Origin of the sequence: Paenibacillus taihuensis (assembly GCF_003386535.1) — a bacterium.
Taxonomy (GTDB): Bacteria; Bacillota; Bacilli; order Paenibacillales; family Paenibacillaceae; genus Paenibacillus_Z; species Paenibacillus_Z taihuensis.
Window position 1 is genome coordinate 1 of sequence record NZ_QTTN01000002.1, and the last position, 115,343, is coordinate 115,343.

General features: G+C 51.3%; 103 protein-coding genes, 3 tRNA genes and 1 other annotated feature (1 of these 107 running past the window's edge). Of the genes, 9 read left to right on the top strand and 97 right to left on the bottom strand.

The genetic code is table 11. The features are described 5' to 3' along the window. Window positions 1-368: 368 nt before the first annotated feature. Window positions 369-1,457, bottom strand: coding sequence for a C40 family peptidase (locus tag A8990_RS02180; RefSeq protein ID WP_116187392.1), 1,089 nt, complete (start codon window positions 1,455-1,457; stop codon window positions 369-371). A 182-nt stretch (window positions 1,458-1,639) separates the two neighbouring features. On the opposite strand from A8990_RS02180, the gene A8990_RS02185 reads away from it, so the two are divergent. Beyond that, window positions 1,640-1,978 carry a L,D-transpeptidase gene (locus A8990_RS02185; RefSeq protein WP_116187393.1) on the top strand — a complete coding sequence of 113 codons (339 nt, stop codon included), beginning with the start codon at window positions 1,640-1,642 and terminating at the stop codon, window positions 1,976-1,978. 112 nt (window positions 1,979-2,090) lie between these two features. Further along, the gene (locus A8990_RS02190) at window positions 2,091-3,104 is read left to right on the top strand and encodes an S-layer homology domain-containing protein (RefSeq protein WP_245995814.1); all 1,014 of its coding nucleotides are present in this window, start codon (window positions 2,091-2,093) and stop codon (window positions 3,102-3,104) included. A gap of 75 nt (window positions 3,105-3,179) precedes the next feature. On the opposite strand, the gene A8990_RS02195 is transcribed toward A8990_RS02190, so the two are convergent. The 41 genes from A8990_RS02195 to lspA all read right to left on the bottom strand — a co-directional run bounded on the left by A8990_RS02195 (window position 3,180) and on the right by lspA (window position 52,004). Then, on the bottom strand, window positions 3,180-4,040 hold the full coding sequence (locus A8990_RS02195) for an SPL family radical SAM protein (RefSeq protein WP_116187394.1): 861 nt from the start codon (window positions 4,038-4,040) through the stop codon (window positions 3,180-3,182). A gap of 75 nt (window positions 4,041-4,115) precedes the next feature. Next, a complete protein-coding gene (locus A8990_RS02200) occupies window positions 4,116-4,808 on the bottom strand; it encodes a uracil-DNA glycosylase (protein WP_116187395.1) in 693 nt (230 codons plus the stop codon). Window positions 4,809-4,877: 69 nt separating this feature from the next. Continuing rightward, on the bottom strand, window positions 4,878-5,390 hold the full coding sequence (locus A8990_RS02205) for a DUF402 domain-containing protein (protein ID WP_116187396.1): 513 nt from the start codon (window positions 5,388-5,390) through the stop codon (window positions 4,878-4,880). Window positions 5,391-5,477: 87 nt separating this feature from the next. Further along, a complete protein-coding gene (trpB, locus tag A8990_RS02210) occupies window positions 5,478-6,641 on the bottom strand; it encodes a tryptophan synthase subunit beta (RefSeq protein ID WP_116187397.1) in 1,164 nt (387 codons plus the stop codon). A 200-nt stretch (window positions 6,642-6,841) separates the two neighbouring features. Beyond that, the gene (locus A8990_RS32645; RefSeq protein ID WP_116187398.1) at window positions 6,842-6,967 is read right to left on the bottom strand and encodes a ribonuclease FAU-1 family protein; all 126 of its coding nucleotides are present in this window, start codon (window positions 6,965-6,967) and stop codon (window positions 6,842-6,844) included. A 78-nt stretch (window positions 6,968-7,045) separates the two neighbouring features. Then, window positions 7,046-9,019, bottom strand: coding sequence for a hypothetical protein (locus A8990_RS02220; RefSeq protein WP_147306755.1), 1,974 nt, complete (start codon window positions 9,017-9,019; stop codon window positions 7,046-7,048). A 398-nt stretch (window positions 9,020-9,417) separates the two neighbouring features. Beyond that, entirely contained in the window at window positions 9,418-10,866 is a 1,449-nt protein-coding gene (locus tag A8990_RS02225) for a methyl-accepting chemotaxis protein (RefSeq protein ID WP_181909363.1), read from the bottom strand. 124 nt (window positions 10,867-10,990) lie between these two features. Continuing rightward, entirely contained in the window at window positions 10,991-17,839 is a 6,849-nt protein-coding gene (locus tag A8990_RS02230; RefSeq protein ID WP_181909364.1) for a LamG-like jellyroll fold domain-containing protein, read from the bottom strand. A gap of 304 nt (window positions 17,840-18,143) precedes the next feature. Further along, window positions 18,144-19,082 carry a metallophosphoesterase family protein gene (locus A8990_RS02235; protein ID WP_116187402.1) on the bottom strand — a complete coding sequence of 313 codons (939 nt, stop codon included), beginning with the start codon at window positions 19,080-19,082 and terminating at the stop codon, window positions 18,144-18,146. Window positions 19,083-19,137: 55 nt separating this feature from the next. After that, the gene (locus tag A8990_RS02240) at window positions 19,138-20,490 is read right to left on the bottom strand and encodes an MATE family efflux transporter (protein ID WP_116187403.1); all 1,353 of its coding nucleotides are present in this window, start codon (window positions 20,488-20,490) and stop codon (window positions 19,138-19,140) included. A gap of 15 nt (window positions 20,491-20,505) precedes the next feature. Next, window positions 20,506-21,309 carry a histidinol-phosphatase HisJ family protein gene (locus A8990_RS02245; protein ID WP_116187404.1) on the bottom strand — a complete coding sequence of 268 codons (804 nt, stop codon included), beginning with the start codon at window positions 21,307-21,309 and terminating at the stop codon, window positions 20,506-20,508. A 41-nt stretch (window positions 21,310-21,350) separates the two neighbouring features. After that, window positions 21,351-22,133 carry a DeoR/GlpR family DNA-binding transcription regulator gene (locus tag A8990_RS02250; RefSeq protein ID WP_116187405.1) on the bottom strand — a complete coding sequence of 261 codons (783 nt, stop codon included), beginning with the start codon at window positions 22,131-22,133 and terminating at the stop codon, window positions 21,351-21,353. A 75-nt stretch (window positions 22,134-22,208) separates the two neighbouring features. Continuing rightward, the gene (locus A8990_RS02255; RefSeq protein ID WP_116187406.1) at window positions 22,209-23,162 is read right to left on the bottom strand and encodes a CehA/McbA family metallohydrolase; all 954 of its coding nucleotides are present in this window, start codon (window positions 23,160-23,162) and stop codon (window positions 22,209-22,211) included. Between the two features lie 24 nt (window positions 23,163-23,186). After that, window positions 23,187-24,512, bottom strand: coding sequence for an ABC transporter substrate-binding protein (locus A8990_RS02260; protein ID WP_116187407.1), 1,326 nt, complete (start codon window positions 24,510-24,512; stop codon window positions 23,187-23,189). A gap of 38 nt (window positions 24,513-24,550) precedes the next feature. Next, complete coding sequence (locus A8990_RS02265) at window positions 24,551-25,369, bottom strand: carbohydrate ABC transporter permease (RefSeq protein ID WP_116187408.1); 819 nt, start codon at window positions 25,367-25,369, stop codon at window positions 24,551-24,553. Between the two features lie 18 nt (window positions 25,370-25,387). Beyond that, the gene (locus A8990_RS02270; RefSeq protein ID WP_181909365.1) at window positions 25,388-26,260 is read right to left on the bottom strand and encodes a carbohydrate ABC transporter permease; all 873 of its coding nucleotides are present in this window, start codon (window positions 26,258-26,260) and stop codon (window positions 25,388-25,390) included. Beyond that, window positions 26,253-27,338: an ABC transporter ATP-binding protein gene (locus A8990_RS02275; protein WP_116187410.1), complete on the bottom strand. Its 1,086-nt coding sequence runs from the start codon at window positions 27,336-27,338 to the stop codon at window positions 26,253-26,255. Before A8990_RS02275 ends, A8990_RS02270 begins: the two co-directional genes overlap by 8 nt. 341 nt (window positions 27,339-27,679) lie before the next feature. Further along, window positions 27,680-27,765, bottom strand: a tRNA-Leu gene (locus tag A8990_RS02280). A gap of 20 nt (window positions 27,766-27,785) precedes the next feature. Continuing rightward, window positions 27,786-27,862: transfer RNA gene (locus A8990_RS02285), tRNA-Ile, on the bottom strand. A 21-nt stretch (window positions 27,863-27,883) separates the two neighbouring features. Beyond that, window positions 27,884-27,960, bottom strand: a tRNA-Met gene (locus tag A8990_RS02290). Window positions 27,961-28,044: 84 nt separating this feature from the next. After that, complete coding sequence (locus tag A8990_RS31350; RefSeq protein WP_181909377.1) at window positions 28,045-28,212, bottom strand: hypothetical protein; 168 nt, start codon at window positions 28,210-28,212, stop codon at window positions 28,045-28,047. 149 nt (window positions 28,213-28,361) lie between these two features. Beyond that, a complete protein-coding gene (locus tag A8990_RS02300; RefSeq protein WP_116187412.1) occupies window positions 28,362-29,921 on the bottom strand; it encodes an ABC transporter substrate-binding protein in 1,560 nt (519 codons plus the stop codon). Between the two features lie 8 nt (window positions 29,922-29,929). Further along, window positions 29,930-30,823, bottom strand: a complete 894-nt coding sequence (locus tag A8990_RS02305; protein ID WP_116187413.1) for an ABC transporter ATP-binding protein — start codon at window positions 30,821-30,823, stop codon at window positions 29,930-29,932. Window positions 30,824-30,830: 7 nt separating this feature from the next. Then, window positions 30,831-33,770 (bottom strand): ABC transporter permease, encoded by a 2,940-nt coding sequence (locus A8990_RS02310; protein ID WP_116187414.1) that lies wholly within the window; start codon window positions 33,768-33,770, stop codon window positions 30,831-30,833. A gap of 3 nt (window positions 33,771-33,773) precedes the next feature. Beyond that, a complete protein-coding gene (locus tag A8990_RS02315; RefSeq protein ID WP_116187415.1) occupies window positions 33,774-34,841 on the bottom strand; it encodes an efflux RND transporter periplasmic adaptor subunit in 1,068 nt (355 codons plus the stop codon). Then, window positions 34,807-35,484, bottom strand: coding sequence for an ABC transporter ATP-binding protein (locus A8990_RS02320; protein WP_116187416.1), 678 nt, complete (start codon window positions 35,482-35,484; stop codon window positions 34,807-34,809). Before A8990_RS02320 ends, A8990_RS02315 begins: the two co-directional genes overlap by 35 nt. Before the next feature lie 127 nt (window positions 35,485-35,611). After that, window positions 35,612-36,415: an ABC transporter permease gene (locus A8990_RS02325; protein WP_116187417.1), complete on the bottom strand. Its 804-nt coding sequence runs from the start codon at window positions 36,413-36,415 to the stop codon at window positions 35,612-35,614. Continuing rightward, window positions 36,399-37,217 carry an ABC transporter permease gene (locus tag A8990_RS02330; RefSeq protein WP_245995815.1) on the bottom strand — a complete coding sequence of 273 codons (819 nt, stop codon included), beginning with the start codon at window positions 37,215-37,217 and terminating at the stop codon, window positions 36,399-36,401. The genes A8990_RS02325 and A8990_RS02330 overlap by 17 nt, the downstream gene beginning before the upstream one ends. Before the next feature lie 4 nt (window positions 37,218-37,221). After that, complete coding sequence (locus A8990_RS02335; protein ID WP_245995816.1) at window positions 37,222-38,220, bottom strand: ABC transporter ATP-binding protein; 999 nt, start codon at window positions 38,218-38,220, stop codon at window positions 37,222-37,224. Window positions 38,221-38,437: 217 nt separating this feature from the next. Then, window positions 38,438-39,571, bottom strand: coding sequence for a DUF4097 family beta strand repeat-containing protein (locus A8990_RS02340; protein ID WP_116187418.1), 1,134 nt, complete (start codon window positions 39,569-39,571; stop codon window positions 38,438-38,440). A 15-nt stretch (window positions 39,572-39,586) separates the two neighbouring features. Beyond that, on the bottom strand, window positions 39,587-40,000 hold the full coding sequence (locus tag A8990_RS02345; RefSeq protein ID WP_116187419.1) for a DUF2089 domain-containing protein: 414 nt from the start codon (window positions 39,998-40,000) through the stop codon (window positions 39,587-39,589). 161 nt (window positions 40,001-40,161) lie between these two features. Next, window positions 40,162-40,806, bottom strand: coding sequence for an orotate phosphoribosyltransferase (gene pyrE / locus A8990_RS02350; protein ID WP_116187420.1), 645 nt, complete (start codon window positions 40,804-40,806; stop codon window positions 40,162-40,164). Next, a complete protein-coding gene (pyrF, locus tag A8990_RS02355) occupies window positions 40,807-41,538 on the bottom strand; it encodes an orotidine-5'-phosphate decarboxylase (protein ID WP_116187421.1) in 732 nt (243 codons plus the stop codon). A 101-nt stretch (window positions 41,539-41,639) separates the two neighbouring features. Then, on the bottom strand, window positions 41,640-44,861 hold the full coding sequence (carB, locus tag A8990_RS02360) for a carbamoyl-phosphate synthase large subunit (RefSeq protein WP_116187422.1): 3,222 nt from the start codon (window positions 44,859-44,861) through the stop codon (window positions 41,640-41,642). After that, window positions 44,848-45,993, bottom strand: a complete 1,146-nt coding sequence (gene carA, locus A8990_RS02365) for a glutamine-hydrolyzing carbamoyl-phosphate synthase small subunit (protein ID WP_116187423.1) — start codon at window positions 45,991-45,993, stop codon at window positions 44,848-44,850. The genes carB and carA overlap by 14 nt, the downstream gene beginning before the upstream one ends. Before the next feature lie 98 nt (window positions 45,994-46,091). Further along, window positions 46,092-47,381, bottom strand: a complete 1,290-nt coding sequence (locus A8990_RS02370; protein WP_116187424.1) for a dihydroorotase — start codon at window positions 47,379-47,381, stop codon at window positions 46,092-46,094. 68 nt (window positions 47,382-47,449) lie between these two features. Continuing rightward, window positions 47,450-48,355 (bottom strand): aspartate carbamoyltransferase catalytic subunit, encoded by a 906-nt coding sequence (locus tag A8990_RS02375; RefSeq protein ID WP_116187425.1) that lies wholly within the window; start codon window positions 48,353-48,355, stop codon window positions 47,450-47,452. An 18-nt stretch (window positions 48,356-48,373) separates the two neighbouring features. Further along, complete coding sequence (pyrR, locus tag A8990_RS02380) at window positions 48,374-48,907, bottom strand: bifunctional pyr operon transcriptional regulator/uracil phosphoribosyltransferase PyrR (protein WP_116187426.1); 534 nt, start codon at window positions 48,905-48,907, stop codon at window positions 48,374-48,376. Between the two features lie 295 nt (window positions 48,908-49,202). Beyond that, window positions 49,203-50,438, bottom strand: coding sequence for an LL-diaminopimelate aminotransferase (locus A8990_RS02385; RefSeq protein WP_116187427.1), 1,236 nt, complete (start codon window positions 50,436-50,438; stop codon window positions 49,203-49,205). A gap of 110 nt (window positions 50,439-50,548) precedes the next feature. Then, window positions 50,549-51,532, bottom strand: coding sequence for an RluA family pseudouridine synthase (locus A8990_RS02390; protein WP_116187428.1), 984 nt, complete (start codon window positions 51,530-51,532; stop codon window positions 50,549-50,551). Continuing rightward, window positions 51,465-52,004: a signal peptidase II gene (gene lspA / locus A8990_RS02395; RefSeq protein WP_116187429.1), complete on the bottom strand. Its 540-nt coding sequence runs from the start codon at window positions 52,002-52,004 to the stop codon at window positions 51,465-51,467. Before lspA ends, A8990_RS02390 begins: the two co-directional genes overlap by 68 nt. A gap of 194 nt (window positions 52,005-52,198) precedes the next feature. Between lspA and A8990_RS02400 the strand changes: the two genes are divergently transcribed. Continuing rightward, on the top strand, window positions 52,199-52,915 hold the full coding sequence (locus A8990_RS02400; protein WP_116187615.1) for a TraR/DksA C4-type zinc finger protein: 717 nt from the start codon (window positions 52,199-52,201) through the stop codon (window positions 52,913-52,915). Window positions 52,916-52,959: 44 nt separating this feature from the next. Here the strand turns inward: A8990_RS02400 and A8990_RS02405 are convergent, their stop codons facing one another. From A8990_RS02405 to mraZ, 35 genes are all read right to left on the bottom strand, one after another. Beyond that, the gene (locus A8990_RS02405) at window positions 52,960-53,304 is read right to left on the bottom strand and encodes a DUF5665 domain-containing protein (protein ID WP_116187430.1); all 345 of its coding nucleotides are present in this window, start codon (window positions 53,302-53,304) and stop codon (window positions 52,960-52,962) included. A 128-nt stretch (window positions 53,305-53,432) separates the two neighbouring features. Continuing rightward, window positions 53,433-56,528, bottom strand: a complete 3,096-nt coding sequence (ileS, locus tag A8990_RS02410; RefSeq protein ID WP_116187431.1) for an isoleucine--tRNA ligase — start codon at window positions 56,526-56,528, stop codon at window positions 53,433-53,435. A 52-nt stretch (window positions 56,529-56,580) separates the two neighbouring features. Then, window positions 56,581-56,852 (bottom strand) — a binding site (T-box leader). A 68-nt stretch (window positions 56,853-56,920) separates the two neighbouring features. Next, complete coding sequence (locus A8990_RS02415) at window positions 56,921-57,421, bottom strand: DivIVA domain-containing protein (RefSeq protein ID WP_116187432.1); 501 nt, start codon at window positions 57,419-57,421, stop codon at window positions 56,921-56,923. Between the two features lie 111 nt (window positions 57,422-57,532). Next, window positions 57,533-58,315: a YlmH family RNA-binding protein gene (locus A8990_RS02420; RefSeq protein WP_116187433.1), complete on the bottom strand. Its 783-nt coding sequence runs from the start codon at window positions 58,313-58,315 to the stop codon at window positions 57,533-57,535. Further along, window positions 58,312-58,575, bottom strand: a complete 264-nt coding sequence (locus A8990_RS02425) for a YggT family protein (protein WP_281272476.1) — start codon at window positions 58,573-58,575, stop codon at window positions 58,312-58,314. Before A8990_RS02425 ends, A8990_RS02420 begins: the two co-directional genes overlap by 4 nt. A gap of 7 nt (window positions 58,576-58,582) precedes the next feature. Beyond that, window positions 58,583-59,032, bottom strand: coding sequence for a cell division protein SepF (locus tag A8990_RS02430; protein ID WP_245995817.1), 450 nt, complete (start codon window positions 59,030-59,032; stop codon window positions 58,583-58,585). 42 nt (window positions 59,033-59,074) lie between these two features. Beyond that, complete coding sequence (locus A8990_RS02435) at window positions 59,075-59,797, bottom strand: YggS family pyridoxal phosphate-dependent enzyme (RefSeq protein ID WP_116187434.1); 723 nt, start codon at window positions 59,795-59,797, stop codon at window positions 59,075-59,077. 2 nt (window positions 59,798-59,799) lie between these two features. Beyond that, complete coding sequence (pgeF, locus tag A8990_RS02440) at window positions 59,800-60,681, bottom strand: peptidoglycan editing factor PgeF (protein WP_245995818.1); 882 nt, start codon at window positions 60,679-60,681, stop codon at window positions 59,800-59,802. A gap of 126 nt (window positions 60,682-60,807) precedes the next feature. Continuing rightward, on the bottom strand, window positions 60,808-61,083 hold the full coding sequence (locus A8990_RS02445) for a YlmC/YmxH family sporulation protein (RefSeq protein WP_116187435.1): 276 nt from the start codon (window positions 61,081-61,083) through the stop codon (window positions 60,808-60,810). 167 nt (window positions 61,084-61,250) lie between these two features. Then, entirely contained in the window at window positions 61,251-62,033 is a 783-nt protein-coding gene (sigG, locus tag A8990_RS02450) for an RNA polymerase sporulation sigma factor SigG (protein ID WP_090573745.1), read from the bottom strand. Between the two features lie 163 nt (window positions 62,034-62,196). Continuing rightward, window positions 62,197-63,414, bottom strand: coding sequence for a hypothetical protein (locus A8990_RS02455; protein ID WP_116187436.1), 1,218 nt, complete (start codon window positions 63,412-63,414; stop codon window positions 62,197-62,199). Window positions 63,415-63,428: 14 nt separating this feature from the next. Further along, window positions 63,429-64,271 carry a hypothetical protein gene (locus tag A8990_RS02460; RefSeq protein ID WP_116187437.1) on the bottom strand — a complete coding sequence of 281 codons (843 nt, stop codon included), beginning with the start codon at window positions 64,269-64,271 and terminating at the stop codon, window positions 63,429-63,431. Then, on the bottom strand, window positions 64,268-64,957 hold the full coding sequence (locus A8990_RS02465; RefSeq protein ID WP_116187438.1) for an ABC transporter ATP-binding protein: 690 nt from the start codon (window positions 64,955-64,957) through the stop codon (window positions 64,268-64,270). The genes A8990_RS02460 and A8990_RS02465 overlap by 4 nt, the downstream gene beginning before the upstream one ends. Further along, window positions 64,954-65,373, bottom strand: coding sequence for a GntR family transcriptional regulator (locus tag A8990_RS02470; RefSeq protein ID WP_116187439.1), 420 nt, complete (start codon window positions 65,371-65,373; stop codon window positions 64,954-64,956). The genes A8990_RS02465 and A8990_RS02470 overlap by 4 nt, the downstream gene beginning before the upstream one ends. A gap of 197 nt (window positions 65,374-65,570) precedes the next feature. Then, window positions 65,571-66,425, bottom strand: coding sequence for a MetQ/NlpA family ABC transporter substrate-binding protein (locus A8990_RS02475; RefSeq protein WP_116187440.1), 855 nt, complete (start codon window positions 66,423-66,425; stop codon window positions 65,571-65,573). A 46-nt stretch (window positions 66,426-66,471) separates the two neighbouring features. Next, on the bottom strand, window positions 66,472-67,137 hold the full coding sequence (locus A8990_RS02480; protein WP_116187441.1) for a methionine ABC transporter permease: 666 nt from the start codon (window positions 67,135-67,137) through the stop codon (window positions 66,472-66,474). Next, a complete protein-coding gene (locus A8990_RS02485; RefSeq protein ID WP_116187442.1) occupies window positions 67,134-68,138 on the bottom strand; it encodes a methionine ABC transporter ATP-binding protein in 1,005 nt (334 codons plus the stop codon). Before A8990_RS02485 ends, A8990_RS02480 begins: the two co-directional genes overlap by 4 nt. Window positions 68,139-68,398: 260 nt before the next feature. Next, window positions 68,399-69,121, bottom strand: coding sequence for an RNA polymerase sporulation sigma factor SigE (gene sigE, locus A8990_RS02490; RefSeq protein WP_116187443.1), 723 nt, complete (start codon window positions 69,119-69,121; stop codon window positions 68,399-68,401). After that, a complete protein-coding gene (spoIIGA, locus tag A8990_RS02495; RefSeq protein ID WP_116187444.1) occupies window positions 69,100-70,104 on the bottom strand; it encodes a sigma-E processing peptidase SpoIIGA in 1,005 nt (334 codons plus the stop codon). Before spoIIGA ends, sigE begins: the two co-directional genes overlap by 22 nt. Window positions 70,105-70,407: 303 nt before the next feature. Beyond that, window positions 70,408-71,541, bottom strand: coding sequence for a cell division protein FtsZ (gene ftsZ, locus A8990_RS02500; protein WP_116187445.1), 1,134 nt, complete (start codon window positions 71,539-71,541; stop codon window positions 70,408-70,410). A gap of 17 nt (window positions 71,542-71,558) precedes the next feature. Then, the gene (gene ftsA / locus A8990_RS02505) at window positions 71,559-72,803 is read right to left on the bottom strand and encodes a cell division protein FtsA (RefSeq protein ID WP_116187446.1); all 1,245 of its coding nucleotides are present in this window, start codon (window positions 72,801-72,803) and stop codon (window positions 71,559-71,561) included. A 260-nt stretch (window positions 72,804-73,063) separates the two neighbouring features. Next, a complete protein-coding gene (locus A8990_RS02510) occupies window positions 73,064-73,810 on the bottom strand; it encodes a cell division protein FtsQ/DivIB (RefSeq protein WP_116187447.1) in 747 nt (248 codons plus the stop codon). Between the two features lie 100 nt (window positions 73,811-73,910). Further along, window positions 73,911-75,191 (bottom strand): UDP-N-acetylglucosamine 1-carboxyvinyltransferase, encoded by a 1,281-nt coding sequence (murA, locus tag A8990_RS31355; protein ID WP_181909366.1) that lies wholly within the window; start codon window positions 75,189-75,191, stop codon window positions 73,911-73,913. Window positions 75,192-75,206: 15 nt separating this feature from the next. Next, window positions 75,207-76,112, bottom strand: coding sequence for a UDP-N-acetylmuramate dehydrogenase (gene murB / locus A8990_RS31360; RefSeq protein WP_181909367.1), 906 nt, complete (start codon window positions 76,110-76,112; stop codon window positions 75,207-75,209). A gap of 201 nt (window positions 76,113-76,313) precedes the next feature. Beyond that, the gene (murG, locus tag A8990_RS02520) at window positions 76,314-77,420 is read right to left on the bottom strand and encodes an undecaprenyldiphospho-muramoylpentapeptide beta-N-acetylglucosaminyltransferase (protein ID WP_116187448.1); all 1,107 of its coding nucleotides are present in this window, start codon (window positions 77,418-77,420) and stop codon (window positions 76,314-76,316) included. Between the two features lie 8 nt (window positions 77,421-77,428). Beyond that, window positions 77,429-78,526 (bottom strand): stage V sporulation protein E, encoded by a 1,098-nt coding sequence (gene spoVE, locus A8990_RS02525; protein ID WP_116187449.1) that lies wholly within the window; start codon window positions 78,524-78,526, stop codon window positions 77,429-77,431. A 45-nt stretch (window positions 78,527-78,571) separates the two neighbouring features. Further along, window positions 78,572-80,008 carry a UDP-N-acetylmuramoyl-L-alanine--D-glutamate ligase gene (gene murD / locus A8990_RS02530; protein WP_116187450.1) on the bottom strand — a complete coding sequence of 479 codons (1,437 nt, stop codon included), beginning with the start codon at window positions 80,006-80,008 and terminating at the stop codon, window positions 78,572-78,574. A 382-nt stretch (window positions 80,009-80,390) separates the two neighbouring features. Next, window positions 80,391-81,347 (bottom strand): phospho-N-acetylmuramoyl-pentapeptide-transferase, encoded by a 957-nt coding sequence (gene mraY / locus A8990_RS02535; RefSeq protein WP_116187451.1) that lies wholly within the window; start codon window positions 81,345-81,347, stop codon window positions 80,391-80,393. 10 nt (window positions 81,348-81,357) lie between these two features. Next, a complete protein-coding gene (locus tag A8990_RS02540) occupies window positions 81,358-82,776 on the bottom strand; it encodes a UDP-N-acetylmuramoyl-tripeptide--D-alanyl-D-alanine ligase (RefSeq protein WP_181909368.1) in 1,419 nt (472 codons plus the stop codon). Further along, on the bottom strand, window positions 82,776-84,260 hold the full coding sequence (locus tag A8990_RS02545; protein WP_116187620.1) for a UDP-N-acetylmuramoyl-L-alanyl-D-glutamate--2,6-diaminopimelate ligase: 1,485 nt from the start codon (window positions 84,258-84,260) through the stop codon (window positions 82,776-82,778). Before A8990_RS02545 ends, A8990_RS02540 begins: the two co-directional genes overlap by 1 nt. Before the next feature lie 112 nt (window positions 84,261-84,372). Next, window positions 84,373-86,313: a stage V sporulation protein D gene (locus tag A8990_RS02550; RefSeq protein WP_116187452.1), complete on the bottom strand. Its 1,941-nt coding sequence runs from the start codon at window positions 86,311-86,313 to the stop codon at window positions 84,373-84,375. A gap of 676 nt (window positions 86,314-86,989) precedes the next feature. Beyond that, on the bottom strand, window positions 86,990-89,215 hold the full coding sequence (locus A8990_RS02555) for a penicillin-binding transpeptidase domain-containing protein (RefSeq protein WP_116187453.1): 2,226 nt from the start codon (window positions 89,213-89,215) through the stop codon (window positions 86,990-86,992). Window positions 89,216-89,225: 10 nt separating this feature from the next. Then, complete coding sequence (locus tag A8990_RS02560; RefSeq protein ID WP_116187454.1) at window positions 89,226-89,633, bottom strand: FtsL-like putative cell division protein; 408 nt, start codon at window positions 89,631-89,633, stop codon at window positions 89,226-89,228. 33 nt (window positions 89,634-89,666) lie between these two features. Next, window positions 89,667-90,599 (bottom strand): 16S rRNA (cytosine(1402)-N(4))-methyltransferase RsmH, encoded by a 933-nt coding sequence (gene rsmH / locus A8990_RS02565; protein ID WP_116187455.1) that lies wholly within the window; start codon window positions 90,597-90,599, stop codon window positions 89,667-89,669. Between the two features lie 57 nt (window positions 90,600-90,656). Next, the gene (gene mraZ / locus A8990_RS02570; RefSeq protein WP_116187456.1) at window positions 90,657-91,094 is read right to left on the bottom strand and encodes a division/cell wall cluster transcriptional repressor MraZ; all 438 of its coding nucleotides are present in this window, start codon (window positions 91,092-91,094) and stop codon (window positions 90,657-90,659) included. 224 nt (window positions 91,095-91,318) lie between these two features. On the opposite strand from mraZ, the gene A8990_RS02575 reads away from it, so the two are divergent. Next, complete coding sequence (locus A8990_RS02575; RefSeq protein ID WP_116187457.1) at window positions 91,319-91,570, top strand: hypothetical protein; 252 nt, start codon at window positions 91,319-91,321, stop codon at window positions 91,568-91,570. Window positions 91,571-91,641: 71 nt separating this feature from the next. On the opposite strand, the gene A8990_RS02580 is transcribed toward A8990_RS02575, so the two are convergent. The 6 genes from A8990_RS02580 to A8990_RS02605 all read right to left on the bottom strand — a co-directional run bounded on the left by A8990_RS02580 (window position 91,642) and on the right by A8990_RS02605 (window position 98,146). Beyond that, window positions 91,642-92,724: a DUF4349 domain-containing protein gene (locus A8990_RS02580; protein WP_116187458.1), complete on the bottom strand. Its 1,083-nt coding sequence runs from the start codon at window positions 92,722-92,724 to the stop codon at window positions 91,642-91,644. A 138-nt stretch (window positions 92,725-92,862) separates the two neighbouring features. After that, complete coding sequence (locus A8990_RS02585; RefSeq protein WP_116187459.1) at window positions 92,863-94,131, bottom strand: adenosylhomocysteinase; 1,269 nt, start codon at window positions 94,129-94,131, stop codon at window positions 92,863-92,865. Window positions 94,132-94,184: 53 nt separating this feature from the next. Next, window positions 94,185-95,837 (bottom strand): bacillithiol biosynthesis cysteine-adding enzyme BshC, encoded by a 1,653-nt coding sequence (gene bshC, locus A8990_RS02590; protein ID WP_116187460.1) that lies wholly within the window; start codon window positions 95,835-95,837, stop codon window positions 94,185-94,187. 131 nt (window positions 95,838-95,968) lie between these two features. Further along, on the bottom strand, window positions 95,969-96,364 hold the full coding sequence (locus A8990_RS02595; protein WP_116187461.1) for a DUF3397 domain-containing protein: 396 nt from the start codon (window positions 96,362-96,364) through the stop codon (window positions 95,969-95,971). Between the two features lie 30 nt (window positions 96,365-96,394). Beyond that, window positions 96,395-97,363, bottom strand: a complete 969-nt coding sequence (locus tag A8990_RS02600) for a ketopantoate reductase family protein (protein WP_116187462.1) — start codon at window positions 97,361-97,363, stop codon at window positions 96,395-96,397. Between the two features lie 135 nt (window positions 97,364-97,498). After that, the gene (locus A8990_RS02605; protein ID WP_116187463.1) at window positions 97,499-98,146 is read right to left on the bottom strand and encodes an RsfA family transcriptional regulator; all 648 of its coding nucleotides are present in this window, start codon (window positions 98,144-98,146) and stop codon (window positions 97,499-97,501) included. A gap of 272 nt (window positions 98,147-98,418) precedes the next feature. On the opposite strand from A8990_RS02605, the gene A8990_RS02610 reads away from it, so the two are divergent. Further along, complete coding sequence (locus A8990_RS02610; RefSeq protein ID WP_116187464.1) at window positions 98,419-98,655, top strand: DUF2626 domain-containing protein; 237 nt, start codon at window positions 98,419-98,421, stop codon at window positions 98,653-98,655. 90 nt (window positions 98,656-98,745) lie between these two features. Here A8990_RS02610 and A8990_RS02615 read toward each other — a convergent pair whose 3' ends face one another. Then, a complete protein-coding gene (locus A8990_RS02615; RefSeq protein ID WP_116187465.1) occupies window positions 98,746-100,002 on the bottom strand; it encodes a class I SAM-dependent methyltransferase in 1,257 nt (418 codons plus the stop codon). A gap of 129 nt (window positions 100,003-100,131) precedes the next feature. On the opposite strand from A8990_RS02615, the gene A8990_RS02620 reads away from it, so the two are divergent. Further along, entirely contained in the window at window positions 100,132-101,217 is a 1,086-nt protein-coding gene (locus tag A8990_RS02620; protein WP_116187466.1) for a coiled-coil domain-containing protein, read from the top strand. Here the strand turns inward: A8990_RS02620 and A8990_RS02625 are convergent. Continuing rightward, on the bottom strand, window positions 101,188-102,549 hold the full coding sequence (locus A8990_RS02625) for an ABC transporter substrate-binding protein (RefSeq protein ID WP_147306757.1): 1,362 nt from the start codon (window positions 102,547-102,549) through the stop codon (window positions 101,188-101,190). The genes A8990_RS02620 and A8990_RS02625 overlap by 30 nt on opposite strands. A gap of 200 nt (window positions 102,550-102,749) precedes the next feature. Between A8990_RS02625 and A8990_RS02630 the strand changes: the two genes are divergently transcribed. Further along, window positions 102,750-103,247, top strand: coding sequence for a hypothetical protein (locus A8990_RS02630; RefSeq protein ID WP_116187468.1), 498 nt, complete (start codon window positions 102,750-102,752; stop codon window positions 103,245-103,247). Window positions 103,248-103,261: 14 nt separating this feature from the next. On the opposite strand, the gene A8990_RS02635 is transcribed toward A8990_RS02630, so the two are convergent. Continuing rightward, the gene (locus A8990_RS02635; protein ID WP_116187469.1) at window positions 103,262-104,593 is read right to left on the bottom strand and encodes a PhoH family protein; all 1,332 of its coding nucleotides are present in this window, start codon (window positions 104,591-104,593) and stop codon (window positions 103,262-103,264) included. 164 nt (window positions 104,594-104,757) lie between these two features. Between A8990_RS02635 and A8990_RS02640 the strand changes: the two genes are divergently transcribed. Beyond that, window positions 104,758-105,306, top strand: coding sequence for a YhcN/YlaJ family sporulation lipoprotein (locus A8990_RS02640; protein WP_116187470.1), 549 nt, complete (start codon window positions 104,758-104,760; stop codon window positions 105,304-105,306). An 83-nt stretch (window positions 105,307-105,389) separates the two neighbouring features. On the opposite strand, the gene A8990_RS02645 is transcribed toward A8990_RS02640, so the two are convergent. The 7 genes from A8990_RS02645 to A8990_RS02675 all read right to left on the bottom strand — a co-directional run bounded on the left by A8990_RS02645 (window position 105,390) and on the right by A8990_RS02675 (window position 110,883). Then, a complete protein-coding gene (locus A8990_RS02645) occupies window positions 105,390-105,869 on the bottom strand; it encodes a PNPOx family protein (protein WP_116187471.1) in 480 nt (159 codons plus the stop codon). Between the two features lie 82 nt (window positions 105,870-105,951). After that, window positions 105,952-106,959 (bottom strand): LCP family protein, encoded by a 1,008-nt coding sequence (locus tag A8990_RS02650; protein WP_245995819.1) that lies wholly within the window; start codon window positions 106,957-106,959, stop codon window positions 105,952-105,954. A 14-nt stretch (window positions 106,960-106,973) separates the two neighbouring features. Next, window positions 106,974-107,246, bottom strand: coding sequence for a hypothetical protein (locus A8990_RS02655; RefSeq protein ID WP_116187472.1), 273 nt, complete (start codon window positions 107,244-107,246; stop codon window positions 106,974-106,976). 1 nt (window position 107,247) lies between these two features. Continuing rightward, window positions 107,248-107,541 carry a YlaH-like family protein gene (locus A8990_RS02660; protein ID WP_116187473.1) on the bottom strand — a complete coding sequence of 98 codons (294 nt, stop codon included), beginning with the start codon at window positions 107,539-107,541 and terminating at the stop codon, window positions 107,248-107,250. Window positions 107,542-107,709: 168 nt separating this feature from the next. Beyond that, window positions 107,710-109,554 carry a translational GTPase TypA gene (typA, locus tag A8990_RS02665; protein ID WP_116187474.1) on the bottom strand — a complete coding sequence of 615 codons (1,845 nt, stop codon included), beginning with the start codon at window positions 109,552-109,554 and terminating at the stop codon, window positions 107,710-107,712. Window positions 109,555-109,633: 79 nt separating this feature from the next. Then, complete coding sequence (locus A8990_RS02670) at window positions 109,634-110,116, bottom strand: hypothetical protein (RefSeq protein ID WP_116187475.1); 483 nt, start codon at window positions 110,114-110,116, stop codon at window positions 109,634-109,636. Between the two features lie 107 nt (window positions 110,117-110,223). Further along, window positions 110,224-110,883, bottom strand: a complete 660-nt coding sequence (locus A8990_RS02675) for a YjbE family putative metal transport protein (protein WP_116187476.1) — start codon at window positions 110,881-110,883, stop codon at window positions 110,224-110,226. A 143-nt stretch (window positions 110,884-111,026) separates the two neighbouring features. On the opposite strand from A8990_RS02675, the gene A8990_RS02680 reads away from it, so the two are divergent. After that, entirely contained in the window at window positions 111,027-111,728 is a 702-nt protein-coding gene (locus A8990_RS02680) for a TerC family protein (RefSeq protein WP_116187477.1), read from the top strand. Between the two features lie 17 nt (window positions 111,729-111,745). Here the strand turns inward: A8990_RS02680 and thiI are convergent, their stop codons facing one another. From thiI to A8990_RS02700, 4 genes are all read right to left on the bottom strand, one after another. Beyond that, window positions 111,746-112,966: a tRNA uracil 4-sulfurtransferase ThiI gene (gene thiI / locus A8990_RS02685; protein WP_116187478.1), complete on the bottom strand. Its 1,221-nt coding sequence runs from the start codon at window positions 112,964-112,966 to the stop codon at window positions 111,746-111,748. A gap of 4 nt (window positions 112,967-112,970) precedes the next feature. Then, window positions 112,971-114,131: a cysteine desulfurase family protein gene (locus A8990_RS02690; RefSeq protein WP_116187479.1), complete on the bottom strand. Its 1,161-nt coding sequence runs from the start codon at window positions 114,129-114,131 to the stop codon at window positions 112,971-112,973. Between the two features lie 116 nt (window positions 114,132-114,247). After that, window positions 114,248-114,961 carry a lytic transglycosylase domain-containing protein gene (locus A8990_RS02695; RefSeq protein ID WP_181909369.1) on the bottom strand — a complete coding sequence of 238 codons (714 nt, stop codon included), beginning with the start codon at window positions 114,959-114,961 and terminating at the stop codon, window positions 114,248-114,250. A 147-nt stretch (window positions 114,962-115,108) separates the two neighbouring features. Next, window positions 115,109-115,343 carry the 3' portion of a DUF4190 domain-containing protein gene (locus tag A8990_RS02700; RefSeq protein WP_116187481.1) on the bottom strand. The gene runs 191 nt beyond the window's last position, so the window shows 235 of its 426 coding nt (coding positions 192-426); the start codon falls outside the window, past its right edge; the stop codon is at window positions 115,109-115,111.

The window sequence follows — 115,343 nt, forward strand, 5'->3', positions numbered from 1 at the left end:
TGTAGACATTTCCTGCGCTCAAGAGACGATGAACCCCCGTCTGATGTTGAAGCACTGATTCGAAGAAACGTTTTGCCGATTCGCCCGATTCGACCAGGGCAGCAGAATACGCGCAAAACACGCTATAAATCATCTGTAAGCTTCGTCTACAGAGTAGCATAAATCGGTTCGAATGAACATTTTTTAAGCGGATTGTCTATCCGCTTGTTTGCTGTACACTTTTTTCAGACTGCACCAAAAAAACAAACGGCACAGGGGTTTCCCTCATGCCATTTTGGATTCCATTTCTATTCTCGGTCAATGTCATTGAGTTAACTTAATGACATTGCCCTATCAGGAGCGGCTTCTTGATTAACCGAACATATCCGTTACAGCACCCTTCTCCCCCACATAACCCGATCATCCCAGTTGCCATTCAGCTTCGTAATCGTAACCCCAGGATCGCCATATGTCTGGATCACTTGGTCATTGCCAATATAGAGCCCGACATGCCCGACAATATTGTTTGTTTTGTAACGGCCGGGGGTGTAGAAGAAGACGATATCGCCCGGGATGAAGTTTTTCTGAGTGACATACTTGCCAACGGTCGATTGTGAACGAGAGGAGCGAGGCAGGTCGACACCGACATGCTTGAAAATATGCTGCACAAACGAGGAGCAATCGAACTTGCGGCTCTCCGCATAAGGGGCTGCATTAAATTTATAAGGCACGCCCATGTACTTCTTCGCATATGCGATGACCTCGTCCACTTTGTCCTGATCTGCTGTGTTGTTCCCGTTCTCGACGTCGTTCCCGTTATTGCCGTTCCCTTCATTGGAGCCGTTATTAATGGAGTTGCCGCCGTCGCCGATGTAATTGCCGTTCTCATCATAGTTGTCGGGATTATCGTAATTCGAATTGTCGTTGTTCGGACTGTTATAGTCGTAGCTGTTCATATCCGTCGACTGCGCACGGAACTGACTCGCCCCTGGAGGGGTATTCACGAGCGCATTCGTCGGGGGCTGATGCGTCCGCGCTTCAATGATCACCGATTGGCTGTTAGAATCCCAACGGACCGGCTGTTGAATGAGTTGAGACAAGGAGCGCAGCTCCAGGCATACATTGTTGTCGATCATCCGCGGCGCATCGCTCAGCAGAATCTGTTGATCACCGATTTCCGCTTGCTTCGAACCCACCTTGAACGTGTAGATCGGGTCGGTAAAGCCCATGGCAGCTACGCGATTTTTAGCATTTTCGTCATAGTGATACTGCAAATACGAAGCGGCACGTTCCGCCGGAATCCAGACGCCGCCCTTCTCTTCCCAGTGCCTCGTCTTAATGGTCGTTGCTTGCCCCTGTGCCTTCAAATTGACGACAGAGCCTGCCGTGTTATTCTTCGTGACCGTACCGCCGCTGCCCGACGCACATGAAGTGAGCAGCAGTACTGCACTTGCAAGCACCATGGATGGTTTGAGCATCTATAGATCCTCCCTATTTTGATAGTCCTCGATCGGCTGTGGTTTGATTTTCCACACGGACATGTAGTATCCCTCATCGGTTGCGAACTATGCGCATGACGGAGGTTGCCCTGCCTGCTCGACTACTGCCCATTCCTCCGCTGCGGCTTGCTCATATGCTGACGGAAAGGAGTGAATCCAAGGTGCCTAATTATCGAATTATCGTCGATTTATCCGACCGCCAATTATATTTGCTGGACGGGAGCATCGTCGTCCGCGGCTTCCCTGTCGGCATTGGCAAGATGCTCACCCGAACGCCTACTGGCGAGTACGAGATCATTAACAAACAGCCCAATCCCGGCGGGCCTTTCGGCGTCCTGTGGATGGGCTTGTCCAAGCCGCATTACGGCATTCACGGCACGAACGATCCGAGCTCCATCGGCAGACAAGTATCTCACGGTTGTATTCGAATGTATAATGAAGATGTGCTGGCTTTGTCCGCACTCGTTCCGATCCATACACGTGTGACGATTAGGCCATAATGATCAAAAATCAAGGCAGCAGCACCTGAAATTCATGCAACAATGTGACTTGAAGGTGCGTCTACATAGTACAAGTGCAAAATCATGCCATATGCGCAAGAGGGGGATTAATATGAGAAAACCGCTGCTCGTCATGACGATGCTGGTCGTGTTGTTTCTGGCTGTAACGCAATCTGTTTGGGCGTTCTCCGATACGAAGCAGGATCCGAATGAGGCGAAAATAACCGAGCTGCAGAAACGCGGCATTTTGAGCGGAAGTGGAAGCAAGAACGATCTGTTCGTGCCGAATGGCAAAGTGACCTACGCGGCTGGCATTACGATGCTTGTCAAAGGTCTTGGACTTAACATCGATAACCTTCGTTTCTTCAAGAAGCCTGAAGTGTCCGACAGCTTCTCCATGATGAAGAATGATGCGTGGTATGCAGACACCTTCATTATCGCGGCTTACAACGATTTGGATTTGGCTCGTGATACGAATCCCGCTGCAAGCATGACACGTGAACAGTTCGCCCATCATCTGTACAAAACGCTTCTGCGCACAGGCAATTATGCCTTCGATGATCTTGGCGTTGTGCTGAAGGATCAAGCGGACGTTAATCCGTCTTACTTTGGCAGTATTCAGACGCTAATAACGACGCATATTATTCAGGTCGATGCGAGCCAGAAGTTTAATCCGAAAGCCGCCATCACTCGCAGTGAAGCGGCTGGCTGGCTCTACAACACAATCAAATTCGTGGAGGAGCATTCTTCGATGCCAGTTGAGCAACCGACACCATCTCCGCTCTTTGACGTGAAGCTATTTACTGCAGCAGTCAACAAGGATGTTAATGCAGTGACCGTGTCCGCACAAGCGCCGAACCCAGGTTATGGCGTTCGTATTGCTTCGATCTCGTTCGAGGGCAATCAAGCGATCATCTATGTAGAACCAACTTCCCCGGATAAGGACAAAATGTACCCGCAAGTCATTACCGAGGTGAAAGCAGTTACGTACGTGTCTTCCGCTTACACGCCAGTACTTGGCGCGTCGGGCGCTTCCATCGGCGGCTCGACAGGTATTATCGGCGCGAACGGAACGTCTGCTGCAGATTCAGGTGCAAGTGCATCATCTACTGCTGAAAATCAATAATGTCTAAAAATTAGAAAGAAAAAAGAGAGACCCTTTGTGACCAAGCAGGCTTGGTCTCAGAGGGTCTCTTCTATGTTAGGGCATAAACCCTGCCTGCCCGAAGTAGACGGCTCCTTCGGGCATTTGCCGTTTCAGCGCGCAGGCGAAGCGGTCCGCGGTCTCCGGCGTGTAGAGCTCGCCATGGCCGAGCGCTGCATACCGCTCGGCCATCTTAAGCTGCGCCGAGCGCTTGCCGCTGCTGCCATCGCCGCGGAAGAAGTCGTCGACGACGACGCGCTCGACCGCTTCGGCGAGCAGCGCAGGGAACGCTTCGCTGCAAGGCAGCAGCGGCGACACGGCCGCCTGCACGGCGATGCCCGCTTCGCGAAGCGTGCGGATCGCGCGCAGCCGGGCGGCGATCGGCGGCGCCGCGGGCGTCAGCTCTTTGCGGACGGATTCCATGTCCGTCTCCACTGTCATGCTGACGCGGACATGCTTCCCGAGCCGCTGCAGCAGATCAATATCCCGCTCCACGAGCGGGCTGCGCGTCTGGACGAGCACGAATGCCGGCGGCTCCTCCGCCATCACCTCGAGCACGCGCCGCGTCACCCGCTCCTTATACTCCGCTGGTTGATAAGGGTCGGTCGCGGATGACATGAAGACGGTGACTTCGCCTTTCGTCAGCGCCTTGTGCCACTCTTTGCGGAACTGCGCCGCATCCAGCGGCTTCGCATCCACCCACTCTCCCCACGGCTCGTTCCGAAACAGCGCGATCGGCATCCGCCGCACATAACAGTAGGAGCAGCCGAACACGCAGCCCGAATAGGGATTGAGCGTATAGCTATATCCAGTCAGATAACCGGATGCCGGGTTAAGTAGACGGATTGTCGACTTCTTCGCCTTAGCCTTGACCTCGGCATCGTGATCGCTCGCTGACTTCGAAGCATCTGTTGACATAGGCTCAGTCTGCCTCCTTCTCGAACTGCTTAGACTGTTACTGTTAGACTGATAAATTGTTAGACGGTTAGACGATTAGACGGTCATCTTGGCTAGTGCCGGAATCTCCCAATCAATCTCTTGCACTCCGAGCTCTCGCAGATAGTCATTCGCGCGCGAGAATGGACGGCTGCCGAAGAAACCTTTGCGCGCGGCAAAAGGACTCGGATGCGCCGAGGCGATCACATGGTGCCGATCCGCATCAATTGCTGCTGCCTTCTCCTGCGCGTGCTTGCCCCACAGGATGAACACGACTGGAAGCTCACGTGCATTTAATGCCGCAATGACGGCATCGGTGAATATCTCCCAGCCGATTCCTTTGTGGGAAGCAGGCTCCCCTGCTCTGACTGTGAGCACATTGTTGAGCATCAGCACACCTTGCTTCGCCCACGCCTCCAGGCAGCCATGATCCGGAATCGTGCAGCCGAGGTCTTCCTGCAGCTCTTTGTACATATTTTGCAGCGATGGCGGTGTCTTGACTCCATGCCTCACCGAGAAGCTGAGACCATGCGCTTGCCCCGGTCCGTGGTATGGATCTTGCCCGATAATGACAACCTTTGTATCGGCGTACGGGGTAAACCGCAGCGCGTTGAACACATCGGACGGTTCCGGGTAGATCGCGTCATGCTCATACTGCTCCGCCAGCCGAGACATGAGGCTCGTGAAATATGGCTTGTGCGTCTCCTCCGCCAGTACGGTTGACCAGTCGTTATCTATATTCCAATGCATGAATGCCCTCCGGTAAATAAAGAAGTGAGATAGTGATTCTATCATGTCCACCGCAAAAGCACAAAGCCACTAAACTTGTGATGGTATATGCGATATAAAGCACTCAATTGATCCGTCAAAAGGAAACTGACTCCGTTCAATACGCTGCTGCAAATTAGCAAGCTCTTGCCTCACCTTGGCGATCAGTGCCGGAGGATATCCGAACTGAGCCGAATGCAGCTCAAACTCGTCCTCATCAACGACCTCCCACTTCCCGCGCTTGCAGACGAGGTCAATATCAAGATTTATGAATGTAACGGTATCGCCTTCCATTCGGGCAGGCTCACTGATGTTGCAATAATACTGCGTAATCTGCCCATCCACGATATCCGCACTTACCGTAAACCAGGCATCGAACGGAAAACACTCGATCGTCCAATTCTCTACCGTGAACGTCTTGCCCTTCGTAAAATGCTTCAGCTTCCTTCCGTAATGAGCGAGCACGAAGATATGCGAGTCCGTTCGCTCGAGCAATGTCGTACTCCACTCATAATGGGGGCGGTCGCCATATTTTCGAGCTTGAATCGTAATCGGAACTTGCATTGCGATGTCCTCCTTAAATCAAAAGCCTCCTCTGCCATCATTCTGAATCAATCAGAACAAGAAGCAAAGGAGACTCATCATCATCAATTACTTATGCAGCATGTGGAAGACTTGCTCAACGTCCTTATCGCCGCGGCCGGACAGGTTGATGATCAGAATCTTGTCCTTATCGAGCGTAGGCGCAAGCTTCTTCGCATAGGCGACCGCATGCGAGCTTTCGAGCGCCGGAATAATGCCTTCCGTCCGCGATAGCTCTTGGAACGCTTCAAGCACTTCTTCGTTCGTTACCGTCACATACTCCGCACGGCCGTTCACTTTCATATTGCTGTGCTCTGGTCCGATACCTGGGTAGTCGAGACCAGCGGCAATCGAATACGTTGGCTTCGGATTGCCTTGCTCATCGAGCAGGACAAGACATTTGAATCCGTGCAGTACGCTTGGCACGCCTTCTGTGAGCGACGGCGCTTGATCCGGCTCAACGCCAATTAGGCGAACGGACGGCTCGTCGATATAGTGCGCGAAGGCACCGATCGCATTGCTGCCGCCGCCTACGCAAGCGAGTACGGCATCAGGCAGCCTGCCTTCTTTTTCAAAAATTTGACGCTTCGACTCTTCGCTGATGACCGCTTGGAAATGCTTCACCATCGTCGGGAACGGATGCGGGCCAACCGCTGAGCCGAGCAAATAGAACGTATTGCGATAGTTGGCTATGAGATCGTTCAGCGCTTCGTCTACCGCATCCTTGAGGCGCCCTTGGCCTTTCTCAACTGGCACGACTTTGGCACCGAGAAGTTCCATCCGGAACACATTCAGCGCTTGCCGGCGCGTATCTTCAGCACCCATGTAGATGATGCAATCCATGCCGAACATCGCACATGCCGTTGCCGTCGCAACCCCATGCTGCCCAGCGCCTGTCTCCGCAATGACGCGCTTCGCGCCCATACGTTTGGCGAGCAGGATCTGGCCAATAACGTTATTGATTTTGTGCGCTCCTGTGTGGTTCAGGTCTTCACGCTTTAAATAAATTTTCGCGCCGCCCCACTTCTCGGTCAGCTGCTTCGCAAACGTCAACGGGTTCTCCCGTCCAACGTACTCGCGCAGGTAGTAGCGGTACTCTTCATTGAATTCCGGGTCGTCCTTGTACTTCAGAAACTGAGCTTCCAGATGGTCCAATACTTCCTGCAGTTCAGGTGGAACGAAACTACCGCCAAACTCGCCAAAATATCCTCTTTCTGCCATCTCCTGATTCATCTGCTTCAGCCTCCACTGGATCAATTCGATTCGCAAGCATATGTAACCCCTTCCATTTTAAGGAGGCTTGTCCCTTTTTGTCAAAAGAAATCTAGTTCCGCGGGATGCAAGATATAAACCGTTCAATTGATCCGCATAAGGGAACTGTTTCCGTGCGATGCGCCCCCGCAAACTCTCGTGCTCTTGCCGTATCCTAGCAATCAACTCAGGAGGATAGCCGATTTGGACTGAATAAAAACAAATTCATCCTCATCGACGACTTCCAATTTCCCGCTCCGATAGACGAGATCAATATCAAGATCAATGAATGAGACTATTGATGTCAATCTCTAGTAAAGCACTACTTTAAGATCTGGAGAATAATGAACTTAAACATATATCTTTCGACAATTTCACAAATTATGTTAACTTGAAAATTCTGCTACTTGCATAAACATTCGTGGATCAGCCTCTTCCATCGTAATTCGACTTTTTCCTAGTTCAATAAAAGGATCTATTTGTTCAATGATAGTTGGATTCTTTAAATAGCTTCCAAAGTTATTATAAAAGTCATCAATGTTAGTCCAAATTCTTTTAGTATTGATTATTTCAGCATCAGTAGAATCATCCTCATTAAATTCGACTTTCAAATCCGTGATTTCCCCCTTGTTCATATATGTCTGCAATACCATATAATCAATTACTGGGACCCCATCGATTTCAATGCCTGTGAAATGCGGATAGTTACAAATTACTGCAACATGAATCTGCTTCCCTCGTATTCCATTTAATTCAGCTTCAAAACTAGAAGCATTCCTTAGTATAAAATCTCTCTTTCTTAATACTTGTTCCGCTCCTTCTTTTAACCGTTTATATCCATTATGATAGTCCCTTGGCTCCATCGGAAACTTTATGTTCTTTATCTCAGCAATAAATACCATTTTCTCCATTGAAACGATAAGATCTATCTCCTCTGACTCCTTTTTGCTGAGAATAAATTTTTGTTTTTGAGGTACAATTGCATAGCTCCCTTTCGACGCTAAGAACCGAACCATATCGCTTTTTATTAGTTTTTCTAGCGCAGTACCTCGATCTTTCAATGAGTATTGAGCTGATTCAAGCCATTCATCAATCATTTGAAGATAGTTAGGCGCTTTGAGCGCAGGTAGAATAAAAAAATAAACATCCCTTGTTTTCAATAAAGGTCTTGACCACAAATTAATCCTACTCTTTTTTAAATAGATATCACTCTCAATAACTGTGAGAAATGATTCTATTTGCGCTTTAGAATACGTAGTTAAATTTTGTAAATAAGATATTAATTCTTTCTTTTTTATTCTCGCAAGATAACACTTCAATTTTGAATCCTTAATCGATTCCTGCTCACTAAATATATTTTCGATTGAGTTCGATAGAGACAACAATTCACCATAAAGAATAATTAAATCCTGGATATTTAGTCTGTTTAGATTCTTTAGTGGCTCTAAGTTAATATGAGGATAGAAGGATACTATTGCTGCAAGACCAGTAATAATTTCTTCATTTATTATGTGTTGTGTTGTCTTTGAAATCTGAAAATCAATGAACCCTCGGTTATTAATTCTAAGCTCCGTAACTACCGCTTTTTTTCTTTTAAGATTTATCACATCTGCAATCCGTGAGTTTTCTAAATAAATATTATGAAATTCAACCTTACTTGCTAAGACATTTCGCTCAATTCTATGTAGTCCAATTCTCTGCAATACAGGGTAAGTATCATCTTTATACTTTAGATGAATTTCATTATTAGGCATTTCAACAATTCTGCCATCCTCCCATGTCACTATATCATAGGAATCTTTAACCACACACAACACATTAGATGTAGAAAACATATATCTTGTTATGTGCTCTAACTCATCTTCATTAAAGTTATCATGCAATCCTTTTATATCTAAGAAATACACTAAGTAATTAATTAAAATATTTAACAAATCAATTTGAATTTCAAATGCACCGATTGCATTAATCGGGTTTCCTTCGACAGCGGAATGGACCTGAAAAGTAGCTATCTCCTCAAGCCTAATTGCACTATTGATATTCTCTATCTTATCGACGACCTCTCTATTAATGTCACTTGTCTGAGAGTTCACAATAGCTACCAGATACTTAATGATATTTTCAGGGTGCGCTTGTGTCTTATTGATTGCATCTTTCATGTAATCATAGAGTTGCTTAAAATATGCATTAAATAATGGTGTTGCCTCAATGATATTTAAGGCATTAAAATCATCGGGATCATAATCGTTAATAACTTCTCCAGACTTTTTTAACTCCCGATATGTTTCTAAATCTTTTGAAATTTTTTCAGAGTCAAATTTATCACTGAATGGATTAAAATGCGCTTGATTTCTTAACATATGTCGTAGGTTTCTTTGTTGTATCAATCTGTTCACGTCTCTTCTCTAAATTTAGTGTTAATATGCATGTAAAAGATGCAACCATTTCAAGAAAAGAAAAATCAGTTTCAAACCTCTATAATCCAATTTAATAATGGCGATTCAATGGTTTTCCTAATGCTGCGGTTCACATTCTCTAAGTAATCCCTCAAAATTCCCAGGAAAGCCCTAAACCTAATCTTTGAGGAATTTGATCAAGTGCTTGTTTCGCTGGAGTTTCTCGTCATTCTTCCTGCCAAAAAAAAATCCTCCTTTAAAAATCATCTGAGTTTGAGACCCAAATGCTGCAAGGAGGTTTCAAGTTAACAATAGTCTTGTATAGACATTCATCATGATTTCTTGTCTGATGCACGAACGAACTATCTCGTTAACGCTTTGAGTTTGCCGGTCAGATCATTGAGCCCGCGGATACTGTCCACAATTTCGCCAACCCGATTGCTTTGTTCTTCGGCGCTGGCTAATACTTGCTCGACGGACGCAGACGATTGTTCGGTGACCGATGCTACGGAAGTCATTTCGTCCATGACGGTTTGCGAGGAGGCTTTCAGGCTTTCGTTCATCGCCCGCAAGTTTTCCGCATGATTCAATACTTCGGCGGAATTGCTGTTGATCCTCGCGAACAACTGCTCGACGCTGTTTGTGACGACGATACCGGATTCCGACGCTTTTTGGCCTTCTGCTACCATATTGGCCGCCAATTGCACTTTCTGTTGTATCAATCCGAGAATGTTCGAAATTTCGGTCGATGCGTCTTGCGCGTGCTGCGCGAGCTTTCGGATTTCAATGGAGACGACGGAGAAGCCCTTACCATGCTCGCCCGCTCTCGCCGCTTCAATGGAGGCATTCAGGGACAATAAATTCGTCTGGTTCGCTATATTCGAAATGGCTGCGACAATGTCGCCGATTTTGCCATTTTGCTCGTTCACTTCGCCCATCACCAAGGACGTATCTCGAACAATACGAGCGATGCCATCCATCGTGTCGGCTAGAACATCCATTTGCTCTTTCCCTTGCGAGGTCATATCCGCCGTGTCGCGGGATTTGCCGCTCATCAAGGCAGATGAATGGTTCGTCTGGACAATCGTTTCGTTCACGTCGTGCAAAGCAGCGGTAATATCGGAAACGCTCGTCGCTTGCATCTCGATCCCCTCAGCCAATTGCTGGAACGCGACCACAAGCTCGCTCGCGATTTTGCCGGTTGCGCCAGCGCTTTCCTGCATGCTCGAATTGGACGCGTCCAGGACTTCAACCGACTGTTTGACTTCATCCAGCACTTGGACGGAATGTTTCCTCGAAGCTTCGGCCCCCGCTCCGGCAATCGCCACACGCTCCAGCATCTTGCTACCGATCCGGCTCTGAGCGATCAACGCCGCCACGACGAGGATGAGGAAGGCGTTCACGCCAATGACGTCCGCCCCTTGATAAGATTCTTTCGCAGCGAGAAAGTAGTTTGCCATTATGACAGCCAATAAACCGCTGAGCGTAAGTGGTTTATAATCATGATATAGCGATACGATTGCCAAGCTGAGATACAGAATGAATATGTTGCTGAAATCGATTGTCTCACGCAGGAAGAAAAAGGAGATGACTCCGAGTCCTCCCGTAATCATATACTTGACGTAAGGAACCCCCCTCTTCATCCACGTCATCACCGTGCATGCCACTGCGACAGGCAAGCCGCTAAGCAACAAGATAATAATCGTGTTGGGGGTGTCATAACTTGCTCCAATACCAAGCAAAAGACTGGCCCAAATCAAATAAGACATCAATTTGTTTCGTTGGTGCAACTCCAAATTTTGCTCACTCATGATGTTAATATCCTTTCCATGGCCATTTATTCGACTCCTACACATTACTTCGGCAAAAAACCTTTCAACATTAACATTTAATTAAAAAACCGACTCGCTCTCGCAAGTCGGTTTTTCCGCATTCTTACAGGGAACTCTTCAGAACTTCGATGCTATGCTGCAGCTTATCCGCGAAGGCGGCGTTGATCTTCTTGCCTTTCTCCTTGTCGATATCCTTTTCCAGCTGTTTAAATGATTTCGAGTCAAGCTTGCCTTTCGCTTGATCCTTTTGGATTTTGTCGATATCCGATTGAAGAGACTTCGCGGTTTTGGCGTCCGAAATCAAACCGCCAGCCTGCCCGAGAGAGATCAGTTCGTCTAATTGAGCGACTTCGATCGTGATTTCCAAGCTGAACGTCTTCGTCGTTTGATGACCGAGATTATCCGTCGCCGTAACGACAATCGGATACGTTCCAACTGCAAGACCGATCGGATTTACAGATACCGTTCCGGATGTCGTCGTGCCGTTAAAGGATACGCTCATTGACTTCAATCCGCTTCCGCTGTCGCTTGCGGAGAACGCGATCGATACCGCTTCCGTTTGGAGGAACGACAGATCGCTCGGCGCAGCGATTACTGGCGGCGTCGAATCAATCGTGACGAGGCTTTCGCCCGTTACGCCCGATCCGTCCTTCGCCGTGGCGACGACTTTGACCACGCCGTCAGCAACCGCCGTCAGCAGGCCGTTCTCGTCGATCGTCGCTTTGTCTGCCCCGCTGCCATCCGTGCTGACGACCGTCCAAGTGACCGATTTGTCGGTCGCGTTATCAGGCGTTACAGCCGCGTTCATTTGCGCTGTTGCTCCCAGAGTGTCGATCGACGATGCACCTGTCACGGTGATACCGGCAACTGCGATTGGTGCAGGGGTTTCCTCTTTCACCAGATCGGTTATCGCCGCTTGCAGCGAAGTAACCGCCGCATCAATCTGCACTTGGGTCGCGGCGTTGTTCGCCACAACAGCCTTCGCATTGTCTAAGGCTGTCTCAAATGCTGCCCAGCTCTCAGGCGTGTAATCAGCTTCAACAAGCGCTTCGCCTTGAGATATCAGCTGTTGCAGCGCTGAGGCATCCACCGTGCCGCTGTTTGGCTTATCGTCCGGGTTCCCGATGACAGGAACGTACGTACTCTCGTTTGGCACGGAGATCGTCACGGGCTCGGTGTAGCCGCTGATCCCGAAATACCCTGCCCCTTGAATGTAATTGTTCTCGTCAAACCAGCTTGCGACGATGGTGTCGCCGGCCTTGAGACGGATCCACACGCCATAGTCCGTGTTCACCGTGCTGACTTTAACGAGTGTGTTTTTATAGGGTGCTACAAAGCCTTTGTTATCAGCCAATGCCGATCTGCCGTCACCCGACAGGATGCTTGAGCCAGGCTTCCAGAGCTCTTGCCAATGCTGAATCTCAAAAGAACCTTCCTTGAGGATAACAGCGTATTTCGCGCCGCTCCAAGGGTTGTCAAGAAGATCCTGCTCAGTCGGAGACCGCAGGATAAAAGCAGGGAATGCTCCGGTGTTCATGCCGGACATAAAGTCAACCACGAACTCTGCATCGCCGAATGTTCTGCCTGCGTAACCTGCAGTTGCACCCACGGCAGGAGTCAACGAGGTATCGTTATTCGTCCAAGTATTCGAAGCGCCGGATTTCCAATTGGCCTTATCCGCGATGACTGAGGTCATATCCACATATTCGGTCACGCGTCCGAGTTCGACGGAGGATTCAGTCGCCAGACCGAAGTAGCCGGAGGTGGAGACATTTAAGTTACTGTCATCACCGAAGGAGAACAGCGTATCGTTCCCGCTCTTGAGGGTTACGGTTACAATGCCGTTTCCGCTTCCGTTGTTATCATCCCATACTGCGCCGGCCTTTAAGAGCCGGTCGTTGATGTCCACCTGCCACTGGCCCAATTGGGTACTTGTGCCGTTGTAATAACGGGTCAGTGTGGCTGTCGTGCCATGAATAGCAATCTCGTATCTGTTGGCATCTCGCGTCGCCGCATTTGCCCGCAGTATAAGGGTCAAGTCGAGCGCGTCAAGATTTTGATTCACGCCCAGTTTCAAATAGAAGTCCTTGTCTGCGTACTTCTCCTGCGTGTAGAACGCTGCTGCTGACTGACCGGACTGAACTTCCAGAGTGAGGCCGGTCGGTTCGTCTTTCACAAACGAAGACTGACCCGTCACAGTCCATTTGGAATCATTAAACAGCATATCGTCCAACAGTGCCACAGGGGATTTCACCATCGGGTACAGGTCGTCGCTTGGCGGCGAAAGGTCGGGCACCATATCGGCGCTCACAACAGAGAAGTCGTCTACCAGGACCTGTGAGCCGGATGTTGTCTTTGTTGCATAAATCACGGCTTCTCCGGTCGCGTCTGCAGTAAATTTGATCGATACCGATCGCCATGCGGGCCGGTCCAATTCACCCTTGAGAGTGGCCGCACCGATGCGTACACCGATTTCTGCCTTTTGTCCAGCAGGATCGCTGCCGCTGCCCACCCGAGCAAAGCCGCGTAGAACATAATCCTTACCTGGTTCCAGCCCGGTGATTGTCTGCTCGAGACCAATGTTCTGACCGGTCAGCGCCACTGCGTACTGCTCGCGGGCATGTGCGTTGTCTGCCGATGAAGAGGCTTGAACTAAGGATGCACTTCCTACACCTGTCTTCGTCCAATATGGTAATGAGCCCATGCCTTGGACGTCGAGCCGCGGCCACTCAAAACCGCTGTTGAATAGCAGGTTTCTGTTCGCGTAAGGCAGGAGCTGCGGACCGCCGCTGACTTCGTCGACCGTTACCGGAGTGCCCTTCAGACCGGCCGTCCAGTTGTCTCCTGGCTGGTATGCACCCGAGCCGATTGCGTGAGAACCGGCTTTCAGGGTAAAGTCAAACGCCGATGGGTCGTTAAAGGTTGCGGTTCCATCGATATCGCTTTCCGGCCTGCTGTAATTGTCCTTCACTACCGCGCCGGCATTGATGTTGTCAGTGCCCACGCCGCGGGAATCCACGATGTTGTTCATATAAACGTCCATGTAGGCGTCGCCCGGGGAGTTCGTGTAAATTTCCGGGTTCGGGTGACTCGTTGCTCCTTGGAATACCGTATTGTTGAACACGGAGACAAACTCGGAGCTGGAGTTTACAAAATTGGCCGCCCACGGTAAATTCCAAAAAACATTGTCGAATACTTGGGCGTTTTTGGCTCCCAGGTCAAAGTACACGCCATTGGAAAATGGGTTGTGGGAGTCATGAATAAAGTTGTGATGAATCTGGCTGTTACCCAAATCGGTATAAGCGAAGTACATGAGACCGCAGTCGGAACTGTGCCAGTTTCCGTCATGAATGTCGTTGTAGGAAATTTCGCTGGCGTAGAAGCTGCCTCCGATCAGCGTGCTGCTGGCGTTATACACCTCGTTGTGGCTGATCAGGTGGTTTCTTCCCGTAATCGTTATCGAGAAGGTAAACATGGTGGGACCGGTAGTCGCGTCGTGCAGCTTGTTATTGACGATCTTGTTGCCCTCGCCCTCGACGGTGACCAGAGCGCCGGATGAATAAGCGATTTCACTGTTGATCAGAGTGTTGTTCTTGCCGCCGACGATGATGCCGCCCCGCTCATTATCCGGGGACAGGAACGAGGTGACGTACTTGGCCGTCATATGATCAACTACATTGCTCACGCCGTTACGCATGGTCAGGTTGCTGCCGTTCAGATCAATGCCTTCAATATGGATGTACTTGCGGCTGGATAGATCGAGGCCCCATTCACGTGCTTTGTAACGAACATCCAGATCGTTCGGGTTCATGCCATTAGGGAGCTGTAAATACAGCGTTCCGCTACCCTGGTTATAGAACCATTCATATGGCGCGTCCAGAGCTGCCATGGCGTTCTGGATATAGTAAGGGAAATCATCGCCTGATGCGTAGCCGGTTGGGCCTAGCTCGTAGAAGTTAATGTTTGCTAGGTTAAGCCAACCAGGTGTGGATGAGACGACTTCGGCGCCGGAATTGTTCCAATAGCGGTTGTCCATGCCCACGATGGCTGCACCGTCCCAAGTACCGGCAGGTTGGTTCAGCTCGGGATCGCGCAGCTTACCACCCGGGGTAGACCAGCCGCCAACGCTGGCGTTAGCCCCGTCGAACACATAGGTCAGCGTGTTCGGACGATAGTACGCGTCTTCCTTCGCGACGTTCGGATATCGTGCGTTCAGCATGGATTCGCCGTCTACGAAAATTTGATTGCGATAATTGCCCATCGGCAAGCTAACGTCTACTTTCCAGAGGTTTGCGTTATTCGGGTCATATTGCACCGCGCTGGTGTTTGAAGCCGTCTGCCATGTCCCGGTTATCTGGTCCGCGCCGGAAATGACCACTTTCTCGCCGTCGGCCGTTTTGTAGGTAATGGGATGATCAGCCGTGCCGTTGTACTTCGGACGCACCGATTCCCCATACACGCCTTCGTGAATGATCACGGTCTCGCCTGGCAGGAGAACATCGGCTGCCTTCTGAATCGTAAGGAAAGGTTCGGCTTCCGTTCCTGGGTTGCTGTCATTGCCGGTCTTAGCCACATAATAGGTATTGTCGCCTACTTGATCGGTGTCGGCTGGATCAGCTTGCTGACCGGTGCCGTCTGTATTTGGCGCTCTGTTATACAGCGCTTCTTGCGTAGCGTCGTCAAGAGCTGAAGGGAAAACGGAAAGCTCATCTAGGAGACCGGTGTACGCACGTCCCTGATAGCCATTCCCGCCGAACCATTTGTATGCTTGCAGATTGACCGGGGATAGGGAAGTATAAGCTTTTTCGCCGATCAGACTGCCGTCCACATACATCTTGATTTTGAGATCCGTCACACTGTAGGAGAACGCCACATAGTGCCAGTTACCGTCTGCCAGGTTCCCTGCTGTCGCAGAAAAGCCGCCATCCCAACCGGCGTTGTCCGATCCTACATCCAGGAAGTGTAATGTTGTGTCAGCATAATTGTTTTCTTCGGTGCCCCATTTGATATTCCACCAGATGTCTCCATTAGGGAGTCCCCAATCGCCATTGGTGCCGCCATAAGGCGGGGCCATTAAATAGCTGACTCTTCCGACATCTTGGATTTCGGCTGGGATTGTAGGCTTAACCCAAACCCCCATCGTAAGATCATTAAGATTCGCGAACTGAGGGCCGTAGTCGATTGTGAGTCCGCTCGCGCCTCTGTCGTCTGAAGAAATCGATGGAGTACCGCCTCGTCCGTTGTTGTCGGTATCCCACAAATAGTTGTTCAATGTAGCCGTAAGACCGCCCGAAATGGCGCTGGATGTCTTACCAGTACCTTCATTGAAAGGGAATAGATTCTCTCCTTGGAACGGATCGCCCGGATTGCCGCCGCTCGTATTAGGCGCTCTGTTGAATAGCGCTGCATGATCGGTGTCGCCCAGAACGGAAGGGAAAACGGAAAGCTCATCCAGGAGGCCGATGTACTCATCTCCTATGTAGCCACTCCCGCCGAAAAAGTTGTACGATTGCAGATTGATAGGGAAAGTATTGCCGTAGGTCTTATCACCGACTTTACTGCCGTCCACATACAGCGCGACTGTTTTCTCCGTCGCGCTGAAGGAGAACGCAAGATAGTGCCAGTCGCCGTCGGCCAGATTCCCTGCCGTCGCAGTCAGGTTGCTATCCCATTCGGAGTTATCAGATCCATAGGAGGTAAAGTTTATACTTGTATCGGCATAATGGTTTGCCTCGGTTCCCCAAGTGATATTCCACAAGATTTCACCATTATGGATCGCCCAGTCGCCATTGGTGCCGGCATACGGCGGGGCCATTAAAAAACTTCTTTTTCCAGCACCCGGGTTCGTCGGCTTCACCCAAACGCCCATGGTAAGATCATTTAAACTTGCGAATTGAGAGCCGTAGTCGATTGTGATCCCGTTCTGGCCTGTTTGGTCATTGGAGATCGCGTGCGTACCGCCCCTTCCGCTGTTGTCCGTATCCCACACATAATTGTTCAACGCGGCCGTCAGACCGCTAGAGTTGGCGCCGGAGGTCGAACCATTCCCCTCATTGAAAGGGAACAGGATCTCGCCAGGCAATGGATCACCCGGATCGCCTGGATTGCCGTTAACGCTCGTATTAGGCGCTCTGTCAAACAGCGCTGCATGCGCGTTGCCGTCGAGAACGGAAGGGAATACGGAAAGCTCATCCAGAAGGCCGGTGTACGCACGTCCCTGATAGCCATTCCCGCCGAACCACTTGTATGCTTGCAGATTCACGGGGAATGTGGAAGTGTAGGTCTTTTCACCGACCTTACTTCCGTCCACGTACAGAGCGGCTGTTTTCGCCGTCGCGCTGAAAGAGAACGCCAGATAATGCCAATTGCCGTCGGCCAAATTCCCCGCTGGCGCTGAAAAGTTACTATTCCATTCGGAGCCATCAGCTCCGTAAGATAGAAAATCTATCTTTGTGTCGGCGTAGTTGTTTTCACTAGTGCCCCAGTTGATATCCCACCAGATTTCGCCATTAGTGAATCCCCAATTGCCAGTGGTACCGGCATAAGGCGGGGCCAATAAAGAACTGGTTGCTCCAGGACTTGGAGCAGAAGGCTTAACCCAAACGCCCATGCTCAGATCATTTACACTCGCGAACTGAGAACCGTAGTCGAGCGTGATCCCGTTCTGGCCTGTTTGGTCATTGGAGATCGCGTGCGTACCGCCCCGTCCGCTGTTGTCCGTATCCCACACATAGTTGTTCAATGTGGCCGTGAGACCGCCCGAAACGGCGCTGGAGGTCGTACCGTTACCCTCATTGAAGGGGAAAAGGATCTCGCCTTGGAAGGGATCCGAGGCGGGAGAGGTTTCTGCGAAAGCTGTTGCCGGCAGTAATGCAATTGCTGCCAGCAACATGCTGAGAACCAAAGATATCAGACGTGTTGCCAAGCGTGATGTCCGTCTATGCTTGTTCATATTATCGTCCCTTCTATGGTATTTTTGCGAATCAATCCTAGTGAAAAAATGTCTCTGTCCCCCTTTCTCTACAATTTGCATACCGTTTGTAGTGACAAAAAAAACCGCTGCAATCTCCAAGAACAGGCGTCAGATGCAGCGCTTATACATTGTCAACTTGTATTTTAGAGTGAGCACGAAAAGGAGAAAATGAACTTTTCTACGATTTTCGGACCAAACCTGTTGAAGACCCCCTATTAAATAAAAATCCTCCTTCGCTATCATCTGAGTTTGATACCCAGAGGCTGCAAGGAGGATCGTGTGATTATGTTGTTTCCGTACGGTGCTCGGCTTGCTGCTCCACGACCACGCCATCATCAAGCCGCAGCCAGGATTCGAAGCCGGGTTCTCCAAGATGCAGCCGGATCACCCGCGCGCCGCGAGGGAATCCTTCTCGCCCGTACGTATTGTAGCCAGAAGCTCTGCCGTAGCATAACTGGATCCCATGATGCTCGCTCCAGAAATCGTTGATGTGGTCATGTCCGACGAACGTACCCATCATATCGCCGTTCTCCAGCATTGCCGCGAACAAACCTGAGTTAATCCGCGAGCAGCCTATATCCTCGTGCTTGACCCCGTAGCAGACGTTTTGCCGCCATGCCTCCTCATATTCCGGCAGCGGGATATGGAAGAAGGCAAGCGAAGGAACCGGCGTACCTCCGTTGTTTGCTTTATAGCCTTTCGATAGCTTCGTGTACCAATCGACCTGGGATTGACGAATCCAATCCCATTCGATTGTTTTCGGCGCATAAGCACCCGAGTCTAGAAAATACAGAACCACTTTGGCATCGCTTTCCCGATTGTCCGTCAGTTCCACGACAAAGTTTCCGATACCGTGAACATCCTCAGGGCCTGAACTCCCTATCCCGTACTTGCTATTCTCCTGAAGCACCATCAACTCCGCATTCAACACCTGCGACTTGCCGCCCTCGTCGTCATGATTTCCAAACACGAGCGCCCAGGCAATCCCGCGATCTTCGGCGACCGCAACCGCTTCGTTAAACGCTCGGATCGGATCGTCGGTATTTAATCCCATTATTGTATCTCCGGTAAACACAACCAGATTCGGCTGTTCTGCGCTCAGTATGTCATCCATCAGCTTGCGGCTTCTTTGATCCAGCTCGTCTCCGTTCCGCCAATGAACATCCGTGAATTGAACGATCACAAATCTATTATCTTCGCGAAAAGCCAACCTTTTCGTCATCGATCTCCCTCGTTTCTAGTAAAATAAAATTCACTTCCAACCACCCGAAGACCGGCTAGGCTGAATGGATGAGATTATGCTGCCAACGCTGGGACTTGTAGCGCCATAAGCCGATAATGGCCTTGGAGATTTCCTCCGTCGCATACAGGCCGTACACGACTTCAATCGGCCATTTCATGATGCCCGCTCCGAAGAATGCGAGCGGTATCCCGACTAGCCACGTGGAGCTAAGCACAAGCTTCATGGAATATTGCGTATCACCGCCGCTGCGGAAGACGCCGACGATCCAGATGTTGTTTAGAAAATTGCAAATTAATACACAAGACATGATTCGGAGAATCCATATGGCCTGTCCGTGCAGCTGCTCGCTAATATGAAAAAACCTGACAACGAGCGGCGCCGAAATAAACAAGGCTGCCCCAATGACAATTGCCAAGATACAGCCGATCCGCGTGAATCGTTCCGCATAATTTTGCGCCTGTTCCCTGTTCTGCAATCCGATCTGTTCGCCAATCATAACGCTCGCCGATTGCGCGAACCCTGATATAGCTGCGGATACAAAATTGCCGATTACCTTCGAAATCTGAATCAACGCGATCGCTGCAGCGCCGCTCATGCCGAATGCCACCATGTACATCGTTGTTCCTAATCCCCATAACGACTCATGGATAATGATAGGCTTCGTAATCCGGAAAACGCTCCTGATCAGTTCTCGGTCAATCCGAGGCAAGATCTTTAATGATACAGCTACTTCCTTCTTCCATACATACACATACACGATTGTTGTCGAGAGGAGAAGCAGCTTAGAGATCATAGTAGCTGCCGCGGCACCGTATACCCCCATGGCAGCAAATCCGAGATGACCGTAAATGAGCACATAATTCAGAAAAGTATTCAGACAAAGCGACAAGATGGTCAAATACATAATCACTTTCACAACGCCGATGCTCTTCAAGCTCATCACATATGCGGTCGTAACAGCTGATGCGACATACCCGCAGCTCATAATGGACACAAATGTCGCTGTCATATTCAGCAGCTGTTGATCTCCCGTAAAAGGAGCAAATATGAATGGGGAGCCGAACGTAAGCAGGATAACAAAAACAATGCTGATTGCCAGACCGCTAAATACAGTCAATGCCGCCAGCTTCTTTATCGAGTCATAATCTCTTTCCCCGTAATATTGAGATATAAATACGGACGGACCGCTCAACACGCCTGCCAGAATCATCCCGAGCAAAAACTCGAATTGACCGGCAATGCCAACGGCAGCAATCGACTCTTCCCCCAAGCCTGCTACCATCATCGAATCGATTAGCATAAAAGATGATGCAAACAGAAACTGCAAAGTCAATGGAACGGATAACTGCAATAACTTGCTGTTGAATTCATTTCTTGAATTTCCCATCTGCTGTTGCGTCCCCTATATCGTCACGAAATAAGGAACCCGATTGCGAAACTGTACGACTTCATGAATATCATACGATTTCAGCAATTTCAGCGCCTGGCCGAACCCTTGTTCATAACTGCCGACCCGGTGGGCATCGGAACCGAGCGAGAACCATTTGCCGCCTAAATCCAGGTACATTTCAATCAGGCAGCTGTGCGGATGAATCCAACCTTGCCGATACAGCCCTGTCGTATTCAACTCCAACACTTTATCCTTCTTTATCATGATCTCAAATAAGTCATACAGCATGGATTTGCAACGCTCGTAATCCTCTACATCAACGATTCTCTTCGTGTACCGGCTAACATAATCAAGATGTGCCACAACATCATAATTATCCATCAGTTGGACCGCATCGCGAACATGCGAGAAATACTCCTCCAAGATCCGATTCATGGATTGACTGTGAAAAGCTTCTTCCGCAAAATCCAACACGCCATTGTTGTGAGCGGATAGCAAAACCAAATCAAAAGAATATCCTTGCAAATATGCATTAATTTCATGATGGTAATCTTTTCGATAACCAACCTCGATGCCTTTCCGTATTTCTATGTCATAGGCTTTACGCAGCTCTGCAACCTCTTGCTCGTAACTGACCATGTCGATCAGGACGTCTTTCTTGAAATACTTGCAATCATAATCAAAATGGTCCGTTGTCACGATGGCTTTCTTCCCTAAACTTATCGCATGTTCAACAATATTCTTCATCGGTTCTTCCGAGTCGGGAGAATAATTGGAGTGGACATGCTGATCCACAATCAAATTCGAAACTTGCATTTCACTAAACCTTCCTTCACGATAGTCGCATCTTTGCTGAGTTACGCCTTCACCCAGCTAATGTTCGCGTGGGCAAGCTTTTCCTTCCATTCAACAGGCGGTTCTGTATCACAAATCACACCATTCACTTCGTTGTAATCTGCATATTTGTACATGGATTTCACATCAATCTTCGAATGGTCAATCACGATATGCACTTTGTTCGATCGCTCGATCATTCTTCTGAGAAGATTGCCTTCGTCGATATGATAGGTTGTGATTCCATGCGCGATCGAATAGCCATTCGCACCGATAAACGCTTTATCAATATAAAACTTCTCGAGCAAGTCTATCGTCATCGATCCTGATGCGAACATTTGATCCGTGTCGATCTCGCCGCCAAGAAAAATAATTCTTCCCGTAAAATAACCGGCTTTTTTACGCTCGATAAGACTGTTCAATACCTGGATACAGCCAACGATGATCGTCAAGTTTTTTTTATTTAATAAGTGGTTGGATATCTGAATTGTAGTCGTGCCTACGCCTAAGGCGATCACATCATAATCGTCGATCAGTTCAACCGCTTTCATGCCAACGCGCTGTTTCTCCTGGATATGGATGGAGTTGCGCTGGCTATATGGCGCCTCGTACAAAGTAAAGTTAGGCTTGATGCCGCCCCCGTGTACGATAAGCAGCTTGTTTTCCCGGCTTAACGCGTCCAAGTCTCGACGAACGGTCACCTTGGAAACGTTCAATTGTTCGGAGAGCTCATTAACCGTTACTCTTCCTTTGGCATTCAACTCTGCCAAAATCATGCCCATTCGTTCAACCTGCAGCACTAGCATTCACCTTCTCCATTCATAGAATCAAACCGGGATTCAACGCGATCTGTTTCCCGGTTTGATAAACAGATCGAATGATTAATCTAAATAGATCGGATTTGTAAAAGCAAACTTTCCAAATTTATCAAGACATTCGACTCTAATAAATTTCTCGTCTCCCCGCAGTTTTTTACGAAGGGATGTAATATTCTCGCCAAGCTCAATTTGATACTGGCGGACATCTCCATTCATATAAATGCGTTCAACCGGAGAGCATTCGAAGATGACTTCATTATTCTCGATGCGGAACTCATAGATTTCCGGACCCGTCGAGGAATAGAAGCTGCCTTCGACCAATGCTTGGACAACTGCATTGCGCGTCAGCTCGGGGGCTTTGACAACTACCCAGCCTCCAAAAGAGTCGTTGTAGATGTCGCCCGGATATCTGTTATGGTTATCGTCAGTTGCCGTCCCCCAAAGCTTCTTGCCTTTACGCAGCAGTGTTTCCCACATAATTCGGGAATTGCCCATGTTCTCATGCCACTCCGAGCAATGGTTGTAGACTTCTAGCGCGAACAGGTTATCCAGTGCATAGACATCTTCCCACTCAACGGTGGACCAATGCGGATGATTGAACATGACGATATTGCCTCGTGCCACCATATCGTCAATGAACTGCTGTGCCGTATCAATGCTGACGAAATCCGGCCAAATGATTGGCTCCATATGCCTAAGCGGCTCTTTCGTCGCTGCCCGCAGATGCTCGTCAGTTCCCATTATGACATGCAGGTGAAAGATTCTGATATCGCCAGCCGGCATCCGGATGCCTACTTCACTGGCTGGAAGCAGGATGAAATTTGGCTCATTCTCCTGCTCGAAGTTCGTAAAGAAATCATGCTCGGAGTGCGCAATGAAAGAATAGCCTCGTTCTTTATAAGCCTTTCGAAGCTCTTCCGGCGTGAGAGCACCGTCGGATAAGGTGGAATGACCGTGCAGGTTTCCTTTATACCAGTTTCCGCCATCCATGAAACTCTTTTTAGTAATCATAGTCATACACATTCACCATCCTGGTTCAGCTTATTTGTTTTCATCGATAATCTTTTGCGCTGCAACTGCTGCATCATGAACGACTTGCTTCGGATCTTTGGAAGTGTCAATCAGAGCGCTTTTCACAAATTCAACGTTGGACGTGTAGATCGCTTTCCAATTCTTCGACCAAGGCCGGCTGTGCGCAAATTGAAGCTGGTCGATCGCAACTTGGAACTGCGGTTTCTCTTGCAGCCATTTCTTTAATTCCGGCGTTTCCAATGCAGACTTGGTAGTTGGCAGATAGCCCGTTTGTTCGAAGAAATTCACTACGTTCTCGTCTTGAGACAAGAAATCGAGGAACTTTCCAGCCGCTTTCTTCTGCTCTTCTGTCGCTTTGTCAATAATGATCGCGTTCGCTCCGCCGGTCACCATGGAATTCTTCCCGCCTTCTTGCGGCTGGAATGCAACGGAAACGTTGAACTTCGTGTTATTGACAAGCTGACCCATCGATCCGATGGAATCGAAATCCATCGCAACTTTGCCGTCAAGGAAATTTTGCTTGATCAGATCGGACTGATTCTCCTGCGCGCTATATGCATTTAACATCGTTTTATCTTTAACCATGTCCTGGAACAATTTCACAATGGAACTGCCTTTTTCATTATCAAATGCAACCTGGCTTCCATCCTTGTTGACCATCTCGCCGCCGTAGGAGTAAACGGCTGATTCCCAATACCATGCATCCGTATCCCAGTAGCCGGAGAACCCATAAATGCCTTTGGCCGGATCTGTCAATTTTTTTGCATATTCTTGCAGCTCAGACCAAGTTTTCGGGCCTGCCGGATCCAATCCGGCTGCTTTAACCAAATCCGCGTTCATGTACAGAATCGGCGTGCTGCGGTTCATCGGCGCCGCTTTGAAAACGCCGTCCGCAAAGCTTGAACGTGTCAAGCCTTCGATGTAATTGTCGATTGTCGATTTGGACATATATTTACTCAGATCCGCTGCAATAGGATTATAACGACCTAGGAAGGACTCTTCGATTTGAGCGATGACCGGGGTGTTTTTGGCAACAAGCGCCGCTTCCAGCTTCTCAGCTACGCCGTCGTAGCCGCCTTGGCCTGACATAACGACTTCGATGTCCGGATTTGCGTCATTGAACTTTTTCACAGCATCGGCCATTAACTTTCCGTTGCCCTGTGACGGATCCCAGATAGACCAAAAATCAACCTTTACCTTTTCTGCTGCTGATGCGTTTTGCGCTGCGCCTTCTTGGCTGTTGTCTGTGGACGGCGCTCCTTCGGAACAGCCGGTCACTCCGATAACCGTTGCTAATAGACCCAAAGCCACTGCATTCTTCAAGTTGATTCTCATTTGAATTTCCTCCACTTTTTCTTTGTTTATATTAAGGGTTACTTAATACCGTATACAAAGGCATTCTTGATAAAACGGTTCGCTGCAATATACAGGACCAAGATCGGAATGATCAGCATCATATTGCCTGCCATCAATTCGTTCCAATGTGTTAATCCAGGCGTATCGGAAATCATGCCTTTGACCGTCATCGGCAACGTACGCACGCTTTCTGAATTCGTCAAGATGAGCGGCCAGAAGTAGTCGTTCCACTTCGAAATGCAGGTGAACAGCATTGCAGTCAACACGAATGGCTTCGCGATTGGCAGCATCAGCTGGACAATGATTTGCAGCTCGGTTGCCTTATCCATTCTGGCTGCGTCGAGCAGCTCGTCCGGGATTTGCTTGAACGCTTGCGTCATGAAGAATATCGCAAATGACGAATAAATGAATGGAATAATCATGGCCCAATAGGTATCCAGCCAGCCAAAATCACTGACCAGCACATAAATGGGAACGAACGTGACTTGAGCCGGCAGTACCAAATCGATCAGTATGATCGCAAAGAAAAGACCGGCGAATCTGAACTTTTTCTTGGCAAACGCATAGGCTGCCGGAATGCACACGAGCAGTTGGCCAAGCACGATGGAGAAGGTGACGATAACCGAATTCATTGCATAATGAAGAAAGTGAATACGAACATAAGTTTTGTAGTAGTTGACGAATTGCGGGACTTTCGGCAAAATGTCAGGCGGGAACTTGATCGATTCCAAATACGTCTTTAAAGATGTGCTGAGCATCCAAACGAAAGGGAACACAAACACGAGAACTAAAGTAATAAGTAACAGGATTCGTAGCACTTTGGCCGCATAGCTCATTGTTCTTTAATCCTCCGATTACTGATAGTGAACTTTCTTGTTGAAGAATGCGTAGTTAATCACCGCGATAATGCCGACCATGATCATAAACAAGATCGAGCCTGCACTTGCTTTGCCGATATTAAACTGCAAGAAGCCTATCTGGTAGATCCAATAAACAATCAGATTCGAAGAGTTTTCCGGTCCGCCATTGGTCATCAAGCTCACGACATCGAACGCGCTAAATGAGGAAATGATCGATGTGATGAGCAGAAAGAACAAGGTCGGCGACAAGAGCGGCAGCGTGATGCGAAACAGAGTTGTCCATCTTCCAGCCCGATCAAGTTTGGCCGCTTCATAGATGTAACGTGGTATCGATTGCAGTCCCGCGATCACGATCATCACATTGTAGCCGAGGCCTTTCCAGATCGAGACGATGATAATAGACATCAACGACGTATCAGGACTCATCATCCACTTCAGCGTTGGAAGTCCAAGCCATTTCAGCACAAAGTTGAGGATGCCAACATTAGGATCCATTAACCACATCCACATCACAGTGACGGATACGGCAGAAAGAATGTTCGGCGTAAAGATGACACTCTGCACAAGATTGTCCGAAAGTCTGTTCTTGCGCAAAAAGATGCCGATTACAAACGCCAATACGATGCCGATCACAACAGTGAAGAAGGCGAATATCAACGTATTTCTTAGTACCTTCCAAAATACGGGATCTTTAAAAATAATGATGTAATTTTTAAATCCCACATATTCTTTCGTCCCTAACACGGTGTCCCAATTCATAAAGCTGACTCGCAGCGCGAAGAGGATTGGGTACAAGGAAAATATGGAAACGAGAATAATCGCCGGAGCAATGAGGATGTATGGATTGCGAATGATTCTGTTAACCATGCACATTACCAATCACGTGATCGCCAGTCACAGTGACGCCTTCCATCAAGGATAGCCTGTGAAATGCCGTATCGATCAGCATGATATCCCGTGAACGCTGCTCGTTCACATCGAAATAGTACATATCTTTCTCTGATATATAGAGAGTGACTTGTTCGCCAATATTCAACTCTTCCTCGCATTTCATGAGAACAGTCCCTAATCCGGTTGCGATGCGATACAAATGGTCCATCCCCAGCATTTCCTTCGTGATCACCATGCCTGATGCGCTAACGCCATGAAAGTCGAAAGCCCTCTTCAGCTTCACTTTATGCGCTCTATAACCGATCGTACCGATCTTCGGAAGTTCGACTATATTCATCCCGGGGTCGCCGATAAAAGTGGCTACAAACAGATTGGCTGGATTTTCATAAACTTCCTTGGGAGTGCCCTGCTGCATAATAGAGCCATTATTGAAAATCACGATATTCGTAGCCATCGTCATTGCTTCGATTTGATCATGTGTGACAAATACGAACGTAGATTTCAATTCTCTGTGCAGATCAATGAGCTCCCCCCGCATCTGATTGCGTAATTTGGCATCTAGATTGGATAACGGTTCATCCATTAGAAATACCTGCGGTTTTTTGGACATCGCTCTTGATAGTGCAATACGCTGCCGCTGTCCTCCTGAAAGCGTCGAAGGCTTCGCATTCAAATAATCCTTCAGCCCGACCATATTCACGACTTGTATTACGCGTTTCGCTATTTCTTCCTTGACGATCTTCATATTCTTCAAACCAAACTCGATATTTTTGCGCACCGTCATATGCGGATAGATCGCATAGTTTTGGAAAACCATAGAAATCCCTCGATCCCCAGGTTCCATCTTCGTGACATTCCGGTCTCCAATATAAATTTGTCCGGCACTTACCTCTTCAAGTCCGGCAATCATCCGCAGCGCGGTCGTCTTGCCGCAGCCCGAAGGACCAAGCAGCACCGTAAATGAACGCTCTTTGATCTCAAGTTCTAGATTCTCGATGACGGTTTTCCCATTCGAATAGGTTTTGGTCACTTTCTCTAATCGAATTGAAGACATATCCTTCACTCCCTCTCGTTCGGCACGCAATCATGCTGTACTCGCTCTGTGTAACTTGATAATAAGGCACATATGTAAAATACAGATCAATCACGATTTAATAGTTTGTAAATTGTTCCTCAGATTACTTATTTGTTCTTTTTCTTTCATTTCAATAGAAATCGGCTCCCAATCCATGTACTTACAGCCACATGAAGCGAAAAAAGAATAAAAAAAACTCCTCCTCATCACTTCTAATGGCAAGTGACGAGGAGGAGTTTTATCAGAGCTATGGAGTTTATTGCAATAATGATTCATACAGAAAATAAAAAAACCTTGAATCATCAAGGTTTAGTGTTGGATGCCGAGGACGGGAATCGAACCCGTACGGTGGTCACCCACCGCAGGATTTTAAGTCCTGTGCGTCTGCCAGTTCCGCCACCCCGGCATGTAATGATGATTGAGGAATGGTGGGCCCTGAGGGACTCGAACCCCCGACCAATCGGTTATGAGCCGACCGCTCTAACCAACTGAGCTAAGGGCCCTTACGATAATAATCGAAAGGTTGGTTGCGGGGGCAGGATTTGAACCTGCGGCCTTCGGGTTATGAGCCCGACGAGCTACCGAGCTGCTCCACCCCGCGATAACACCGATTCACTTCGAATCATTCAATGGCGACAAGAATTAATATACTATATAGGACATGTATTAGTCAAGCCTTAATATTCTAAGGCAGGAATCGAACGCCAAATCTTCCTTTTCGCGAACGGAACACTTCAATCTCTTGCGGGCACTCGTAACCATATACCCACCAGTCATTTTCCATCCGCCGTACTAGACAGCCTGCCTGGAATTTAGTCTCGTACAGCTTCCCCCAATATACCCATTTTATCATGCACTTCTTCGCTCCTTTCTTCGCCGTTTTGTTAGGATACCCCATTTTCGGAAAATCAAGCATGTCCCCAAAAACATAAAAAACCGCACCGGCACATTGCTGTACCGATGCGGATTCTGCGATCACTATGATTTTTGTTTTTCTTAACATTAACCCTTAACAGCGCCGCCTGGATTCACATACACGTCGCCGCCAACTCCAACTCCGCCTACCGGATCAAGCGGGCCTGACGGGTTATCTTTGATTTTCTGCAGCAGGGCATCACCCTTCGTCTGCCATTCCTTAAGCGCATCCTCCACCGACTTCTTGCCCTGGATGATATCTTGGAAGAGCGGCTGTGCGAGATTTTGCACTTGGTACAAGTTCGGACGGTCGCGGTACAGTTTATCGAGCTCGACATCCTGAGGCGGTACCGGCTTCAGCGCGTAGAACGCGTCGATGTTATAACTCATGCCTTCCTTCGGCTTCAGGAACGACTTGCGGGATACCATCTCATACGTGCTGCGCGACTTCAGCTTCGCCCATTCCTTGCTGTTGTTGAAACGGATGAAGTCCCATGCATCATCAGGATTTTGTGCCTTATTGTTAATCGCCATCAGGTTGCTCAGATAGATATTGCCGCCAATGCCTGGCGCCTCTTGGAACTGCGGTACAGTTACGACGTCCCAGTCTACGGCTGGTTTATTATTTTTGGCAGCATAGTCCTTCGCTTTCGCCAGCTCATTCACATAGTCGTAACCCGCGACAGTCATTGCCAATCGGCCGTTAATGAACAGATCGCCTTGGAACGGATCGTAAACTTCTTTACCTGCAGAAGCACCTGCAACGTCAAGAGGGCGTCCGCCTCCACCGCCAAGGTCTTGGCCTGTAGGCACGATTTTCTCCTTGTAAAGGCCAGCAAGATCGTTCCATACTTTACGCCATTGCGGCTGGTCGACGGTCATTTTCTCCGCCTTGTTGTCGAACATCTTCAGCTGCAGCGGAGCCGCGTAGCTCTGGGAATCATAGAACGGGTCGCCGCCCCACCGGTTGAAGGCAATGCCGAACTTCCGGTCTTGGCCATCGCCCTTCGCAAGCCGCTTCGCAAGTGCAATCACATCTGGCCATTGCATGTTGTCGGATGGCAGTGAAACACCAGCATCGTTGAACAGCTTCTTATTATAAAAGAGTGCGGAACCGCTGAACGTCGGCGTGAGTGCATACAAGTAGCCGTCGCCAGCGTCCTTGATGCCATTGATAACCGTCGGCACGAAGTCGTCGATATCAAATTCGTCTTCTTGAATAATCGGATCAAGCTGCTTGAGCAGATTATCCTGGACGGCACGCTTCAGATAAGCAGATTCGAGAATGACAACGTCGGCCGGATTGCTGCCTGTCAGCATCTCTTTCATTTTCTCGTACGGATCTGGCTGCGGCTTATTCGGATCAGGCTGATCGAAACGTTGATCGTCGTAGTTAATTGCAGAGACAATCTCAATATCAATGTTCGGATGCAGCAGCTCATAGCTGTCTGTAAACTGCTGGCGCAAATATGGATCGTTGTCCGAGTTCGAATACATAAATCCGACTCGGAGTACATGCCGATCCGCATCGCTATCACTTTCCCCTTTCGTACATGCCGCTAGCGTTGACGTGATCATGAGCGTACTAATAGCAGCAGCTGCCGTCCTCTTCATCACAACGCGCTTACGATTCTCTCTTCTCTCCATACTCTTTGTTATCCCTCCAATGATTTAGGCGGTGAAATGATAATGCGCTCCCCGTCAAACTCCATCGATGCTCGATCTGTAATTTGCAGCGCGGTTAAGTAAGCTTTCGGAATTTGCAGTCTGCCCACACGGTCCACAACGACATATTCCTCATGAATCGAATGAATACCGCCAGCGCCGACGCCTGCTCCGTCTCCGAGCTGCTGAACATCATCCAAGTTCGGATTTCTCTTTACAAACTCGGTGCTCGTTAGTCCATCCCGAATCGCCACGACGCGGTCAACTTTGCCCGCCAGCGTAAGGTCATGGGTAACGATGACGATCGTTATACCAAGCTCTTGGTTCAGCCTGCGAAAAATCCCCATGATCAGGTCGCTCGTCGCCGTATCGACCGATCCCGTAGGCTCATCGGCGAGCAGCAGCTTCGGCCGGTTCGCGAGCGAGATCGCAATGGCAACCCGCTGCTGCTCCCCGCCGGAGAGCTGGTGCAGCTTGTTATACATACGGTCCTTCAGCCCGACCCATTCGAGCAGCTGCTTCGCATAAGCGCGGTCAACCTTCGATGACAGCATCATCGGCATCTCTACGTTCTCGAGGGCGGTCAAGTAAGGGAGCAGGTTGCGGGCATTGCTCTGCCAGATGAAGCCGACTGTATCGCGTTTGTACGAGACAAGCTGCTCCTCTGTAATCTTGAGCAAATCCCATGGTCCCACGCTAACCTGACCTGCAGACGGCCGATCCAAGCCGCCGAGAATGTTGAGCAGCGTCGACTTCCCGCTGCCGCTGTTGCCGATGATCGCCATCATCTCGCCGTCTCGCACATGGAGATTGAGTCCCTGCAGCGCGACGACCTCGAGATCGTCTGATTTATAAATTTTTACAAGTCCTTCGCACGTAATCATAATGCGGCTACCGCTCCTCCCCCATCTTCACGGCTTGATGAACACGCAATCTGCGAATGTGAACGAGCAATAGTCCCGCTCCCATCAGCATCATACAGCCGACGACGATATACAGCTGCGTCGTATCCTTCGCATCGAACACAACCCGGAATGGCGGTACGGAGTTCGCCACGTTATCGGTCGTTTGCAGGAACGGCAGGAACAGCAAGCTCGTTATCTTGCCAATGACGATACCAAGACCGATGGATAGCCCTGCCGTAAACAGCTGCTCGAGCAGAAGCATTCCGGTCAGCTGCTTGCGCGACAGCCCCATCGCCCGCAGGACGCCGAACTGCACGATCCGCCCGGATAGGTTGAAGAACCAGAAGAGCAGATAACCTACCAGCGACACAATGATCGAGACGAGGAAACCGAGACTAAGGATACCGAACACGCCGCCGCGAGTCGGATGCTTCGACTCAGCTGCAAGCTCAATCCGGACATCCTGCACATTTGCTAGCTCGATGCCCTTGCTCTCCAGCTCCTTCATGGCAGGTCCCGTCAGCGCGCCTGGCTTCATTTTGAGCCACACATCGTATGGAATCATCGGCACTTGGTCGTAGATATAATCGAGATTCGCGATTAAGAATGGCGATTGATCCGGGTACTGACTCGGCCAGTACGGAACGATGCCGACAATAACGAAATCGATTATGCCGTCCGGCAACCCTGCCGAGATCTGATCGCCAAGCTTCAGCTGATACTTCTCTGCCACCTTGGAAGGAATAATAGCTGCTTGCTCATAGAGCCCTAAGTATTTCAAATAGTAGAATGGATGTGCCGGATACAGGTCATTGCGGAACCATCCGACTTTGGCAAAATCGACATTATCGATGCCCATCAACGTACCTTGGCCAATCGACTTGCCGGATACAACCATGTTCGCTTTCGCCTGCAATACGCGCGCAGCAGCCTCGACTCCATTCAGTGAGCGGAATACTTCGAACGGTGGTTCAGAATAGATAATTTTGGTCGGAACAGGCGTACCGCCTCCTCCTGAGCCGGAACCACCACCGGAACCTCCTGAACCGCCAGAACCACCTGAACCGCCACCACTACCGCCACTACCGCCACTGCCTCCACTGCCTCCGCTTCCGCCGCCTTGGCCGCCTCCTCCACCATTTCCGCCCGTGTTCTGCACCTCCGTCGTACCTTCCCATACCGTCTGCATAATGACATCGGTACCGTACTTATAGAGCGTACGCTCGGTCGAGTTCAGATCGATCGTCCGTGCGGCCGAAGCGTTATAGACGCCAAGTCCGAGTGTTAAGATGAGCAAAATCATAAGCGGATAGTAGCCTCTTGAAGAGCGCGACAGCTGGGTCAGCGTCAGGAATAACGGAACCGGCAGCACCTTGCGGCCGATCCAGTTAAACAGCTTGAGCAGCCATGGAAATACGCGCAGGAAGAACAATCCCATTGCGAATATCGCCAGCGCCGGCACGAAGAAGAGGAATGGCTGCACATTGAGCTGATCCGTCGTCAGATTGCTCTTGAACGAGATCATTTGCCGCTCGTTGAACAAGTACCAGCCATACGCCGACACGCCAAGCAGCAGAACATCGCCGTACCAACGCTGCCATAGCGGCTTCTGGTCAGAACGCGCAAGCTGCTTCTTGTAATCAACGATCGAAGCTCTCGCATAGATAATTGCGGGAATAATCGTAGCTAGCAGAGCAAGCACGACAGCCCCGACACCAGCAATGATCGCTTCCGAAGAGAAGCCGACCGGCAGCGACTTCCGATTAACGAATTCGAGGAAGCCGTTAGCCGAGCCGATACTCTTCGCCATAAACCAGCCAATCATCGGACCGACAATCAGTGCGATAATACCGAGCAGCAGCCCTTCCAGGAAATAGATTCGGAAGATTTGCCGTGTTCCCGCGCCCCGGCTTCGCAGCACCGCGATATCGCTTCGCTGCTTATCGAGCGCTTGCCTCGCATTCATCGCGATGAAGTAGAACACCATCGCGAGCATCGGCGCTGCCAGCGTGAACAATAGCAGCTGCAGCTGCAAGCTTTGCTTCTTGAATTCGCCGAGCAGCTTCGCGAACGAAATCTCCACGCGCGTATCCTTCAGCCGCTGATACAGCTCGATGTTAAGTCGATCCAGCGTCTTGCCGAGCGGCGCAAGCTGGCTCGTTTGAATCTCCTTCAGATCGAATGCATAGAACCAGTTCGCCGTATGGACCGGAACTTTACGATCCGTGAGCAGCCCTTTCTGGAACGCATTCTCCCCGATTTGGAGCGTGCTCATCATGCCTTCCAGCCCTTGATACCAATACGGATCGGTATCGCCAAGCGGCTTGTAAGCACCGACGATCTTCACATGCAGCGTCAGATTAAGCCCGCTGTAGATCGGATACTCGAACACATCGCCGATATGCATATCGCTGCGGTACATCGCTTCTTCCATCATGACCGCTTCGACGGTGTCGTCAGCCCCAATGGAGTCGGCATACCAACGCCCCTGCGTCAGCTCGACCTTCTTATCGAGCCCATTCATCGTGGTCAGCGCCATCGTCCGCACGCGGCTCGCATCGACCTTGCTCGGATCTTCAGGCGTGAGCTCCGCGCTTCGAATCGAGTAGCTCTGCACGTAGGTGCCGAACGGGAAACCGATCTGCTTCGGCACATCCTCCCGGACATAGCGGCTTACCTCGGAAAGTGCCTTCGTATCTGTCTTTCCCGTCGTCTCCTGGTAGCGCATTAAGAGCGAGCCTGCCGGAAGCCCGCCGCTCTCATCCTTCAGCGACTGCGAGACAACCCGCTTCAGTGCGCCGTCCGCGTACATCGGGATGCTCGTTGCAAAGGCGACGGCAATGATGAGTCCCACGAGCGAGCTCAGCGTGAGCCATCTGGTATTCCACATTTTCCGCAATAGAAATCGAAATAACGGCATCCCCATACGTTAACGCCCCACGACTTTCTGCCCCGGCTGCAGCCCTTGCAAAATCTCTACCTGCGTCGCTGTCGTTTGGCCGACTTGAACGTCAACCTCTCGTTTGCCTTGGTCATCCACCACCTGCACATAGGTGCGCGAGCCAATGGAGCGAAGCGCAGAAGGCGGAATAACGACCGCATTCTCCTTGCGGTTCATGATGATCGAGATGGACAGCGGCGTTCCGCGCGTCACACCTTTCGGCATGCTGCCCAGCTTCACGGTGAGGAAATCCTCCGGCCGTTCCGGACGCTGCGTTCCATTACCGCTGCCGCCATTCCCGCCATTGTCATCCTTCTGCACCGGAAGCTGAGCTACGGTGCCTTTCACTTCGCCGGCATTGTTAATATCAACGACGACCGGCATACCAACCGAAACGCCCTGCAGATCGTCATTCGTCATGATCGCTGCTGCGGTCAGCTGGCTCGTATCGGCAATGATGCAGACCGGATCGTAAGCTTTGATCAGATCGCCCTTCATGACATTCAGCGCTACGACCGTGCCTGTGAACGGGGCAGTCAGCAACGCCTTGTCGATCTCCTCCTGAGAATCGACCAGATGCTGGCGCTTCTCTTCAAAGGCGATCTTCGCCAGCTCGAAATCGACCGGATCCATCTCATCCTTCTTGCGAAGCGTATCCTTCATCTGCAGCTCATCCCGCGAAAATTGCAATTTATCGGTACGCAGCTGTTTGCGCAAATCATCCACATCGAGCGAACCGATCACTTGGCCTTTGGTCACCTTCTGACCGGCCTTAATATTCAATTCCTTCAATCGTTTACCGTCGAGCGTGTAATAGAGCGTCTCTTCTTTCAAGGAGATCATCTTCCCGATGGTCGTCTTCTTCGTTTCAATTGTCGCGGTCGTTACCTCGTACTCCGGCTTCTTCGAAATTTGCGGAGGCGCAATGGCAGGCAGCACTTCCTCATTATCTTCATCCGGCAGCAGCGAACAGCCTGTCGTCATCAGGAGCGAGGCGCCTATGACTAGGACTGCCGCGGTCTTACAGGAACGTCCCGTCAACCATTTCGTAAACATGATCGGCAACCTCCAGAATCGTAGGATCGTGTGTAGTCATGCAAATTGTCACTTGTTCAGTCTCGATAATCGTCTGGAAGAGCGACATCACTTGCGCAGACATTTGCGAATCAAGCTCCGCTGTCGGCTCGTCGGCAAGCAGCAAAGTCGGCTTATGGGCAATCGCTTTCGCAATGGCAACACGCTGCTGCTCCCCGCCGGAGAGCTCGAACGGCCGGTGATGCATCCTTTTGGATAGACCAACCAGCTCCAGGCATTGCTCGACGCGCCCTTTCCACGTACTGCTCGGCACTTCAGCCATCCGTAAGCTAAGCTCGACGTTCTCGTATGCGGACAATAGCGGCATCAGTGCGAATGCTTGAAAAATAAAGCCGATTTCACTGCGCCGTACCTTCGTCCGCTCATCATCGCTCATTTTGTGAAAAGGGAGCTGCTTGAACGTAATTTCACCTTTGCTAGGCGTATCCAGACCCCCGATTAAATTCAGCAGCGTCGTTTTCCCAGAGCCCGAGCGTCCGCGAAGCATGACCAGCTGCTGCGGCTTTAATTCCATCTCGATGCCCTTCAAAACATGCAGCGGCTGACCGCCAACCTGGAAGGTTCGCCAAACGGATTCTACTTTTAACACAGGCTCTGCACTCATTTTCTCTATGTAACCCCCCTCCCCGATTAGAAAACTCTAATCTAGCTACTTCTCTGACGTAGTTACCCTCCTTAAGGTTACACGCCTAAGCGACGAAATTAGATAAATATTTCATAAAGATGCAAACTTACCCCCGAAGCGCAATTGCATTGCCGGAAGAGTACTTGCGAAGCCCCCTATGGAAGAAAAAAATGCCAATTCCTAAGAAGCCCAGCGTGACAGCAACTGCCTCTAACACGAAGATTGCATCGAAGTCTCGCATGAGCCCGATCGGCAAATAACTGATGAAGCCAGCCGGGATAATGGAGAACAGCAGTGCCTTCGCGAACCCCCGAAAAATATCGGATGGATACGTAGATAGCGCAAGAAAGCTGTTAAACACTTGATTCGCGATCCCTTCCGAGTTTCCTACGTAGAAGGAGAGGCATCCGCCAATAATTGTGACCGCCATGATCAGTACGCCGCTAATGATGAGTCCAGCCGTGAATAGGAGCGCGCCGCGCAGCGAATGATCGCCCACCCAGCCGTAGATGACCAGTCCGAACATGAAATCACCGACTGCGGTAAGGGACATCCGGCTCGCTAATACATGAAGAAGCACGGGCTTCGGCTGCGATAAGTAAACGTCCAATTGACCGCCGGAGACGATCGGGGCGATCCGGTTGAAGTTGCCGAACAGCATATTCGCCCAACCGAAGCCGCCTGCCCCAACCGCCCACAGCATCATCACATCGGAGAGATCCCAGCCGTTTACGACCTGAAACCGACCGAAGAACAAGCTCCAGAAGAACAGCCACATGAAGTTGTTAATGAACATCATCCCAGCAAGCATGAAGAAACTGAGCCTGTATTCCATTGCTGATGCGAGATTCAGCTTCCAGCAGGTGAGCAGAAACTTGAGCGTTCCAATACCTTTAGCCGCCATTGACATGTAATTTTGCCACTCCTCTCCGGTACATGAACATTACTGCAGCCGCGAGAACGACAATCCAGGCCGCTTGTATGCCGAACTGCTGCAATAAACTCGCCTCACCATAATTAACGGCAGTCCGCGCCGGAAAATAAAGCATTGCCTGAAACGGCATCCATGCGCATATGCGCTGCAGCCATTCCGGCATGAGGTCGAGCGGCAGCAGCATTCCGCCGACCGTAAACTGAAGCTTGTGCAGGACGAACTCCATCCCCCGCGTCTCTTCAACCCAGAAAGCGCAGAGCGCCACAATCATATTGAGCAGAAAAGCAATCGTAATCGCGCCGAGCGTTAAGGCGAACAGTCCAGCCCAGCCAACACCGAACGAAGGCGGTCCTGCGAATGTCCAGGCAATGATGCTGCCGATAGCGAGATGAATGAAGAAGCGAAAGATCGCCTCTGCCAAATAGGACGAATAATGATACCCGACATAAGAAAACGGCCGGATGAGCCGGATTGCGATGTCGCCGCTCTTCACCTCGTTCTCGATCAAGCCGCATAGTGCAGGAACAGCCATCGTGATCGCTTCCGTGAACACGAGGTACCAGATGATCTGCTTCAACGTGTATCCGTTGATGACACGTGTCGTATCGCCTTGATAGGCAGCGCCCCAAAGCTGAACGAAAACGAACAGAATGAGCAGCAGAAACGACGATCGCATGAGAAAATCCGTCTTATACGCCAGCTGCTGCCGCCATGTAATCCGCGCAACCGCAGCGGCTTTCATCAGTTTCATAGCATTCATAGCATTCATGGCATTCATGGCGCTAACCTCCTCCTGATCCATAGATATGTGTGATAATCTCCTCCATCGGCGGATCTTCGACCGTGACATCCTCCAGTCGGAACCGGCCGATCAAGCTGCCAAGCACGGCTTCAATGTCAGTCTGCTGCAGGTCGACAGCGATCTTCACCCGTCTGCCCTCCACTTTGAGGACCTCCGTGCCGACCTGACTCGGCAGCATCGTTGGATCGAACCCGCTTGCCAGCGTAAGCGAAATGATTTTGCGGCTCAGCACTTCCCGCTTCAGCCGGTCAACCGGCGCATCCAGCAAAATGCCGCCATGATGAATAACGACCGCCCGCGAGCACAGCTCTTCAACATCACCAGCGTCATGGGACGTCAGAAACACAGTCGTCCCTTCTTCCTTGTTCACTTCGCGAATCAGCTCGCGAATGCGCTGCTTCACAACGACGTCGAGGCCGATCGTCGGCTCATCGAGGAAGAGCAGCTGCGGGCGATGCAGGAAGGACACTGCGATCTCACATCGCATCCGTTCGCCAAGCGACAGCTTTCGAACAGGAATATTCAAATACGGCCCGAGCTCGAACCGCTCGATCAGATCATTGCGTCGTGCGGCATATTCACTGCGGTCCAGCTCATAGATGCGGCTGATCAGGTCGAACGTATCGATCGGCGGCAGGTGATACCACAGCTGCGATTTCTGCCCGAACACCGCGCCGATCCGGTAAGCGAGCTTCGCCCGTTCGCGCCAAGGCGTCAGCCCCAGCACCTGCGCTTCGCCGGAGGACGGATGCAGAATGCCCGTAAGCATCTTGATTGTCGTCGACTTTCCAGCTCCATTCGGTCCGAGGAAGGCGACCATCTCGCCTCGCTGTACGGTGAGGTCAATGCCCTTCACCGCGATTTTCTCCTCCCACTGCGGCTTGATCAGCGAACGGATGCTGCCCGTAAGTCCGGCACGCTTTTGCTTAACTGTGAAGATCTTGCTGAGTGCATGTGTTTGCAATGCTACCATCGTCATCCCTTATCTCCCCTTGTCTGTTTTCTCGTCAGACATTCAGCTAACGCCAAAAAGACCTCCTGCGAGCGCCGCCTGTCTAATGAGGCGGAACTTGCCGAAGGTCTTTTATCCCTACGGTGTAGCATGACTATCGTCATTAGCCCGGTTTCGCTTGGTTCGCCCGATCGCGGATCCCTAGAAACCCTTCCGTTTAATGTAACATATTAGCATCCAATATTTAGGATGGCAACAGATTTTTTTCCGGGGTTGTCTCTATACGGATTGAGCCATTGACAGTCGATACGGTAAGATGATGCTGCTCCTCATCCCCTTGGTGGAACTCAACCCTCTGCTTGCTGTTCTCCCCTTGCAAATAAGCGTATGTCTGCCCATTCAGAGTGCAGCGCGCGCTGCCATGACCGAACTGCAGCTCGCCGTGTACTCCTGCAACGCCTTCGTCGTACACGATGACGACTGAACCGTTAATCGTCTCCGCTCGAAGGTCGGAGTCCCCATCCGACAGGTTGTGCACATCGATCGTGCCGTTCTCCGTCTTGCATGACAGCTTTTCGAAAGAAGTCGCAGAATGGATATTTCCGTTCTTCGTGCGTAGTTCAATCTCTTCTGCCATCACGTCAACGAGTTGAATCGAGCCATTCGTCGTACGGCATTCCAGCTCCTCGAATTGACCGCTTACGCGAACATTGCCGTTCATCGCAATAAGCTCTGCGGATTCCGCGTTCCCGAGCTCGAGCTGAATCGATCCGTTCATCGTCGTTGTCTTCAATGTTTCCAGGTGAATGCCGTTCAGCTTGATCTCTCCATTGGTCGATGTGAACGATGCCTCTTCGGACATCAAGGTATCGATGCGAATGCCGCCGTTCGTCGTTGTCGCTTCGAATCGCTCGAAGCTCTGCTCATCTGGCACATAGATGTTGATGACGACTTCACTCTCCAGTTCTCGATCACGATCGCTGTCGCCATGCTTGATCATCCATATGTATTGCTCGTCTGTCCGTTTCTCTGAGATAGATCGCTGAAGCCATTCGTTCAGTTCAGTCACGCTCAGGTTTTTATTCGATTTCAAAGTCACATGCACTTGCGAAGAGGGTTGATCCCACGTTTGAAAATAGATCGACCCGTTCTCAGCCGTGAACGCCATCTGCTCGATGCCGAATGCATCGAAGGTGCTTGTCCACGCGGCAGCTTGTCCCGAAACAGAATCAGAAACAGGCTTCACTTGCTCTTCCTCTATCGTAGGCGCGGCTTGCGACTGCTTCTCTTCCAACGCTTCCAGCAGCGCCAGCCCCTGCTCCGCTGTAATTTTACCTTCCTCGATCATGCGAATGACCATTGTGCGCTCTTCATGCATCGCTTACCACTCCTCCTATTTTTGACTAGCTCCAATAAGCTTAAGCGCTTCTTCGACCGTAATCGACCCTTCATCCAGCTTGGCCAAAATCTGCTTCCGCTGCGATTGCTCTGCGTCTTGCTGCTGCGACGGTGGCGGCGGGGAGGACGGGGATGCTGGCATGGATTGAAATCCAAGTGAATCGACGATTTGATCCAGCCGGTTCCTCACCGTAGGATACGAGATGCCGAGCTCCTTCTCCATCTCACGTATGTTTCCCCTTACCTTCAAGAACACTTCGACAAAATGCAGCTGCTCCCCGTTCAACGAAGCGAGCCTCGTCGCTTCAAAATTCCCTTGAATAACAGTCGAGCAATGATCGCACTTCAGCTCTTGAATCGTTAGCTTACTCTCGCAAACCGGACATTGCTGCGGCGGCGGATATTTCAATGCTGACTCACCTCTCCTGTGCGTGACATTAAATAATTCAATCTCGATATTGACTATATTAAAATAATACCTGAATAAATTCAATATCAGTTTTGGATTTTTGAATAAAAAGTATAAAAAAGACCTGAAGCTTCATATCCGCTTCAGATCTTTTAAACTTTCTATACGCCGAACGCCTGCGGGTTCTCGCGCCACGATTGCAGCAGTGCAACGTCGCTGTTCTGAACGATGCCCTTCTCCGCAGCCACTTCGATTAGCGCCGTGTAGTTCGACAGCGTTGCGAGCGGAACACCCTCTTGCTCGAAAGCTGCTGCCGCTTGCGGGAACTGGTACGTGAAGATCGCCACGACGCCTTGCACCTCGCAGCCTGCTTCACGAACGGCTACAGCTGCCTTCAGCGAGCTGCCGCCTGTGGAGATTAGATCCTCAATCAGGACAACCTTCTGGCCAGCTTTGAAGTGACCTTCGATTTGATTGGTTTTGCCATGACCCTTCGCTTTGTCACGCACGTACAGCATTGGCAGGTTCAGCTTCTGCGCGACCCATGCCGCATGCGGGATACCGCCGGTTGCGATGCCGGCTACAGCTTCGCAATCCGGGAATTGCTCGCGGATAATGGTCGCGAAGCCTTCTGCGATCAGCTCGCGAATTTCCGGATAAGACATCGTCAGACGGTTATCGCAATAAATCGGGGATTTCATCCCGCTTGTCCATGTGAAAGGCTCATTCGGGCGAAGCGCGACCGCGTTGATACTCAGCAGTCCGTTTGCGATTTCTCTTGGTAGTTGTGCAAGTGTTGTAGTCAACTAAATCAGCTCCTCGATGATGGATTGTAATGCTGCTCGCGGATCAGCTGCCGCTGTAATCGGGCGGCCGATTACCATATAGTCCGTTCCGGTTTCAATCGCTTGGCGCGGTGTCATAATGCGTGTCTGGTCGTTCACTTCGGCACCTGCCGGACGGATGCCTGGCGTAATGGTGCGGAATTCAGCGCTGCAAGCTGATTTGATCAGCTCTACTTCCTGCGGTGAAGCAACGACGCCGCCTAGTCCGGCCTGCTTCGTCAATTGCGCATATCGCACAACCGCATCCTGCACCGAGCCGCTAATGCCGATCTCTTCGTTCAGCACCGTCTGGCTAGTGCTTGTCAGCTGCGTAACCGCGATGACCAGCGGCCGCTCTAGCGACGGATCTGCCGCAAGCGCTTGTTCAACGCCTTCCATCGCTGCCTTCATCATGTCGACGCCGCCGGCTGCATGAACGTTGAATACGTCGACACCGAGCTTCGTAATGCTGTTCGCGCCGCCTTTGACCGTATTCGGGATGTCATGCATCTTCAGATCGAGGAACACTTTGTAGCCGCGTTCCTTCAAGCTTCTGACGAATGCTGGACCAGCTGCGTAATACAGCTGCATGCCCACCTTCATGTAACAAGGAATTCCTTCCAAGCTTTGCACCAGCGCTTCTGCCGCTGCCGCATCTGGATAATCGAGCGCGACCATAATGCGGCCAGCTGCTTGTTCTCTCGTTAGATTCATTCTCTCTGCGTGCCACCTTTCTCGATACAAACATAGATGCATGGATGCATGGCGAAAGCCTGCTTGGAGGCAGGCTTTCGCAGCCACTTAAGGCTGTAATGCTATTTCTGCTGAGCCAATACCGGCATTGGGCGCGAAGCGAAGTTGATCGCTTCAAGCATATTCAGCAATGCGCGAACTGTATCGAGCGATGTCATACATACTACGCCGTTCTCTACTGCTTCACGGCGGATACGGAAGCCGTCACGCTCAGGCGTCTTGCCCTTCGTCAGTGTATTTACGACGAAGTGCGCTTGGTTCTCGCGGATCAGATCCAGGATGTTCGGCGAGCCTTCGCTCAGCTTGTTCACGCGTTGTACGCGCAGGCCAGCCTCTTCAAGCGCTGTCGCTGTGCCGCCCGTTGCCACGATATTGTAGCCGAGCTCGTAGAAGCCGCGCAGAATCTCGATCGCTTCCGGCTTGTCTTTGTCGGATACCGTAGCGATGATCGAGCCTGTTGGCGGGATGCGCATGCCTGCACCAACCAAGCCTTTGTACAGAGCTTTCGCATAGTGCATGTCGCGGCCCATAACTTCGCCCGTCGATTTCATCTCTGGCGTCAACGTTGGGTCGACGCGGCGGAGTTTCGCGAACGAGAACACCGGCACTTTAACCGATACATACTCGTCTTCCGGCCACAGGCCGCTCTCGTATCCAAGGCTCGAAAGCTTCGTGCCGAGAATCGCTTGCGTAGCCAGGTTCGCCATCGGAATGTTCGTTACTTTGCTCAAGAACGGTACTGTACGCGAGGAACGCGGGTTAACCTCGATGACGTACACTTCGTCTTGGAAGATGACGAACTGGATGTTCACCAGACCGATTACGTTCAGGCCGCGAGCGATTTTGTCCGTGATCTCAACCATCTTCTGCTGCAATTCCTTCGAGATCGATTGCGGCGGGTAAACCGCGATCGAATCGCCGGAGTGAACGCCGGCACGCTCGACATGCTCCATGATGCCTGGGATAAGAACCGTCTCGCCGTCGCAGATTGCGTCAACTTCCGCCTCTTTGCCAAGCATGTAGCGGTCGATCAGAACCGGATGCTCAGGGTTGATTTTTACCGCTTGCACCATGTATGTCAGCAATTCTTCGTCGGAGTATACGATCTCCATTGCGCGTCCGCCAAGGACGTACGATGGACGAACAAGCACCGGATAGCCAAGGCCTGCTGCAGCTTCAACCGCTTCGTCAACGGACGTTACTGTTTTGCCCTTCGGCTGCTTAATGTTCAGCTCATTCAGAAGTGCTTCGAATTTCTTGCGGTCTTCGGCAGCGTCGATGCTTTCCAGGCTGGAGCCCAGGATACGCACGCCTGCTTTCGTCAGCGGTGCAGCCAGGTTGATTGCTGTTTGGCCGCCGAATTGTACGATAACGCCGATTGGCTTCTCTTGCTCGATTACGTTCATCACGTCTTCGAAGAAGAGCGGCTCGAAGTATAGACGGTCGGAAGTGCTGAAGTCAGTCGAGACTGTCTCTGGGTTATTGTTGATGATAACCGCTTCGTAGCCCGCCTTCTGTATTGCCCATACCGCGTGTACAGTCGAGTAGTCGAACTCGATACCTTGACCGATACGGATTGGACCGGAGCCAAGTACGAGTACTTTCTCTTTGCTCGATTCCGTTACTTCGTTCTCTGTCTCGTACGTCGAGTAGTAGTACGGAGTCGTTGCTTCGAACTCCGCCGCGCAAGTATCAACCATTTTGTAAACCGGTTTAAGACCTTGCTCCAAGCGGAATTTGCGAATCTCGTACTCGTCGATCATCGTCGTGTGGTTGCCTTCGCGGCGAATTTCCGCGATGGAGCGATCCGAGAAGCCTTTGCGCTTCGCAGCGTACAGCTGCTCTTTGCTTAGAACAGATGCAGCGCGTAGCTCTGCTTCGAATGCGACGATTCCTTCGATCTTGTCGAGGAACCACCAGTCGATCTTCGTCAGATCTTGGATTTCTTGCAGCGCGTAACCGCGGCGGAACGCTTCCGCAACGAGGAACATGCGCTCGTCATCCGGCTTCTGCAGACGCAGGCGAAGCGTATCTTCGCTCAGTTCTACTGCTTCTTTCAGGTGGAAACGGTGCGTGCCGATTTCAAGGGAACGAACCGCTTTGTGCATCGATTCCTCGAATGTACGGCCGATCGCCATAACCTCGCCCGTTGCTTTCATCTGCGTGCCCAGCTTACGGTTCGCAGTTGTGAATTTATCGAACGGCCAGCGCGGGATTTTCGATACGATGTAGTCCAGCGTTGGCTCGAACATAGCATAAGTTTGACCCGTAACCGGGTTCACGAGCTCATCAAGCGAATAACCAACCGCGATCTTCGCAGCCATCTTCGCGATCGGGTAGCCTGTCGCCTTCGATGCAAGCGCCGAGGAGCGGCTTACGCGCGGGTTAACCTCGATAACATAGTATTGGTAGCTGTGCGGGTCAAGCGCGTACTGGACGTTACAGCCGCCTTCGATGTTCAGCGCACGGATAATCTTGAGCGATGCCGAACGAAGCATTTGGTATTCGCGGTCGGACAGCGTTTGGCTTGGCGCTACTACAATGGAGTCGCCTGTGTGTACGCCAACCGGGTCGAAGTTCTCCATGTTACAAACGACGATACAGTTGTCGTTCGCATCGCGCATAACTTCATATTCGACTTCCTTCATGCCTGCGATCGATTTCTCGATCAAGCACTGGCCAATCGGGCTGTAACGAATACCGGAAGCAACCGTTTCAAGCAATTCCGCCTCGTTCGCACAGATACCGCCGCCTGTACCGCCCAGTGTGTACGCCGGACGAACGATGATCGGATAGCCGATTTCATTTGCAAAATCAACCGCTTCCTGCACCGTCGTTACGATGACCGAATCAGGTACCGGCTGCTCCAACTCGCGCATCAGATCGCGGAACAAGTCGCGGTCTTCCGCCTTCTCGATTGCCATCAGCTGCGTACCGAGCAATTGCACGTTCTCGGCTTCCAACACGCCTGCGCGCGCCAGTGCGACTGCCATGTTCAGGCCTGTTTGTCCGCCGAGTGTCGGCAGCAAGCCATCCGGACGCTCTTGGCGGATGATTTGGGTTACGAATTCAAGCGTGATTGGCTCGATGTATACTTTATCAGCCATGTTCGTGTCCGTCATGATTGTAGCCGGGTTGCTGTTGATCAGCACAACCTCGTAGCCTTCTTCTTTGAGCGCTTGGCAAGCTTGCGTGCCAGCGTAGTCAAACTCAGCTGCTTGCCCGATGACGATTGGGCCGGATCCGATAACGAGAATTTTTTTCAGCTTATTATTTCTGGGCATATTGCAGCTCTCCTCTCAATGATGCAGCAAGCTCAGCTTGACGCGGTTTTTGCGGGTTGTTTCTTTTATGTGTGCGGATCATGTCCAGGAATTCATCGAACAGGTAGCTCGAATCGAATGGTCCTGGTGCAGCTTCCGGGTGATATTGAACCGAGAACGCCGGGAATTCAGCGTGCTTAAGGCCTTCGATCGTGCGGTCGTTGTTGTTAATATGCGATACTTCCAGCTTCGTACCCGCAACAGACTCTTCAACAACGGTGTAGCCGTGGTTTTGGCTTGTGATGTAGCAGCGGCCGGTAGCCAGCTCCTTCACCGGATGGTTGCCGCCGCGGTGGCCGAACTTCAGCTTCGCCGTGTCAGCGCCGCAAGCGAGTGCGAACAGCTGGTGACCAAGGCAGATACCAAAGATTGGGTATTCGCCGAGCAGCTCTTGAATCATTTTCACAGCATGCGGTACATCCTTCGGGTCGCCAGGGCCGTTCGACAATTGAATGCCGTCCGGGTTCAGGCGGCGGATTTGATCCGCAGTCGTGTCATGCGGAACGACGACAACGTCGCAGCCGCGCTTCGTCAGCTCGCGGAGAATACCGCTCTTCGCGCCGTAGTCGACCAGTACGATACGCTCGCGGTCGCCAGGGCTCGAGAAGATGCTCTTCGTCGATGTGCGTGCGACTTGATCGCGCATAAGCTGCGAGACGTTCAGACGCTCTGCAAGCTCCTCAACGCGCTCGGAGCCCGTCGACAGAATGCCCTTCATCGTACCGAAGTGACGCAGCTTACGAGTCAGCATCCGTGTATCGATATCGCTGATCCCGATAATGCCGTATTCTTTCAGCAGGCGGTCAAGCGTGTACTCCGCTCTCCAGTTGCTTGGCACCGGCTCATGACGACGAACGACGAACCCGTGAATATAAGGGCGAACCGCTTCAAAATCGTCGCGCGTAATGCCGTAGTTTCCGATCAGCGGATAGGTCATTGTCACGATCTGTCCGCAGTAGGACGGATCAGAAAGCACCTCTTGGTAGCCTGTAATCCCGGTATTAAATACGACCTCACCCGTGGATTGTCCCTCAGCGCCAAAGCCGAGTCCTGTAAACAGTGTGCCGTCTTCCAACAACAATCTAGCTTGCATCCGTATCACTCCTAAAAGTTAGTTGCGAAAGCTTCCAGCCATCAGCTGCGGAAGCATCCGCGTCGTTATCGAGCTCTCTATCTAATAAGTGTCTAAGCTTACAGTTCCGACCAAACGACGTTCCCATTCACGATTGTTGCAACCGGCCAGCCATGCAGCTTCCAGCCGCCGAACGGTGTGTTTCTGCCTTTCGAAGCGAAGCTTTCCGGATTCACTTCACGCTCGTTCTCCAGATCAACGATTGTGATATCGGCCGGTGCGCCTGCTTTCAGTACGCCGCTCTTCAGGCCGAACACGCGAGCAGGATCTTCAGTCATTCGCTTCAGCAGGAAGCCGAGCGTCCATTTGCCTGTGCGAACGAACTTCGTGTACATAAGCGGGAAAGCTGTTTCGAAACCTACGATGCCGAATGGCGCCAGCTGCATGCCCTTCGCTTTCTCTTCTTGGCTATGCGGCGCATGGTCCGTTACGATCATGTCGAGCGTACCGTCTTCCAGTCCTTCAATGACGGCCTGCACGTCGCGAGGCGAACGAAGCGGCGGGTTCATTTTCCAGTTGGCATCCATGCTCGGGATATCTTCATCCGACAGAATCAAGTGGTGCGGACAAACCTCTGCCGTTACTTTAATGCCGATCTGCTTCGCCATCCGAATCAAGCGCACGGACTGCTCTGTGCTTACGTGGCAGACGTGGTAGTGAACGCCTGTCGCTTCCGCGAGGAGAATGTCGCGTCCGACGTGGATCGCTTCGGATTCGTTCGGAATGCCCTTCAGGCCATTCTCTTTCGCGAACTTGCCATCGGTTACAGCCGCGCCGACTACGAGCGAGTCATCTTCGCAGTGTGCGATTACCGGCATGTTCATCGAAGCCGCGAGGTTCATCGCATCCTTCATCATCTGAGCGTTCTGAACGCCTACGCCGTCGTCTGTGAAGCCGATTGCGCCCGCTTCCTTCAGAGCCGCGAAGTCCGTCAGCTCACGGCCGAGCTCGTTCTTCGTGATCGCCGCATAGGGCAGTACGTTGACGATGCCCGCAGTTGCCGCTTTATCCAGTATGTAGCGGACCGTTTCAGGCGTGTCTGTTACTGGACGCGTGTTCGGCATACATGCGATCGTTGTGAAACCGCCTTGTGCCGCCGAGCGAGTACCGCTCGCGATGTCTTCTTTATATTCAAAGCCAGGTTCACGCAAGTGAACGTGCATGTCGATGAAGCCTGCGGAGATCAATTTGCCATTCGCATCGATCGTATCGTGGCCCGCCGTGTCAGGACCCGCTGCTTCTGCATCTTGAATGACATCGATGAGGCCATTCTCTACGCGTACATGCTTGCGAGTCGCTTCACCTGTCTGTCCGTCCCATACGAGACCGTTAAGTATCCATAATGCCATATAGGTTCGTCTCCTTTATCATGCTGTAGTTAGTTGATGATCATCTGTGCCGGGTGCCAGCTCAGCTGTTAGGCTAGCGCCCGTTCAATAACAGCCATTCGGATCGGTACGCCGTTCTCCATTTGCGGGAAGATGCGCGATTGCGGGCTTTCGATGACTGCATCATCGATCTCAACGCCGCGGTTGATCGGTGCCGGGTGCATAATGATCGCATGCGGTGCGATTGTTGCTGCCCGCTCTTCGGTTAAGCCGAACTGTTCGCGGTAAGCTTCTGCCGGTCCCATCATGCCGCCTTCGTGGCGTTCGAGCTGGACACGCAGCATCATAACAACGTCCGAGCGAAGCGCCTCTTCCATCGAGACATAAGGTGCGTTCAGCTCCGGCGCTCTCAGATTATCTGGCGAGCAGAACTGCACGTTCGCGCCAAACTTCTGCAGAGCGTAGAGGTTCGATCGTGCTACGCGGCTGTGAAGCACATCGCCGATTATCGTAACCGTGAGCCCTTTCAATGCTCCAAAATGCTTCCGCATCGTGTATATGTCGAGCAGTCCTTGTGTGGGATGCTCGTTATTGCCATCGCCTGCGTTGATGAGCGGTACTTTGATCTTCTCACCAAGCTCAGCCAGCACGCCGTTCGGCTTCAAGCGGATAATTCCGGCATCAATGCCCATCGACTCCAGCGTACGGACCGTATCATAGATCGATTCACCTTTCTGGACACTCGATACGGCTGCCGAGAAGTTGAGCACTTGCGCGCCAAGCCGTTTCTCTGCCACTTCGAAGGAGAATCTCGTTCTTGTAGAATTCTCAAAAAACATATTCGCTACAAATTTCTCATGCAGCACCGGATTTAGCTTGTTCGAGCTTGCTTCCCAATATGCCGCCCGATCAAGAATCGAAGTAATTTCTTCTTGGCTAAGGTCCTTCAGTCCGAACAAGCTTCTCTGCTTCACAGCTGTTGCATTCATCGTCATGTTCAAAGCTTCCCCCTTCTAATGGATGATGGTTACTTGTTCGTTCTCGTCCACTTCCTGGAGGGACACCTCAATTTGTTCAAGCTTCGAGGTCGGTACGTTCTTGCCGACGTAATCAGGCCTAATCGGCAGCTCTCGGTTGCCTCGGTCTACGAGCACCGCCAGCTGAATCAGCTGCGGTCTGCCGCAATCCATCAGCGCGTCCATCGCTGCGCGAATCGTCCGCCCCGTGAAGAGTACATCATCGAACAAAATCACTCGTTTGTTCTTCACGTTCACGGTCATCGCATTGCCAATCGACGCTTTCGATATGCCTGCTTCCCGATCGTCGCGGTACGAAGTAATGTCGAGCTCTTGTACTTCTACCGGTGTTCCTTCAATTTCGCGAATCCGCTCGGCTACCCGTCTCGCTAAGTAGATGCCCCGTGTCCGGATTCCGACGAGCACACAATTGTCAATGCCTTTGTTCTTCTCGACAATTTCGTGCGCAATTCGCGTTAATGCGCGCCGAATGGCCGCTTCGTCCATAATGATGCGATGCTGTTCATCCATCTGGATCCATTCCTCCTGGCTTATCACGGGATAACTACTGGCTGGGCACAAAAAAAACTCCTTGCGAGAGTTCGCAAGGAGTTTAACTGTTTACGCCGTTGTCCAATCTATAGGTTGTTAAGGCAAGCCCCGCTAACGCGTACGCACGCGAGCGGCTAGGATTGTCCTGCTATAGGTTGAATCAGCGAATCACGTTACCTTGCCAGCCTCTCTGGACTGAATTAAAGGTACTGCTGTTCATTAGAAGAATTATCTCATGTCGAAACATGCCTGTCAAGACTGATTTCTTCTATGGTTACAGCGACAATTTCGTGATCCGTTCAACCGCTTTTTCCGTATTCTCGCGGCTTCCGAAGGCCGTCAAGCGGAAGTAGCCCTGGCCTGCTTGACCGAAGCCGACACCCGGCGTTCCGACAATGTTCGCTTCCGACAGAAGCTTGTCGAAGAATGCCCAGGAATCAAGGCCGTTAGGCGTCTTGAGCCAGATGTAAGGCGCGTTCACGCCGCCGAATACTTCAAGACCAAGAGAAGCGAGACCGTCGCGGATGATGCCTGCGTTCGTCATGTAGTAGTCGATGATGGAAGCGATTTGCGCTTTGCCTTCAGGCGTGTAGATCGCCGATGCGCCGCGTTGCGTTACATAAGATACGCCGTTGAACTTCGTCGTGTGGCGGCGGTTCCACAGATCGTTCACGAGCAATACGTTGCCGTCTGCATCCTTCGCTTTCAGCTCGCGAGGGACAACCGTGTATGCGCAGCGTACGCCTGTGAAGCCGGCTGTCTTCGAGAAGCTTCGGAATTCGATGGCAACTTCCTTCGCGCCTTCGATCTCATAGATACTGCGCGGTACGTCTGCTTCTTGGATGAAGGCTTCGTACGCCGAATCGTAGAGGATGATGCAGTCGTTCGCTTTTGCAAAATCAACCCAGCGCTTCAGCTCTTCCTTCGACAGTGTCATACCAGTCGGGTTGTTCGGGTAGCAAAGGTAGATAAGGTCTACTTTGCGGTCCGGCAGGCTTGGCGTGAAGTTGTTGGAAGCATCGCACTTCAAGTAAACGATGTTCTCGTATTGGTTCGTTTCTTTGTTGAACTTGCCGGAGCGGCCAGCCATAACGTTCGTATCGACATAAACCGGGTACACCGGGTCTTGCACGGCTACTACCGCATTCTCGCTGAAAATCTCTTGGATGTTACCAACGTCGCACTTCGAGCCATCGCTCACGAACACTTCGTTCGTCCCGATGTCGATGCCGCGCGCTTTGTAATCGTTATTGATGATGTCGTTGATCAAGAAGTCGTAACCTTGCTCGGGACCGTAACCGCGGAACGTAGATGGATTCGCAAGCTCGTCCACCGCTGCGTGCATCGCCTTCGTAATCGCATCCGGAAGGCCGCGCGTTACGTCGCCAATGCCTAGGCTGATGATTTGAGCGTTCGGGTTGTCTTGAATGAATTTCGTACGGCGTTTTGCGATTTCAGAGAACAAGTAGCTGCCTTGCAGCTGTGTATAGTTTTGATTAATTTGCGTCATGGACTTTTCCTCACCCTTCGTTTCACTTATTCCAATTTGGTTCCATCATAGCGTATCGGATGCGGTTAGCCACATAAAGAAAATGGCGAAAAGTTTGCACTAATCTACAGTTAGCGCTGCCTTAGAATCACGAGTTCATGCTCCATATCAGGCGGAATTGGCGCTTCGAATTCCAGGTACTCGCCGGATCGTGGATGGACAAAGCCAAGAACTGCTGCATGCAGCGCTTGCCCCTTCAGTCCAATCGTCTTGTTGCGGCCGTAGATCGGATCACCTGCAAGAGGATGCCCGATATATTTCATATGTACGCGGATTTGATGCGTGCGGCCTGTCTCCAGCTTCAGCTCGAGCAGCGTATAGTCGCCGAACCGTTCCACCACTTGAAAATGGGTTACGGCCTCCTTGCTGCCTTTGTGTATGACCGTGAACAGCTTGCGATCCTTCGGATCTCTGCCGATAGGCGCATCGACTGTTCCATGCTCATGCGGCATATTGCCGTGTACGAGCGCGATATACTTGCGCGTAACGCTGTGCTCCTTGAGCTGTGCGGCTAGCGACGAATGTGCAAGATCGTTCTTCGCCGCCATCAGCAGTCCCGAAGTGTCCTTATCAATACGATGCACAATGCCCGGACGCAGCACGCCATTGATTCCGGAGAGGTCCTTACAATGGTACATGAGCGCATTGACGACCGTGCCGGAATAGTGGCCCGGCGCTGGATGTACGACCATGCCGCGCGGTTTGTTGATGACGATGACATCGCTGTCCTCGTACACCACATCGAGCGGGATCGGCTGCGCCTCAATGACCGCAGCCTCCGGTTCAGGGATAATAACCGTGACCAGATCGGCCACGGCTAGTTTGTAATTCGCTTTGACGGCACGTCCATTGACGAGCACGGCTCCGTTCTTAATCCAATCCTGCACCTGCGTGCGGGATACGGCGCCCTCCTCCAGACTCTCCGTCACATATTTATCAAGTCGCTCGCCGGCTTCATTCTCGTCCACCGTGAATGCGAGCGGCTCCTCATTGAATAAATTGAGTTCCTTGTTGTCCATTAAGTTCATCTTGTCCATCTCGTTCTTTTCGGTCATTCGAATCTCCGTTCTCTTTCTTCGATGTAATAAACGCATCCAACAGGATTAGGACGACGCCGACAAAAATACCGGAGTCCGCCAGGTTAAAGATCGGGAACACATAGCTGCCGAATGTGAATTGCAGAAAATCGACTACTTGGCCATATAGAGCACGTTCCAGGAAATTGCCTAGTGCGCCGCCAAGGACCATGCCAAGGCCAGCAAGCAGCAAAGCTCTGCCGGAATTGCGAATTTTCAATATGTACCATATGATGCCGACCACAACGACAATTGTAATGGCAACGAAGAACAAGCGCTGATTCTGCAAAATACTGAACGCCGCGCCTTTATTTCGGACGGACGTAATGACGAAGAAATCTCCGATTACATGTTTTTGCTCACCGAGCGTTACGCTGTGCTCAATCCATTTTTTGCTCAAATAGTCCACTACGAATACGAATACTGCAAGCCAATAATAGTAATATTTCACAGCATATGCCCCCTTGTCCCCAACATTGTAGCATATGAAGGCTATTGCAGACTAGGGGCATGGACCTCAGCCCCTTCTGCCAGTGTATCCATGAATGCCCGTCTCTAAAAATGGCGCTCAGTGCAGAAACTATCGTCACGAAGCAGCAGCTTAAGCATTATTACCAAGCTAAGACGAAAAGAGGGCTTGCACTGATGACGAACCCGAACTTAACGAACACCCAGCTTCGCAATTTGCGCAGCAGCCTTGTCGTGGAGAAAGCAGCCATCGAACAGCGTTTGGCAAGCAGCGATCATTACGGCTTGGCCAACTCATACAAAGATTATTCAGGTGATCTATCCTCCTATGATAACCATCCTGGCGATGCGGCTACAGAAACGTACGAGCGCGGCAAAGACATAGCGCTTCATGAGCAGGAAGAGCTTCACTTAAACCGGATCAATTCAGCGCTTGAAGCGATGGATAATGGCTCCTATGGGCAATGCCGGACCTGCGGCGAGCAAATTCCGTACGCGCGGCTGCAGGCGCTGCCTGACACGCTATATTGCACGGTACATTCGCCTCGTCAGGACGTGTCTGATCGTCGCCCAGTGGAAGAGCAGTTCCTCTACCCTCCGTTCGGCAGAACGAGCATGGATGATCATGAGGACGGCTATAACGGCTTCGACGGCGAGGATGCTTGGCAAATCGTCGAGTCATTCGGCAATTCCGATTCACCCGCCATGTCGGAAAATCGGGATGTTCAGCGTTACGAGGAAGTTGGCATCGAAGCTGATGAAGCCGACGGCTATGTCGAGACGCTCGAGAGCTTCCTCGCTACCGATATTACTGGCAAGCATGTCAGTGTCGTCCGCAACAAACAGTATTACGACTATATGGAGCATGAAGAAGGCGATCATGCGCTGGAATAAATAATGCCAGCGGATCGCCGAAGGTTGCCGAAGGATAAAGAAGATCAGTAAGTTTTGCCTTCCAGCTGATGCTGGACAATACGCACAATATCGGCAATGTAATCCCCGATAATGGGCAAATTGAGGGCTCCGAGCAACTGAAGCACGTACAGAATCGTTCCGGCGAAGAAAGTGAATCCGATCGCAGTGCCGATGCCGCGCGATATACCACCAAGCAGATTGCGCCACATGAGCGAAAATGGCCGGTTAAGCAGCAGCACATAATCGGCGATTTGCGATCGTTCCATTTCGCTCGCGACCTTCTGCAGCCGTTTCTCCAACGCATCGATGGAATGGCGAACGCCTTTCAGATCACGGTCCTGATTATCATCCTTCACAGTCGTAGACATGGATATATATCCCTCCCAGGGCTGTGGGCACAAACAATGCCCATGCACGGCGATGAGACAAGCGGCAATTGCCGCTCGCCCCGCGCTTATGTGCATGGGCGTTCGTGTTGTTTGCAGCTATGAGGTTACTATACCCTTACAATCGAAATTCCAATCTCGCGGTCGCCAAGCGATACGCGTTCCATATCGCCCGACTTCGCATACTCCACGCTCTTCAGCAGCACGTTCTCGAACAGAACAGCTTCGAATGCAGTAAGTGCCGCTTGCAGCTCAGCATCTACGTCAAGCACAAGGTCAATCCGCAATTCGATAGGCAGGTCGAGCTTCTTGCGTGTATCCTGAACCGCGCGGATCACTTCTCGAACAAGACCTTCTTGCTCCAGCTCAGGCGTAATGTCGGTGTTGATCGCAACGGTCAGCTGATAGCCGGATGCCGAAGCGAAACCGGACTTCGCTTGCTTCTCCACAAGCAGCTCATCAAGCGTGATGTCGAGGCTCTCGCCTTCTGGCGACTTGAATGTCAGTACGCCAGCCTTCACGATCTCGCTTGTTTGCTGCGCTGTGAGGGACTTCAGGTAGCCTTGGATCGGACCGACATGCTTGCCGTACTTCTTGCCCGCTACTTTGAGGTTCAGCTTGAATGTGAAGTCAACGAAGCCGCTGTCGCCGCTTGCAATCGTGATTGCTTTTACGTTGATTTCATCCTTTATGATATCCTCGTAAGCTGCCAAGTCAAACTCGTTATCAAGCGCGACGATCAGCTCAGATAGCGGTTGACGCGTCTTGATGCCCGTCTCGTTACGAACGTTACGCGCCAGCTCAACGATCTGTCTCGCTGTTTCCATATCGCGCTCAAGCTTCTCGTCAATTGCTGCTTCATTCGCTTTCGGATAGTCAGCCAGATGCACGCTGCTGCCATCGCCAAGGTTCGTGTACACGTCCTCAGCAAGAAGCGGTGCGAATGGCGCGATCAGGCGGGACAATGTCAGCAATACTCTGCGCAAAGTGCCGTAAGCATCAAGCTTATCATCAGTCAAACCGCTGCCCCAGAAACGGTCACGCGAACGGCGGATGTACCAGTTGCTCATCTCGTCTACGAATACTTCAATGCCTTTGGCTGCATTCAAGAAGTCATAGTTCGTCAAGCTCTTATTCACTTGAACCTCAAGGCTGTTCAGTCGCGATACGATCCAGCGGTCCAGCTGATTCTCGGATACACGAGCCGGCTGAGTAGCTGGGTCGTAGCCGTCGATCGAAGCATACAGCGCGAAGAACGCGTGCGTATTCACGATCGTATCGATGACTTTCGACTTCGCTTCACCTACGATGCCGCGGGAGAAACGTTTGCTGTTCCATGGCGCGCTGTCTGCAAGAAGCGCCCAGCGGAATGCATCTGTGCCGTACTCGCCGATGATTTCCCACGGGTCGATGACGTTGCCCTTCGACTTCGACATCTTCTGGCCGTTCTCATCGAGGATGTGGCCTGTCGAGATAACGGCTTTGTACGGCGCCTTGCCGTTATAGAGCGTCGAAACCGCCAGCAAGCTGAAGAACCAGCCGCGCGTCTGGTCGATCCCTTCGCAGATGATGTCAGCCGGATATTGCTCGGCGAACGTCTGCTCATTCTCGAACGGGTGGTGATACTGCGCGAACGGCATCGAGCCGCTGTCGAACCAAACGTCGACAACCTCGGACGTTCTTGTCATTACGCCGCCTTCGCAGTGCGGACAGTGCAGCTTCACTTCATCCACGTATGGCTTATGCAGCTCGATATCTTCCGAGATCGGCGTCGTCGATCGCGCGACGAGATCCGCTCTGCTGCCTGGCGAATGCTGACCGCCGCAGCTGTCGCAGATCCAAACGTTCAGCGGCGTACCCCAGTAGCGGTTACGGCTGATGTTCCAATCTACGAGATCTTCAAGGAATTTGCCGAAGCGGCCTTCACGGATGTGGCCCGGGTACCATTCCACGCCGCTGTTGTTCGCGATCAGTTGATCCTTCACAGCCGTCGTCTCGATGAACCAGCTGTCTGTCGCATAGTAGATCAGTGGTGTCTTACAACGCCAGCAGAACGGATAGCTGTGCTCATAACGCTCTTTGGAGAAGAGCAATCCGCGCTCGCTAAGCATTTTCACGATGTCAACATCGCACTCTTTAACGAAACGACCGGCAAGATCGGTTACTGCATCCACGTAGCGGCCTGCTCCGTCTACAACGTTCAAGAAGCTTACGCCGTTCGCACGAGCAACTTTATAGTCATCATCACCGTGAGCTGGTGCGATATGAACGATACCTGTACCGCTTGTATCGCTGACGAAATCGCCAGGGATGATGAAGTGACCGTTCTCAACGTCCGCATATTTGAACGGCGGCTGATACTTCTTGCCAAGCAGCTCCTCGCCCTTCAGCGACTCTCCTACCTCGTACTCGCCTTTCATGACGCTCTCGACGAGCGCTTTAGCCACGATGAACACTTCACCGTTTTGCGTGACGCGGACATACTCCAGATTCGGGTTAACGGCGAGCGCCACGTTCGCTGGAAGCGTCCAAGGCGTTGTCGTCCATGCCAGCACCGACTCGTTCGAATCGACAAGCTTGAACTTCACCGTTGCACTGAGATCCTTCACATCTTCGTAGCCTTGCGCTACTTCGTGCGAGCTCAATGTGGTTTGGCAGCAAGGGCAGTACGGGCTTACGCGGTGACCGCGGTACAACAGCCCTTTGCCATGGATAGTCGAGAGGATTTGCCATACGCTCTCGATATAGTTGTTATTCAGGGTAATGTACGGATCGTCCATATTCGTCCAGTACGCAATTGCTTCAGTCAGCTCGCGCCATTGACGCTCGTACTCGAATACGCTGTTTTTACATTTGTTGATGAATGCTTCTACGCCATAATTCTCGATCTCTTGCTTGCCGGAGATGCCGAGCTGCTTCTCAACACCCAGCTCGACCGGCAAACCGTGTGTATCCCAGCCTGCTTTACGCACTACGCGGTAGCCGTCCATCGTTTTGTAGCGGCAGATGAAGTCCTTGATAACACGGCCAAGCACGTGCCCGATGTGCGGTGCACCGTTCGCTGTCGGCGGGCCCTCGTAGAATACGAAATTCGGCTTACCCTCCCGATTTACGATCGATTGCTTGAACGTATCTTCCTCTTTCCACTTCGCCAGGACACGCATGTCGCGGCTTCTTGCCTTCTCTTTCACGTCGACGCGTTGCATCTCATCAATCCCCTTTCCCTCATTCAGAAAAAATAAAAAAGCCCCGCCCCCATCAAGGGACGAGACTTGTGCTCGCGTTACCACCCTAATTCCAAGCTACGCAAATAAAAGCCCGCTCGCTTGGCACCTTCGTCACGGATGCATGCATCCGAGTTCCCTCTAACGGTGGACGTCCGGCTGACGCTTACTGCTTATGGCATCCATAAGGTTCGGCATCGCTTCTCGGAGATGATATTCTGCAAGCATCAGCTCACCGGCTTTCAGCATAGACCGGCTCTCTGTGGAGCTATCCGCTTGCGTACTCGTTCTCGTCAACGAAATACGTATATAGATTGATTATTACCATTTATACGCCATTCCAATACAAATGTCAAACGCATAACGGTACATTTTTAAATGCCGCGTACAATTTCCGGAGCAATGGCCGGTGCGTGCCCTTCAAGCGAATCCCAGCTGTCATGGCTGAGCAGATCAAGCTGCGCTTCCACGAGCGTCCGGAATCTTGCGCGGTAGATCGAAGCTTGCTTTCTCAGCTCTTCAACCTCCAGCGCAATTTTGCGGGATTTGTTAAGCGATTCGTTAATGATACGATCCGCGTTCTTCTCCGCTTCTTTCACGATGAGCTGCGCTTCCTTCTTCGCGTTGCCCCGCACTTCATCAGCCGCTTCTTGCGCGACGATAATCGTCTTGCTCAGCGTCTCTTCAATGTTCGCGAAGTGGTTCAGCTTCTCCTGCAGGGCGAGTGCCTGGTTCTGGATCTCTTTGTTCTCGCGAATGAGCGCTTCATAGTCTTTGATGACTTGATCGAGAAACTCATTCACTTCATCCTCGTCGTATCCGCGAAGACGTCTGCCAAATTCCTTGTTATGTATGTCCAATGGCGTGAGCGGCATTGGCGCACCTCCTGATTGTTATCGAAGGGGAGAAAACGTGAGGACGTTTAATCCTTCCAGAATAAGTTTATCTTCTCATTTCGACAAGTGAAGCCAATTTCCTGCAAATACTTAGATAAATTTGCCGATTTTGACTCTTACTCTGCCCTTTTTCGTTAATCCTTCAACAACAAGCACCTTGAAACGGCCAAGACCTTGCATCGAGACGACGTCGCCTTCCTTCAGCGGAGTGGACGGATCCTCTTCCACTCTCCAATTAACTCGGCATCTGCCAGCACGAATCGGATCGACGATCTTCGTCCGGCTAATCCGGTGAACGTCGCTTGCGATACCGTCAAGACGCAAAGAAGCCACCGACAAGTTCATCTCCTCCATAGCAGACACTGCCGGTTGCAGCTTCGCAAGCGGCAATATTTCCGTCAGGACGTGAACGCGGTGGACTTGTCGCAAATGAATGTTGATGTAATCGGCGATCTCCTCCAAGACGAGGCAGTGGCACTTGTCTTCATGGATATGCAAATCACCGATTCGATCGCGCTTAATGCCGAGTCCGAGCAAGGCGCCAAGATAATCGCCGTGGTCGAGCTCGAGATGACCCTGCGTATCGCCCGATACTTCGATCAATGCGATACCTTCCGGCTCATCGTCAAGATAACGGTAGTCCGGCGCGATAATGGCTCGACTGCGCTCAGCGCCTTCATACCCGCCGAACAGCTTGACTTGCACCGCCGGATTCCGGTTCACAAGCGAAGTTACAATCTCCGCTTGTCTCGGATCTAGAAAATCAGTCTTCTTCACTTCGTGCAAATTCGCAGCTCGTTCGATCCACTCTTCAGCCCGGTCAACGAAAGCACGCTCATCCGGATGGAAGTGAACGTAGATTTCGTTCTTCATACGATCATATCGATAACCGAAATCAAACCAAGTGCTACGAAACGCAGTGCGAACAGCGCTACGATCGGAGAGATATCGATTACGCCGCCAATGGACGGAATAAATCTGCGGAATGGCGCGAGATAGGGCTCAACTAGCTTGCCAAGCAGCTCGCCGATAAAGCTTTCGCGCAAGCTAGGCAGCCAGGAAAGCAGGACGTATGCGATAATCATATACGTGTAAATTTGGGATAGTGTTAAAACCAGGTTTGCAATGTCCAACTTACGGTCACCTCATCTTTTTGTTGTAATCTTGTTCGTCGACCAGCATCTCGGATATCGCGCCTTGAATCTCCACTGTGTCCGGAGTGCACAAAAAAATATTCGGACCGACTTTCGAAATGCCGCCGTTCAGCGCGTAGATCGTACCGCTCAAGAAGTCAACGATACGCACCGCCTGATCCGAGCGCACGCGCTGCAAATTGACAACGACCGAACGGCGTGAACGAAGATGGTCGGCAATTTCTTGCGCTTCCTCGTAGGAACGCGGCTCATTCAGAATGACACGGACATTTTTCTGCGAATGAATGCTGACGATATTATTACCCTTTGCAGTCTGTTTACGTGCTTCGAATGCAGAAGTTTCAACTTCTTGTTCTTCATGATTATCAATTCGCTCGCGTTCTACAACTTCTTCTTCGTCCTGCAAGCCGAGAAAATTCATGAACTTGTTCATCATTTCGAATCGCCCACTTTCTCTTCAGTTTATGAAAGGTTTCCCCTAGCTCTTCCCGACAAGTACCGTTCCAAGTCTTAGCCATGTTGCGCCTTCTTCTACAGCTACCTCGAAGTCACCGGACATGCCCATCGACAGGCCTGTAATCGGCTCCCGAAGAATGGCGCTCTCATTCAATTCATCTCTGAGCTGTCTTAAACCGCGAAATACGGGACGCGACTGCTCGCCATCGCTGTCCAGCGGCGCCATCGTCATCAAACCGGCAACCTTGATGTGTGAATAAGCGGCCAGCTCTTTAACGAAGCTTCCAAGCTCCTCCGGCTGCAGTCCGTGCTTGCTCTCTTCCCCGGATACGTTCACCTGAATAAAGCAAGGTACGACAATACCCAACTGCTCTGCACGTCTTTCAATTGCCTGTACGAGCGATAGCCGGTCCAATGAGTGTATGTATGTGAATTTCCCGACGACATCTTTGACTTTGTTCGTTTGAAGCGATCCGATAAAATGCCATACGGCTTGTCCAGCCGGCGAATGGTCCGTACTGCTGTCCCAGTTCGTCCCAGTTATTGCGTTCCACTTGTCCGAAGCATCCTGCCAGCGATTCTCGCCCAGATGAACGAGGCCCGCTCCAAGCACTTGCTGCGTTAGTTCGACGCCAACATACTTCGTGACGGCGATAAGTTCAATCTCCGAGCGCGATCTGCCGCTTCTGGCACAAGCCTGAGCGAGCTGCTGCTCTACATGTTCAATTCGTTGCAATAAGGTCACGCCTACAAAACTCCTTCTCTCATGCCGATCCAGCTTGCCATTCTTCCAGTAGCTCCGCCTTCCATTCGGTGTGAGTAGAAGTGCGTCGTGGAGCAGCCGGTACACCACTCTGAACATTCGATATGGCTCGGCAAAATTCCTGCTTTTATCATAATCTGTCGGTTCAATTCTTTCAAGTTTATCCGAGCTTTTCCTGCAGTGGTCGGATGTACCAGCGCAGATTCATCGAGATTCAGCGCCTGAATGATCGGCTTCACCCGGTCAAGAACGACGTCGTCGACCTCGTAGCAGCAAATGTCGATCGACGGACCGATCGCACCGCGAATTGTGGCAGGATCGCAGCCGAAATTCGACGTCATCGTTTGGGTCGTCTTGCGCGCAATTTCGAGCACCGTACCTTTCCAGCCCGCATGTGCCAGCGCAACGACCTCCCGTACAGGATCGTAAAAATAGAGCGGCACGCAATCTGCATAGAACGAGGTCAGCAGCACATTCTTCTGATCCGTAATGAGTGCATCCGTATCTTGCAGCGCACTAGAACGGCTTTCCTTGCCTTTGCCTCTGTCTTCCTCACGGACAACATGCACATGGCTGCCATGTATCTGTTCTGCGCAAGTCCATGCCTCAAACGGCCAGCCAAGCGTTTCTGCAATGAGCTCACGGTTGCGAATGACATGCTCGTCGGCGTCGCCAACATGCAGCCCGCAGTTGAGCGATCCCCAAGGCGCAGTGCTTACGCCGCCGCTTCGGCCTGTGAAGCCTGCCGTCAATCCTTCGAACTGATTCGTCCAATTAGACAATATAAAAAGCGAAGGCTTCTTCGCTGTATGTTCCTCTGATCCTGACTCTGACTGTGAAGTACTCATTTGTACAAATGGTTCCATAATTGTCTTGTCTCACCTCAAAAATCAGTTTACCATGCAAGCAGCCCTCCATGCGAGCACCATGGCCCATTCGGAAGGCTGCCTGACTTTAGTCTTTGATTGCTTTGATTGTTTTGATTGCTTTGACTAACGTACCTGCACGTCTTCCTCTTCCGCACGGTACACCTTCGCATCATCAATACGTACAAGCACGACATCCGTTCCGATCTTCACAATGTTCCGCCAAGGGATAATGACATCGGTACCGCCGCCGAACAATCCGAAGAAACGGGAATAATTCGGAACGACGATCGAATCGATCCGTCCTTGCCGCAAATCCAGCTCCAAATCGCTAACCTGCCCAAGCTTACGGCCGTCCACAATGTTAATGACGTCTTTCGTTTGAAAATCCGAAATTTTCATACTCACCGTTCACCACGCTTCCAATAGGGCTGGATTCACCAGAAAAAAGCCTCTGATATTACTATATGTGCCTACTGGGCAAAATGTCCTGCTTGGCAGTAAATAAGCTTCCGCGCAATAAAAAAACGGCGCTCTTGGCGCCGTTTTCGCATATGGTCTATTAAGTTTTAAGTTTTAACATGCTTCTGCATCTGCTGTATGGCTGACTTCTCCAGTCGGGACACTTGTGCTTGTGAAATGCCGATCTCGTCGGCAACTTCCATCTGGGTTTTCCCTTCGAAGAAACGCATGGACAGAATCATTTTTTCGCGTTCATTTAACTTGTGCATCGCTTCTCTCAGCGCAATTTCCTCGATCCACGATACATCCTTGTTTTTATCATCGCTAATTTGATCCATAACATAGATGGGATCTCCCCCATCATGATAAATCGGTTCGAACAATGATACCGGGTCTTGAATGGCATCAAGCGCAAAGACGACATCCTCTTTCGGAACGTTCAGCGCTTCGGAAATTTCAAAAATCGTCGGCTCCCTTGAGTTTTTGTTTGTTAAGCTGTCGCGCACCTGCAGTGCCTTATACGCTATATCCCGCAAGCTGCGCGATACGCGAATCGGGTTGTTATCCCTTAAGTAACGGCGGATTTCGCCGATAATCATCGGAACAGCATAGGTCGAAAACTTAACATTCTGACTGAGATCGAAATTGTCGATTGCTTTCATGAGGCCGATGCAGCCGACTTGGAATAAATCGTCGACGAATTCCCCACGGTTGTTAAACCGTTGAATCACACTAAGCACGAGTCTCAAGTTGCCATTGACTAATTTCTCTCTTGCTGCCCACTCATTTTGTGTTTGCAATGCGGTAAACAGCTCGCGCATTTCCGCATTCGTGAGGACGGGCAGTTTCGCGGTATCCACTCCACAAATCTCGACTTTGTTTCGGGTCAACGTGATTACCTCCCAAGGAGAAACATTAATGTTCAGTATCTCCTTGCCCCCCCAATTTATTCTTAGGTTCGACAAGAAGAAACATTAGTCGCAGAACTGCTCTGCAATGAAAACGCAAACAAGCCCCTGGCTGTCTGCCGGGGGCTTGCGTTAACGGTTTATTTTATTTTGCAAGATACATCGAATACACATGGAGCTGTTTCAGAAGCTCTGTTCGCTTCGCGCTTTGCTCATTAATATCTATTGCGCCGGTGTAAATAACCTTGCCTTGCTTCAGATCGGCAATATACAGTTTCATCGCGTCGCCGTCTTTACTTGTCATATACAATCGGTCGCCATAGACAAGGGTGTTCGCAGCCGGTCCTGTTGGAATGGTGAAGTTTCGTATTGCTTGGTCTTTCATGCCGTATAGGTTTATCGTTGTTCCCGCTTCGTCTCCGCGAACCTCTACAATCTGACCGCCTGAGAAGAAGACTTGCATGGCTTCTGACTGAGCAGAATCAGCGCTGCTGTGCGATTTGAAAGCCGGTACTTCCTGCGATTTTCCTGTTTCCAGGTTGTACGTATAGATCACTTGCTCCATGCTTGGCGTAAACTCGTTGCCATCTTTATCTTTAGCGACTTTCAAAGTCGTCTGCTGGTACACAAGCGATTCCGAAGGAGCTGTAATTTGCGAGGACGGAATGATATTGTAGCTGATTACTTTTCCATCATCCGTCCGCTCTTCAGCAAACAATACACGGTCATCCGCGATGCTCTTGTTGCTCAAGTCGATCGTATAATCATGAATCTCCTGTGCCTGCCGATTTGGATCGTTGGCAACCGCTTTGTTCATATTGTAGGTAATGAGATGCAGCGTTTGTCCTTTTACCTGGACATCGGCTGTATTGACCCAGCTGTACAGCTCCTGCTTCGGCAGCGCTGCTGTAAAGCTCGTTTTGTCCTTCGTTTTCAAGTCCAGTACGGATACGTTCAATTTGTAATTCCGATTATTATAATCGTTGCCGCTTTTCACGTCGGCATATGCCAGCACCTGCCCGTCTTGATAGAAACCGTTGTACGTTTTCTTCCCGCGCATGAAGTTTTTGTGTTTTTTCATCATCAACTGCAGTTCAGGGCTGTACTTGAACATCTCATTCGAGAGGAATGAGTCAAAGAACGATCTTTCTTGGAAATACAGGCTTCCCTTCGCAGTAATCTCAAGCCTACCGTCTTTCTTCGAATCTGCTTCAAGTACGACCGCTTTCGCCTCGTTGTCATCACCGGAAACGGTTAGAAGCTTATATTCCGGAAAGCTCCTTGCAGCCGCCGACACATAGTACGTGCTCACACACCCTATGATGAAGACGACGAGCAGAATGGAGAACCAATAGCGTTTCATTCGTTGTTAACCTCCTATACCGAAATCTTCTTATTGATCAAGATGAAGCTTATCAGGAGTGACATAGCGCCGATGAGAATGGCAATAACGAACTCGATCGTGAACAGCTCTGACGGATACAAGTAATCGTAGTTGTCACGGTTCGTGATCAAGTATGGTGCCGCCATGAGCAGAATTGCGATGCCGATGTAAATCAGTCCAGCAACAATACCTTTCAATCGATAGCTGCGCTCCAGCAGGATGGCCGTGAACAAGACGATAACGAACACCGCACCGCCGCCGTACCATAAAACAAACTCTGTGAAGTTGCTTGGAATGAGGATTCGCAGCAACGAGTGACTTTGGACGATGGTCATCATAGACTCCGCATCTCCTCTTAAGACAGGATCGATAACTGACTGATACAAGCTCTGCAGAAGCGGCAGAATAAGTATCTGGAACGAAACGAGCCCCAGTACGAATAGTAGAATAGCGCTTAGCTTAGCTAGATACATATTCCGTCTTTCTGTCGGCAGCATCAGCAGCCGATATATAAACATGTTTTTGCCTGTCCATTCTCGATACCAAATGAAGAAGATATACAGTGACAGAGCACCGATAGAGAGCGCGATCGGAGCGAGAAACCACAGGTTCGCGCTGCTTAAGATGTCCAAGAAGCTCACGACACCGTTCGCTGCGGCGTATTTCCCGTACGTATCTATTGCCGGCCCCATTTTGTCCTGAACGCTGCTTACATACTTGCCGCTTTCATAATAGATCCCGGAGCCTTGCATGAGCAGCGTAATTGCAAACAACGATAAATATAACTTCCAGAAGCGGGCTACCTCCAAATGGAGCAGCTTCAAATATCGATTCATCCGTGGTACACCTCTCTCATAACATCCATAACCGACTTGCCTTCTTCCATCCGCATATCCTCGCAGTTGAATTGGAGCTTCACAGCTCCATTGTCGAGCAGCACGACTTCGTCAATCAGATGCTCGATATCGTTAATCTCGTGGGTCGTAATGATGACCCCGCGATCCTCGACAAGCTTGCTCGTAAATACGGAGGCAATCTGCTCTCTGCTGAAAATATCGATGCCTGAGAATGGCTCATCCATTAACACGTAATCGACATCAAGCGAAACACCATGCAGCAGGTTCAGCTTGGCTGTATTTCCTTTGGACAGTTCCGCGATGCGGTCCACACGCTTCAGCTTGAAGAACTCGAGCATCTCTTCTGCGCGTTCATCGTTCCAGCTAGCATAGAAATCTTTCATAAACTGAATGCTATCTCCAACGCTCATATTCGGCGGCATCGTAATATTGTCGGGCACATAGGCGATGTGCTCATAAATATGTTTGCCGACCGGCTTGCCGTCAATGAGGATGCTGCCGCTATCGATTGGCGTGAGGCCCATGATTGCTTTCAGCACGGTCGATTTGCCGACGCCGTTGATGCCGATCAGGCAAGTGATCTTTCCTTTATCTGCTGTAAACGTGACATCCTGAAGCACTTTTCTGCGGCCATATTTTTTACGGACCGATTTCAACTCGATCATGCTTGCCCCTCCTCCTTCGTTGTTTCGTTATACGTGCTCTCCACTTTGTTCTTTACAATGGCGAGCAGCTCGTCAACGGGTACTTGAATCTTTGCTATAGATTGCACGAACGCTTCGACCGCGTCCGTGATTAATTCGTTTCGAATCAGACTTAGTATGTGTTCATCTGTCGTAATGCGGCTTGGCGAATTTCCCTCCGTAACGATCAATCCTTGCTCCTCCATTTCTTTATAAGCTTTCTGTGCCGTATTCGGGTTGATCTTCAGCTTGCCCGCGATTTCTCGGCGTGACGGAATAACCTGGCCCTTCTCGAGCCGTCCCGTCGCAATCTCTTCTTTAAAATGCCTGACTACCTGAAGGTAAACAGGGTCGCGGCTGTTGAACTTCAACTCCGCGCCGCCTTCTCCAGCTTGCATACGCTCCAACTCCGTTTTGTTTAAGTGTGTGTACCACTTAGTTCATACACTTCATACGTGTACTATACTCGTAATACACCAGGCTGTCAACACCGGTGCCGTAAAAATAAAAAAAGCACCGGTGCCTAATTCAGGGCAGCAGTGCTTCGTTACTTATTTCAAGCTTATTTCAAGCTTAATTCGAGCATATTGGGAGCTTATTTAACGGCTGGAACAATCGCGCCTTTGTACTTGTCTTCGATGAACGATTTCACTTCAGGCGATTGCAGTGCAGCCGCCAGAGCTTTCATCGCATCGGAATCTTTGTTGTCCGGACGGGAAACAAGGATGTTCACGTAAGGGGAATCCGCGCCTTCGATGAAGAGCGCATCCTTCGTCGGTACAAGACCCGCTTCAAGTGCATAGTTCGTGTTGATCAGCGCCAGATCTACCTCGTCAAGAACGCGAGGCAGTGTAGCTGCTTCAACTTCTGTGATGTCGAGCTTTTTCGGATTTTCTACGATATCGTTAACTGTACCAGCGATACCTACGCCATCCTTCAGCTTGATAAGGTTGTTCTTCTCCATCAGTGCAAGCGCACGGCCGCCATTGGACGGGTCGTTCGGGATAACGACCTTCGCGCCTTCCTTCAGCTCGTCGATCGACTTGATCTTCTTCGAGTACGCGCCGAATGGCTCGATATGAACGCCTGCTACGCTGACAAGATCGTAGCCTTTGTCTTTATTGAATTGATCCAGGTAAGGAAGGTGCTGGAAGAAGTTCGCATCCAGCTGCTTCTCATACAGCTGCGTGTTTGGTTGAACGTAGTCGTTAAATTCAACGACTTCCAGGTTGATGCCTTTCTCTTTCAGCATGGGCTTAATGAAGTTAAGAATTTCAGCGTGCGGTACCGGTGTAGCGCCAACCTTCAGCGTTACTTCTTGCTGCGCGCCGTTATCACTGCCTGCAGTTTGGTTGTTCGCTGTGTTCCCTGCGTTGTTGTTTTTGCTGCCGCATGCGGACAGGGCAACGACAATGGCGAGGAGCAGCAGCGCAAAGCTTGCTTTTTTCATCTCTCTCATTCCTCCATCTGTATGTTTCTCTCTGTATGTTGAACCCTTACTTCCGGCTAAACCGGCGAACTAGATAGTCGCCTGCCATCTGCAGGAGCTGAACCAAAATAATAAGAAGTACGACCGTTACGACCATAACGTCCGTTTGGAACCGCTGATAGCCGTGTCGGAGCGCCAAGTCGCCTAAGCCGCCGCCGCCGATTACGCCGGACATCGCGGTATAGGAAACAAGCGTAACCGCCGTTATCGTGATAGACGCGAGCAAGCCTGGTCTTGCTTCCAAGAGCAGAACGCGCCTTACGATGCCCCATCTTGAAGCACCCATTGCCTGAGCCGCTTCAATGACGCCGCGATCGACTTCACGGAGTGCAGTTTCGACGAGACGCGCGAAGAACGGTGCCGCCGCAATAACGAGCGGCGGGATCGTGCCTTTGACGCCGAGCGTCGTGCCGGTAATCGCCTTCGTGATCGGCATGATCATAATCATGAGAATGACGAATGGCACGGAGCGAAGCACGTTTATGACGATCGACATTAAGAAGTAGACGATCGGCTGCGCCAGCAGCTGTCTGCGCGAAGTAAGAAATAGAATTACGCCGAGAATCAAGCCGAGAATGATCGTGAAGAGCAGCGACACGCCAAGCATAACAAGCGTATCCTTCGTTGCCTTCCATATCTCTTCCGGGATAATGTTGCCCATCTTCAGCATCATTTCAGATCACCTACTTCCAAGCCTTTGCTGCGCAGATCCGTAATGACTCTCTCGATATCCGCATGCTCGCCGAGAAACTCGATGACGAGCTGGCCGTAAGGCGTATTTTTCATACGAGATACCGTACCTTGCAGAATCGTGAATTGAACCGTCGTCGATTTCACCGCGTTGAACAGCAAAGGTTCGTACGTAATATCGCCAATATAGTTCACCTTGATCAGACGGCCGCTGCGCGTAGCAATCAGCTCTCTCGGATCGAAGGAGTCGGCAACCTGACTTACAAAATCTCTCGTCACCCCATGCTGCGGCTTCAGGAATACATCCACCACATCGCCCATCTCGACAACTTCGCCGCCGTCAATGACAGCAACGCGGTCGCAAATCGAGCGGATAACGTGCATCTCATGCGTGATCAGCAGCATCGTAATGCCGAGCTTCTGGTTAATGTCCACCAGCAGCGACAGAATCGAATTCGTCGTCTGCGGATCAAGCGCCGAAGTCGCCTCATCGCAAAGCAGCACATCCGGGTTATTCGCCAGCGCTCTCGCGATGCCCACCCTCTGCTTCTGACCGCCGGAGAGCTGCGCCGGATATTTGTTGCCATGCTGCTCCAAGCCAACAAGCTGCAACAGCTCGTCAACCCGCTTCTTCGTCTCTGCCTTTGAGAGCTTGGCCAATTTCAACGGAAACGCAATGTTATCGCGTACTGTTGCCATGGAAAGCAGGTTAAAGTGCTGAAAAATCATGCCGATGCGGCGGCGCTGCTGCTGCAGCTGCGATGTCGACAGCCTCGTCAGCTCCACGCTGCCAACCGTAACGGTTCCCGTAGAAGGACGCTCCAGTAAATTGACACAGCGCAGAAGTGTGCTTTTGCCCGCGCCGGAATGACCGATGATGCCGAAAATTTCACCTTTATCTATCGAAATGTTTACGTTACGTATCGCTTCTACAGATGAAGCGCCTGTACCGTAAGACTTGCTTATATCACGAAGCTCGATCAGTTTTATAACCCCCTGCCGTCCATAATATTCAGGTAATGGTAGATTTCCCTACGAGTGCTGTTCTATAACCTGATGAAAACGCCCACAAAACGCATAAAAACGCCTTCAGCCTTCTATCCAGGCGAAGCCGTTTTGTGTGAAGAACAAATGACATTATAAACAAAATCTACTTGCTATGTCACTGGAATAAATTGTTTGTAAACGCAAACAAAGTCCACATCCCCCTCTCCAAGCGGGGACATGGACTTAATGTTCACGAATTAGACCATTTTGTTGAACTCTTTGCGCAGCCGTTTGATGATTCGCTTCTCAAGCCGGGAAATATACGATTGCGAGATGCCAAGCAGATCGGCGACATCCTTCTGGGTTTTCTCGTCTCCATCTGCAAGCCCGAAGCGAAGCTCCATAATGATGCGTTCCCGCTCCGTGAGCTTATCGAGCGCCTTGTGAAGCAGCTTACGGTCCACCTGCTCCTCGATGTTCCGATAGATCGTATCGTTCTCTGTTCCGAGTACATCGGACAGCAGCAGCTCGTTGCCGTCCCAGTCAATGTTCAACGGCTCGTCGAACGACACCTCTGTGCGCGTCTTGCTGTTGCGGCGCAGATACATCAGAATCTCGTTCTCGATACAGCGGGAGGCATAGGTTGCGAGCTTAATCTTCTTCTCCGGATCGAACGTATTGACCGCTTTAATGAGGCCGATCGCGCCGATCGAGACCAAATCCTCGATATGAATGCCTGTATTCTCAAACTTCCGAGCGATATAAACGACTAGCCGCAAATTACGTTCGATGAGCATCGCGCGGATCGCTGAATCTCCAGAGGGCAGCTTCTCCAGCAAGTACTCTTCTTCTTCACGGGTGAGCGGTGGAGGCAGTGCTTCACTTCCGCCAATATAATAAATTTCCTCGCTCTTTAATCCGAATAAAAATAAAACGCGATAATAGTATAACTGAAGAATCAGTTTCCATTTGACGAGCATGCTGCTCCATCCCTTCCCGGAGTACTATGAGTCGATTCGACCGTGACGCTTCGATTTTGAAGAAGTGACGGATGGATAATAGCCTGGTACGTGCCGTCTTGGGCCAGCTTGCCGGCATCCAGACCGATAAGCACTTTCTTGGACTCGAACAATTCCCCTTCCCTGTCAATCGTCACGAGATCCGGCTTTATGGCAAGCATGAACTGGGCTCCCCGGTTAACGCCGCGGTAGGGCACCAGCCTCAGCCGATCGCGCCATATGAAAGGCTCTTCATCTGTCATGCTCGCTAACAGTTTGTCGACCTGCGACTCCCGGATTTGACGGATCCAGGAAGCAGGAAGCACATCCTGCCATACAGCGGCTTCCATCACCATTACAGGCGTTCTTGTGAGCGGTTCATACAGCTGGTTACCTGTATCGATAAGCCCCGTGCAGGAATGCTCCACGCCATCAACTCTTACTTTCACCTCCGCAAGATGAGTAGTAATAAGATCACGTTCCTTACGCTGCGTCATCACCGAACGGTAAATGTAAAGGCCGACACTGACAAGACAGAAGAGGAATACAAAGGAAATTCGGATCTTAAAACTCGTTTCCCCATTTACCGTAACAACGGTCTGCCACAGCTTATTCGAGCTGTTCATGAACAAATAATGGGCCCCGAGAACAGCACCTGCGGCAGCAAAATTGACGCCGTAGAAAGCACCTACATTGCGGACAAAATGCTGTACGCTTCCAAATCCGAACGCTGTGAGCAGCATCAGAAACGAGAGCGCAATCTTGATGACGATCGTGAACAGAAACGACAACGGCGGGAAAACAATAAGAATCGCATACATCGCACCGAGTATTGCTGCAAGCAGCACACGCCACCACTTCGCCCGAATGCTGCGCACCCAAGCGGTCAGCAGCAGATTGGAGCCATCAATGAGCAGGTTGACCATGAAATATACGTCGATATAAACGGCATCCAGCGCATTCACCTTCCTGCAGCACTTCTTCTAGCACTCCGGCTCTCTAAGGCGCTCCTTAGCGAGGATATGCGGCTTGTGTCTAGTATAGTTAAATCCTATTACAATGTCTGTCTAAACATGCCGTCAGGAGCGATCTTTTTTTGTCGATGAGCGGCAATTGGTTTGCGTTCACAGGCGCCAGACAGGGAATGCAGCATTTGCCGACGAGCGAATCTACGCGCTCGGGATGGTAACCCTATATCTATGCAAAAAAAGCCCCACACTCGTAAATGAACGAATGTGAGGCTTGTCTTTTCTAGCAATATTCTCGTATTAGCGGTCGTTGCGGCGGTTGCGCAGGAAGGCCGGGATATCCAGCTGATCGCTCGATACCGAGCTGCCGAATGGCTTCGGTCCGTTGCTCTGCGACGACTGGCGAGGCGCTTCGTTCGCGCTGCCGTTGTTCGTTTCGGCAGGTTGTCCGGCACCAGGTCGACGAACGGGAGCAGCAGCCGTGTTCTCAAAGCCAGTTGCGATAACTGTAACTTTGATCTCGTCCTTCATGTTCTCGTCGATTGACGCACCGAAGATCATGTTCACATCCGGATCGGCTGCGGACATTACAATCTCAGCTGCTTCATTCACTTCGTAAAGTGATAGATTGTTGCCGCCTGTAATGTTCATGATGATACCGCGTGCGCCGTCAATGGATGCTTCAAGCAGCGGGCTTTGGATCGCCTTGCGAGCCGCTTCAGCAGCACGGTTCTCGCCTGTTGCAAGACCAATACCCATCAGTGCCGAGCCGCGCTCAGTCATGATTGTCTTCACATCGGCAAAGTCAAGGTTGATCAGACCCGGGAAAGCGATCAGGTCGGAAATACCTTGTACCGCTTGCTTGAGAACGTTATCCGCTTCGCGGAACGCTTCCAGCATCGGCGTCTTCTTGTCGACGATTTCAAGCAGTCGCTCGTTCGGAATGACGATAAGCGTATCTACTTTTTCTTTCAATGCTTCGATACCCGTCTCAGCTTGTACAGAACGCTTGCGGCCTTCGAACATAAACGGTCTTGTTACGACACCAACTGTAAGCGCACCGCATTCGCGTGCAATCTCAGCGATGACCGGAGCAGCACCCGTACCTGTACCGCCGCCCATACCCGCAGTGACGAACACCATGTCCGCGCCTTTGAGCGTATTCATAACCGTCTCGCGCGACTCTTCAGCCGCTTTCTTGCCAACTTCCGGATTTGCGCCGGCGCCAAGACCGCGAGTCAGCTTATCGCCGATTTGCAGCTTCTGTTCCGATTTAGCAAGGTGCAATGCTTGTGCATCTGTATTTACAGTAATAAATTCTACGCCTCTGACACCATTCTCGATCATTCGGTTAACGGCATTGCTACCACCGCCGCCAACGCCGATGACTTTGATCTTGGCCATGGACTCATTCTCGAAATCAAATTCCAACATCCTTACTTATCCCCCGATCAAATAAATTCACTAAACATCGTTTTTAGTCGTTCGAACAGACCAGGCTTCGAGGGCGAACTCGGTGAACTCGCCTTCCGGCTAACGCTCTTCTTGGGGGCGGAGACGGAACGGCCTCGCATATACTTCGAAACGTATTGGATCATTCCTACTCCACTTGTGAAAGCAGGATCGCGTACACCGATATAATCCGGAACCGCAATACGTACCGTCGCTTCCAGCTCATGCTGGGCGAGCGAGAGCGTGCCCGGCATGGTAACCGTTCCGCCTGTCAGAACATATCCGTTCACTTTGTCACCGTAGCCAAGGCGGCGAACCTCTTGGCGAATCAAATGGAAAATCTCTTGCATGCGCGGTTCGATAATGTTCGCAAGGTCAACCTGCGAGAAATCCTTCTCCACGTTGCTGCCCATGCGCATTACTTTGAACCTCTGATCTTCGGCTGCATCATCGATCATGGCACAGCCAAATTTCTGCTTGATCTTCTCCGCTTGATCGGTTTGAGTACGAAGACCGTAGGAAATATCGCTCGTTACATACTCGCCGCCAACGGGCAGCGTTGATGTCGCCACGATACCGCCTTGTTCAAAAATTGCAATAGTACTTGAGCCAGCGCCAATATCGGCAAGGACAGTACCCATCATTTTCTCATCTTTGGTCAATGCCATTTGACCGGATGCCAGTGACATGAGTATGATTCCGGCGATATGCAAATTAGCTTTCTCTACGCACCGGGCTAAATTATGTATTGCTGTTTTGGCCCCGGTAACTACTGTCGCTTCGACTTCCAGTCGTACGCCAATCATGCCTCGAGGATCAGAAATGCCTTCGAGTCCGTCAACCAAGAATTGCTTAGGCACCAGATTAATGATTTCTCTTTCTGGAGGCAGCGCTACTACTTTAGCCGCCTGCAACACGCGTTCAATATCTTCTTCGCCGATTTCACGATCCTCATTCGAAATGGCTACAACGCCGTGATTCGTCTGCAAGCCGATATGATTGCCTTGAATCCCTACGTAAACTTCAGATATTTGAATACCGACCATACGCTCGGCGTGGTCCACTGCATTGCGAATGGATTGTACCGTCTGGTCGATGTCAACGATTGCACCTTTGCGTATTCCTTCTGAGTCGGCAGATCCAACTCCAATAATATTAATGACTCCGTTGTTTACTTCGCCAATAATAGCACGAACCTTGGATGTACCGATGTCCAAACTGACGATGATGTCATTGCTGCTCACCCACTGGCACCTCCGTTTCACCGATAATAGGGTCTTTCAATTCATTAAAAACAATGCATGCTGCGAATTACATCTCTAGTACATTCAACGCAGTACCCATTATCCCTCTTTTTTCTACAATTTTTTCACGATTTATTTGAGTATCCACCCCATGCGCTGGCATGTTTTGGTTTATGAAGTACCGAAAAAATGCAAAAAGGGCAAATAAAGCTGCATAAATAAAATTCTATCATTCTTTGAAGCTATTGAGTAGTCTCTTTTTACTGAATCCCTTGATTTTCTGCGTCTTCTGGAGTGAAAGAAGCATATTTGTCTGCCAGCAGCATCGTAACAAGACCAGGAGGCTGGCTTTCGATGACCGCATTGAGCGTTGGGATCTTATCAGGCAGCAGAGAAACCGCTGTAATAACCTCAAACCGCGTCCTGGTATAGATCTTGATACGGTCTGCGTAAGACGTAGATGGCGATGGCTTGATCTCCGAGAAATCCGCAATCAATTGCTCTGGTATCTTCGCTAGTGTCTTGCACAAGTCCGCGAGAACAGGGTCGTCCACCTTCCACCCGGACAATATCGGCTTATCGACAACGCTGTCGGAACCTGCAGAAATGCTCGATCCATTCGCCAACATCGCGGTCAGTTCGCCATTATTCGATAGGGTGTAGGCAACCGTCTTGTACTCTTGCACTTTGATCGTAACGCCGCCTGGAAACGACTTCGTCACTTTCACCGCTTCAATCTGTTTCAGCTGCCGAATTCTGGATTCGATCTTGCCGGATGTCGTGCTGAAGAACGCGTCGCCTGCCGCGATGCCCGCTGCCTTCCGAATCGTATCCGGAGACAGGAAATGCTGCCCTTCTACCGTCACCGTTGAAACTTTGCTTATGGATGAATTAAAGAAGAGTACGACCAATATGACGATAAAAAGTAAAAAGAGCACCGCTAACAGCTTCTTGCCGCCTCTGCGTCGCTTCTCTGGCTCCCGCAGCACGGGCATCTTCTCTTGCATGGCTTGTCCCCTCTTTGTATAAATGTGAGGGCGGCATCTCACCTAATTGCAAGGCGATAGCCGTCCACACACATGCTGTATCTCGTTCGCATATTGATCGTTAAGGCACGATTGGGTTGCTCTCCACTGGCGAATAGCGGGTAATTCGGGCACCTAACCGGCCCAGCATCGATTCGATCCGGTCATAGCCGCGATCGATATGATGCACCTGCTCAACGACCGTTTTTCCTTGTGCAGCAAGCCCTGCAATGACAAGCGCCGCGCCTGCGCGCAAATCTGTCGCTTCAACGGTAGCGCCATACAATCTGGAGACGCCGCGGATGTACGCGGAGCTCAGGTCTACGCGAATATCGGCTCCCATCCGTGAGAGTTCATCGACATGCTTGAACCGTCCTTCGAAAATCGTCTCCTTCATTACACTTACCCCGTCAGCAAGTGCAAGAAGCACCATAATCTGAGATTGCATATCCGTCGGAAAGGCAGGATAAGGCGACGTCACGATGCGGTCAACCGCTTTAGGCCGCGCCGCTGTGCCTACTTTGATTATATCACCGTCTACCGTTATTTGAACACCTGTGCGTCTCAGCACATGGATGAGAGAGGTTAAATGCGAAGGATTCGTATTGAGCAGCGTCACTTGACCGCGTGTTGCAGCGGCTGCAACCATAATCGTTCCGGTTACGATCCGATCCGGAATGACTTGATAGCGGCAAGGCGTCAGCTTCTCTACCCCTTCAATCGTAATGGTATCCGTGCCAGCCCCTATGATCTTGGCACCCATGCTATTTAAGAAGTTCTGCAAATCTTGAATTTCCGGCTCTCTAGCAGCGTTGCTGAGCGTTGTCAGCCCTTCAGCAAGCACCGCGGCCATCATAATGTTCTCCGTAGCTCCGACGCTCGGGAGATCGAGGTGAATCTCCGCACCTTTCAGCCGTTTCGCATAACATGTGATGCGGCTTTCTTCTTCAACGATCTGTGCGCCTAATGCTTGCAGCCCGCTTAGGTGCAGATCGATCTTCCTCTCTCCGATCGCGCAGCCGCCAGGCTGATAAATCGTTACTTCGCCAAATCTTGCCAGCAGTGGTCCCATAAGAAATATGGATGACCGCATCTGACGCATTAGTGCTTCAGGAATGTGGGAAGAATGCAAGCTTGTCGTGTCGAGCTGGACCGTTTCGTCCTCGTGCTCCGCCCGGCAGCCAAGTTCTCGCAAAATGTTAAGCATGACGTCAATATCAAGCAGTTTCGGTACATGCTCGATCGTCACAGTTCCTTCTACCAGCATACTTGCAGCTAAAATCGGCAAAGCGGCATTTTTCGCGCCTTGGATAACAATGGTTCCTGAGAGTGGTTTCCCGCCTTCAATCACCAATTTGTCCAATTTATCACCTCCGAGTTACCGCTCACCCACCACATACACTTCCGCTACCAGTTCAATGCCAAAGTTTTGTTGAACGGTGCTTTTAATGGTTGCCATGAGGGTGAGGACGTCTTCAGCTGTCGCTTGCCCGGTGTTGACAATGAAATTGGCGTGCAATGTCGAGATTTCAGCTCCGCCTTGGCGAAGTCCTTTCAGTCCAGATGCTTCAATGAGCCTTGCGGCAAAATCATTCGGCGGATTGCGGAACACACTGCCAGCACAGGCAAGTGTCAGCGGCTGAGTGAGTAAACGGCGCTGTTTATAAGCACTCGTAGTGGCCGTAATCTCTTTACGGTCTCCTTGCCCAAGCTCAAACACAGCTCTTACCACAATCCCCTGACGTTCATGAAGACAGGAATGACGATAGGAAAACTCCATCTGCTCTGCATCGAAACGAACCAATTCCCCTGTTTCCAGCACAATGTCAGCTGATTTGAAGATACGTGACACATCCGACCCGTGAGCGCCGGCATTCATATACACCGCTCCGCCTACCGAGGCTGGAATTCCCCCCGCGAATTCAAGTCCGGTGAGACCTTCCCTGGCTGTCAATACGGACAGCTTAATCAGGGAATAAGCGGCGCCTGCATGAACGAACGTGCCATCAAATCGTGCATAGTCGAATCCTTCGCCTAGCTGAAGGACGACGCCTCGGATTCCTTTATCGCTGATCAGCAAGTTGGAACCACGACCGAGATTCGTCCACTGCAATCCATGTTTATGGAGCAAACGAACGACAGCTACGAGTTGCTCTTCCGTTTCTGGAATGATAAGTACATCTGCCGGTCCGCCGATTTTCCACGTCGTAAATTCTGCAAGCGGCTTATTAAAAGAGACACTTCCGGCGTCTATTAGACCCAGTTCCGCCAAAAACTGCTCCATCTCTCGTAAACCTCCTTCTGCGATAGCGCGATTGTCCTCTTCTGGCACTCGTTCTTTCAACCTGGCGCCCCGTATCTGACGGCATGCTAGAAGCTGCTCTGCTCTCAGATGTTGAGCCCGCCGGGTGACGGTCACGATTATGCTGTATACTATGCCTACCTGCATAGGAGTGTGACAATCGCCCAATTGACAGGCACATGTTTATCGTGCCGTTAGTTTTTGTAGTTCTTTCACGATGAGCGCTGCCGATTCCGGCATGCCAAGTGAACGTGCAGCAGCGCTCATCGCCTGCTGCTCTTCCATGCTATTCATGATCTGGGCGATTCGCTCAAACAGCAGCGAACCGCTCAGCTCGCGTTCTACGATCATCTCCGCGGCGCCGACATCGACCAAGCTTCTCGCATTCGCTTCTTGGTGATTATTCGTCACGTTAGGCGAAGGAATGAGGATGGACGGGACGCCAAGCGCAGTCAGCTCTGCCAGTGAAGACGCGCCGGAGCGGCCGACAACCAGACTCGCCGCAGCAAGCACCTCAGCCATATGATGCACGTACGGAAACACCAGCAATGTAGACGGCAGGGAAGGCATCGCGGCCTTCAGCCGGCGCATGGTGTCCTCATAGTAGCTTTCTCCGGTTACAAACACAAAATGGACATCTGGCAGCCGCAGCAGCTGCGGTGCCAAGTCCACCATGACGTCGTTTATCGCTTTTGCCCCGCGGCTTCCGCCAACGAGCAGCACAACCTTGCTGCCCTCGGGGATACCGAGCCGGGAATAGCCTTGCTCTTTGCTTGCGCGGGCGACATTCGTCGCACAAGGATTTCCGGTATAAAGCGTGTTCTTCGCCTTGCTGAACGCAGACAATGCGTCTTTGAAGCTAACCGCTATGGCGTCCGCATAGCGGGATAGAAATTGATTCGTCAGCCCCGCGACCGCATTCTGTTCATGAATGAGTGTCGGGATCCCGAGCTTAGCCGCGGCATAGATGACGGGGCCGCATACATAGCCTCCGGTGCCGACAACGACATCCGGCTTGAACTTTCGCAGCAGCTGCTTGGAGCGCTGTACGCCTCCCAGAAATCGCATAATGGTCTTCACATTCTCGAAGCTCAGCTTCCGTCTGAAGCCTGTTATTTCAACCGGCTCGAATGCAATGCCTTGCGCGGGAACGATCCGGCTCTCAAGGCCATTCGGCGATCCGATGTACAGGATCTGCGAACCCGGCTCCTCCTCCTCTACCTGCTTGCCGATCGCAAGTGCAGGATAGATGTGGCCGCCTGTTCCGCCGCCGGTCAATACGATACGCATCTGTTAAGTCACCTCGAGTAACGGGATATATTAAGTAAAATTCCGAGCGCCGTCAGGAGCAGTGTAAGCGACGAGCCTCCGTAGCTGACGAGCGGAAGTGTAATGCCGGTTACTGGGAGCATCCCGATAACAACGCCGATATTAATAAACACTTGCACGGCAACGATGCCGATAATGCCGACGGCCAGCAGACTGCCGAACGTGTCTGGCGCTGCGATAGCAGTACGCATGCCTCTCCATAGCAGGATGGCGAAGAGCGTAATGATCGCGGCACCTCCGATAAAGCCAAGCTCCTCGGAGAGGATGGAGAAAATAAAGTCGGTTTGCGGCTCCGGCAAGTAGTTGAACTTCTGACGGCTCATGCCCAGCCCGAGACCGACAAGACCGCCTGGTCCGATCGCGTAGAGTGATTGGATCGATTGGTAGCCTGCGCCGAGCGGATCGGCCCACGGATCGAGAAAAGCAGTGATCCGCTGCAGCCGGTATGGTGCGGCGAGAATCAGACCGACGAGGCCTGCTACGCCGACAAGGGCGAGCGAGCCCAGATGTGCCATGCGCGCACCGGCCGTGTAGATGACGAGCAGCGATGCGCCGATCATAACCGCGCCGGTACCAAGGTCCGGCTGCATCATGATAAGGCCAAAGGCAAGGCCGAGAATGCCGAGCGGCGGCAGCAAGCCTTTCGTGAATTGCGTCACTGCTTGCTGCTTCTCACCGAGGAGCTTGGCCAGAAATATAACCATCGCCAGCTTCATGAACTCCGACGGCTGAATGCCGAACGAGCTGATGCCGAGCCAGCTTCGCGCGCCGCCGCGCACAACGCCGATGCCCGGAATAAGAACGATGAGCAGCAGACCGAAGCAAACGAACAGACCGAGCTTCGCCCATTTGCGCCAAATCCAATAATCCGCATTCATGGTGACGATCATTGCGCCGATTCCGAGCGCAGCAAACAACATTTGCCGTTTGACATAATAGAACTTGTCCCCAAATTCATGGAATGCGAGTACCGCACTCGCACTGTACACCATCACAAGACCGATGGCGAGAATTAGCACGATCGAAATAATCATCCACATATCCGGGGCGGACCTGGCTTTTGCCATAGCGCGAACACCTCTTGCAAGCTTAAGTAGGGACAAGCCCCCTACTTACAAGTTATGCGCCGATTGCTTAAAAATGCTCCCCCGCTGCTCATACGATTTGAACATATCCCAGCTTGCGCAAGCAGGCGAGAGAAGTACCGTATCGCCTGACTCCGCGAGCGCTGCTGCTTCGCGGACAGCCAGTGCGAGCGTACTCTCGGCGTCCTCCACAGGTTCGACGACTTTAATCTTCGTTAAACCTGCGAGTTCCGCAACCTTCGCGATTTTCTCCCTTGTTTCGCCAAGCGCCACGACTGCCCTCACCTGTTCGCGGAAATGCGGCAGAAGCTCCATATAGTCGGAGCCGCGATCGAGTCCGCCAGCGATGAGCACAACATTACGCGGAAAAGAGTGCAGCGCGATAATCGTCGATGCCCCGTTCGTCGATTTGGAATTGTTATAATAAGCGACGCCATTACGCTCGCATACATATTCAAGCCGGTGCTCTACGCCATGGAAGCTGCGCAGCGGCTCAAGGAGCTGCTCGGTGCTTGCACCTGCTGCAATGCAGGCTGCGATGGCTGCGAGCGCGTTCGCCGTGTTATGGCGGCCTGGGAGGCCAAGCTCTTCCACCGGCAAAATTTCGTGTGCAGCGCCTTGCTCGTCACGGTAAACGATGACGCGCGGCAGGTTGTCCGCCGGTACAGTCAAGTCCGGCGGATATACCGGCGAGACGAATAGACCGTATGTAAGCTCCTGCGAAGTTGAGAATGGCATCAGCTTCCCACGGATTGCGCCCGAGTTCATCAGCTCTTGGCAGACCGGATCGTCTGCGTTGAGAATGGCGGTATCCGCTGCTTCTTGATTCGCGAACAGTTTCGCCTTGGATGCGACGTAGTCTTCCATGCCGCCATGATAGTCGAGATGCGTCTCAACGACGTTGAGCAGCATCGCAATACGCGGCTGGAATTGGCATGTGCCTTTCAGCTGGAAGCTGCTCAGCTCCGCGACGATCCAATCTGTCGGCTGCGCGGTTTGAGCGGCTTCGCACAGCGGCGTGCCGATATTGCCAGCGACGATCGGGTTCAGCCCTGCTGCTTCAAGCAGCTCGCCGATCCATGTCGTCGTCGTTGTTTTGCCGTTGGAGCCGGTGATGCCAATGATAGGCGCTGGCGAGAGCAGGTATGCGACCTCCACCTCGGTTACAACTTCAATACCCAGTTCAAGTGCTCGCATAACCGGTGGTGACGTATACGGGATGCCCGGGTTCTTCACCACAAGAGCGGTTTGTTCCGTAATGAGCCCTTCCGGATGACTGCCGCATATAACAGAAACACCCAAAGCGTCCAACTCGTCCGCTTCGGGAGATAAATGGCGTTCCTTCATATCGTTAACGGTGACGTTCGCGCCGAGCTTGTGGAAGAGCTTCGCGACGCTGACGCCGCTTCTAGCGAGACCTAATACTACTACGGTTTGATCCTTGTATAAGGATGGGTGCTTCATGTGGTCACTCCCTTAAAAGTTAACATCCCCCTAAATCCCCCTTGGAAAGTGGGACCCCGAGGGCCCGCCCTCTGGACTCCGGATGGTTTAACGTCCAAGATGCAGAGGCGCTCCTACTGGCGTTTGATGAGGTGCTCTAAGTCCCTTGCGGGACTGACTCTACGTACTGCGCGCCCGTGCTACCTGGACGTACGTCTGACGAACGTCCGGGCAGCACAGGCGCGTTATACATTTCGGATGGCGGATAGATCGCTTTCGTCCCTTGCAGGACACGCTTCCTGTTCGCGCGTGAAAGTTAGTTTGTCGGCAGCTAGCGCCGCCTCGTCCCTTACGGGACCCAAAGAACAAAGACTACAAGCATGGGCTCTGCGCGCCCACCTTACTACCGGCCCAAGATCAAACCAACAGCCGCAAGCACAATCCCTACGAACCAGAACGAAGTAACGACCTTCCACTCCGACCAGCCCGACAGCTCAAAATGATGGTGGATCGGACTCATTTTGAAAATCCGCTTCCCTCTCAGCTTGAACGAACCTACCTGCAGGATAACCGAGAGCATCTCCAAAACGAACACGCCGCCAATAATCACAAGCAGAATCTCTGTTTTCGTCAAAATCGCAACTGCCGCCATACCGCCGCCTATTCCCAGCGAGCCCGTATCGCCCATGAACACTTTCGCAGGATGCGCGTTGAATACAAGGAAGCCCAGCATCGCGCCGATCATCGTTGCCGAGAAGATCGCCGATTCATGCTCGCTCGCATGCAGTGCAAGTATCGCAAACGCCGCGAACGCAACCGCGCCTGTCCCTGCCAGCAAGCCATCTACACCGTCCGTAAAGTTGACCGCATTGGTCGTACCGAACAGCATAATGACGACGAACACGTAGTAGAACCAGCCGAAATCAAGATGAGCCGATGTGCCCGGGATGCTGACGACCGTACTGTGGTGCATCTGATGAAGCAGTATACATATAATAACGGAAAATAGCAGCTGTCCAATTAGCTTCTGCATCGCAGTAAGGCCCAGCGACCGTTTAAATACGATTTTGATATAATCGTCCAAAAACCCGACAAGTCCGAAGCCCAGCGATGCAACGAGCAGCACCCAAAACTCCGACGTCTTATCCGAAAACTTCAGAAACGCCAGCAGCACGGCAAGCATGATGATAATGCCGCCCATCGTCGGCGTGCCTGATTTCTTTAAATGACTTTGCGGGCCGTCTGTACGGATCTGCTGACCGAACTTAAGCCGTCTCAGCAGCGGGATGAACAAAGGTCCGAACAAAATCGCAAGCATGAAGGAAGCGCCGATAGACAGAAGAATGACCTTTACGTCCATATTTTCACCCCTACACGCTTTGCAGACTATGGACGATTTCTTCCATGCGCATGCCGCGTGATCCTTTCACCAATACGAGATCCTCCGGCGCAAGCTGCGCGCGGAGCCATTGTGCAAGTTCATTTTTATCTTCGAACGCACGCACTTGCTTTTCCCCCTGAGCAGATGAGCTTCCCTCAAATTGCTTCGCAGCTTCTGATGCCGTATGCTGCGAGAGCGGGCCGTATGTAAGTACGGCGTCCACTTTGTCCGGCGTCGCGTACGCGCCGATTTCACCGTGCATCTCCGCTTCGTCCGGTCCTAGCTCCAGCATATCGCCGAGTACGAGCCACTTGCGTCTGTAGCCGGATAACCCTGCAAGCAGGTCAATCGCCGCACGGACAGCCGTCGGATTCGAGTTGTATGCATCGTTGAGCATCATTGCTCCATTATACGCACGAACGGGCTGGGTGCGCATGCCGGTCAGCTTCAGCCCATGAATTCCTTCGCGAATCGCCTCGTCTGGCACGCCAAATTTCTTGGCTGCTGCAATCGCCGCCAAGACATTAGATACATTATGTGCGCCCGCGACCGGGAGTGCAATACGCTGGAGCCTATTTTGGCCCTTCACGTCAAACTTCGAAGAAATCGCATCGCCCGTCACCGCTTCGACTGTCCACTCATTGTCGCTGCCGAGACCGAACGTTTGCACCTCTACGCCTTCTGGAAGCGTCGTCTGCTTCATTCCCTCATGGAGCAAAGGCTCGTCGCCATTAATAAGCAGCAAACCGCCTGGACGCAGCCCTGCGACAATCTCCAGCTTCGCCTTGGCAATGCCCGCACGCGAGCCGAGCTGCTGCATATGCGCATCGCCGATATTCGTAATGATCGCGACGTCCGGCTTCGCGAGACGAGTCAGAAGATCGATCTCGCCGAACTCGCTCATCCCCATCTCAAGCACAACCGCATCGGCATCTTCACTCAGATCGAGCAGCGTGAGCGGCAAGCCGATATGATTGTTGTAGTTGCCGTCTGTCTTGTGCACGCGAAAAGCGCCCGACAATACGGCAGCGACCATATCCTTCGTCGAGGTTTTGCCATTGCTGCCGGTTACGCCGACAACGCGCAGGTTCAGCGCGTCCCGGTACGAAGCGGCAAGCTGCTGCAGTGCCTCTGTCGTATCGTCAACGAGTACGACAGGCACGTTCGCAAGCGCCTCAGGAAGCTCTTTATCCCGCTGCCACAGCGTGCCTACTGCCCCGCCTTCTACACCCGCGGCTGCAAAATCATGCCCGTCGAAGTTCTCGCCTTTAATCGGAATAAACAGCTGGCCTGGCGTTACTTTGCGCGAATTAATCGTAACGCCCGCCACTGCCGGATCTCCGGCGCTAATATTTGCTATCGTTCCGCCGCACATCGCGGCAATCTCGCTAATCGTTCTTCTAATCACTATGAAAGACTCCTTATCGCTTCTTTAGCCACTTCGCGATCGTCGAAATCATGCTTGACTCCGCCGATATCCTGATACGTTTCGTGGCCTTTCCCCGCAATTAATACTACATCGTCAGGACCAGCCATTTCAACCGCTTTTTGTATGGCAATCCGGCGGTCTGCCTGCAGCTCATAGCGATCGTTCGCAACTTCATGCTGGATAAGTCCAGCTTCCACATCGTGCAGGATGCGAATCGGGTCTTCCGTGCGCGGATTATCCGAAGTAATGAAGCAATAATCCGCATAGCGCGCGGCGATCTGCCCCATCAGCGGACGCTTCGTCCGATCACGGTCGCCACCGCAGCCAAACACGCAGATGATACGTCCCGCAGCGAATTCTTTGACCGCAGCCAGCACATTTTCCAAACCGTCCGGCGTATGCGCATAATCAACGATAACCGCGAACGGCTGCCCGGCCTGCACTGCTTCGACTCTTCCCGGTACGCCAGGCAGCGACTCCAAGCTCTTCTTGATCTGCTGCAGAGGAATGCCTTCGATGAGAGCAGCGCTAATCGCACACAGCGCGTTGTAGACGTTATACTTGCCCGCCATGCGCAGCGTAATATCGGCAGAGCCGGCAAACGTATCGACATGGAAAGTAGTTCCGTGCGCCGTAATGCGCACCCCGCTCGCGCGTACGTCTGCATCATGGTCAAGCCCGTACGTGATGACTTCCGCGGCTGTCACGCTCGCATACTTAGGCGAAGCTTCATCATCGGCATTGAGAACGGCATATAATCGATCTTCCGGAGCTGCTCCGAATTCGTTGCCAAGCCGAGAGAACAGCAGACTCTTGGCAGCGGCATACTTCTCCATCGTCTGATGATAGTCGAGATGGTCCTGCGTAAGATTCGTAAAAATCGCGGTGCGATATCGGCTCCCCTTCACGCGCCCTTGTTCCAATGCGTGCGAAGATACTTCCATGACGCAGTAATTGCAGCCGCTATCAACCATAGAAGCAAGCGAGCGCTGCAGCTCCAGCGCTTCCGGCGTCGTTCCTGACATCGGAAATACGTTGCCGGCATAACGCATCTCCACCGTTCCGATTACCCCTGGCGAGTGGCCTGCATCGCGTAAAATCCGTTCAATTAAGTATGTCGTCGTCGTTTTGCCATTCGTACCCGTAACCCCGATCAGCTTGAGCCGTTTGCTTGGCTGACCGTAATAATAATCGGCAATGGCGGCCATCGCATGGCGACTGTCCTTCACCACAATTTGCGGAATCGGCAGATCAAGCAGCCGTTCGACGACAAGCGCCGAAGCTCCCCGCTCCAGCGCCTGCGCCGCAAATTGATGGCCATCTACTTTATGTCCCCGCAAACAGATGAACAGCGCCCCTGCTGTCACTTGGCGGGAATCGATCTCCACGCTGCTAATTTCCGCTGAACCCTCTCCGACAAGCACGGCAGTGAGCAGCAAAGCGGCCAATTGTTCCACTCGCATCATCGCAACTGTCCCCTCCCATGAGCAGTTCAAGCTGCGAAGCCTAAGCCCGTTAGAGAAGCGGCTTCATGCGTTCATACGCAGCCTACTTCTCTATCTATACTCAGTATTGTCAAGGAACATTGCTTTCATCATCGTCTTTTGCCAAATAAATCCGAATGGTTGACCCTCTGTCGACACGGGTTCCCGGCGCCGGCGACTGCCGGATAACGGTATCGCCGCTGCCTGCGGAAGAGAGATTGAAGTTCATATTGAGATCCTCATAAATATCAGATACGGTCTTGCCTACGAGGTTCGGAACTTCCACGATCGGCGTCTCGCCGTACTTGTACTCTTTGCTAATTTGCTGCTTTCTAGGTTCAACCCCCATGTAAGGGAGCGCATCTGCCAAGATATTATGGACAATCGGAGCGGCAACAACGCCCCCGAATTGGATGCCCTGCGGATTATCGACAGCGACGTAGACGACGATCTTCGGATCATCCGCAGGCGCGAAGCCGATGAACGATACGATATGTTCGTTCGGCGAGTAACGGCCGTTAATAACCTTCTGCGCGGTACCCGTCTTGCCGCCTACACGGTATCCGTCGATGAACGCGTTGCGCCCTGTACCCTTGGCTACGACGCTCTCCAGCGCTTCCCGCACCTGCTTGCTCGTATCCTCGGAGATGACCTTGCGGACGACTTCCGGCTCGACTTTGCTGACCGTCTCTCCCGTCTCCGGATTAATGAACGCTTTGGCGACATGGGGCTTATACAAAGTACCCCCATTGATCGCGGCTGAAACAGCGGTGATCTGTTGAATCGGCGTTACCGACACCCCTTGACCGAACGCAGTTGTCGCAAGCTCGACCGGTCCAACCTGGCTCATCTTGAACATGATGCCGTTCTCTTCGCCGTTCAGATCGATGCCCGTCTTCTTGCCGAAGCCGAAATTTTTAATGTAATCGAAAAGCTTCTCTTTGCCAAGTCGGTTGCCAAGGGCGACGAAGCCCGGGTTACAGGAGTTCTGCACCACTTCGAGGAAGGTTTGGCTGCCGTGGCCGCCCTTCTTCCAGCAGCGAAGCCGCGCGCCGCCGATCTCAACTGCTCCTGGATCGAAGAAGGTATCTGTTTTCAAATTGACTTTTTTCTCTTCGAGTGCCGCTGCGAGCGTGATGATTTTGAATGTGGAACCAGGCTCGTATGTCATCCAGATCGGCAGGTTCCGGTTATAGATTTGCGGATCAACCTCGCGGTACTTATCGGGCTCGTACGTCGGTCTGCTCGCCATGCCGAGAATTTCCCCGTTGCTCGGGTCCATCGCAATGGCGATAATGTCGTCAGCTTGGAACTTGACCATCGCCTGGTCGAGCTCGCGTTCCATGATCGTTTGAACTTGCTTGTCGATCGTGAGCTCCAGATTAAGCCCGTCCTTCGGCTTCAAATACGTATCCGCCGAGCCCGGCATCTGGTCGCCCTTGTTATCTGATAGGTACGAAATATTGCCGTTAATGCCTTTGAGCTGATCGTTATACTTCGCCTCAAGGCCGGTCAAGCCTTGGTTATCGATTCCTGTGAAACCAAGCACGTGGGAAGCGAGGCTGCCCATCGGGTAGTAGCGCTTGTTGTCTTCAGCGACAACGATGCCAGGGAGATTCAAGTCACGGATTTGCTGCGCCTTCTCCGGTGTAATTTTGCGGCCGCCCGGCTGAATCCGGACGATAAGCTGCTTCTTCTTGATCGTTTTGAAAATCGAATCTTCCGTCATGCCGAGCACACCCGACAGCTTGAGCGCCGTTGTCTGTGCATCTTCAATCTGCGCAGGAATTGCCATGATCGTCGGTGAGCTTATATTATACGCAAGCATGGAACCGTTTCGGTCCAAAATCTCGCCCCGCTTCGCCGAGAACGGAATTTCCCTGCGCCAGGAATCCTCCGCCTTCGCCGACAGCTCGCCACCCTTGTACAACTGCACATAGCCAAGTCTCACAGCCAGCGAACCGAATGCGAGAACGCCAATGAGAAGCGCCGTAAACAACCGGCGCCTGATTGTGACGCTTGATACTTTCATGTCGTGCACCTCCGAATAGCTCGCTCGGCACGGACAGTACCGGGGAGCTATTCGGAGAGGTACATGCCCGCTTCGCCCGTCATTCTCGATGGTCACTCCCGTTGTGCTTCGCACAAAAGTCGTTCCCATTCGAGAATGCCGGAGCTGCGCTCCGTACCTTTTCGCTGCGCTCATCCAGATAGGCCATACCTCGCTTCGGCAGAACACAAAGCAGGCCCTTGTCCGACCGTTCCTAATCCAAGCCTATTCGCAGAGGGAGGGGGTTAGAACAAGCTGTGCCGAGAGATCCAATAACGATCTCTCAGTGCAATAATCGCGCCAGTTCTCCGCTGAGAGCGCGATTTCGGCACTCTCAGCGCTGTGAACTTCATGAATTGGCCGGTTACTTGGATTGAGAGAGCCAATAAGGAACTCTCAGTACAATAATTACGCTATTTCTCGGTTGAGAGTGCAATTTTTGCACTCTCAGCGCTGCGCCTGCAACTTTGCTGGTTTTTCGTGCTGAGAGCGGCTTTTGCCTCTTTCGGTTCCACTTGTGCGCCAGCTTATTTGTTTTGTATGCTTAGAGCCGAATTCTCAGACGACAAGCGACCAAAAATGAAAACCGAGAGATCATTACGATCTCTCGGTTTCGAATACATCCTGGATTTGAACGAGCTAAGCCACCATGTCCTACCTACTCGCTCTTTTTGTCTCCAGCTCCAACCTCGTTGTTGTCGCCAGAAGCATTATCGTCCGACTGCTGTTCCACTTGCTCCTTCGGAGGAGACAGTACCAGCTTCAGCAGCTTGGTGCCTTTTTGATCGGCTAGCGTCTGCGAGGTGACGAACCCTTCACCCTGCGTGACGCACTTGATCTGCAGCACCGAACACATTTCCAGCGCATCGCGGAGCGATAGGCCGGTCATATTCGGCACAGGCAGCTTGCTGCGGTCCTCGGTCAGCAAATAGATACGCTGATACGGACTTACTGGCGAGCCTGCCTTCGGAATTTGCTTCAGCACGGTCTGCCCTTTGCCGACCGTCTCGTATTCCAGCTTCTTCGCCTTCAGTTTATCCGACGCTTCCTTCACGCTTACATTTTGAACATCCGGAACCGCAATCGTTTGCTCCTTGTACTCCTGCTCATTCGTCGTCGTCTTTACGGCTGTTACCGGATCAACGCCCATATGACGAAGGCTCTGCGACACGATTTGTTTAAAGAGCGGCGCCATTACGGTACCGCCGGCAGCCATACGGTCATTCGGCTCGTCCATTACGAGATAGAGCACGATCTTCGGATTGCCGACAGGCGCAAAACCGATGAAAGAGATAACATACTTGTCTTCGGAATACTTGCCGTTAATAACCTTCTGCGCTGTGCCTGTCTTACCCGCTACGCGGTAGCCCTCGATATACGCTCTGCGGCCGGTACCGATTTCTTGGTCGGAGACGACCTGTTCCAAATACTCGTCGACTTGATTCGCCGTCTTCTCCGAGATGACTTGGCGAACCACCTGCGGCTTAATGACTTGCACTTTCTTCGTAACCGGATCTTCGATCTCTTTCACCAGATGCGGAACGAGCAGCTTGCCGCCGTTCGCTACTGCCGCCACGGCAGCGACCTGCTGAATCGGCGTAACTTGAACTCTACCTTGACCGAACGCAGCCGTCGCAACCTCCGTCGCGTAGTTCGGATTGAAGCTGATATCGCCTTTCACTTCACCCGGAAGCTCGATGCCCGTCTTCTGATTGAAGCCGAACTTCAAGATATAATCCATCAGTTTGTCTGCCTTCAGACGCTCATAGCCGAGCTTAACGAATGCAACGTTACTCGAGCGCTTCAAGCCTTCCAGAAACGTAATCGTTCCCCAACCGTTGCGCTCGATATCGTGAATCGGCTTGCCCGGAACTTTGATGACGCCTGATTTGTACAGCTCATTCGGATTGAACATACCTTCTTGAACAGCCCCGGATAGCGTAACAATCTTAAACGTAGAACCTGGCTCGTACAATGATTTGATCGAATGATCATAAAAGTTCTCTTGCGGTGCGGTCCAGTACGAATTTGGATTGAAATCCGGCATGTTCGCCATTCCAAGAATCTCCATCGTTTGCGGGTCAGCTGCAATCGCTGTAATACTCTTCGGCTTGTATTTATCGTAGGTTTCTTTCAACGCTTCTTCGATGTAATGCTGGATTTCGGTATCGATCGTCAGCTTCACATTCTTCCCGTCTACCGAAGGCGTGAAGCTCACTGTCCCATTGTCCAAAATAACCCCGTTGCCGTCACGTTCATACTTGATATGGCCTTCCTCGCCGCGAAGCTCTTTATCCAGCGACGCTTCCAACCCCATGATAGCTTTGCCGTCTTTATCCTCGTAACCGAGAACATGAGAAGCGAGATCACCTTTCGGATAGAATCGTTTCTTCTGATCGATCAAGTAGATGCCGACATCCTTCTGCCCGGTCTGCTTCATCAGATCGTCGCGGAATTTCACGATGCGATCGGCGACCGACTTGTCGATCTTCCAGCCTTCCTTCCGAACCTCGCGCTGCTTATAATACTCGCCGTTCTTCTGTTTCTCGTCCAGCAGCTGATGAAGCGAGCTCTGGGATTTGCCAAGCACGACATTCAGCTTATTCACGATGACATCTTCGAGCTTCAGCGTATGAATGACTTGCGGATTAAGCGCGACCGTATATGCGGATACATCCATCGCCAGCACATTGCCATCCCGATCCGAGATCGTCCCTCGCACCGGTACAAGCGTCTCCGACTTCGACCATATCTCTCGCGCTTTCTCTGTCCAGAAGTCGGCTTTAACAACCTGAACCCAATAGATTCGTCCGACTAGGGAAAGAAAAAGGAGGGTGATAAACCCTCCGATCAGCAGTGTTCGTAGTTTTATTCGTTTCGTCATAACCGCTCACCTATTTCTGTGCGCTTGCGAGCGGAGTATCTTTGCTATCTGGTAACGTGATCTTCAAAGTATCGCTCTTTGAAAGTCCCATATCGATAGCTTCTTGTTGAAGCTTTTGCGGATCGTTCATCTTCGCGTACTGGGCCTTCAAATCTGCCATCTGCACAACGAGTTCATCATGCTGCTTCGACAGCTGCTTAATTTGCAGCTCCATCTGATAGATTTGGGCATAACGGAAAATAATGACACCGGCGACGACAACACATACGAGGATCGTGAACATGTACAGCAGTTTCTCTTGAACAGGCAGCGACTTGCGCCGCATGACGACCTTCTTGGTCTCACGAAACTGCGGCTGCTGATTCGGACTCGTTTTGCGCTTCGGCTGGAGCGCCAGGTTACCATTTACATAAGCCAATGCTATATCCTCCCTTGAATCGGTTGCTAAACCTTATAGTTTCTCTGCTATTCTAAGTTTTGCCGAACGTGCTCTCGGATTCTGTTCCAGCTCCGCTTCGTTTGGTACAATCGGCTTGCGATTGACCAGCTTCAGCTTGCCGCCGCCTCCGCATACGCACATCGGAAAATCAGGTGGACATGTGCATCTTTCAACAAATTTCGCAAAAAGCTGCTTGCAAATCCGATCTTCCAAGGAATGGAACGTAATTACGGACGCTCTTCCTCCGGAATTAAGCACGTCGATCGTTTGCGCAAGGCCTTCTTCCTCAGCGCCCAGTTCGTCATTAACTGCAATTCGCAGCGCTTGAAACGTACGCTTGGCAGGATGCGGCCCCGTTCTTCTTGCAGCAGCAGGGATACCCGTCTTAATAATTTCGACCAGTTCTCCCGTTGATTCGATCGGTTTCGACTCTCTAGCGGCAATGATCTTGCGGGCGATCGAACGCGCGAAGCGCTCCTCGCCATAATTCGTAATGATACGGGAGATTTCCCGTTCTTCCCATGTATTTACAATATCATCAGCTGTCAGCATGCCGTCTTGATCCATCCGCATGTCTAGCGGCGCATCATGATTGTAGCTGAAACCTCGCTCGCCCTCGTCTAGCTGCGGGCTGGAGACGCCTAGATCAAACAAAACACCGTCAACGCCATCAATGCCTAAATCTCGCAGTACATGCGCCAAGTAGCGGAAATTGCTCTTCACAAGCGTAACCCGGTCCATGTAGGCCGCCAGTCTCACCCGTGCGTTATCGAGCGCCCAATCATCTTGATCCAGCGCGATTAGCCGACCGCCCGGTCCAAGCCGCGAAGCGATTAGCTCGCTATGCCCGGCTCCTCCAAGCGTACAATCCACATAAATGCCATCCGGCTTGATGGCGAGTCCATCAACCGCTTCCTCCCTTAGCACCGTTATATGCTGAAACATGCTGTATACCTCCCGGCTCCAAGGACGCCGTAACTTTTCCACCTAACGACGAACGAGCTAAAAATTAAAATCAAAATCAACCAACTTCTCTGCAATTTCATTAAAGGTCTCTTCCGACTGTTTGAAGTAGCCTTCCCAAATCGGTTTGCTCCAAATTTCCACCCGGTTCGAAACGCCAAGCACGATACAATCTTTATCGAGCTTCGCATATTCACAGAGCGTATTCGGTAAGTTTACCCTTCCCTGTTTGTCGAGCTCGCATTCTGTAGCCCCGGAGAAGAAAAACCGGGAGAACGCACGCGCGTCCGACTTCATCATCGGCAGCGACTTCAGCTTCTGTTCCAGCAAGCTCCACTCACTCTCAGGATAGACGAACAAACAGTTATCCAGTCCTCTCGTGACAACAAAGCGTTCTCCAAGCTGCTCGCGGAATTTGGCGGGGATAATAATGCGGCCTTTTTCGTCGATGCTATGCTGATACTCGCCCATAAACATGTGACCGCTCCACCTCTTCCCCCAAAACCTCCACTCGGCCCCACTTTTCACCACTTAGCTTGAACTATTCGCCACCAGGCTGGATATTCCTGCTTCTTTAGCACGAATTAATAAAATATTTCACGGGATTAACCTTGTTACGATTTTGAAACTTTTTAGTACTATCGTTCGTGTACACTAGAAATGAAAATGCTGGATGAATCATTCATTGAGGGGGTACGCCCATGGCTGGCGACACTGCCTTAGTCGATAAAATAGTACTGCTGCGTTCCGTCGAACCGCTTGTGTTTCAAGTTTCGCTCTATTTGCTAGGCGATTCTCATGAAGCGGAGGCCGCTGCCAAGGAAGCTTTGCTGTCTCTGTACAGCTGCCCAAAATTCGGCTCGGCGAAGGATGCAGATCGTGCGGCGATTGCCAAAAAGACGGCGATGTCCACAGCAATCCGCCGCTCCGCTTACAGACGCAAACAGGCGTGAACAGCAAAAAGAGCCGCACCGCCAGCCATCCAAGGCTAGCAGCGCAGCTCTTCTCCAATCTTCTTATCGACTTACTTATTTTCTTCTGACTCTTCTTTACGCTCTTCTAACAACACCGCTCCCGGAGCCGGTGTATTCGGCACATTAGCAGTTAACTGACTTTTGCGCCGATTGCTTCGATACACCAAATAGAGCGGAATCCCGATGATGACAAGAATGACAAGAACGGGGAGTGCACCGGCAATAAAGATCACTAGCCCTTGGAAGAACGCATAAATGACATTCGTACTTCCGGTCATCGCATCTTTAATCCGCTCTACAAACTTCGGATCCTCCTTCAGAACTTGAGGCTCTGGCTCCAGCACTTGATACATGCGCAGATCAATCGTGGAGTAGGCTACGTTATTGTCCAGGTATTTCATGCGGCCTTTAATTTGCTCAATCTCTGTCTGTACATCGCCAAGCTGCTTGGAAATGGCCAATAAATCTGTCGTCTTCGTCGCCTTCTCCATGAAGGAAAGCAACCGCTCTTCAACGACTTTCCGCGCTTTCAGACGCGCCTCCAAGTCTACATACTCCTGCGTTACGTCCGTACCTTCAGCACTGCTCTCGAAGCTGACATGCTTCATTTTCTGAAGCTCCGTAATGAAGCCGTTGAAGCCGGAAGCAGGTACCTTCACGGTATACGTGCCGCCTAGTTCAGATGTCGTCTTCTTATCGGCGAACTTGAGCAAATAACCGCCGGAGAGATGAATGAGATTTTCAAGAGACGTATGCGCCTTATCGAAGTCTTCCACTTCCATGTTCACGTTCGCTCTGTAAATGATTTTTCGATCGATGGCATCGACCGGAGCTGTTGTCTCCTCGCTGCTGCTCCCGCTATCAACCGCACCTACACTGTCTGCAGAGGTGTCCGTGCTCACGGCTGGCGCGGCTGCAGATTCGGATGCAACTTGTGAACTTGCAGAGGTGTCCATCGTAGTGTCGTTCATAGTCGCGTCTGCTTTCATATTCGCATTCGTGCCAACCGCGCCATCCATTGCTGCAGAACTTGCGTCATTGCTGTTGCTGTTTGCCGAGCATCCGGCGAGCATCCCCACCAACATAACCACAAGCCCGATTAACACCAGCCATTTCATTCTCTGTCTGTTCATAGCATGACCCCCGTTATTTGGTATTTGTCTGCCTATCTACCAAACGTTCAGGTACTTGCAGATGTTGCAGCAGTTATCAAGAAAAAAGAGCGCATGGACGCCAACACGTCCACACGCTCCTATTCATCCAAATTTACATTAGTGCTCCTGCCAGCTGTCGAGGTATGCTGCCTGCTCTTCGGACAGCTTATCGATGCCAGTGCCAAGCGCTTCAAGCTTGAAGCGTGCTACCTGCTCATCCAGCTCGTATGGCACGTTAACAACCTTCTTGCCGATCGCGTTATAGTTGTCGTTCACATATTTCAGCGACATCGCTTGCAGCGCGAATGTCATATCCATAATTTCAGCCGGGTGACCGTCGCCTGCTGCCAGGTTAACCAAGCGGCCTTCTGCCAGCAAGTAGATGCTGCGCCCGTCCTTCAATTGATATTCTTCAATGTTGCGGCGTACAACGCGCTTGTTATTGGACAGCGCCTCGAGCTCCGGCTTGTTCACTTCCACGTCGAAGTGACCAGCGTTGGACAGAATCGCGCCGTCCTTCATCACTTCATAGTGCTCGCCGCGGATAACGTCGCGGTTGCCCGTTACCGTTACGAAGAAGTCGCCATGCTTCGCAGCTTCCTTCATCGGAAGAACAGTGAAGCCGTCCATGTACGCTTCAACCGCACGGATCGCATCGATCTCGGTGACGATAACTTGCGCACCGAGTCCTTTTGCACGCATCGCTACGCCTTTACCGCACCAGCCATAGCCTACGACTACAACTGTTTTGCCTGCGACAACCAGGTTTGTCGTCCGGTTAATGCCGTCCCATACGGATTGGCCTGTGCCGTAACGGTTGTCGAACAAGTACTTACAGAACGCATCGTTCACGGCAACCATCGGGAAGCTGAGCGAACCGTCCTTCTCCATCGCTTTCAGACGAAGAATACCTGTCGTCGTTTCTTCAGCGCCGCCGCGGATGTTCTCCATCAGGTCAGGACGCTCTGCATGCAGAATCGATACGAAATCGCCGCCGTCATCGATGATGAGGTCCGGCTTCGTTTCAAGCGCTTTGACAAGCAGCGACTTGTACTCTTCCGGCTCCGGATTGTATTTCGCGAATACAGTAATACCGTCTTCAACAAGAGCCGCACATACATCGTCTTGTGTGGAGAGCGGGTTACTGCCTGTAATTGTAACTTCAGCGCCGCCGGCTTGTACCACTTTCGCCAGATAAGCCGTTTTGGCTTCCAGGTGGAGCGAGATTGCAACTTTAAGCCCTTTGAACGGCTGTTCTTTCTCGAATTGCTCACGGATCCGGTTCAAAACCGGCATATGAGCCGCTACCCAATCGATTTTCAAATGGCCTTCCGGCGCAAGCGCCATATCTCGAACGATACTGTTCTGCTTCGCATTTACTGTCATTGTTCATTCAGCATCCTTTCCTTATCGCATTGCTATAATTCCATCATCGGCAGTTACAGACGAATTATGAAGTGTCCGCCTTGGCTGCTAAAAGGTGCTTCCAGCAGTTTGTCTACCCACGATAGACCATAGCGGTTCCAGAAATCCGTCATATTGAGCACACGCTCCTGCGGTTTTCCTTCCGGCCAAATCGACAGAGCTGCCCAGTCCATCTGGCTAAGCGCTGTATCGAAACGATGCGCATGGGCATCCTTCGTTCTTGCTTCCATGTATGCAAGCTCACGTTCAATTCGCTGCAAATTTTTCTCGGATAGATCCAGCAACCCACGCTGAACTCCAGCTGCCATATCCATGACAGGCTGGTAGATCGCTCTGAACTGCGCCTTCACTTCGGCGAATCGAGCTTCGATGCCAAGCTCGTCCCGCTCCTTCAGCCATGCTTCTCTGCGGTCTGCATACCGATGGGCGATATCGTCGAAAGAAAGATTGAACTTCGCCATATACTTCTCGGTTGTCCCTTCCACAAGCGTGTAGGACATCCGTGGAACGACGATCGGCATCTCCATCCCCAACACGTGAAAAGCACGCCCCGTCAGCGACCAGTAAGCAATCTCCCCTGGACCGAGCACAACAGCGAGAACCGGCAGCAAATAGTCCTGCATAATCGGTCTTGTCAGCACATTGTTGCTCAGCAGCTGCGGTTCGTTCTTCGCCATGTCCAGCATCTCCGCAGCCGACAAGGAATTCGCCTTCTTGCGGCTCTTGAAACGGCCTTCTTCCTTGTGGAGCAGCACCCGCTCGCCTTCATCGAACATAAACAAGTTCGCGCTGCCTGGAGTTACATCTGCCGCAGGCTTGAATCCAAGCTCCTGCACAGCATTTGCTGCGCTGGCATATGCCGCCTCAAGTTCATCGTTGCGCGCGATCATCTGCTCGAACATCGGTGCTTCCAATGCGCGGATGACTGGATCATCGGCGTCAAGCAGCACTAAGCCATACTTGCCGAAGAGCAGGCTCATCGAAGCAGCGAACAAGTCGCTGAGCGATTCTGCTCCCTCCGCCGCTTGCTCCAATTGCTGCAGCATATCTGGCTTGAATTCTGTATCCGGCAGCTCCTGGCTTAGACGCTGTAAAGCTTCTGCCCACACGTCTGGCTCAAGCTTCGTCCGGCTCACCGACGATCTGACACCGCTCGGCCGCTTAATCGCGATACGGCTCAGCTTCGTCGATTCTCCCTCACCATCAACACTCGCGCTTCGCACGAAGGCATGGTTCGCTTCGTCCCAATCATGATCCTCGCCCGCAATCCAGAACACGGGCACAACTGCTGTCCCTAGCTTGTCTGCCGATTCTCTGGCAGCAGAAATGACCGTTACCGCTTTATGTATAACGAGAAGCGGTCCCGTCCACAAGCCCGCCTGCTGGCCTGTTACAACAACAGGAGCGCCAGCGCGAATGGCATCAATGCTCGAATGGACGGCGGGATGGTCGTTCTTTACAGCATTATACTGGGTAAGCGCATCTGCGAGCCCCTCTGCTGATGTGCGCTTGTCGGCGTGGCTGTTCAGCCAGTTCAGCCGCTTCCCCCAATGAGCTCCTTCGGCAGCATGGCTGCCAAACAAGGCTTCGACGCCGGAATGGCTCCGGTTTATATACGCTTCGGTAATTGGCTGACCGAAAGGCAGCTGTATACACTCAAATTTCATGGACAATCTCTACCTTCCATCCACGATCTATTAATAAATGCAGTTTTTTCTCATTCATTGTACACAACGTCAAGCGGACCGTCAAAAAAAAACGCCCCTCATTCGCATGAGAGACGTTTGCGTCATTTGCATTAAGCCGTAAATAAGCTTTTGCCAAGACCGATACACATCAGAATCACGTAGCAGAATGCCATAACGAAGAATCCGAGACGCCAAATCGCCCGCATAATCCGGCGAAAATCCACGTTACCTTTCATCCGATATTGCGCATTGCCTAGCAGGCCGCCGCCTAGCAGCAGGACGAGCATGATGCCATAAATCCCGAAATGGCTGTTGAATATACGATTAAATAATACCGCTACACAGCCGATAAGCAGTGCAGTCGTGACATCCATCGCTGTACGGAACGCTTGCTTGCGGTCACCTGTATAGGCAGCATAGCCAAAATAGACGAGTACAAAAGGTATAATCGGAAGAACGGCCAAAAATGCATAGATGTGCTTAATGCTCTCCCATATCCACAGCATCTTAGATCGCCCCTCTCTCCATAAACAATATTAAGTATTCGGATGCAAAGCCTTGATCATCGTTAGAACGGCTTCATTCATGGGGGCAGGCTTGCCTAGCTTTCTCGCAAGCGATACGATGCCTCCATTGATCCAGTCGACTTCGGTTACTCGGCTTGCTTGTACGTCACGGAGCATGGACGATTCGTTACGCGCCGTCGCTTCGCAAATCTGCAGCACACGCTGCCAGCTATCGCCTTCGCTTACCATCCCGGCTGCAAGCAGTATCTGTTCACTCTCCGTATGCAGCGTCTCCATCAAACGTTTGCGCTGCGGATCAAGCGGCAGATCGCCGTTACGCACGTCAAAAATTGCCGTTAGCGGGTTGATGACCGCATTGATGAGCAATTTATGGAAAACACGATTCTCAACTTCATTCGACAGATACGCCTCAATTCCTGCACCTTCCATCGTTTTTAGCAACAAATTTTGGCGATTGCTAGTTATTTCGTCACTTCTCGGCCAAATTCCGAGCATGATGCTCCCGCTTCCTGTATGATGCACCGTGTTGCTGTCAACACGTAGTGCCCCCTCTGTCGTGACGGCGGCATACAAAGGCACTTGCGGCATCGCTGCTCGCAGCTTGTCCATATGCCCGATCCCATTCTGCAGGGCAACGATTGGCGTTTCCTCGGCATTACTGGTCTTCGCTTGCTTTACGAGCACTGCCAGTTGCGCGAGCATCGATTCATCGAGATGTGCCTGCTTCACGGCGAGCCAGATCCAATCGCATTTCTCCTGCGCCTGCCCCGCATCAGCGATGTACGAACGCAAAGAAGCCGCCTTCACTGGAATGCGGCTTACAAGGTTCTCTCCCTCAATTAAGGCGATACCTTCTTTATTCAACTGCTCAGCCTGGTTATCTGAATAGGTGAGCATCAGTATGTCCACGCCTGCGCGCGCAAGCCTGGCTCCATACAGCAAACCAAGTGCCCCTGCGCCTACGATTATTATTTTCAAGGATGAAACCTCATTCCACTAGTTCGTTATGTACGGCTGTATAGCTCCATCGTACCAGAAGCAAACTAAAAAATCTCGCCGCTCCTGATACAGGTCCGGTGAGATTTTTAAGAAATGCCTCCTCATAAAGGCGCACTATTCAATTCGTTCCAAGTTGCCGTTCGCATCCATTTTGAAGCGCGGCTTCGATTCATCTTCTTCCGTCAGCACCGTAAGCCGGCGCGCGCGGTCCATAATTTGAATCAGTGTTTTGTAATCGTCATTAACTGCACGGTAATCGGATTGCGCATTGTTTACTTCCGCCGATAACCGTTCGTTCATCTCGCGAAGCGTGAACAGCTCTTCGTCTTTATCACGCAGATCGCGCTCAAGCGTCTTGATTTGACGGTTAAGCTCTTGATAAGTACCCTTCCATTGACGCAGAAACCGAATAACGGTATCGATAGATAGCGATTCTTCCGTCAACGGATCATTCTTGTACGAACGCTCGTCTGTGTCAATCAAATTGATTGCGGACACATGAGGCGTAGCGACGTACGTCTGCTTCTTCATATAATTCCGCTTCTGGCGCTGCTGCTTCGCAATTTGTATCGCATCTTCATAGCGTTTGCGGACACAGCTGTTCCAGCGAAATCCGCAGGCGGCCGAGGTTCGGCCAATACGCTCTCCCACTTCTTCGAACGCGGCTAGCTGCGTACTACCTTCACGAATATGCCGCAGCGTGACCTCGGCCAGGATGAGATCATCATCCGGACTCCAGGCATCTTGTCTGACTGCTGTCATGCAACCAAAACCTCCTAACATTAGGCGCTTACTTTATCTCTATGCCCTTGGTAGAGTTCATAGAATCTATCGGATACTAATTTGTATATCCATTTTTTTTAAGGCTCATACATGTTTTTTCACAAATTGAAGCAAACTTGTACTGGCGTGGCAAAAGCTGAGAAAAAGTTTGCCAATTCGTCACGTTTGAAACAGTTTACACAAGTTACCTTAAACGTTATAATGGGCAATAGAAAAATGGACCAGAGACTAACAAGAGGGGGTATGAAATCATGGCACGGATGTTCCGAGTGCTCGGATTCTGGACACTTGTAATCGCGCTTATGTCGTTTGCAGGTCATATGGAAGAGATGTCACTCTTGTTCTTTATTCAAACCGCTGTGTTTGTCCTGTTAGGCTATTTGAACTTCTCTGAAAGAACCTATATGCTGATGTTCTGGGGATATATGTTTATCGCGTTCGTCGGGTTCACGTATTGGACCGTATTTGTAATGGGTAACCCATTCTAATAAAGGGACATCACTTTCGAACAATAGCCAAAAGGCTGTTTCAAGGAGACAAGCTCTCCGAGAAACAGCCTTTTTTCAATTCTCGCCTCGTTATTTATGCAGTACCAGCACCTTGAACGCTTCACTCATCCCATCGCTCAGCAGCAGCTGGCGAATGGCGCGATTGCGCCTTGCCGCCTCGCTGAAAGGATTCATGCCATCATGCGCCACTAGGTCTTGAAGCAGCCCATGATCGATAAGAAACTGCTTCTGCGTATCGTAATAGTGGACATTCCAGCCAGCAGCACCCGCTGCCGCTTTGCATGCGGTGAAGTTGACATGTGCAGTAATATCCTGCTCGCCAGGCGCGAGGAACGGCCGATCGTACGCGACATGATCCTTATAGCACAGCAGCGTACCGTGCATCCGGTGCGGCGCCGTTAGCTCCGCCGCTTCGTGGCCATAGTCGACCAGAAGCAGCGCACCCCTGGAGATCATCTCGCCAAGCTCGGCAATCCAATCTTCCGCGGCAAGATTCACCTCGGCAATCTGCCCTTCCATCAGGCGAATTCCATCGCGCTCAAGCACGGATAAGATCCGCTCGTCAGAAAGGGGCATACAGACATACTTGAACAGCTCTCCTTTTTCTGCCGCCGCTGACGCCGTCGCATTCGCCGTCGAAGTCGCTAGCTCAGTACTATCCGTCGTCGTAACACCTAGCTCCCAAAGTTGACCGTTTTTTTGCTGTACGCGGTGAACAGGAAAGGCGTCGAGCAGCTCGTTCGCAACGATGATCGTCTGCTGTTGTACATCCCTCTCTTGATGCACAGCCCTCTCTCGCCTGCCTTGAAGCACGCTGCGCGCTTCGTCAGGGGTCATGAAGGCAATGAAGCCTCCCTCTCCCATTCGCTCTTGTACAGGCTCCAGACAGCTTCGTGCCTCATTCAGATGAACGGGATTGCTGTCTACAACGATATACTGCAGCCTGGACAGCCACGGGCGAGACGCGTCGAGCCAGGCAGTCAGCATTTGGCGCGATAGCGCACCCGTACCCGCTCCCCACTCTACAATCGTAAGCCGTTCTTCCTCATCCACGTTAATCAGCTGATCGATACAGCTCGCTAGCTTCTCTCCCATTAACGATCCGACCTGCGAGCTCGTATAGAAATCACCATCTTTGCCTACCCGTACATGACCAGATTTGTAATAGCCATCCGTCTCGTCGTAGAGACAACGATCCATATAGTCACGGAACGTGATACAGCGAACCTCTCTGTCATCCTCAGCAGGCGAGGGAATCCAGCCATAGCACTCGCTTTGCTCAATTTCTCTATGTATTGAAGCGGTCAAACGCTCTTTCTGATTCATTGCGGCAGCCTCCAAATCAAGGACAAAATTACAGCTTCAAGATATAATAGATTCGTTCGCAGCATATAGTAGTGCATGCAACAAGCGGCCCTATAGCCCATAAAGACAGAGCAGAAAGGGGAGCCTTGCGTGAAAGGAACGAACCGCCGCCGGAGCGCTGCGATCGTCATTGGCCTGCTTGCCTGCTGGCTGACGATCTTCCCCGTATTCGCAGATCCGGCGACCCCGCAGGATGAAGAAGTAAGGCGCATCCTGGAGAAGAGCCTCTCCGTCGTCGAAATCGACAAAGAAATTATACGCATTCAAGAGGAACAGAAGACGATTACCGTTCAGCTCACAGATTCGAAGACCAAGCTCTCCGAGCAAGAGCAAGCGATTCAGAAGCAGCGTGAAGAAGCTGGCAAGGTGCTACGCGCTTACTATACCGGAGAACGCAATTTTCTGCTCACGGCATTGTTTCACACGGACAACCTATCCGAACTATTCACAATGCTTGACTTTTTCGATCTTATTTTCTCATCTGACAAGCTTACTTTGGATACATACACGAAGCAATATCGCGAGCTTAAACAGAACATCGGCAAGCTAGACACGAAGTCCAAGGAGCTGAGCGAGGTTGAGACGAAGCTGAAGACACAGCGCGATCGTGTCGCCGCTCTTCAAGCAGACGTCAACTCCGATCTAAGCGGGCGCTCCGATGCTGACAAGCTGCGCACGCTTATCGATGAGTTCACGAATTACTGGCAAGAGACCGGGCTCGTCCAGGTAAGACGTTATTTCAACGCGCTCTCCAAGGCGATGAACCAGATGCCGGGTTGGATTCAAAAGGATAAAGAGATGCTGTCGATCGACGGCTTCAATTACACGATTACGATACCAGAGACGAAGCTGAACAGCTTCCTCCGCGAGAAGAATCCGATCTTCGACAACTTCTCCTTCGTCTTCAAGCAGAATAACGTCATCGTATCCGGCAAGGACGATAAAATGTCCGTCGAGGTTGACGGCCACTATACGCTGGAGAAGAACGGCGCCATTCTGTTCCATGTCGATGCGTTGATCTTCAATGGACTGGCGCTGCCAGACACAACGAGACAGCAGCTGGAGCGAGAATTTGACCTTGGCTTCAATGTATCGGAGATGGTTCCATTCCTGAAGACCAAGTCGGTCTCAACCGAAGATGGCAAGCTAGTGGTTAAGCTCGCTCTTAGTCTCTAGTGACTTCCCAAACGGCGCCTCGGCGCCGTTTTCTTCTGGCTCCTCATTCCACTGCGCGATAAACTTCGACGCTGTCGCCTTCCCGAATGGCTGCGCATTGCCGCCTAGCTGCGCAACGAGCTGATCCCATCGCTCCCACCGCTCATGCCACGCAGGATCCGGCGTCGTTTGCGCGCTTTGTCCAAGCAGGTTCACGAGAAAATGGGGCGGCCGATCTGATATGAGGCTGTACTCGTATTCTTTGGTCATTGCGGAAATTCGTGAAGGCAGCCGCTTCATCCGCTTATATCGATCAAGTTGTTCGCTTGTTATCGTCATTTCGTTAATATATTCTCTTGCTTCGGCCAGCTTCTCGGTCTCGGCCATCAGCACGAAGCTTCTGCCATTGGTCCGAACGAGCGGTCCTTTCTGCGTGCCGATAAGCAGCAGATTGCGCTGGTCATTCGACAGCGACTGATAGACGGACCACGGCATGACGGCGGACAGCAGCTTGCCGGATTCGAAAGCAGCCATCAGCTGCACCTTCTGCTGCTCCGGATCAAGCCGATAGATGGTCCCTTCCCGTTCTGCCGTATACCGAAGCTGCTGCTTCTCGCTCAGATTAAAAGCGGACAAGTTGCCGGCAGGCTCACCGTTCTCGCGGAACATCCCTAACCAAGCGATCAGCTGCGTCGCGTCTGCGGTGTTCAGATTGAACGGACTCACTGCAGCCTCCGGCATCGTTGTGACCAGCTGTTCCAGCACATTATGTAGTGCTTGTAAATTGACTGGCGGCACACTGAGACCGCCAGCCTTAAGCAGCTCCTTCTGCCACACAACGAGCAGTGGATCACTATCGAGCGGTACGCCCCACAAGGAGCCATTCCACTTCACAATACTTGTGAGCGCTTCCAGTTGGTCAGCGGCAGCGTCGCCTGTGACAACTTCATCAGCCGGCAGCAGCAGTCCCTGCACGGCGAATTCACGAACCCTGTCATTATCGAGCAGCATCATATCATAAGGAGCACCTGCTTCAGACGCTTGCTTGCGCGCTGCATCGGCGTCCTTGCCTCGAATATTCGTCATGCTTATACTAATCTCCGGATGGCTCCGTTCGAACAAATCATTCTGTTTCACCCAGTATTCATACTCATCCTCATCCATAGACACGGCAATCGACAACGTCTTATGCGCTTCGTCGCTGCCATCGATCACTTCCGGCTTGCTCGTCCACAGGATGCCGTCATTCGCTGGCGTCACCGGTGAGCCGGGCTTGCCGAACATGGGAACAAGCAGTGCCGTACAGATCGTAAACACGCTAAGCACGAGCATAACATATCTTCTCCGTGACACCTTGTCCCTCCTTGATCAGCACCTATTTTGAGCTAAGCTTTATTGTAGCAAGAAAGCGCTTTTTTGTCGTGTTTCATTTCCATTACAATAGGGCCAGCCATTGCTTGCGAGCTGCGAATCCGTCATACTGACAGCAAGATGACGTCTGTATCACCACGCCATGCCTAGCCAAGCGAAGCCATTCGGAGAGGGAGAATACTATGCAAACCGTTTATAGCGTTGAAATGCTGCTGCCTGATGATAAACTGCCAGGCTATTACGCACAAATTGTGAAAGGTATCGCCGATGTCGTCACCTTAATCGACCGCGACAAGACGATGCTGTTCGTAAAATCGGGCGAGGACGCCGACGCGATTGAAGCGTTCACCGCCAAATATAAAGTACAGTGCGAACGAGGTACTTGGCTGCGCCTCGACGAGCCAGGCTGGCACCCCAATCCGCAGCTGTTCACCGATTACGGCATCATCACGCGATCGGACAACCATTTCCTTGATCTGCAGCTTGCGGCCGTTGTCAGCTTCTCTGCTTCGTCGCCGGACGCCGAGCTCGCATCAGCTCTAGAACAAGCAAGTGAGCACGCTCTTGCTGACCTTACAACGGAAGACGGCCGAAAGCTTATCGCTGTCGACCGTCATCAAGTGGAGCTTATGGAAGGCATCGCCCGCGCTTACCGCTGCCACGCTGAGCTCATCCTCTAATGCGCGGCTTTCCCTTACAACAGGTCAGCTGCCAGCTGCGCGAGCTTGGAACGTTCGCCCTTCTCGAGCGTCATATGGCCGCTGACGCTTTCTTGCTTGAACCGCTCCACGATATGCGTGAGGCCGTTGCTGATCGAATCGAGATACGGGTGGTCGATTTGCTCCGGATCACCCATCAGGACGATTTTACTGCCTTCGCCGACACGGGAGACGATCGTCTTCACCTCATGCCGCGTTAAATTTTGCGCTTCGTCGATAATGATGAACTGCCCCGGAATGGAACGGCCCCGAATGTAGGTCAGCGCCTCCACCTGGATGCTGCCGAGTCCCATCAATATTTTATCGATATCGCCCGACTTCTTCGTATCGAACAAATACTCCAAATTATCATAAATCGGCTGCATCCACGGACGCAGCTTCTCATCCTTCTCACCTGGTAAATACCCGATATCTTTGCCCATCGGGACGACCGGCCTCGCAATGAGCAGCTTCTTATATTTGTGCTCATCCTCGACCTTCATCAGCCCGGCTGCGAGCGCAAGCAGCGTCTTGCCAGTTCCTGCCTTGCCCGTCAGCGTCACGAGCGGAATATCGTCGCTGAGCAGCAGCTCCAGCGCCATCCGCTGCTGGGCGTTGCGCGCCGTTATCCCCCATACCGGATCATTGCTTAAGTATAGCGGCTCAAGTCTTGCGCCATCTTGGCTCACCTTGAGCAATGCTGATTTTGAAGTGCCCATCTCATCGCGCAGAATAACGAATTCGTTCGGGTGCAGCCTCGTGCTTAGCAGCAAATTTTTGATCGTCAGAAACCGGTACGTATAGAATTCATCGATGACCGAGGGATGTACCTTAAGGGTCAAATAGCCTGCGTAGACATCCGATGGAGCAACGACCTGATCAGATAAGTAGTCCTGCGCTTCAAGCCCGAGCACATCCGCTTTAATGCGTACAAGCACGTCTTTACTGACGATGATGACTGGACGTGACTCCCCTTTCTCCACTTCCTCCAGATGATAATTAAGTGCAACGGCCAGTATCCGATTGTCGTTGGACATCTCGCCGAACATTTCCTGAACCCTAATAAAGCTGCGATGATTCAATTCAACCTTCAGTACGCCCCCGTTATCCAATCCTATCCCTTCGTGCAGATGGCCAATCATCCGCATCTGATCAAGCAGCCGCGACACATGTCTTGCATTGCGGCCGAGCTCGTCAGCAAGCCTTTTCTTTGAGTCAATTTCTTCCAACACCACCGCGGGAATAATGACCTCGTTGTCCTCAAATGCGAAGATCGCTTGCGGATCATGTAACAGTACATTGGTGTCGAGCACGAATATTTTTTTCAATCGTGAGCCCTCCTGGCGTTGGAATTATCATTCAAAGGCATACATAGCGCTACCGGCTTTAAGGCAAACTATGCTGGAACACGTGTAAACGGCTGGCGCCGTCCAATAGCGGCGTAAGCTAACGTTTAACGCTAGTACGAATACAGAAAGGTCAGGTGGCGAATATGAGCAAGTGGCTGGTGTCCGCTATAATCCTTTGTTTGCTGGCAACAGGCTGTAACACTGTCGCCCGCAACGAGACATCACCCTCTCCACAGAATGATAATCGCGTACGTGCACAACAGAGCGCTCCACAGAAAATGAAGATCGGCAATTCGAAGCAAGTTGCCGCTCATCTGGAATCATTAGCGCGCGGCGTTCCCGGCGTTAAGGCTGCTCATTGTGTCGTATTCAAAAATACGGCGGTTGTCGGAATCGACGTTGCCGGCAATCTCGATCGTTCTCGTGTAGGAACAATCAAATATGCCGTTGCGGAAGCGTTCCGTAAAGACCCTTATGGTATAGATGCCATCGTTACAGCCGACATGGATTTGTCGTCACGGCTGAAAGAAGTGCAAGCCGATATGAAACGAGGCAGACCATTTGCCGGCATCGCGGAAGAGATGGCCGACATTATCGGGCGGATCGTGCCGCAGCTGCCGCGGGATGTACAGCCAATGAAGCCGGAGGAGCCGAACAAGGTGAATTCGAAAGGCTCGCATCACAAGCTCTAAAGGCTTGGCTTTACTAAGCTATGCAAACCATCCACGCTACTTGCGCCGCCGTACATGAGAAACCGTATAAGAACACAAAAAGCCTAGTGAATAGTCACTAGGCTTTTTTCTAGGTAAGCAGCAAACACCTGTCCATCCAACTTGTCTGCGGCTTGCTCAATCATCATACGTTTCTCAACTTCAGATGCCCCGGACAAGCATGCGCCGCCCGATATCGCATCGCCAATGTAAGCGATTTCGTGATCGAAGCGTACAAGCTTAAATGGCACCTCTAAAAGTGCATCTGATACAAGCATTGCTGTGCCGTAGATCGTTGGAACGGTTCCCGGCGCAAACAGAGTCATGCTTACATCAGACATCGAAGCCATGTTCATCATGAGGCTGGAGCGTCTCTCAAGGATTACATATCGCTGGGTAGATCGGTTGACCGCATGAACCCGCGATTTAATGCTCGAGGTCGGATCGCCGCTGTTCGCATCCGTAGTATGCAGAAGAACGTTTGGTACTGCAATTGCTAGGCCATACAACAGCTCGTCAGTAAGTACGGTGACGGATTCGGACATCCGCATACCCTCCTTGCCTACAGTGTCGACATGTCTGCTTCGGTACATCCATTATAGCATAGGAGGGTTTGTACTACCACCGTCATTCAGCTAGTTTTGCCTGCAGCGCTGACTTCGCTTCTTCCAGCTTCGCTTCGTTCAGTCTGACATAAGGGCTCTTCCAATCGCCCTCAAGCGGAATAAACGTAATATCACTCCGGCTAATGCCGAAGTACGTAGTCATCATATTCTCCACTTCGCTCGTCGGAATGTCCATGCGCATGTTATTGCCAACCGCTTTAATTACGCCGGCGATCTTCGTTACGCTGGAGAACGACTTGAGCTTATCGGCGATTTCGCCTAGCACTTGGCTTTCACGCTTGTTGCGGTCGAAATCGCTGGACATATTCGTGCCGTCATTCGATTTGCGATATCGAACGAAATCCAGCGCGTCATCGCCCATTAGCGTCTGATGGCCTTTCTTCAAATCGATGTTCGTTCCGTCTGCATTATCTACATAATGCATGTCCATATCCACGTCGACTTCAACTCCGCCGAGCGCATCAACGACATCGGAGAACCCTTGGAAATTTATCGTAGCCGTATAATCGATTGGAATCCCAAAGAACTTGCCGAACATCGTACGCAGATCTTGCTTCGCTTGCTTCTCTGCGTCCTTTCCTTTCAACCCATCATCATGAGCGCCTCTAAGAAACCGCGAATAGTAGGCATTTGCTTTGCGAGTATTATAGCCAGACAGTTCGATCTTGGAATCACGCGGAATGGAAACCACAACGGCCGACTTCGTTTTCGGGTTGAAGGAAGCGACCATCATAACATCCGTGTTCAAGCTGCCCGTTTCTTTACGGGTATCAAAGCCAAGCAGCATGATCGTTACGGGCTTTTCTTTAACCGATTGTCCTTTCGGAATAACAACGGCCGGATCGGCATCTGTTGTAATATCGCCCAAAGCGTCCGTCGATACTTTATAGATGTAAGCCAAATAACCTGCCACTCCGATCAGGAGCACCAGAAATACGACCATGATCCGGCGAAGCCAGTATTTAGGTTTCTTACGTTTCTGCTCATACCTAGCTGATCTGCTATTCATGACTTCCACCTTCGTCAATTGTATTTCGGATTTGCGTTAATGTCTTGGAGAAGCTGTTCGCCAGACTCCCGAGGAATCATCTGAAGCTTAGGTTTTCCTTCCTTCTCATACCGAAGATGAAACATCGTGTCATCGATCTTATGTATGCTTAAGGCTGAAATCCCGTGATCTTCCGTCAAAATTTGCAAGAAAAAATCACGCGTATCCGCGGCAGCCTGATCATCCGGTCTCGCATCCGCTACAATTTGAATTTGCAGCCAATTGAACAAGGCATCTTCCAGTCGCAAATTAAGCCCCTCCCGGATCGGAACCGTTACGCTTTCCTTTGATCTTGTCATAGAACTGTCTTCCGCGCAGCAGCGCCATCATGAATACAGCAACAGACATACATTGAATGATTGGCAGCTTGTCGAACTGAAGTACGAACAGGACGAACGAGCCGAGTGCCATCACGAGATGCACGAGTATTTCTTTCAGTATCGGCAAGCGGCCGACCCGAAATACCGCGTTAAAAATATAAATCGTAAGCGCTAAAATAATAATGTACGTCAAAATAGGATGACCGTGAAACCAGCTCTGCATCGTAGCTTCAACCTCCGGTTTGGCTTATGAAAAACAGCTGTCTTTGACGCAAACGGCAGGGCGACAGCTGCTTATCTAACGGCTGAACACCGAAAGAAGTTGCTGTTACCCTGCCTGAACGTCATGCTTGCCGCATTCGGCAAAGTTTATTTAATTAGAAATATGGGATTAAACTTGAGCTGCAGCTGCAGTTTTACGCTGCTTCTCTGCACGCTCGCGCTCGCTCTTATTAAGAATCTTCTTACGAAGACGGATCGACTTCGGCGTTACTTCGCAATACTCGTCGTCGTTCAAATACTCAAGTGCTTGCTCAAGGGAGAACAAGACTGGCGTTTTCAGACGAACCGTATCGTCTTTACCTGCGGAGCGGATGTTCGTCAGAGCCTTCTCCTTACAGATGTTAACGATAATATCGTTATCACGGTTGTGCTCGCCGACAACCATACCTTCGTATACATCAGCACCTGGCTCCAGGAACAGCAAGCCGCGGTCTTCAACACCTTGCATGCCGTAGAACGTCGATACGCCGTTCTCGCTGGAGATCAGAACGCCTTGGTGACGACCGCCAACCGATGCGCCTGCAAGCGGACCGTAGCTGTCGAACGCGTTGTTCATAATGCCGTAACCGCGAGTCAGTGTAAGGAAGTTCGTACGATAGCCGATCAAGCCGCGCGCAGGGATAATGAACTCGATACGCACTTGGCCATTGCCGTGGTTGATCATGTTGACCATTTCGGCTTTACGTGTTCCAAGGCTCTCCATAACTGCGCCCATGCTCTCTTCTGGTACGTCGATAAGAAGACGCTCGTACGGCTCGCACTTCACCCCATCGATTTCTTTGATGATTACTTCTGGTTTGGACACTTGAAGCTCGAAGCCTTCACGACGCATGTTCTCGATCAAGATACCAAGGTGAAGCTCGCCACGACCGGAAACGATGAACGCATCCGGGCTATCTGTTTCGTCAACGCGCAGTGCAACGTCTGTTTCAAGTTCGTTGAACAGACGCTCGCGAAGCTTACGGGAAGTTACCCATTTACCTTCGCGGCCCGCAAACGGACTGTTGTTAACGAGGAATGTCATTTGCAGCGTCGGCTCGTCGATCTTAAGAACCGGCAATGCTTCAGGTTTCTGCGGATCCGCGATTGTTTCACCGATGTTGATCTCACGGATACCCGCGATAGCAACGATGTCGCCTGCGCCTGCTTCTTCAACCTCTACACGCTTCAAGCCTTGGAAGCCGAACAGCTTCTCAATGCGAGCTTGCTGCGTTTTACCTTCACGGTTGATTACGGCAACAGTTTGACCTTGGCGAATTACACCGCGGTTCACGCGGCCTACAGCGATACGGCCGAGGTATTCGTTGTAATCGAGCAGCGTTACGAGAAACTGTAGTGGATCCACTACGCTCTCCGTCGGCGAAGGAATATGTTCAATGATCGTCTCATACAGCGCCTGCATGTTCTCGTCTTGCTTGTCAACGTTCAAGCTTGCTGTACCCATAAGGGCCGATGCGTAAACAACCGGGAAATCCAGTTGATCATCGTTCGCACCAAGCTCGATGAACAGATCAAGCACTTCGTCAACCACTTGCTCAGGGCTTGCGTTCGGACGATCGATTTTGTTCAATACGACGATTGGTGTCAGGTTGCTCTCAAGCGCTTTGCGCAATACGAACTTCGTTTGCGGCATGCAGCCTTCGAAGGCGTCAACGACAAGAAGAACGCCGTCTACCATTTTCATGATACGTTCTACTTCACCGCCGAAGTCGGCGTGTCCAGGCGTATCTACGATGTTGATCAGGTAATCTTTGTAGTTAACGGCTGTGTTCTTAGCCAAAATGGTAATACCACGTTCACGTTCCAAATCGTTGGAATCCATTGCGCGTTCTTGAACCTGTTCGTTGTCACGGAAAGTGCCGGATTGCTGAAGCAGTTTGTCGACTAGCGTTGTTTTACCATGGTCAACGTGAGCGATGATGGCGATATTTCGGATGTTCTCTCTTGCTTGCATTACAAGTATCCACTCCACTTTTTTTATATTTAGTTTGCTGTGTCTAACCTTACATCAAACGTGTTAAACAATTGAACCTCTACCAGCGTGCTTTGCGTCCTACAACCAGCCATGCGCCGACTGCCAGGAATGCTGCCGCAATGAGGTAAAGACCCCAACCCCATACTAGCATAATAACAAAGAAAGCTGCCGCTACTAACAACAAAATGATGGCAAGTGTTCGCGGGAGTTTTGGATGATACGAGTCGAACAAATGATACTCATACAATCCTACTGCGGCCGACGCTATAAAGATAGGCCACAAATACTGCAAATTGCTCCATCCAAATGCAATGCAGAAGAAAAATAAGAAGGCGTTAATTGTCAAAATTGCTCCAGGTATGAGTACAAAAGGCGGAAGCAGCCGTCCAAAGAACAGCACATGCAGCAAAATACCGGGAATTAACAGAAACAGCGGCCAGAAGTTCGTTCCAATAAACGAAAAGAAGCCGATTTTTCCGAGCAAAATGACAGCACCGGCAATCAGAAAAAGGAGACCGACGGTGTATTGATTTTTGGACATGCCTATGTTCCTTCTTTCTCTTGGGCGCTTTTAACATTACTAGTGTAATGGAACACAAGGCAAAAAACCAGTGTCGAGACACAATTTACTCAAAAATATAGTTTACCTTATCTTTTAATTCGCAGCAATGCCACAATTATGACGAGCGGTATGGACAAGACCGGAATCGCCTTCGTCAAAACTTCAAGCGATTCAGTAAGCATGGAATGAATAGCTGGATCGTGTACGAGCATCTCTCCCGCTGCATAGCCAAGCAACCCGCCGCCAATGTAGACGAAGGACGGGAATTTGCGCAGCAAGGTAGTAAGCAGCTGACTTCCCCAAATAATAATCGGTATGCTGAGCGTTATGCCGAGCAGAATAAGAATAGGTTCGCCTTCAGCAACCGCAGCAATGGCAAGTACATTATCCAAGCTCATAATAAAGTCAGCGACGACGATCGTTCGTACAGCGCTCGATAGCGATGTTACTTTGCGCATGTTGTGGAATTGCTCGGCATGACCGGACGCATCTGTTATGAGCTTAACCGCAATCATGAAGAGCAGTAAGCTTCCGGCCGCTTGCAAATAAGGGATTTTAAGCAGTGTGAGCGCAACTAGAGTAAGCACGTATCTGAGACCCACAGCTGCAATTGCGCCCCAAAGCACGGCCTTCTTTCTTTTGGCTGGGGGAAGCTGCTGACTCGCAAGAGCTATGACGACGGCGTTGTCGCCGCTAAGCAGCACATTGATAAACATGATTTGGATAAAAATGATCAAACTGTCCATTGCTAACCGCCTCCTAAGAAAAGCTCGTCATATGAACGGTATGTCCCAATTGGACAGGTTATGTTTTTTTGTGAATCCTTTTTTTCTTTGGTCCGTATATATCGAGAAACATCACCGCGCCGAAAGGAGGACAGGATTCAATTATGGACATCTTATCGCTTGAGTTTTTATCCGCACTTATTACTATCGTCTTCATTGACCTCATACTCGCAGGTGATAACGCCATCGTTATCGGTCTTGCCGCACGCAAGCTGCCGAAGGAACAGCAGACGAAAGCAGTAATCTGGGGAACCGTCGGAGCTGTCGGCATACGCGCGATCGCTACCGTGCTTGTTGTCTACTTGCTGAATGTACCTTGGCTCATGCTCGCAGGCGGCATTTTGCTGCTGTGGATCGCATATAAGCTTCTCGTCGACAACGAAGGTCATGACAATATCAAGGCAGGCAACACGCTATGGCAGTCTGTACGGACGATTATTATCGCAGATGCGGCCATGGGCCTCGACAACGTCATCGCCGTCGCAGGCGCTTCTCACGGCAGTGTACCGCTGGTACTGCTCGGACTGATTATCAGCATTCCGATTGTTGTCTGGGGAAGCACGTTGTTCATTAAGCTCATCAACCGACTCCCTTGGATCGTTTATGTCGGTTCAGGCGTACTCGCCTATACAGCTGCCAAGATGATCACGCACGAGATGAAGCTGAAGCAATTCTTCGCAGACAATCCAGCGTTTGAATGGTCGTTTTTAATTTTGCTCGTCATCGTCATTATCGTTGCAGGCCTTTGGAAGAACTCCTCCCGCAGCAGAGCGGCTAACATGGAAAAAAGCAGGGAAACCCATTAAGGGCTCCCTGCTTTTTTTTAGAACCAATGATCCTCGCCAGCCGTTTGGGCAACAACCGGCTTCTCCGGTGAAATCCGCATAACCTCCGTTGTCGCGACTGCCTCAGCAATCATCTCCTGCAAATTCGTAATCGCTTCCTCACACTGCTCTACAAGTGCCAGCTTCGGATTCGTGCTTGGCGACCTCGGAACGAATAACGTGCAGCAATCTTCATAAGGCAAAATCGACGTATCGAACGTATCGATCTGACGCGCGATTCGAATGATCTCATTCTTATCCATCGTGAGAAGCGGTCTCAGTAATGGGAGATCTGTCGTGCGCCCGATTACATTCATGCTGCCAAGCGTCTGGCTTGCCACTTGGCCCAAACTGTCGCCTGAGACAATGCCCAGCGCATCCGTCTTCTCGGCAATTTGCTGCGCGATACGTAGCATCGAGCGGCGCATGAGTGTAATAATCAGCGAATCATGACCCGATTGTGCCAGCGCGGTCTGGATCTCGGTAAATGAAACGAGATGCAGCTTGATCGCTACGCCGCTGTAATGCGACAGCCGTCTGACGAGATCGATTACTTTCTCCTTCGCTTTCTCGCTAGTGAACGGGTAGCTGTGGAAATGCACCGCTTCAAGCTCAAGCCCCTGCCTCATCGCCAGATAACCTGCTACTGGGCTGTCAATGCCGCCTGAGAGCAGCAGAACCGCTTTGCCGTTCGTTCCATATGGATAGCCGCCAGCTGCTGGTACAATATCGCTGAAGACGTATGTACCTTCGGGTTGAATCTCGATGCGCAGCTCTACTTCAGGCTCGCGCACGTTTACTTTGAGCTCGGGAAATGCCCGCAGCACATGTCCGCCGACCAAGTGATTAAGCTCCTGGGTATCGTGAGGAAACTTCTTGTCCACACGCTTGACGACGACCTTGAACGTTGCAGGAGGTTTCGGAAGTGAGCGCATAACTTCAACTGCCGTCCGACGAATCTCCTCGAGATCACTTACGGTTCGCATAATCGGGCTGAATGACGAAATACCGAAAATATCTTTCAATCGTTCCGCAATTTCACCATATGGCTCCCCATTAAGCTCCAAATAAATGCGTCCGTACGTATGTTGAACTTGCACGTTCTTGTAAGAATGAACGGCGCGTTTCACATGCTGCAGCATTCGTTTCTCAAACATACCGCGGTTCTTGCCTTTAATCGTGTATTCACCAAAACGGATTAGAATCATATCCGGATTCATGCTGTCACTCCTTCCGCTCTAGCGGCTTTAACTTTTGAACGACCATACGAAGCATCCGGCACAGCCATTCCAGCTCGGCAGCTCCGTGCTCATCGCCGAAGCTGATCCGAATCCCGCTGGCGGCGCGTTCCCTGGAAGCTCCCATCGCGAGCAGCACTCGGCTCGGATCGTCGCTCTTCGAAGAGCAGGCGGACTTCGTGGACGCAGAGATTTTATGCTTCTCGAGCATATGAACGATCACCTCCGGCTTCATGCCCGGGTAAGAGAAATTGACGATATTCGGAGCTGCGATGCCAGCATGATTCGTGCTGCCGTTAAGGACAAGCTCCGGAATCTCTGCGATGCATGCCAGCAGACGCTCCCGGAGCGCATACATGCGCTCTGCCCGCTCGGCTTGGCTCTCGAGCGCCAAACGGAACGCTTTTGCCGCTGCGACGATACCTGCGACGTTCTCGGTGCCTGGACGCTGCCCGCGCTCCTGACTGCCGCCGTGGTAAAGCGGCTCGAGCATGATGCCATCGCGTATATATAACAGTCCGACGCCGCGAGGTCCGTTCACTTTATGTGCGGATGCCGAGAATAGATCGATACCGCTGCTCTGCAGATCAATCGGGACTTTGCCGACGCTTTGCACGCCGTCAACGTGGAAGACGGTTGTTCGGCGCTGCTTGAGCAACTCGCCTATTCGTCTGATTGACTGGATCGCGCCTGTTTCATTGTTCACATGCATGATCGACACGAGAATCGTCTCGTCGGTTAATGCTTGCTCCAGTGCTTCGACTGAAACGACACCTTGCTCGTTAACTGGCAAAATCGTGATATGAAAGCCTTCTCGCTCCAGCGCGAGACAGGTATCGTATACAGACGGATGCTCGATCGCAGTCGTTATAATATGCTTGCCCCGTTTGCTGTAAGCACGAGCAGCTCCTATGATGGCGAGGTTGTTGCTCTCTGTTCCGCCGGAGGTAAAGAGCCATTCCTTTGGCTCAGTGACGCCAAATGCGGCCCCGATGACAGCTCTGGCGCGCTCCAGCAAATGGCCCGCCTCATGCCCGCTCCGGTGCAGCGAGGATGGATTCGCATAATGCTTCGCCATCACTTCCGCCATCGTCCGAATGACATCCTCATGGGGCGGTGTCGAGGCGGCGTGGTCAAAATAATACATGGATATAAGCTTCCTTTCCTGCTGAACAAATGAAAAAGATCAACGGAGGAACAGCTAGCTGGCGTGCTGGCGTAAGCGTCCCCGTGATCTTTGTATTGTTTCCTTAATAGCCGAATCTAAATGGAAGTGCTGTATTTCTCCGTTGCATTCAAAACTTTGGATACGTAACGCTGTGTTTCCTTCGGCAGCAAGTGCACCAGCTCTTCGAAGTTCGAACCGCCCGTGATGCCCGAGCGATCTACGCGTCCTGGGCCTGCGTTGTACGCTGCGAGTGCCGTTTGCACGTTACCGTCGTACTTATTAAGCAGATAGGATAGGAAACGCGTGCCGCCTTCAATGTTCTGTTTAGGATCGAAGGAGTCAGAGACGCCAAGTCCGCGAGCTGTTCCATCCATCAGCTGCATAAGCCCCTTCGCCCCTGCGGACGATTCCGCGTTCGGGTTGAAGGATGATTCTGTATGTATTACACCTTTGATGAGTGCAGGGTCAATGCCGTATTTGGCGGCAGCAGCGTCAATGTAGCCTTCGTAATCGGAAGGTGTGCTGCTTGCGGAGTCATACTCCGAGCTGCTCGCATCCGTAATCATCGGTGCGATGCCGCCGAGTCCGCTAAGTGAAAGCGAGCTAAGCGCTGAGGTGATATCCGTATTGTTCAAGCCATTGGTCGTTCCAGTGCCGCCAGCCATATACTGCTGAAGCAATGTATCGAACATCGACGAGCCGTCTTGTCCAGTTGCAGCTGACATTACATTATCATTTCCGTTCAAATCCAAGCTGGGCATAAGCTGCAGCTGTAGAAGCGACTTCATTATTCGCGGATCAATGCTCATGATGTACCTCCATAGGTCTTATAGCAATTTCGACACTAGTTAACACCATTCTACAACCTTTTCACTAGATTCGCCAGTAAGACATTAGTCCTAAACGGTAAAGAGACAAAAAAATGGTGATGCAGAATCTGCATCACCATCTCTTCACTACGTTATTGCATAATAAATGGGAACGAGGACCAAATAAGCTGCAGCTGCGATGGCGCCTAGCGTGATCGACCATACGCCGAGCCCTCTCGCGCCTTGCCGGTAAGCGATAAATCCAACAACAATTGCGGTTGCGCCAAGCAAGACTGGCCATACAATCCACGACAGGATTGCAATAACGAACGCTGCCCATCCGGTTGCCCGGCCAGCCGATCTCGTTTCACGTACCGCATCG

Bases quoted from the DNA above. Each gene is read 5' to 3' on its own strand.
- A8990_RS02675 (WP_116187476.1), bottom strand. From the start codon at position 110,883: ATGGACAGTTTGATCATTTTTATCCAAATCATGTTTATCAATGTGCTG.
- A8990_RS02225 (WP_181909363.1), bottom strand. From the start codon at position 10,866: ATGAGTGAGCAAAATTTGGAGTTGCACCAACGAAACAAATTGATGTCT.
- trpB (WP_116187397.1), bottom strand. From the start codon at position 6,641: ATGAATCAGGAGATGGCAGAAAGAGGATATTTTGGCGAGTTTGGCGGT.
- A8990_RS02325 (WP_116187417.1), bottom strand. From the start codon at position 36,415: ATGTCAATGGCGGCTAAAGGTATTGGAACGCTCAAGTTTCTGCTCACC.
- pgeF (WP_245995818.1), bottom strand. From the start codon at position 60,681: ATGGAACCATTTGTACAAATGAGTACTTCACAGTCAGAGTCAGGATCA.
- murG (WP_116187448.1), bottom strand. From the start codon at position 77,420: ATGCGTATCGTATTGACCGGCGGCGGAACAGGCGGCCACATCTATCCT.
- A8990_RS02545 (WP_116187620.1), bottom strand. From the start codon at position 84,260: ATGCGAGTGGAACAATTGGCCGCTTTGCTGCTCACTGCCGTGCTTGTC.
- A8990_RS31350 (WP_181909377.1), bottom strand. From the start codon at position 28,212: ATGATAAAATGGGTATATTGGGGGAAGCTGTACGAGACTAAATTCCAG.
- A8990_RS02205 (WP_116187396.1), bottom strand. From the start codon at position 5,390: ATGCAAGTTCCGATTACGATTCAAGCTCGAAAATATGGCGACCGCCCC.
- A8990_RS02595 (WP_116187461.1), bottom strand. From the start codon at position 96,364: ATGCTGTGGATATGGGAGAGCATTAAGCACATCTATGCATTTTTGGCC.
- sigE (WP_116187443.1), bottom strand. From the start codon at position 69,121: ATGCTCGTCAAATGGAAACTGATTCTTCAGTTATACTATTATCGCGTT.
- A8990_RS02640 (WP_116187470.1), top strand. From the start codon at position 104,758: ATGAGCAAGTGGCTGGTGTCCGCTATAATCCTTTGTTTGCTGGCAACA.
- carB (WP_116187422.1), bottom strand. From the start codon at position 44,861: ATGCCCAGAAATAATAAGCTGAAAAAAATTCTCGTTATCGGATCCGGC.
- A8990_RS02465 (WP_116187438.1), bottom strand. From the start codon at position 64,957: ATGATCGAGTTGAAATCGGTCCGTAAAAAATATGGCCGCAGAAAAGTG.
- murB (WP_181909367.1), bottom strand. From the start codon at position 76,112: ATGGAGCAGTTTTTGGCGGAACTGGGTCTAATAGACGCCGGAAGTGTC.
- A8990_RS02260 (WP_116187407.1), bottom strand. From the start codon at position 24,512: ATGAGAATCAACTTGAAGAATGCAGTGGCTTTGGGTCTATTAGCAACG.
- A8990_RS02220 (WP_147306755.1), bottom strand. From the start codon at position 9,019: ATGTTAAGAAATCAAGCGCATTTTAATCCATTCAGTGATAAATTTGAC.
- ftsZ (WP_116187445.1), bottom strand. From the start codon at position 71,541: ATGTTGGAATTTGATTTCGAGAATGAGTCCATGGCCAAGATCAAAGTC.
- spoVE (WP_116187449.1), bottom strand. From the start codon at position 78,526: ATGGCAAAAGCCAGGTCCGCCCCGGATATGTGGATGATTATTTCGATC.
- A8990_RS02275 (WP_116187410.1), bottom strand. From the start codon at position 27,338: ATGTCTTCAATTCGATTAGAGAAAGTGACCAAAACCTATTCGAATGGG.
- ileS (WP_116187431.1), bottom strand. From the start codon at position 56,528: ATGCAACGCGTCGACGTGAAAGAGAAGGCAAGAAGCCGCGACATGCGT.
- A8990_RS02445 (WP_116187435.1), bottom strand. From the start codon at position 61,083: ATGAAAATTTCGGATTTTCAAACGAAAGACGTCATTAACATTGTGGAC.
- A8990_RS02370 (WP_116187424.1), bottom strand. From the start codon at position 47,381: ATGGCATTATGGATACTTAACGGTCTCGTATGGGACGGACAGACAGGT.
- A8990_RS02320 (WP_116187416.1), bottom strand. From the start codon at position 35,484: ATGAGTGCAGAGCCTGTGTTAAAAGTAGAATCCGTTTGGCGAACCTTC.
- typA (WP_116187474.1), bottom strand. From the start codon at position 109,554: ATGCAAGCAAGAGAGAACATCCGAAATATCGCCATCATCGCTCACGTT.
- rsmH (WP_116187455.1), bottom strand. From the start codon at position 90,599: ATGTTTCAGCATATAACGGTGCTAAGGGAGGAAGCGGTTGATGGACTC.
- A8990_RS02255 (WP_116187406.1), bottom strand. From the start codon at position 23,162: ATGACTATGATTACTAAAAAGAGTTTCATGGATGGCGGAAACTGGTAT.
- A8990_RS02455 (WP_116187436.1), bottom strand. From the start codon at position 63,414: ATGAAACGCTATTGGTTCTCCATTCTGCTCGTCGTCTTCATCATAGGG.
- A8990_RS02695 (WP_181909369.1), bottom strand. From the start codon at position 114,961: ATGAGCATTGATCCGCGAATAATGAAGTCGCTTCTACAGCTGCAGCTT.
- A8990_RS02420 (WP_116187433.1), bottom strand. From the start codon at position 58,315: ATGAAGAACGAAATCTACGTTCACTTCCATCCGGATGAGCGTGCTTTC.
- A8990_RS02180 (WP_116187392.1), bottom strand. From the start codon at position 1,457: ATGCTCAAACCATCCATGGTGCTTGCAAGTGCAGTACTGCTGCTCACT.
- pyrF (WP_116187421.1), bottom strand. From the start codon at position 41,538: ATGAATCTAACGAGAGAACAAGCAGCTGGCCGCATTATGGTCGCGCTC.
- A8990_RS02460 (WP_116187437.1), bottom strand. From the start codon at position 64,271: ATGAATCGATATTTGAAGCTGCTCCATTTGGAGGTAGCCCGCTTCTGG.
- A8990_RS02300 (WP_116187412.1), bottom strand. From the start codon at position 29,921: ATGGAGAGAAGAGAGAATCGTAAGCGCGTTGTGATGAAGAGGACGGCA.
- carA (WP_116187423.1), bottom strand. From the start codon at position 45,993: ATGCAAGCTAGATTGTTGTTGGAAGACGGCACACTGTTTACAGGACTC.
- A8990_RS02335 (WP_245995816.1), bottom strand. From the start codon at position 38,220: ATGACGATGGTAGCATTGCAAACACATGCACTCAGCAAGATCTTCACA.
- A8990_RS02245 (WP_116187404.1), bottom strand. From the start codon at position 21,309: ATGCAAGTTTCGAATTTGATTGTGGATCAGCATGTCCACTCCAATTAT.
- A8990_RS02430 (WP_245995817.1), bottom strand. From the start codon at position 59,032: ATGATGAACAAGTTCATGAATTTTCTCGGCTTGCAGGACGAAGAAGAA.
- A8990_RS02390 (WP_116187428.1), bottom strand. From the start codon at position 51,532: ATGACCGAAAAGAACGAGATGGACAAGATGAACTTAATGGACAACAAG.
- A8990_RS02550 (WP_116187452.1), bottom strand. From the start codon at position 86,313: ATGAAAGTATCAAGCGTCACAATCAGGCGCCGGTTGTTTACGGCGCTT.
- A8990_RS02265 (WP_116187408.1), bottom strand. From the start codon at position 25,369: ATGAGCTATGCGGCCAAAGTGCTACGAATCCTGTTACTTATTACTTTA.
- bshC (WP_116187460.1), bottom strand. From the start codon at position 95,837: ATGAAATTTGAGTGTATACAGCTGCCTTTCGGTCAGCCAATTACCGAA.
- A8990_RS02575 (WP_116187457.1), top strand. From the start codon at position 91,319: ATGGCTGGCGACACTGCCTTAGTCGATAAAATAGTACTGCTGCGTTCC.
- mraZ (WP_116187456.1), bottom strand. From the start codon at position 91,094: ATGTTTATGGGCGAGTATCAGCATAGCATCGACGAAAAAGGCCGCATT.
- A8990_RS02510 (WP_116187447.1), bottom strand. From the start codon at position 73,810: ATGCAAGAGAAGATGCCCGTGCTGCGGGAGCCAGAGAAGCGACGCAGA.
- A8990_RS02400 (WP_116187615.1), top strand. From the start codon at position 52,199: ATGACGAACCCGAACTTAACGAACACCCAGCTTCGCAATTTGCGCAGC.
- A8990_RS02650 (WP_245995819.1), bottom strand. From the start codon at position 106,959: ATGAATAGCAGATCAGCTAGGTATGAGCAGAAACGTAAGAAACCTAAA.
- A8990_RS02200 (WP_116187395.1), bottom strand. From the start codon at position 4,808: ATGCATTGGAATATAGATAACGACTGGTCAACCGTACTGGCGGAGGAG.
- pyrR (WP_116187426.1), bottom strand. From the start codon at position 48,907: ATGGATGAACAGCATCGCATCATTATGGACGAAGCGGCCATTCGGCGC.
- A8990_RS02680 (WP_116187477.1), top strand. From the start codon at position 111,027: ATGGACATCTTATCGCTTGAGTTTTTATCCGCACTTATTACTATCGTC.
- A8990_RS02475 (WP_116187440.1), bottom strand. From the start codon at position 66,425: ATGAAAAAAGCAAGCTTTGCGCTGCTGCTCCTCGCCATTGTCGTTGCC.
- thiI (WP_116187478.1), bottom strand. From the start codon at position 112,966: ATGAATCCGGATATGATTCTAATCCGTTTTGGTGAATACACGATTAAA.
- A8990_RS02690 (WP_116187479.1), bottom strand. From the start codon at position 114,131: ATGTATTATTTTGACCACGCCGCCTCGACACCGCCCCATGAGGATGTC.
- A8990_RS02670 (WP_116187475.1), bottom strand. From the start codon at position 110,116: ATGTCCAAAAATCAATACACCGTCGGTCTCCTTTTTCTGATTGCCGGT.
- A8990_RS02340 (WP_116187418.1), bottom strand. From the start codon at position 39,571: ATGCATGAAGAGCGCACAATGGTCATTCGCATGATCGAGGAAGGTAAA.
- A8990_RS02375 (WP_116187425.1), bottom strand. From the start codon at position 48,355: ATGACGATGAATGCAACAGCTGTGAAGCAGAGAAGCTTGTTCGGACTG.
- A8990_RS02605 (WP_116187463.1), bottom strand. From the start codon at position 98,146: ATGACAGCAGTCAGACAAGATGCCTGGAGTCCGGATGATGATCTCATC.
- A8990_RS02630 (WP_116187468.1), top strand. From the start codon at position 102,750: ATGCAAACCGTTTATAGCGTTGAAATGCTGCTGCCTGATGATAAACTG.
- A8990_RS02660 (WP_116187473.1), bottom strand. From the start codon at position 107,541: ATGCAGAGCTGGTTTCACGGTCATCCTATTTTGACGTACATTATTATT.
- A8990_RS02270 (WP_181909365.1), bottom strand. From the start codon at position 26,260: ATGGTTAACAGAATCATTCGCAATCCATACATCCTCATTGCTCCGGCG.
- A8990_RS02330 (WP_245995815.1), bottom strand. From the start codon at position 37,217: ATGAATGCCATGAATGCTATGAATGCTATGAAACTGATGAAAGCCGCT.
- mraY (WP_116187451.1), bottom strand. From the start codon at position 81,347: ATGGACGTAAAGGTCATTCTTCTGTCTATCGGCGCTTCCTTCATGCTT.
- A8990_RS02230 (WP_181909364.1), bottom strand. From the start codon at position 17,839: ATGAACAAGCATAGACGGACATCACGCTTGGCAACACGTCTGATATCT.
- A8990_RS02405 (WP_116187430.1), bottom strand. From the start codon at position 53,304: ATGTCTACGACTGTGAAGGATGATAATCAGGACCGTGATCTGAAAGGC.
- A8990_RS02415 (WP_116187432.1), bottom strand. From the start codon at position 57,421: ATGCCGCTCACGCCATTGGACATACATAACAAGGAATTTGGCAGACGT.
- A8990_RS02190 (WP_245995814.1), top strand. From the start codon at position 2,091: ATGAGAAAACCGCTGCTCGTCATGACGATGCTGGTCGTGTTGTTTCTG.
- A8990_RS02315 (WP_116187415.1), bottom strand. From the start codon at position 34,841: ATGTTTACGAAATGGTTGACGGGACGTTCCTGTAAGACCGCGGCAGTC.
- A8990_RS02385 (WP_116187427.1), bottom strand. From the start codon at position 50,438: ATGACGCAAATTAATCAAAACTATACACAGCTGCAAGGCAGCTACTTG.
- A8990_RS02585 (WP_116187459.1), bottom strand. From the start codon at position 94,131: ATGACAGTAAATGCGAAGCAGAACAGTATCGTTCGAGATATGGCGCTT.
- A8990_RS02305 (WP_116187413.1), bottom strand. From the start codon at position 30,823: ATGATTACGTGCGAAGGACTTGTAAAAATTTATAAATCAGACGATCTC.
- murD (WP_116187450.1), bottom strand. From the start codon at position 80,008: ATGAAGCACCCATCCTTATACAAGGATCAAACCGTAGTAGTATTAGGT.
- A8990_RS02645 (WP_116187471.1), bottom strand. From the start codon at position 105,869: ATGTCCGAATCCGTCACCGTACTTACTGACGAGCTGTTGTATGGCCTA.
- A8990_RS02580 (WP_116187458.1), bottom strand. From the start codon at position 92,724: ATGAACAGACAGAGAATGAAATGGCTGGTGTTAATCGGGCTTGTGGTT.
- A8990_RS02615 (WP_116187465.1), bottom strand. From the start codon at position 100,002: ATGAATCAGAAAGAGCGTTTGACCGCTTCAATACATAGAGAAATTGAG.
- A8990_RS02240 (WP_116187403.1), bottom strand. From the start codon at position 20,490: ATGGGAAATTCAAGAAATGAATTCAACAGCAAGTTATTGCAGTTATCC.
- A8990_RS02195 (WP_116187394.1), bottom strand. From the start codon at position 4,040: ATGTCAACAGATGCTTCGAAGTCAGCGAGCGATCACGATGCCGAGGTC.
- A8990_RS02235 (WP_116187402.1), bottom strand. From the start codon at position 19,082: ATGACGAAAAGGTTGGCTTTTCGCGAAGATAATAGATTTGTGATCGTT.
- A8990_RS02250 (WP_116187405.1), bottom strand. From the start codon at position 22,133: ATGCTAGTGCTGCAGGTTGAACGAATGGGCATGATTTTGGCAGAGTTG.
- A8990_RS02480 (WP_116187441.1), bottom strand. From the start codon at position 67,137: ATGATGCTGAAGATGGGCAACATTATCCCGGAAGAGATATGGAAGGCA.
- A8990_RS02310 (WP_116187414.1), bottom strand. From the start codon at position 33,770: ATGGGGATGCCGTTATTTCGATTTCTATTGCGGAAAATGTGGAATACC.
- A8990_RS02470 (WP_116187439.1), bottom strand. From the start codon at position 65,373: ATGCAAGCTGGAGAAGGCGGCGCGGAGTTGAAGTTCAACAGCCGCGAC.
- A8990_RS02555 (WP_116187453.1), bottom strand. From the start codon at position 89,215: ATGACGAAACGAATAAAACTACGAACACTGCTGATCGGAGGGTTTATC.
- A8990_RS02610 (WP_116187464.1), top strand. From the start codon at position 98,419: ATGGCACGGATGTTCCGAGTGCTCGGATTCTGGACACTTGTAATCGCG.